This is a genomic window from Armatimonadota bacterium, from assembly GCA_037138755.1.
Taxonomy (GTDB): Bacteria; Armatimonadota; Fimbriimonadia; order Fimbriimonadales; family Fimbriimonadaceae; genus Fimbriimonas.
In genome coordinates, this window is record JBAXHT010000001.1 from 914,100 (window position 1) to 1,029,442 (window position 115,343).

Consider the following 115,343-nt stretch of genomic DNA (forward strand, 5'->3'; position numbering starts at 1 on the left):
CACCCTCGGCGTCCCAGGCCTGCTCAACGCCTACCGCGCCGGAACCGTTGCCCTCGCCAACGCCCCCGGCGCCGGCGTCGCCGACGACAAAGCCGTCTACGCCTTCATACCCGAGATCATCCGGCACTACCTCTCCGAAGAGCCCATCCTGAAGCAGGTCACCACTTTCACTGGCTACAAGCCCGACGACTTCAAGTACATGGTCGACCACGCCAGCGAGCTCGTCATCAAAACTACCGGCGACGCTGGCGGCTACGGAATGCTGATGGGCCCGATGGCGAGCAAGAAGGAAGTCAAAGAGTACGTTGCAAAGATGCACGAAAACCCCGGCAACTACGTCGGCCAACCGCTCATTGAGTTGAGCAGTCATTCGACATTCCTGAACGGCGAGTTCGTCCCCCGCCGAATCGACCTCAGACCCTACATCCTTTACGGCGACCGAGTAAGGATCCTCCCCGGCGGCCTCACACGGGTCGCCCTCAAAGAAGGCTCCTACGTCGTCAACTCCAGTCAAGGCGGCGGAAGCAAAGACACCTGGGTCCTGGAGGACAGAAGGGCATGATGCTCTCGCGAATCGCCGATTCGCTCTACTGGATGGGTCGCTACATTGAGCGCGCCGAAAACACATGCCGCCTGCTCAAGGCAACGCACGAGTTTACCGTCGAGCTGTCCGGACTAAACGACGAACTCGCTGCCCAAGAGTGGCACCTGCTCTTTGGCAAACCGCCGGCCAACGTAGGACTGACCCTCAACGCGCAGTATATCGACTCGTTCATGTACGACGCCTCCAACCCGCTCTCGGTAATCTCCTGCATCGAGCAAGCGAGGAGCAACGCGCGAAGCATTGGCGAAGTTCTGACCCGAGAGGTGATCCAGCAGCTCAACGAGATGTATCACGCAATGGTCTCAGCCCGCCAAGCCGTGGCTCTGAATCCGGCTCGGCTGACCGACTTCACAGAGGCAACGCACAAAGACATCCTCACCCTCCTTGGTGCCATTGAGCACACCCTGACGAGGGATCAAGGCTGGACTTACATGAAGCTTGGCGAGGCCATGGAGCGCACGCAGCGAACCCTCAAAGTTCTCGAACTCAAACTCCCTAACCTGCGAGCGGCGCACAAATCAAACGACCTTTCAATGTCCTTCGCCTTCGGACGAATCTTACTCCTCGACCTAGCATCCCTGGAGAACTATCGAAGAGTCTATGGGGCCCGCCTCGAACCCGATCAAGTCCTAAAATTTCTCCTTTTCAACGACCAAACTCCGCGCTCGGTCCACAGCGGCCTCAAGCGGATGAAGGCGTACGTCGACTTGCTTCCGTCAGCTCATGCCGGAATGCCGACCATGCGCCGAATCCTCGGGCGCAAGCTCGCCGAAGCCCAGTATGACGAGGCCCGAATCATGGCAATGTCCGACCTAGCCGAATACACTCAGCGCACCTCAATCGCCCTCATGAACGCCCACGAAGCTCTCGTCAAACCGCAACACGAGGTGGAAGCATGATCCTGGACGTTGAGCATCGGCTCAACTTCAACTACTCAGGCTTCATTAGCGAGTCGTCGATGGAGCTCCGCGTTGAGCCAACGAGCAACAACCACCAAACCGTCCGCTCGTTCTACATCGCGGTTGGGCCAGTGACCAAGGTGTTCCGCTATATCAACTGGCTTGGGGCACCCACACATCACTTCTCTATCACCGATTATCACAAAGAGATCCAAGTGATCTCCCGCTCGGTAGTCGAAACTCACCCCAAACATCCCGATCTTGAGGTCATTTTGGACTCCGTCGAGGACATCCCCACCGATGGCCCCATCCTCGACTCGCTGATGTTTACTGATTTGGTGGTGGATTCGCCACGCCTTCGGGAGTTTTGCAATGGTGTCGATCTCTCGACGCCGCTCGGCGGAGTGATTCAGCAAGTGGTTGACCTTGTGAGCCATCACATGACGTATGCGAGCGAGGTCACTACTGTCGCAACCACCAGCGATGAAGTTCTCGATCAACCAGGCGGTGTATGCCAAGACTTTGCCCACCTTTCATTAGCAGTGCTGCGTTCGCTCGGCGTGCCGGCCCGCTACGTTAGCGGATACTTCCATGTCGCAGAGCCCACAAAGCCAAGCGAGAGTCACGCCTGGATTGAGTTCTATTCTCCCACCTTTGGCTGGTGCGGCTACGATCCAACTCACTCGTGCCTTCCGGACGAACGCCATGTTGTGATCGCTCATGGCCGCGATTACAACGACGCCGCTCCAAACCGGGGGGTCTATGTTGGCAATGCTTCGGAGTCACTCAAGGTCGAAGTTAAAACCACCGAAACCGAGCCAACCAGCCCGCTCGACCTTCGAGACGATATCGGTCGAATCGAAGTCCCGGTCTACGCCGAATTTCCTCAGATCACGAAGACCACAAAACCAGCCGACCAAATGGTCGCTCAACAACAGCAGCAGTAGACCTATTTGGACGACTTGGTGATCAGTTCGAGAAATTCGCGATCACTCCAACCACGCATCGCTCCAGAAACCTTGCCCATCCTCAAAGCCACCATTTTGAGTTTCGGAATGATGTAGAGACGCTGTTTGCCCGCACCCGCCGCCATTCGGAAACCGTCGGCGCTGGGATCAGCTTTGGCGGTCATCATGCTCGCTTCGTCGGCGTCCGAAAGCCACCAGCTCATGCCATAGCCGGGATTCGCCTTGGACGGTAGGTAGAGCTCCTTCATCAACTTGGCGTCAATCAACTGTTTGCCTTTCCACTTCCCATCCGCCATGACGAACTGACCGAAAGTGATCCAGTCTCGGGGCTTGATCCATCCGCCTCCGGCTAGCTGAGGCTTCCCGTCCGCACACTTGCCCCGATAGAACATCGAGATTCCAAGCGGCTTCATGATCCGCCGATCGAGATACTGTTCCCAACTCTCGTTCTTGAGCTTGGCTTCGATGAGCGAACCGAAAATGTTGAAGCTATTCGGGCCGTAAGCGAATTGCTCGCCGGGTTCAAATACAGCGGTGGCTGCTTTAGCGGTCTCCCAGCCTTCGCGTTCGCCAGCGTCTCGACCCCGAACCCCGACGGGCAATCCGCTGGAAAGCGAGAGCAGGTGGCGAACCGTTATCTTGGACTTCTTCGGATCGTTCTTCCACTCCACAAATGTGTCCGCAACATTCTCATCGTAGGTCAGAAGTTTGTCGGTCGCTGCCGCCGCGGCAACGACGCCGCAAAAGCTTTTTGACCCGCTCGCCATGGCCTGGGAAGTGCCTTCTCCGCCGCCGTTGGCGTACTTTTCAAACACGAGTTTGCCGTTGATCGAAACCAACATCGCCTGAGAGTTAAACTTCTCCGCGTACTTCCAACCCTCATCAAAAGGAGCCTGGCGCGCGAGGGTGAGCGAAAGAACAAAAGCCGAAATCATTCCTTCGTGGTTAACGTTTTTGTCATAGCGCAGTTCGGCAAACAGGGCTTTCTTCCTAGATCGGTAAACTAGCCTCGATGTCCATCGATCTGAACTCCCGCGACGCCGTCACTGCGCTTGATCCCAAAGGAATGTGGCACTTCACCGAGGAATATCCAAATCAGTGCCGTACCGCCCTTGGCCTGGTGGATGGTGTTGATTTCCCGACTGGCGAGTTCAATTTGGCGATGCTGACCGGCTTGGGTGGGTCGGCGGTTGGTGGCGACTACGTGCGAGCAATGTTTGAGGCGTTCGGTTCGATTCCGTTCATCGTCAACCGCGACTATCATTTGCCTTCTTATGTCGGATCCAAAACACTGGTTTTTGCAACAAGCTACAGCGGCAACACCGAAGAAACACTGTCGGCGTATGCGGAAGCAAAAGCCGCCGGAGCGACGATCGTTTGCGTGACGAGCGGAGGAAAACTCGCCGAGATGGCTAAGGCTGACGGCTTCACCGTCGTTACCGTTCCCGGCGGCCAACCACCCCGAACCGCCCTCGGTTTCATGCTGATCCCCGTCCTCGCCGCTGCCATCAAAATGGGTCTTCTCCCCGAGCAAGACTTTGCCAACGCCTTTGACCTCCTCGAAAAGCTCTGCGCTGAGTGGACTATCGAAGGCGCAAACCCCATTGCCAAAGACATGGCAAAGGACCTCCACGGAAATCTGGGGATTATCTATGGCCTCGGCCCCTGGCAAGCCATTACCGCCAACCGCTGGAAGGGACAGATCAACGAGAACTCTAAGAACCATATCTTCGTCAACCAGTTCCCTGAGCTGAACCACAACGAGATTCTTGCTTGGGTGAAAGCTGGCGAGCAGGGAGTAGGGAAGTACGTCGGGATCATCCTTGAGGATGGCAACGAGAGCGCAAAAATGAAAAAGCGCGCCGAAGTTACCGAGGGGCTGGTGAAGGATCTTTGCTCGTTCCAACACGTCGCGGCGATTGGAGATAATCTTCTCGAAAAACTCCTAACACTAACCTATCTCGGAGACTTCGTTTCCTTGTATCTCGCGGCGCTCAACCAAGTCGACCCTGAAAACATTGATTCCATCAACGTTTTGAAGACCGAACTTGGCAAGGTGAACTAAAAAAGGTCTAGGGTGCCAGCTCAACCGAATAGGAAACCGCGCTTGCGAGCGCTTCCGCATCCTTTTTGGCCGCCGCGTTGCCATGCGGCCAAGAGATCATCATGGAATAGCTGAACTTCGGACTCCCGAGGTAATACATGCGATCTCGCCGAGGCGCATTCGGGTGATCCCTCTCTTCATATGCGCCCTTAAACCCTTCGCTGGTCCGAACGGGCTGCGTCTTGCTATTTGCAAATCGACTCACAACTCCTTGTCCCGCAGCCCCAGTCCCCTCGCAGATGACTGAAACAATGGCATCGTTCAGGCTGTATGCAAAGCCTTCGTCCTTCGAAGTCGTCCCCTTAGGCAGGAGGCACCTGACCCCTTTCCCGCCATCACGGCCCTCGAACTCAACTCGTTCGGTGCCAGGGGTTGATGGCGCCGGTATCTCTACCTCCGGACCGATATACTTTGTAAACTCCGGATCGGATTCTGATAGCTTCTCATTCTTGATTAGTCCGATAAAATTCATCATCGGAACCACCAGCAGGAGAGCGGCGACCGCCATCATCCCGAGCGCAACTTTAGCGGACTTCGTCATGAAGCAAGCGTACCAGCCGGTTTGCGTCGGTCAATCTCACCACAATCCGACATCTGCTACCGTAACGAGCACCCGCCTCGTAGGGTTAAATAGAGGGGAGAGGAAATGAAGAGCAGAGAGTCAGATTTCAATGTTTTCAGAAACTTCATGACATCTCCGGATTATGCCGGGGAGGTAATCCCGGCAAATTCCGGCTTTGCAACCTTCTCTTGGATCGTCCTCGTCTACAACCTTCTCGTTGTAGGCTTCGGAGTTTTCCTCCGCGCCGCCGGACTCGGTGACGGATGTGGCGAAAACTGGCCGCTCTGTACAGGCGAAAAGTACCCCGTGAAAGGTTCTTTCGCGACTTTGATTGAATCGACTCATCGAATTTCGACCACTCTGGTCGGGCTCTTAGCGATTATCATGGTGGTCTGGGCTTTCCGTTACTTTGCAAAGGGGCATCCTGCAAAGAAGATGGCGATCGGCTTCCTAGTGATGACTCTGTTTGAGGGGTTTGTCGGACGACACCTGGTCGTCAAAGGCCTGGTCACCGACAAAGACACCGTCGAGCGGGCGATGTGGATGATGGCCCACGTGCTCAGTATTTTCCTTCTACTCGGGTTCAACGTTTGCGCCGCACTTAGCACGTCGGGCATGCGGCCACTTCAGTTCAGGAATCAAGGAGTTGTGGGTTGGCTCCTCGGTTTAGGTTTCGTTGGAACGTTTCTCCTGGGAATAAGCGGCGCAATCTCCGCCTTCGGACACCAAGTTCGGCCGGATGTTGAAGGTCTCAGTGAGAGACTCCAAGCCGGAGCGTTCTGGGCGAGCAAGCTTGCAGTCGCTCATCCTATCGGCTCCGCAAGCATCGGGCTGTTCATGTTCCTCATGTGCGGCCTGATCCAGCACCTGAGGCCAGACCCGTTCGTCAAGAACGCGTGCAGAACCGTCATCGGACTCTTGGCCCTTCAAATGGGTGTCGGGCTTCTGAATATCTTCCTCAGTGCGCCGATCGTCATGCAGATGATCCATCTGGTGGTGGCTGATCTCAACTGGATTTCACTCGTGGTTCTCGCTGTTGCCGCGCTTGGCGTCGGGATCGAGCCTGTCGAAGCAAGGCCAGCGCCGGAAGAAGCGGAGCACAGCGCGGAGCCGCTGAAGGGTCGTGAGCTAATCAAAGCGTATGTCGCGCTCACCAAGCCGAGAGTAATCAGCCTTCTACTCTTCACCACAATGACGAGCATGATTGCTGCCCAGGGTTCTTGGCCTGGAATCACGCTCTTTACCGTCGTCAGCATTGCCGGCTACATGATCGCCGGTGCCGCCAACGCGATCAACATGGTGATCGACCGCGATATCGACATCTCGATGAAGCGAACAGCGAAGCGGCCGACGGTCACTCAAAACATTTCGAGCGTCAACGCTCTCATCTTCGCGTTCTCACTTGCGACTATCAGTTTCACCTCTCTTTGGGTCGTTGCGACGCCGCTCAGTGCGGTCATGGCGCTCAGCGGCCTGGTCTTCTATGTCGTGATCTACACGATGCTCCTCAAGCGCAGAACTTGGCAGAACATCGTTATCGGCGGTGCCGCCGGAGCTTTCCCGCCGCTTGTTGGCTGGGCGGCGATCACGGGTGAGTTACCGCCTCTCGCGCTGTACCTTTTCGCAATCATCTTTGTCTGGACTCCGGTCCACTTCTGGGCGCTGGCGATCCTTATCAAGGATGACTACGCCGCCGCCGGGGTTCCAATGCTTCCGGTAGTGAAAGGCAACCGTGTCACCGTGATCCAGATCGGTGTCTACACCGTAGCAACTATCATCATCACGATGATTCCCATGTGGCTCCCGCAGGTCGGTTGGATCTACGGCGTCTCCGCAGCAATCCTTAACATTCTCTTAGTGAGAGCGGTCTGGAGGCTCTGGCAGAACTGGGAAGAGCGGCCCCGCGCAAGCTGGCTCTTCCACTACAGCATGCTGTACCTTGCAATTTTGTTCCTCATGTTCGCCGTCGATCGGGTGGTTGTCCTATGAAATCACTGCAAACCGCAGGAACCCCTAGGCAATACATCCCAGGTTCCCGGTATCATCATTTCTCGTATATCGCCGTCAAAATCGATAGACAACGCCGACCTGCACGGATGCGCTGGTCAGCACCAACGGAGTCTCTGTAAAGTATGGGTTCACAGGTTTTCAAACCAAGTGCCAATTCTGTGGCACAAGTCGCAATCGCGTGTATTGCAGGAGGTCCGCTACTTGTCGGTCTCTCCCTTGCTGCGCTCTCGCGCTCTCCAGCGAACACTAAGGTAAACGTTCCAAAGAACCAACCAGTTCCATTTTCTCACCAGCACCATAACTGGGAGCTAGGCATTGACTGTCGATACTGCCATACCAGCGTCGAAAAGTCAGCATTCGCAGGCATTCCTTCCACTGAAACCTGTATGAGTTGCCACTCGCAAATCTGGACCAACTCGCCACTGCTTGAGCCAGTTCGGCAAAGCATGGAGACCGGTACGCCGATCGTTTGGAACAAGGTCAACAAGGTTCCCGATTTCGTGTACTTCAACCACTCGATTCACATCAACCGCGGACTTAACTGTAACACTTGCCACGGCCCGGTCAACGATATGCACATCACGGCCAAAGGAAACTCCTTCCAGATGGCTTGGTGTCTGTCCTGTCACCGCAACCCGGAGAAGTTCCTCGGGTGGAACAAAGAGCTTCAAAAGGAGCACCCGGGCGACACTCCTCGCCAGCTTGCATTCAAGCTTTACTGGAAGCTGCAGACGAAAGGAAAGAACAATCTTTCGCCAGCGGAAACCATTCTTGTGAATGGTGATTTCAATGGCCTCAACGATAAGGAAACCGTCGATGCCGGAAAGGACATCGTAGCGAAGTACGGCATCAAGACTCAGCAACTATCGGACTGCGGAGTGTGCCACCGGTAAGGGGATTTTCACTGATGGAGACAATCGAACAGATTCAACAAGACAAAAAGGAAATCGCCTTGGAAAAGATGCGCGCGGAGCTGGAAGGCAAGCGCGGTCAGCAATATTGGCGCACCCTCGAAGAGGTCATGCAGACCAAGGAATTCGAGGCGTGGTTTGAAGATGAATTTCCGAACCGTAAAGAGATTTTTGAGATCGACCGTCGGTCGCTTCTAAAGTACGCAGGTGCAGGATTGGCCCTCGCTGGCCTAACCGGTTGCCGCGGCGTCTTCCTTCCGGAAGAAAAACTGGTTCCTTATGTCAAGGCTCCTGAGGAGTACGTATCGGGCAAGCCTCTTTTCTATGCTTCGGCGGTCACCCTGGCTGGATACGCAACTGGCGTCCTGGTCGAGCAATACGAAGGTCGACCGATCAAGCTCGAAGGTAACCCTGATCACCCCGCATCTGGCGGCGCTCTTGACTCGATCTCGCAAGCCGAAATCCTAAACTTTTACGATCCTGACCGCTCGCAGAACGTGATGACCGGTGGAGATATCTCCACGTGGGAGTCGTTCAACAAGACCGCAAGTGCAAAGGTTGCCGAAGGCGGAGTCGGAATCTTGGTCGGTGCGTTGACCTCTCCAACCGCCGCAAGGCTGCTTGCTCGCTTGCAGTCGAAAGGTGCGAAGCTCTACTCTCACGAGCCTTCCGGCCGAGGAAACGTTATCAAGGCTGTGGCTGCCGTCACTGGCAAAGCCGGAGTTCCAGTTTACGATTTCAGCAAGGCGAAGGTAGTAGTCTCGCTCGATGGCGATTTCCTGAGCACCACGGATAACCCGGGTGCGCTGGTTTACTCTCGACAGTTCGCAAAAGCTCGACGGGTCCTTGGTAACAAGGGTGAAATGAGCCGGTTGTACGCTTTCGAAGCCGCCCCTGGAACCGTTGGGGCGATGGCTGATCACCGTTATGCGGTTAAGCCCAGTGAAGTCTACGGCGCAGGGTGCGCGTTGGCAAATGCCCTCGGCATTGCGGAACCAGCGGGAATCGCTCCCTCAAATGTGGCCGCTGATTTGGGCGCCATTGCTGCTGATCTTCAGAAGAATCGCAGCGCGAGCATCGTGGTCGCCGGTGAGCACCAGCCCGCCGAAGTTCACCAACTCGCCTTCCAGCTCAACCAATTCCTCGGAAACGTGGGGCAGACCGTCAAGTTCGTCGAAGCTCCCGAATTCACCAGTGGTTACGGAACGGTAGCCGAGTTGCTTGCGGACATCAAGGTTGCGAAGATCAAGACATTGATCATCAGCAACACGAACCCGGTCTACGCTTCGCCCGCAGATATGAAGGTCGGTGAAACTCTGGCCGCCGCAACCTCGGTCGCCAAAATCCATCACGGACTCTATTTCGACGAAACTGCCGAAGTCTGCGATTGGCACATCCCGATGACCCACTCACTCGAAGCATGGGGAGATGCGCGATCCTACGAAGGAACTGCGGGTGTCGTCCAGCCTCTCATCGCACCGCTCTATGATGGCCGAAGCGATATCGAGGTCTTCTCTGGACTCCTTGGTGAGCCAAAAGGTGGTTACGACCTCGTTCGCGAAACTCTTCAGGCTAAGGGCTTCGGTGGAGCCGCTTTTGAGAAATCCTGGCGAGAAGCGATTCATAACGGGACGATTCCAAATTCCGCCTCGGCCACGCTCGCGATGGCGGGTGGAGCCGCTCCATTGCCCGCGCCAGTGAAGAGCGCAGGAATGGAAGTTGGATTTGCACCTGACCCAACGATTTTCGACGGTCGGTTTGCCAACAATGGCTGGCTCCAAGAAACGCCAAAACCTCTGAGCAAGCTGGTTTGGGACAACGTTGTTTACATGTCGCCGACAGACGCGCAGGCAAGCAAGATTTCCGTTGACGATGTCGTGCTGGTAAAGACTTCGGCTGGGGAAATCGAAGGCACTGTCTTCATCCTTCCTGGGCACGCAGTTGGTTCGATTACGATCCATCTCGGCTACGGGCGAACTGCTGGCGGAACTCTGGCGACCCTAAGTGGCGTCGACGGTGGCGGATTCAGCGCGTACAAGCTGATGTCTTCCAAGAACACCAGTTACTCCAGCGTCACGATCACACCAACGGGTAAGACGCAGCACCTTTCTACGACTCAAGGCCACAGCCCGCTGGGTGGCGACAAGATTCCTGACCACCGCGACGTCATTCGGGAAGCGACTCTTGAGAAGTTCAATGCGGCCGAGGACAAGCGACACGCATTGATGGTTGGTCACTCTATGGAAATTGAGGAGATCAAGGAAAACAACCTCATGCCCGAGGAAGTTTTCGCTTGGAATGGCGAAAAGTGGGGCATGACCATCGACATGAACGCATGTACCGGTTGCGGTGCATGTATCACGGCATGTCAGGCGGAAAACAATATCTCTGTCGTCGGTAAAGAGCAAGTTTCGCGAGGCCGTGAAATGCACTGGATCCGAATCGACCGCTATTACAGCGGTTCTGACGAGAATCCAAGTGTCACCTGGCAACCCGTCGCTTGCGTCCACTGCGAAACCGCTCCTTGCGAGCCAGTCTGTCCAGTTGCAGCAACAGTTCACAGCCACGAAGGCATCAACCAGATGGTCTATAACCGCTGCGTTGGAACCCGTTACTGCTCCAACAACTGCCCATACAAGGTTCGACGGTTTAACTATCTCAACTGGACCGACAACCAGGCTCAGTTCAGCGAGAAGAACAAGACGATCTCAACGCGACGGATCCCCGGCGCGATCAATACACCGAAGGATAACGGACTACAGCTGCTCAAGATGTTGAACAACCCCGACGTTTCGGTCCGAGGTCGTGGTGTGATGGAGAAGTGCACTTACTGCACCCAGCGCATCAGCGAAGCAAGAATCGAAGCCAAGAAGGCTGGGCGTCAAATAGCAGAAGGTGACATCGTTACCGCGTGCCAGCAAGCTTGCCCCAGCGAAGCAATCGTCTTCGGAAACATCGCTGACAAGAACAGTCAAGTCGCAAAGCTCAGAAATGACCCACGCAGCTACCTGCTCTTGGAAGAACTTCAAACACGGCCAAGAACTTCTCATCTTGCGAAGCTTCGTAACCCTAACCCAGAAATCAAGTCTGCCAAGGCAGAGGAGGCGCACCACTAATGGCCAAAGTTCAAGAGAGAAAACTGAACGATCTGCTGATCACAGGCGATCAGACGTACTCATCCATCGACTCCTCTGTCGATAGGCTGATTCTCAACCAGAAGCTTCACGGCAAGGGCTGGAACATGCTCTTCGCGATCGGAATCATGTTGACAGGCCTTCTGGGCCTCTCGATCTTCTGGCTCCTTTATCAAGGAATCGGAATCTGGGGCAATAACGTTCCATCTGCATGGGGCTTCGACATCATCAACTTTGTTTGGTGGATCGGTATCGGCCACGCTGGAACGCTGATTTCAGCAATTCTGCTTCTCATGCGCCAACAATGGCGAAACTCGATCAACCGCTTCGCTGAAGCAATGACGATTTTCGCGGTTATGTGCGCTGGTTTGTATCCAATTCTGCACACCGGGCGACCCTGGAACGCCTACTGGCTCTTCCCGTATCCAAACATCCTCGCGATGTGGCCGCAGTTCCGCTCGCCGCTGATGTGGGACGTTGCTGCGGTTTCAACCTACTTCTCGGTCTCAGCCGTTTTCTGGTTCGTCGGACTCATCCCCGACTTCGCTACCTTGCGCGACAAGAGCACCAATAAGTACGGAAAAGTCATCTTCGCCACCCTTGCAATGGGATGGCGCGGAAGCAACCAGCACTGGCACCGATACGAGCAGATGTACCTACTTCTAGCCGGACTCTCGACTCCGCTAGTTCTTTCGGTACACAGTATCGTTAGCTTCGACTTTGCGATCTCGATCGTCCCGGGCTGGAACGTCACGGTCTTCCCGCCATACTTCGTTGCGGGTGCGGTCTTCGCTGGCTTCGCGATGGTTATGACCTGGGGAATTCCGCTGCGCAAGTGGTACAACCTCAAGCATCTCATCACGGATCGTCACATCGACTGGATGTGCAAGATCACGCTAGCCACCGGACTCATCGTCTTCTACGGCTACCTTCTCGAGATCTTCTACTCCTGGTACAGCGGCAACTTCTATGAGTTCAAACTTCTCATGAAGACCCGATTTACTGGCCCGTACGCTCCGATGTACTGGTTGCTGATCTTCTGCAACGGAATCGCGCCGCAGGTCTTCTGGAGTCAAAAGGCTCGCCGAAACGAGACGCTGATCATGGTGGTCTGCTTCCTTATCTCGGTTGGAATGTGGCTTGAGCGATTCGTCATCATCCCGATGTCGCTCACTAACAACTATCTCCCGTCGAGCGACAAGATGTATTATCCGTCGTTCTGGGATGTGGCAATGTTTGCCGGAACCATGGGTCTTTTCATCACCCTCATGATGCTCTTCATCCGCTTCCTGCCGGTGATCAACATCTTCGAGGTCAAGGACCTGTTCTACAAGATGGGTGGCAAAAAGGAAATCGTCGAAGAAGTGGGGGCAAGTAAGTAATGGCACACGATTGGTCAGATCCGTCCGGTCTTTGGGGACTCGTTGGAGAGTTCGAAAAGCCCGAAGACTTGATGAAAGCGGCAGAAGCGGCAAAGCACAAAGGCTTCCGCAAAATGGACGCCTACTCGCCTTTCCCGATCCACGGGCTCAGCGAAGCCATCGGCTTCCGCGACAACCGGGTGCCCTGGACGGTCTTCATCTTCGGAATCCTCGGTGTAACCTGTGGCTACTCGCTTGAGTACTACACGGCAGTCATCGACTACCCAATGAACATCGGTGGACGTCCGCTGAACTCGGTTCCGGCATTCATCCCGGTCGCCTACGAAGCAACCATTCTCTGCGCTGCCTTCAGCGCCGCAATCGGAATGTTTGTGTACAACAAGCTGCCAAAGCCGTACCACCCGATCTTCAACACCAAAAACTTCGAGCGATGCACCCAGGATCGCTTCTTCCTTGCCGTCGAAGCCGAAGACCCGGCCTACGACGCAAAGGTGATCGAAAAAGTCATGAAAGAAAACGGAGCCGTGGAGGTGTCTGAATGCGACTACTAAGACTTAGCCTTGGTTGCACAGCAGTTGGACTAGCGCTTGCCGGATGTAACACCGACATGTGGGTCCAGCAGAAGTCTCACCCGCTCGACAAAAGTGAGTTCTTCGCCGACGGCCAAGCATCGCGACCTCTCCTGCAGGGAACCGTCTCTCGCGGAAACCTCCGCCAAGACGCAGTGTTCTTCACCGGAATAGATAACGGAAAATGGGTCGATACGATCCCAACCGACATCAATATGGAACTCCTCAAGCGCGGTCAAGAGCGCTACCAGATCTTCTGCACCCCATGTCATGGCCAAGCCGGAGATGGTGAGGGCATGATCGCCAAGCGCGGATTCAAACTGAAGCGACCGGTTGGCAACATGCACACCGACCGCCTACGAAAAATGCCCGTCGGGCACTTCTACGATGTCATCACTAATGGCTACGGAGCGATGTATAGCTACGCAAGTCGTATCGAACCGAAGGATCGATGGGCTATCGTTGCTTATATCAGGGCATTGCAGCTCAGCCAGAACGTGAAGGCAACGGACCTCACCCCGGAGCAACAAGCAAAGTTGAATGAGAAACCAAAAGCTGAATCGCACGAAGGAGGAGCCCACTAATGAGTGAAGCCGTCCTGACAACCGCTCCGGTTGATACCGACAAGCCAAGGTTCCACAATTTCAAAGGGATCGCCACCATCGGCGGTGTTGTATTCTTGGCCTTCGTAGCGTTCCTCGCCGTCGGCAGCGGGGACACGCACAAGTTCATGCTGAACTCGTACATGTACGGCTACGTGTTTTGGCTGATGGTCACCTGTGGTTGCCTCGCGCTCACACTCCTCCACAACTCAATCAAGAGTAGCTGGACCCTTCCTGTTCTTCGAATCTTTGAGGCTGGTTCAAGTTGGCAGACCTGGGCGATGCTCGCCATCGGTCTCGTACCCATGCTCCTCAAGACCGACGTGATCTACGAGTGGGCAAGACCAGAAGCCGCAAGCGACTTCATTCTTGCAAAAAAAGCTGTCTTCCTCAACAAGCCTGTCTTTGGTGGTGTCATCCTCGGCGGCTACGCGCTGTTCGCCTTCATGGCAAATACGCTGCGCAAATCGACGAACCGACACGACAAGAGTCTCGACGAGAACGAGTACCAGTTCCGAACCAACTTCGCAACGCCGATGATGGTCATCTTCGTCTCGGTCCTCACCTTCGTTCTCACGTTGCTCGCGATGTCGCTGACGCCGAAGTGGTACAGCACGATCTACACCCTCTGGCTTCTCATCGGAGGCTGCCAAGCAGCTCTCTCGATGGCGATCTTCCTCGTCGCACGAAACGCAGGCAAACAGCCTTACGCAAACGTCATGGCACCAGGCCTCACCAAGGACCTCGGCAACATGATGTTCGTTCTGACCATGCTTTGGGGCTACACCTCGGTGTCCCAGCTCATCATTCTCTGGAACGGAAACCTGCCGGAAACCACCGTCTTCTACGCCCACCGTGGCGCAGACGCAATGCTCGGTTGGAACCTCATCGGGGCCTCGACGATCCTGGGTTGCTTCGTCATCCCGTTCGTCACATTGCTCTCGCCGAGAGTGAAGCGGTACGCAGACCGACTCGCGATGATCGCGTTGTTCATCTTCTGCTTCCGCATCCTCGACGTGTATTGGATCATCGGAGCTTCGATCCCGAATCGAATGAGTCCACAAGCCTTCGGTCCAAGCACGATCTTTGATGCCGCCGGATGGGTTGTCATGGCATTCGCCTGGTTCGCAGTTATGCTGAACAACGTGGAAAAGGCCCCGCTCCTTCCGCTCTACGACAAACGACTTGAGGAGGCAAAGAAGAATGCACACTAAGCCAGAACCAACAGATCCAGATGTCTTGGACAAAATGGGTTACGACCGTCGTGACCTAGATGTCCCGGCAGTTCGCAAAGCGACGATCTACACGACAGTGGGATGTATCGCCTGTTACTTCATAGCGGTGTTCATCTACAACCTGTTTATCGACGGCTCATTGATGCACGTTCCCAAAGACGTGGTTCCATCGCGAAACGCCGGACTCAAGGGTCAGCCAGAGCTTCAGGACAACATCACTACCAAGATCGACATCTCCAGAATGCGCGCCGACGAGGACCAGAAACTCAACCACTACAGTTGGGCAGATCAATCCGCCGGAACCGCACGAATGCCAATTGACGAAGCGATGCGGTCCGTTGCCAAAAACGGAGTCTCCACTGGAAACGTTGTGCCGGCAAAGACGACCGGAAACACGATTAAGCTCAACACTAACGCCCCGACACCGTAGAAGTAAATATGCATCGAACTCGAGGAGCAAGCGCAATATGGATTCCACTCTTGGCAATCGCCATCGTGGTGTCCTTCGTTGCCATAACTCGCCCTCGCGGCAAGGGAATCTTCGCGGACAAGTTTGATCTCAAACCTCGCATCGGTGCCCAGATGCCGCTGAAGCTCCCGCTAACAGATGACAACGGCGAAACCAAGACCCTTGGCCAGTACCTACAAGTCGGCCGCCCCGTCATGTTTCTTCCTATCTTCTATAAGTGCAATGGAGTCTGCTTCACAGAACTCGATTCTCTGACGAAGATGCTCATCAAAGAAGTCGCGGTCAGCACAAAGAAGACCGTCGAGTCGGTTGTCCCCGGCCGGGACTTCGATCTGGTCGTCGTCAGTATTCACCCAAAGGAAACCGTCGAACTCGCCAGGGCGAAGAAGGCCGAAATTCTTGGCATCATGAACGAAGGCTGGAATAAGCTGAGCCCCGAAGAGCGGGATGCAGCCTACAAGGTTGTTGAGAAGGGGATCCACTTCACCATCGGCTCGGAAGCCGATGTACGTGAGCTAACGGCAACGATGGGCTTCCAATACACCTACGATGAAAAGCGAGATTGGGTTAACCATCCTGCAGCAGCGGCTTATCTAGCCGGTAGCGGAAAGATCATTGGATACAACACTGGTGGTCAATTCGCAACGGTTACAGTGCGAAACGGAGTCCGCGATGCCGCCAAAGGTGTCGTTGAGCCCCTGGGAGATGTCTTCTTCCTCGGATGTTTCAAGATGGAAGCCTCTAGCCCAAGAACCAGGAACATCATCCAAATCCTCAACTTTTCTGCCGTTCTCACCGTCCTCGGCCTCGGAGTCGGTATGTACCGAATGTTCAAGAAATATCCAAGCAACACACTTTCTTCCGGAGGACCGACGGTTTAAATCGGCCCAAATCTAAAGAACCATGAACTGGAATCTGTTTAACTATCCGATGAATCCGCCATCCGCGTCTAACTTCGCGGCGGAACACGATGCGCTCTTCTACGCCATCGTAGGTCAGGCGCTGTTCTTTGGGTTGCTTACCTTTGCACTCATCCTCTGGTTCGCGGTCAAATTCAAAAAAGGATCCAAGGCCGACCGATCCAGCCCGCAGTACGAAAACGCGAGGATGGAGTTCTGGTGGGTTCTGATTCCGACCCTTCTGGGACTTGCAACATTCTTCTGGAGCACCAAACTGTTCGTCGACATGCGGACCCCGCCGAAGAATGCCAAGGAAATCTTCGTTGTAGGCAAGCAGTGGATGTGGCACGTCCAACATCCAGACGGTGTCCGAGAGAACAACACCCTCCACGTCCCCGTAGACACCGACATCAAGATCACGATGATCTCGCAAGACGTCATCCACGCCTTCTACATCCCCGCCTTCCGGGTTCAGTTTATGACCGTCCCTGGCCGATACACGCAGATGTGGTTCCGACCAACTCGAGTCGGCAAGTACCACCTGTTCTGCAACATGTATTGCGGAACCCAGCACTCCGAGATGGGTGGTTCCGTGATCGTCATGTCGAAGCGCGACTACGCCGACTGGCTTGCTCAGCATGGTCAGGTCCGAGAAAATCTGACGGCGGCTCAGACTGGCGAGAAGCTGTTTAACAAAATCGGATGCGGCAACTGCCACGGAGCCCAAGACCTTATCCCGCGAGGTCCAAGCCTTCGAGGTCTGTTCGGTACGACTCGCGAAACCGGCGATGGCCGCCGATGGGTCGCCGATGAGTCCTACATCCGAGAATCAATCATGCGACCTGCCGAAAAGGTAACGAAAGGCTATGGCGTCACCATGCCGTCTTACGACAAGACGTTTTCAGAAGAAGACATCATGAACCTCATCGCCTACATCAAGGCAGGTGCTGGGCAAAGCATCCCAACAAGCACAATCGCTGCCGCAATGCCTGGCATCGAAGTGCGAGATGCGACCGGAAAGGCCGGACTCAATAGTAACGAAATGCAATTCAAGTCAGAACGAGCAGACGCAACCCCAACCCGACGAGGCAAAGCTCCGGCGGTCGGGGCATTGGCCGTCGAAAAAGGAGATCAACAATGAGTACGACAGTTAAGACCGAAGTCGGGGGAATGGAGCATTTCCACACCAATCCCGAACTGAACTACCTCACAAACGGGCATTCGCTCCGTTCGTGGCTTCTGACCGAAGACCATAAGCGCATCGCGATGCTCTACTTAATGTCGGTCACCTTCTTCTTCTTCATCGGTGGTCTCGCCGCCGCCGGAGTTCGATATGAGCTCATGTCGCCTGCTGGCAACATGATGGAATCGGAAACGTACAACAAGCTCTTCACCGCCCATGGCACGGTCATGGTCTTTCTCTTCCTGCTCGTCGCGATTCCCGCCGTACTGGGTAACTTCCTATTGCCGTTGATGATTGGGGCCAGGGACCTTGCGTTCCCCAGGTTAAACCTCCTCAGTTGGTACCTGTACATGGCTGCCGGAACTTGTATCACGCTTGCGATGCTCGGCGGTGGCGCTGATACGGGTTGGACGTTCTACACCCCTTACTCCAGCATGTACTCTAACAGTAACGTCTCGCTGACGCTACTCGGAGTCTTCTTAGGTGGATTCAGTTCGATCACGACGGGTATGAACTTTGTCGTCACGACACACAAGATGCGCGCACCAGGAATGACCTGGTTCCGACTTCCGCTCTTCGTTTGGGGCCACTACGCCACTGGCGTCATCATGCTCCTCGGAACTCCGGTCGTTGCCATCACGCTCCTCTGCGTCATCTTCGAGCGAACCTTCCAACTTCCAATCTATAGCCCCGAACTTGGTGGAGACCCCGTTCTCTTCCAGCACATGTTCTGGTTCTACAGCCACCCAGCTGTCTACATCATGATCCTCCCGGCGTTCGGCGTCATCAGCGAGATCATGACGGCGTTCAGCCGCAAGCGAGTCTTTGGCTATCACATGATCGCCTTCAGCTCCCTTGCCATCGCCTTCCTTGGCTTCCTCGTCTGGGGCCACCACATGTTCGTCAGTAGTCAGTCGATGTACCAATCGGTCATTTTCTCGCTCATCACGTTCCTTCTCGCGGTTCCATCCGCGATCAAGGTCTGGAACTGGACGGCAACCATGTACAAAGGCAACGTCGTTCTCTCTGGCCCAATGATCTACGGAATCGGCTTCCAAGGCCTCTTCCTTGTCGGAGGTCTCACCGGACCGTTCCTCGCCAGCTACGGAAACGACGTTCACCTTTCGGCGACCTACTTCGTCGTTGCTCACTTCCACTACGTCATGGTCGGAGGCTCTATCATGGGCTTCCTCGCCGGTCTACACTTCTGGTGGCCAAAGATGACGGGTCGGCTGTACAACGATACAATCGCAAAGTGGAACGCAATGCTCGTCTTCGTCGGCTTCAACCTCACCTTCTTCCCGCAGTTCATCGTGGGTTGGATGGGAATGCCGCGACGCTACCATTACTACTACTTCGCACCGGAGTTCACGCCCTATCACATCCTTTCCACAATGGGTTCATCCATCCTCGGAATCGGATTCGCTGTCCCTGCGTTCTATCTCATCCACTCACTCTTCAAAGGTGAAAAGGCCGGAGACAACCCATGGAACGCCCACGGCCTCGAATGGAACACGAGTTCACCCCCTCCGACCGAGAACTTCCGGTACAAGGTCATCGTCACTGATGATGTCTACGACTACGACCCCGTTGCTGAGCACGAGAACGACATGCTAGCGGCAGGAGGTAAGGCTTAACCATGGCACACGCAGCCCACGGAGACGAATTCGAAGTCCTCAAGTTCCAGTACGAGGACATGGACCAGCAAAACGATTCCTACATCGTAGGAATGTGGTGCTTCCTTGTTACCGAGATCATGTTCTTCGGCATGCTCTTCCTCACCTACTCGTTCTATCGTATGAACTACCAGAACGACTGGTTCAAGGCTCACGAGCAGCTCGACTGGAAGCTCGGAGGAATCAACACAGCCAACCTCCTGTTCAGCTCATTCCTGATGGCGACGGCCGTTCGACAGGCACAGCTAAAGGATCGGATGGGAGTCTTACTTCGACTGGGTGGAGTTCTTGTCTGTGCCTTCGTCTTCCTCGGCATCAAGTACATCGAATACAGTGGCAAATACGAGCACCACTTGTTCCCTGGGCCAGGTTTCGCTCCTGAAGTCAGTCACTTCCACGGAGCTAACCTGAACCACGTTCAGTTGTTTTTTGGCCTTTACTTCGCGATGACAGGACTTCACGGTGTCCACGTTCTTGTCGGAATCCTAGTCATCGGTGCCCTAGCCATGATGTGGGTCAAAGGCAAAAAGATCGTCACCGAAGACTACATCCCAACCGAACTCGTCGGTCTCTACTGGCACTTCGTTGACATCGTCTGGATCTTCCTCTACCCCCTCTTCTACCTAATGCCGAACCCCAGCGGCCCTAACAGCGGAGGCTCACACTAATGGCAAAGTCACCACTCGCAGCAGTCCACGACGACCACGGCGGTCACCACATCCACGATAACTCGATGTATGTGAAAACTGCGGGTGCTCTCGCCCTTCTCATGATCTTGACCATCGGAGCAGCAAGAGTCGACATCGGACACATCATCGGTTCGAGAATCGGTCTCAGCTCGCACTTCAGCTACTACATCAACAACTTTATCGCGCTCGCAATCGCCGCAGTGAAAACCTACATCGTCGTCATGTACTTCATGCACGTTAAGTGGATCAGTAGTCTCGGAAAGCTTTTCGCTCTCATGGGCTTCTTCTTCATCCCCGTGCTCTTCTCGGTCTGGACGGACTTCTACTTCCGCCAGCACGAGCCGGTCGCGCACTGGTACAATAACGACTACTCCGAGTCAGCCACCCCAAGAATCATTGGATCAACCGACGGAGCCAAGATCAACTCAGGCGAAGAAAACACCCAAAACCGAATCCCCAAGTCGATCTGGTAATTCAAGGTAATCCCGCCTTCCAGGCGGTAAGGGAGTCCTGATGTAATTCAGGACTCCCTTCTCATTAACAGCCAAAAGCGAACAACGAAAAGCGAAGAGCCTTCAGAGCTCCTCCGGAATCAACCGCCGCAACTCCGACTCCATCCAAGCCGCAATCTCCTCATTCGTCGAGTCCTTCGAAAACGTACGAGCCTCACCCCAAGTCGCAGTCACCCGAGCAAAAGCCGGACGCGGAATCACCGACCCATACGGAATCATCCGATTCGTGTTCCGCAACCCGCAGACAATCACCGGAACCTCCGCCATCCGTACAATCAAGGCCGCCCCTTCCCGAATCTCCTGCAACTTGCCGTCCTCCGAGAGCTGCCCCTCGGGAAAAATTCCCACCGCTCGACCCGAGCGCGCCAACTCCGCCGCAATCCGCAACGACCGGCGATCCGGCGCTCCCCGCTTCACCGGAAAAGCCCCCCAAAACCACAGCCAAGCCCCGACGACCTTCATCGAAAAAAGCTCGCTCTTACTCATAAAAAAGATCGGTCGAGGACAGCACCCCTGCAACACCACCGGATCGCAATCCGAAAGGTGATTCGCGATCACAATCAGCCCGCCCGACCGGGGCACCCGAGCGGCACCAGAATACGAAGTGGGCCCAAGCAAAGTAATCAACGGCCACCCAACCAGCTTCACCAGCCAAAGCCACCGATGCCCCCGCCCAACCGGCAACTCAATTTCCTGCGCCATCAACCACCTTCTTCAAAGCTCGATAGTAAGTCTCATGCTCCAACCGCAAAACCCGCGCCGCAAGCTCTTCCGGCGAATCGTCAATCTCTACCCGGCACCGCGCCTGCAAAATGATCTCCCCCTCGTCGTACTCCTCGGTAACAAAGTGAACTGTACATCCACTCTCCGTCTCCCCCGCCGCCAAAACCGCCTCGTGAACCCGAATCCCGTACATCCCCTGACCCCCAAACTTGGGCAACAATGCTGGATGAATGTTCAATATCCGACCCGAATGTGCCGCCAAAACGGAAGAAGGCAGCAGCTTCATGTACCCTGCCAAACAAACCCAATCGCAATCCGCCAACTCTGCCGCCAGCCGCTGTTCATAAGGAACCGGATCCAGGTAGGGAACCGTCTCCACACGCAAACCCTCCGCAAGCGCGGCCAACGCCCCTGGCGCATCCGACCGAGGAGTGACCACCTTCTGCACCACCATCGAGTCGTCCAACTTGATCCGCGCCGCCAGAGCCAACATATTCGAACCCCGCCCTTTTGGCCCAATGAGTATTCCAATGCGATGCACGATGCGAAGCATACTCCGAGCTCCCCCTCTCCATTGATGTAGAGGGGGTTGGGGGGTGAGGACGCCAACCGACCGAAGTGTAGAATGACACCAAATGCTCGCAGCCCTCGCCCTGAACCTGATCGCGCCCAAACTCAATGTCATCTACATCATGGCCGACGACCTCGGATACGGCGAACTCGGCTGCTACGGACAAAAGCTCATCCCAACTCCCAACATCGACCGCCTTGCCAACGAAGGCACAAAGTTCACCCGCTTCTACGCCGCTAGCACCGTCTGCGCCCCCACCCGCTGCTCGCTGATGACCGGCCTCCACCAAGGCCACGCCCCAATCAGGGGCAACAAGGAGAAAGGGGGCTTCGGTCCCAACGACCCCGAGGGCCAAATGCCCCTTCCGCAAAGCACAACCACCATCGCCGAGAACCTAAAAACCGCCGGCTACCAGACCGCAATCTTCGGCAAATGGGGCCTCGGCGGACCCCAGTCCGGAGAAACCCCGATGGACCACGGCTTCGACACCTTCTACGGCTACCTCTGCCAGCGCCGAGCCCACAACCACTACCCCGCCTACCTCTGGAACAACCACCAACCCGACCTACTCGATAACCCCCCAAGAAACGCCCACCAAAAAGTCGAGTCCGTGCCAACTAACCTAAACGAGTGGAACGTCAAGTACAACGGCAACGACTACGCCCACGCCAAAATCCTCGACCACGCCCAATCCTTCATCAAACAAAACAAAGCCAAGCCCTTCTTCATCTATTACGCAACCACCATCCCCCACGCCGCGCTCCAAGCTCCACCGGAGTGGATCGAAAAATTCCCCAAGGAGTGGGACCCCAAACCCTACCTCGGCGCAAACGGCTACCTCCCGACCCCAAGGCCAAGAGCAACCTACGCAGCCATGATCGCCTACCTCGACTGGTCAGTCGGCGAACTCAGAAAGACCCTTGAACAAGAAGGCCTCGCCGATAGAACCCTCATAGTTTTCACGTCAGACAACGGAGCGACCTTTAACGGCGGAGTCGATACCGAATTCTTCAACTCCAACGGCGGCCTCAGAGGCAAAAAGATGTCCCTCTACGAGGGCGGAATCCGCGAACCCTTCATCGCCTGGCTACCCGGAGTTGTCCCGGCCGGAAAAACCGTCACTGAACCCTTCGTCGCCTACGACACCTTCACATCCCTCACCGAACTCTGCGGCGCAAAGCCCCAAAAAACCGACGGCGTCAGCTACGCCAGCGCCCTCCTCGGAAAACAACCCAACAAGCGAGACTACATCTACGTCGAATACCCCGAAGCCAGCGCGATGCAAGCCGTCTGGTTTGGCAACCTCAAAGTGATCCGACCAGACCTCAAAAAGAACCCCGAAAAGATCGAAGTCTACGACCTCGAAAAAGACCCCGCCGAAAAGAACAACCTCGCTACCACCCGACCCGACCTCATCGAACGAGCCAAAAAAGTCTGGACCAAAGAACACATCCCCAACAAAGACTTCCCGCTCGGCTTGGTCGACAAAAAGTAATCCGAAAGCCCCCTCTCCATTTATGGAGAGGGGGTTTGGGGGTGAGGACGCCTAGCCACCAGCCCGTAACAAAGCCGACCAGTCAGGAGCAAATCTAACAAGCCCCCAATCTACCAAAACCAAAACGGAAAGTGGCTCAACAACTCGAGCAAACAGCACCCCACCTCCCCGCCAACATCTCCGGCCGGATCAGAGATCGAACCCCGCTCAATCCGCCATCCACGAATCCAAACCACTCCCAACAACAACGCCACGAGCAACCCGCCGCCAATCATCCACCCAGAAGCCGGAGACCGCCCCAAAAGCCCGACTCCCGCCCCGCAAACCACAGAGGAAACCACCGGCAACACCCACATGAAGAATTGCGCGCATCCATCCCCCGAGTCCTCCGAAAGCCCCCACGTCCCCACCGGAGCCTTGCCCGGCTCAATCACCACAATGTGCGAGACGTGCTTCCCAATCGCCCAAAGATGCACCAAATCCCCCTTAGAACACAGGCCAAGCTCATCCAAATCAAGAATGAAGTTCTGCCGCCGCCCGTCCGAAAACTCCATCTCCACCCGCTGATGCCCCGGCAAATCCGACTCACCCCGATACTTCCCAACCACCCGCGCCTCCGGATAGAACCGTCGCAACCAAAACGGCTCCCATCCATGATAAATCCGCCACTCCACCACCCCGATCAACAGTAACAACGGAGCCGAAAACCCCACAAAGACGATTCCCATCCCCACCAACTGCCTCGCCCCAAACCACCAAATCCCAATCCCCACGCCGAAAACACAGGCGAGCAGGTAAGTCAAAGGAAACAAAGGCGAACGAACGCGAATCATGTAAGGATTTCAGCCATATACGCAATCAAACTCAATTGCGCTTCAAAAACTAATGCATTCTCGGCACCTCGCCTCCGGTACTGCGAAACCACGCAACTACGAAACTGTGAAACTTTTTCCAAAGGTTAACAAAAACCTCTTCACAATCCCGTAAAACTGCTGTATATCTATCAGTACGATGATCAAGTTCGATCAAATCGCCAGAGCCACCAAGAAGCTCTTGGCAATCGCCGGGGGGGGGGGGTAACACTCCTATCGTCAGCATTTGCTGGTCATTACGTTGCTCAGGAAACTAGCGGCGTAACGTGCACCATGTCTCCCGGAGGTGTTGTCGGGCCATCCTTCGGCTATGGCACGTGCCTTATCTCTTCCGCTGGAGGTGGTGGCGGTTCCGGGACCATCGAAGGAACGGCCACTACCGTTTTCAACTGGGTTGGAGACTACGAGGGGGAACCGGCTCCAGAAAGTGTGGTCGTCGACGAGGTCAGTCTCGTCTACGCCAACGCCTCGGCTTTTCCGGGTTCCGTTTCCGCATCAGCCGATAATGGGCTTAACCCTTCGTTCTGCTACAACGACCAAGGTTCAGGATCGACAACGAACCCTCCCGGTAACGGTGCCTGGGCGATCTCTTCTGGGGTCGCACCCCGAGTGGTAAGTGGGGGAGATCAAATCACCATCACTTGCCCAGTTTCGGCTACTTGCGCTAGCAACAATGGGCCGTACAGTGTTTACCTAGCCTATCAAGTCCAGGTTTACCCTGTATCCGTGACCGTAACCGGAACAAAGGTGGTAGACAACGAGCACAAAATACTCCCTGGACAATTGTGTAGTGCGGCGCTGAGTGTTGGGGGAGCAGACGTCTACGCAGAGGCTTGGAACTGGTCGGTGGCTGGCAAGAAATTCAAGGATTATGTTGCAACCGAAGATGTGGGGCAAGTCTGGAACGTGCCGCACGACGAATGGGAGCAACCGAACGCTTCATGGCGTTGGAAAGTTGACGACGGGATCATGCCCGTGGAGTGCTCATCCGAGCTGCTCTTCAACGGTTATTCCATCGGCACGGCGACCGCAAGGCAAAATGTTAATCTTCTTAAAGTTTATTCTTCGCTTGTCCTAACCGAAGGAGACGGCCAAGCCGAGCTTGATGCGTCAACCGGTGACCTGACCCTCTACCCTTCCTCGTACTCGACTGCAAACTCCCGCTACGAACCTGCCATGTACATTGTGTTTGGAGCGATAACGCCAGCAGAGTTCGTCGAGAATGGTCAGGGGGGCAAGGTGAGCTATATTCAGCTTGCCAATATGCTCTACTCTAAGACGATTGGCGGGACGACAACGCCAATCATGACGACCAATTCAACTTGGATGCTAGATCAGAGGTTTCCATACGAAGGTCCGTATAATGCTGGTTCACAGCCTTACCAGACAAACGATCGCCCACGAGTCACTCTGGCGGGCAATATCGCCACGACTGCCCCCGTTGGCTCCAGCTTCGGTGCTAACTATCTGGACATCAAAGGCTGTACTTTGTTCCTAGCCCCGGGGAACGCTCGATACACACCGCTCCTAACTGCACCTTGGCATTGGAATGCCAAAGCTACTCGTCAGTTATCAGACTGGTTTGTCGACAGCGGTGCCAGCATCACTAAGGGCGGCACAACTTCACTGATCAACCACCCAGTGTGGTCAGCCTGCATAAAAGGAATCAACTAAAATGAACGCTCCAAAAATATCATCAATTGCCACGACCCTGGCCCTTGGCGTCTGCCTCATCGCTGGAGCGATGGCAGTTCCTTATGCGACTCAACGGCACTTGACCGATCAAGAGCAACAGGAGAGAGCGAGGGAACTAGAAAAAGTCGGTGTCCTGATCCGCGACGGTGAATTGGATAAGGCTGAGCTTCTCCTCAACGGCTTTCCCGAACAATCCTTTTGGGGTGTAGCGGAACTTCGAGCCAACATCTGCATCCGCAGAGACGACCACTCGGGTGCGCTGGAGGCTCTTCGAACGATATTTGAACCTCATGAGAAGAAGAGTATCGGAGGTGCGGAAGAGCTTCGGACCTGGTACTACTTGCTCCTGTTGGAGCGGCGCGACACCAAAGATGCCCGCCGTGTTAGAGCTGATTTGTTGAGTTCGCCTCGTAGGAAACCTGGCGGCTCTGACGAATTCTTTGAGTTTGAGGGCCTCTCTCAAAACCCACTTGTAGCGGTGTACCTCTACATGGCATCCTTAGAGTTTGCAGCCGGTTACACCTATCGTGCCCGAGCCTACATCTCGACTGCGAAGAAATTAGACTCCGGTGTAAAGGTTGACGAAGTCTTAATCAGCCAGTTAAAGCGAGTCAGAACCACCCCGGAGGCCGAGCTACGTTATGAAAAGAAGAGTTTGGGTTTCCCCATGCTCCCAAACTATGACCAACTTGTGAAAATGGTCTCGTTAAAGTAACAGTCTATTGTTCCCTCGGGATTGTCATGTCACTTGACATCTATCCCAAGGGTTCTTACGCCTTGATGCCTTCACGATCGCATATTGGAAGCTAAGCCAACCAGCCCTCTGCCGCGCCAAAACAACCCCACTCCCCCACGAAAGACGAGAAACGAACAGCCAACAGTGAAAACCAGGTTGACAATCCCCGCCTGAACTGCCTATAAGATGAATGCGATTCATCAACGACAACAACGACCCCGACTTCTGGACCCGTGACCGCGACGTGGTCTACCCACCCCTACCCACATTTCCGGCTCTCAACGCCAAAATTTGAACCTGACTACCCCACAAAATGCGTCGCAGTTCTTCCGAAAACCGAGAACCGAAAACCCAGAACCCTTCATAATCTAATCCGATGTCCAACAAACTCCGAGTCCTGATCTGGGACGAAAACCCCCAGCACCGATCTTTCGAAATCTATCCCGACAGCCTCAACGGTGCCATCAAAGCCGGAGTCGACGCCCTCGATAACAGCAAAGAACTCGAGATCAAAGTCGCCAACCTCGACGAAGAGAACCAAGGCGTCACCCAAGAAGTCCTCGATAACACCGACGTTCTAGTCTGGTGGGGCCACGCCCGCCACGGCGAAGTCAAAGACGAAATCGCCGAAATGGTGAAAACTCAGGTCCATGAGAAGGGAATGGGCTTCGTCTGCCTCCACAGCGGCCACTACAGCAAGACCTTCAAAGCTGTGCTTGGCTGCACCGGACACCTCAAAGGCGGCTGGAGAGAAGCCGACGACAGCGAAACCATTCGCGTCTGCGCCCCGTGGCACCCAATTGCGAAGGGCATCGAAGACTTCGTCATCGAAGCTGAAGAGATGTACGGCTCGCCTTTCGATGTTCCTCCGGCCGAGCAGATGATCTTCCAATCGCTGTTCAGCGTCGGAAGCGAAACCTTCCCCTGCGGACTCGTCTGGACCGTCGGTAAAGGAATCGACCCCGAATTCACCTCCGGCCCCGGGAAAGGCGTCGGCCAAGGCGAAGGCATTGGCCGAGTCTTCTACTTCCGCCCCGGCCACGAGACGTATCCGACCTACAAACTGGACAACGTCCTCAAAGTCATCCACAACGGAATCCGCTGGGCAGGCAAGCTCAGCTAAACGCAAAAATCCCCTCTCGACTTCACGTCGAGAGGGGATTCAACCAGGTTCTTACTTACCCTGAAGGTTGTTCAAGAACTCAGCCATCAAATCAAGCCGATTCTTCGATCCGCTCAAGGTCACGGTCTTGTATCGTACGCCAGTGGTGAACAGTCCCCCGAACTTGTCATCAAAGCTGCCACTGATTGGAGTAAACGTAAAGTTGCCGCCTGCCGAAGTGACCGTGAAGCTAGGCAAGTACCCTCGCAGAGCCGTAGGACTCGTCAAGAAATTGCCGACGCTGACGCCCGTCGACGTCCCTCCAATCGTGACGTTCGTCGTCGTGGTCAGGTAGTTGCTCACTTCCGTTGAGACACTTGAGAAGTCGCTTGCACTGAGTTTCAACGACTCCGCGAACCATCGTGGCGATCCCGTCGAAGCTCCTCGCGCTGTGATGTTCGTCGCAGCGGCTCCCAGATCGGCGCTCGCTGCGGATAGATTCGCTTTTGCTGCAGTGATGCTCGCAACTCCGTTGCTAGCAAGACCAAGGAATGGCGCAGGAGGAAGAAGTCGTGATGCCGGAACCGTCGCCCCCGACGTCACATCTGCTGCGAATTCAGTGGCCAGCGTTCGGTTCGAATCGAAATTCGAAGAGCTAAAAGTGATGTCGTATCCAAGGGCAAAGTTGAGATAGGAGCAAACTAGCTCGGCGTTTGCCCGAAGGATCAAAAGGTCGGCCTTGCCAACCTTAACCCGCGCACCTCCCGTTCCGTTCGGATCAACAATCGTGAAGTTCGCCGCATCAATCGCATCGATGTTGGCATCCGTCAAAATAGTGACGATCCGAGCAAGGTCGTTTCGAGTGGCCTCAAGCGCAGTCTTGACCTGTACCGGAGTCGGATCATCTGGATAAGCTCTTGAAGTCTCCACGGGCTTAGAGATCGAGTCGGTGAGGATCGAAACCGGGCTAAACGACGCCAACAGTTCATCTTCACGCTTCCAAGGAGCCAGTAGACCAACAATTCTGCGAACCGTTGGGTTAGAAATCGTCTTTCCGCTTCGAGAAATTTCTGTCCCAAAAAGCGTAGCAAGGTCGTTCGCCAACTTTGCGGTTGAAGCAACGGCAAAGCCCGCCGCTCGAACCGGCGTTGGCTCTTGGCTGTAAGCCGTGTTCAACTTGTAAACGGCATCACTCAGTTGCTGAGTCGGATCACCAGACGCCGGCAAAGCCAACGCCGCATCCAACGCTGCCTGCCCCTGAAGGGCATTCGTAACCGGGTCGGTAAAGCCAGAAAGCGTAGCCGAGCCAGCACAACCCGCCATGAAAAGCGCGGCCAGGCCAAGAATGAAAGGCGATTTGTTCATAGAATTCCCATTCCCCAAAAAGAGGTTCTTGCAGTAGTTATCGGTGGCTGAATCGCAAAACTTCGCATAATCGCGAGTAAATCCGGCCGGTAGAAAATCCAAACGAAAATCAAACAACTTCGTCTAAACCGATCCGATTCCGAATCGTTTGACATCCTAATGAACTGGAAACCGAGGTTAGTCGTAGTGGGACTTACTGCACTGGTGGTCGCCGCATCCTTTGCGCTCATTCCTCGTCAAGGGCAAGGCGGAGGGGGCCAAAGGAAGGGACAAGGGCAGGGCCAAGGGGGCCGAAAGAAGGGTTCCGGTGGAGACAAGCAGGGTCAAGGACGCCTCTACCCTCCAGCCAAATCCGCTTGGTCCGTCGCCAGCATCATCCTCGGAAACGGCGAAGACAAGCAGATTTCGATGGCGATCCATCCCGGCGTCGACTTCGATGGCTACATCGAATACGGACCAGAAGGGAAGTCCCCAAGCGGCAAAACCCCAACTCAGTCATTCAAAAAGGGCGTTCCAACTCAGCTGACACTCACTGGACTCAAACCCAACACAGCCTATTCCTACTCGCTCAACTACACCGAAACAGGTGAGTCCAAGACCGGTCCAAAGTATCGATTCCAAACCGCTCGTCCGGCGGGATCGACTTACACAATGTTCGTTCAGGGGGATTCGCACCCAGAACGGATCGGAAAAATGAACGACCCTGAGCTGTATGAGAAAACTTACCAAACCGCAGCAAGCTACAATCCCGACTTCTTCATCATGCTTGGCGACGATTTCAGTGTCGATACTCTACAAAACCGGACGCTCCAGGCGGTCGAATACTGCTACACAAAGCAGGTCCCTTACATGGGCTTGATCGGAAAGCAGGCTCCCATCTATCTAGTCAATGGAAACCACGAGCAAGCCGCAAAAGCAAACCTCGACGGTACCCCCAACAGCCTCGGCGTCCTCGCCCAAAACGCGCGAAACCGCAACTTTGTCAACCCTGCTCCCGATAGCTTCTTCACCGGAAACCCCGAGCCAGTTGAGCATATCGGACTCCTCCGAAACTACTTCGCCTGGACATGGGGTGATGCCCTCTACGTCACCATCGACCCCTATTGGCACTCAGACGAAGCCGTCGACAACCGAGCCGACGGTGGTTCTAAGCGAAAAGACTTGTGGGGGATCACACTCGGAGACACCCAATACAAGTGGCTCAAAAAGACTCTCGAAACAAGTAAAGCAAAGTACAAGTTCGTATTCGCTCACCACGTCATGGGAACCGGCAGGGGCGCGGTTGAGCGAGCTACTTCTTTTGAATGGGGCGATGCGAAGAGCCTCTCCACCAAGCGGCCAGGTTGGGAATTGCCCATCCACCAGTTGTTTGTCAAAACAGGAGTGAGCATCTTCTTCCAAGGTCACGACCACATCTTCTGCAAACAAGAGCTCGATGGAGTGGTGTATCAATCTTGCCCTTGCCCGTCCGACACAACCGAAAAGCTCATCAACGGCGACGCCTACACCGTTGGGGATAAGATCGTCGGTTCTGGACTTGTCAAAGTCACAGTTGGCCCCGACAAGGCGCATATCGAGTTTCTCCGCTCATGGCTCCCCGCTGCCGAAACGGACGGCAAGAAGCATGGCGAGGTCGCCTACAGCTACGACGTTAAACCCAAGGTGAACAAATGAAAACCCTCCCTCTCATCGGCATTTCTGCATTGGCCGTCGCCGGTGCCGCCTGTATTTCGCAGAGTGAAGCGACGAAGAAGGCAGCAGAGATCACCAAGAGCTTCGCTCCGTTCGCGCCCGGTGTCAAAACTCACTCCGACGACACAAAGTTCTACATCGAGTCTGACGGAATGCCGGAGCACGATCTCATGGCGGGTATCGTCGCCTGGCAACAGCAGGTCGCCCTACCGCAAAAGTACACCGGATCGAACGCGTGGAGCTTCCCCCTCTTCCCCAAGCCAGCTGCAAATCCCCTCTCGGCAAAGACCGGGTTCTTCCGAGGAGCAATCGCGATTGCGGCAAACGGAGTTCCCATCTTTAACCCCATCAAGAACGACGGTCGCACCGACACTCTTGTCGCCGGGGAACTCGACAACTTCGGCGGACACAGCGGCCGCGGGGATGACTACCACTATCACATCGCTCCCCTTCACCTTCAATCGAAGATCGGAAAGGACTTGCCAGTCGCATATGCCTTAGACGGCTACGCAATCTTTGGATATACCTGTAGCAAGGGCGCGACACCAACGGACCTCGATCAGTTCAATGGTCACACAACAAAAGACCGTGGCTACCACTACCATGCCACCAAAAACTATCCATACCTCAACGGCGGTTTCCATGGTGAAGTTGTTGAAGCCGGTGGGCAGGTCGATCCTCAACCGTTTGCCCAGCCTGTCCGACCAGCATTGCCCCCACTGCGCGGAGCAAAGGTCACAAAGTACAAGAAGCTTGGAGAAAAGAGCTGGTCCATCGGCTACGAGTTGAACGGACAAACTCACTACGTTAACTACTCAATCCAATCTGATGGCAACTACCGATTTGAATTTGTCGCTCCAGATGGCAGCAAGGTTGTAGAAACCTACAAGCCGGGCCAGCGTCGGCCGGGCGGCGGTCCCGGAGGTCCTGGCGGTGGTCCAGGTGGCCCTGGGGGTCAAGGCAGAGGCGGTCAAGGTGGCGGACGTAGAGGCGGCGGCGGTGGTGGGGATGAGCGAAGCTTCTTCTCCGACTACTCCGCGTCGGTCGACCTCAATAATGATCACGACATCACCCTCCACGAAGTTGACGAAAAGATTCGTTCGATGTTTGCAACGAGTGGCAACCTCGCCGGTGGTTTCAAAACCTTCGCCGAAGCTCACCTGTCAGACTTCGATTTCAACGGAAACGGATCGGTAGACCTTGAAGAAGCGCTCGATGGTTTCACTGCGGCGTTGCATCGTGCAGATACTAACCACGATCATTGCCTCTCGGAGGTCGAATGGAAATCCTAAAGATGAGCGGCATTGTCGCTGCCGTGCTCCTGGTAGTCGGCTTTGCCGCCCAACAAGGGCAGGGCGGCGGTCAACGTCGTGGTCAGGGAGGACAAGGTGGTCAAGGTGGGCAAAATGGACAACAAAGGGGCGGTCCCCCGGGTGTCTTCATTTCAACGACCCCCGACTACGACGTCTCGGCAATCGAATGTGCGCCAACACCGACCACGGCGACCCTAAGCGTGATGTCCACCAAGGACAGAGAAGTCACCCTCTCAATTGGCGGAAAATCAGCGACTGAAAAAAAGTCACTTACCGCTTTCGAACCGCAGTCATTTGAACTCAAACAGCTCAAGCCAGGTTCGACGTATAGCTATACCCTAGCCTATGAGGGAGGAGAGAAGAAAGGGGAGCTCAAGACTCCAAAGACCAAGTCAGAAGATTTCAAGTTCGTCATCCAAGCCGATTCGCATCTCGACGAAAACTCCTCCGCCGATGTCTACGCCCGAACCCTGAACCAGATGGTCGCCGATAAGCCCGACTTCCTAGTCGATCTCGGCGACACCTTCATGACCGACAAACACAAGGATTTCCACGACGCCATCAAGCAGTACCGCGCACAGCGCTACTTCTTCGGAATCTTTGGCGCAAGCGCGCCGGTGTATCTTGCCCTCGGAAATCACGATGGTGAAGCGGCTGATGAGCGCAACAAACCCGGAATGGCCGCATGGTCCATGGCCCAGCGCAAACTCCACTACCCGCCTCCAACCACCGGCAACTTTTACACCGGAAACACCGAGACGGGCGATTTTTTCGACATCAAATGGGGCGATGCCCAATGCTTCATTCTGGATCCGTTCAACTTCACCAAAAGCAAGCCTGGTCGCGAGGCAAACAACTGGAACTGGACTCTTGGTAACGCTCAATATCAGTGGCTCAAGAAGTCGCTCGAGACCAGCAAAGCCAAGTACAAGTTCGTCTTCATTCACCACCTCGTTGGCGGCCAAGGCAAGGACGCGAGAGGCGGAGCCGAAGCCTCACACTTCTTCGAGTGGGGTGGCAAGAACTGGGACGGCACCGATGGATTCTCAACCAATCGTCCGGACTGGGAATCCCCTCTCCACGAGCTCTTCAAAAAGCACGGGGTCCAAGTCGTCTTCCGTGGTCACGATCACCTCTACGTCCGCCAGGAGAGAGATGGAATCTTCTACCAACTCGTTCCCCAACCCAGCCAGAGACGCGGTGACAACACACGCAGTGCCGAAGAATACGGCTACAAATCAGGCACCATTCTCGGAGCCTCGGGCTACGTGCGAGTCTCAGTATCTGCCGGTGAAGCGAAGGTCGAGTACGTCTACACCCAGGGCGGAGATCCCCAAGTGAAGGACGCGTACTACATACGATAAGGCTGGTTAACCCAATAGGTGCGAGGAATCGACGCCAGTCAGCCGCCGGTGGAGAGTTAGCACCTCGGACTCGGATCGTGAGCTAATGTAATCAACGACCGAGCGTGCAGCTGGACTCAGCTTTGAATTCTCATGAATCTTGCCGGCTCTTTGCAGTTTTGAGCAATGGGATTCCAGGGCAGTGTGGTTTTCTAAGACGTATTTGGGGAGGAGCTTGCCCTTGGCCTTTAAGTCTTGAAGCAGAATGCGGTACACATCCCAAAGAATTTTCTGCTGACCATACTGCATTTCACTAAGTGCGGAAGAGTCGATTACATAGTTGCGAGTGATCGCCTTGAGCCACGAGACGATGCTTAGTGTTAGCGGTGGGACTTCCAGGTGCTTGTTCGTCATGGTGACACTTACCTCCGCCAACAGGTCCCCTGTAAGATCTCTTGCGAATCGAGTTAAGGTACTGATTGCCTCAGAACTGTGGTCAAACCCTCCCTTAAGCAGATGCTGCAGGTGGTTACGAGTCGCGTGACCACCTTCGACATCTCTTGACCAGTGGTCGTCTTCGACCTCAGGATACTTCTCCTGTACAAGTTTTGCAAAATCTTCCCAGCCAGACTCGGATCTGAGTTGGTCGACAGGGATGAGTCCAATTCTAAAGAAGTCTTGCACGTCATGAATGCAGTATGCGATGTCGTCACAAAAGTCCATTATCTCCGCTTCGAGGCTTCGGCGTTCATCCTGTGCCGCGCTGAAACCCGATCTCGCAAAGTTAAATGCTTCGACATCAACCGAGTAGTAGCCATATTTTCGTCGCCCAGCCGTCTTGCCCCATGGGTATTTGAGACTGGCATTCAGAGTTGCCCTTGAAAGACCGAGTCCGTGATCTCTGGCCTTGTTCCGTTCTAGAGCGGTGACAATCCTAAAAGACTGGGCATTACCTTCAAACCCGTCGTCATCAATGTCATCTTCCTGCGCCCAGGGACCAAATCGTTCCTTAAGCGAAATCGAGTTAGGCGCTGGGCGCTGTGTCAATAGCTCATCAAGCGTGTACTCACCGATATGACCAAAAGGTGGATGTCCTAGGTCGTGGATGTAGCTCGCAGCACGGCACACAGCGGGGTCGAGAAAATCTGCCAGCTCCTCTTTGTGTTGCGCCAACAATCGCTGAGCTAGTCTTCCTGCAAGTTGAGCTACTTTGAGAGAGTGGGTCAAACGGTTATGTGTTTGTCGGCCAACTTTCGTTTTGGCGACTTGGGTCACCTCGTCTAGCCGCAAAAAAGCCTGGGAGTACAGCAATCTATCTTCGTCTCGCTCGAATGTAGAGCGGGTGTCACGGGAGTCTCCACGAGCCGTTGATGAAGATTGAACGTATCGATCGTGCCTGAAAAATTCTGAATTGCTCAAGGTTGAGAATTTGCGTGGACTAGTCCCTTGATGTCTACAGAAAGAGATCCGCTGTCGATCATTGTGCCAATTGCTGGAAAAACTCTTCTACGGAGCCTGCGAAACTTACGTTGTGGACGATTCTCACGGGGTTCCGTAAGTTTAACGAAGACAAGTTCAACTAGACCGTCGATCGTCAGCTCTTTGTTTGGGCACTCTCGAATTATTTCGAGAATTCTTTCCGAGACGTGGGCAAACGGATCGGAAACTTGTTTTGTCGTGCTATCAAGGTTGGTCATGACGTGAATTTATCTATCGGTCAGATTTGTACGTGCGAGAAGGGAGAGTAACACGGCTACGCTCCTGCTTACACAGAATATCACGCTCCGATTGGGTTGTGTGCGCTCTTGGCGGGAATTCCGCGCAAAAAGGTGCTAACTGTCCGGGGTCTCCGCGAGCCGGACAGACTCCTTTCAATGAGGTGGACAAAGGTGAGGTAACGTAGCGACATGAAGAATCTCCTCCTCGCATCTCTCGCCGTCTTTGCCCTCGCCGGCTGCAAACCCCCTGAGCCAGAAGTTAACGCCCCCCCCTCTCCCGACGCCAACACCCCCGCACCCACCGCCCAAGCTGGCGGTGGCGGAGTCGCCCCGATGGCCTCCGGAGCGGCCGGAGGAATGACGCCGATATCTGGTACCGATTCGGTTCAAGGCGCAGGTGGCGGTAGCACGAGCATGGCAGCCAAAGGCTGGGCAAAGGACAAGATCAACAACACTCCGAGCAGTAGCGCAGGTCAGATGCCCGCCGACGAAGGCAATTAACCAAATCTTAGCAATCGTCGACTAACCTTCGGCGATGACCAAAGAGGCTCGCTGGCAGGCCCTTACTGCGACCTTACTCGTCGTTGGCTACTCCGGCTACTACGCTTGCAGGAGCAATCTGAGTGTCTGCCGTCCCCAGATCCTTGAAGAATTTGCCTCTCAAGGAATCGACAAAGCCGCAATCGGCACCATCACCTTCTGGGGAACCCTGGCGTACGCCTGCGGAAAGCTGATCTGGGGGCCAATCACCGATGCAGTTGGAGGCCGATCGATGTTCCTGAGCGGAATGATTGGCGCGATCCTGTTCACCCTGATGTTCGCGTTCGGTCCCGCCCCAGGCATCTTCCTCGTTGCGTGGGTCGGCAATCGGTTGGTGCAAAGCATGGGTTGGGGTGGAATGGTTAATCTCGCCAGTAAGTGGTACCTGCCCAAGCAGTACGGCACGATCATGGGCATCATCAGCCTCAGTTACCTGTTTGGCGACTGGGCGTCTCGGCTCATCCTTGGAAAGCTGATTGAAGCTGGCTGGGGCTGGCGCCACGTCTATGTCGCCGGTGCTGGCTTCCTTGCCGTAATCTTTGTTTGCTGCCTTGCACTCCTCAAACAGCGACCTAGTAAAGTCGGTCTGGCCGAGATCGTCGCCGACGAAACTGAACAGGAACCGCTCAAAAGTGCGCTCCGAAGCCTCACCTGCTCACCCGCGTTTTGGGTGACCTGCGCCCTGAGCTTCGTGTTCACATTCGTTCGTGAGACGTTCAATGATTGGACTCCGACGTTCCTTGTCGAGGTCGCAAAACTCGCGAAGGATCGCGCAGCCATTGTTAGCTCCAGTTTTCCTCTTTTTGGAGGGTTCTCAGTGCTGCTCGTCGGCTACTTGGCCGACCGAGTTCCGAAGGGTGGCAAGAGTCTTCTCATCGGCTTCGGTCTCGCGGTTGCGATCCCGATGTTCTTCCTATTGGGGTCGGTTTCTTCATCCTCCGGGGAGACCTACCTGATCGGACTCCTAGGCGCAACTGCGGTTCTGATCCTGGGTCCCTACTCCTTGTTTGCTGGAGCGATGGCCCTTCACTACGGGAACAAAAGAACCGCCGCCGCCGCTGCTGGCTTGATTGATGGAATTGGATACTTCGGCGGAATGATTAGCGCAAAACTGGTCGGCGATGTTGCGACAAAAAGTGGCTGGACCTCGGCGTGGCACATCCTCGGCTGGCTCGCCGCGTTGGGAGTCTGCGTTGCTATCCCGGCTTGGATCCTTGAGCGGCGAGCACGTTAAAGTCTAGATCCAGCATCTCGATGACCGAGTTCAGGATCAAGTCTGGATTTTCGCCTTCTAGAGCCAGCTCATTATCCGTTCCGCTCAGGACGCCGATCACCAACCCACACCCGGCGCTGCGGCCCTCACCTATATCGCTGACAGTATCGCCAATTTTCATGACTCGGCGCGTGCTTGGAATCCGCAACTCCGCCATCAAAGCGTGGATCATGTCCGGATGAGGCCGCCCTTGCTTCACCTCGTCCGAGGTGATTGAAGCGTCGATGACTGTAGAATCCCAACCAAGGCGCCCCAAAATCAAGTCAGTAATCTCTCGGTCAAATCCGGTGTCCAACGCAACCTTCACACTATTTTCTTGCAAGAACCGAAACACATTTTCAGCTCCTGGAATCGGTTCGACCCTATCATCTTCTCTGTAAAAGCGAACCATTTCCTCTCGAAACGTCTCGAAGACGGCCAAAACTTCGTCTGACTCCGGATCAAGATCAAGAACGATTCCAATAGCAACCGGCTTCGCTAAACCCATGACCGCGTCCAGTCGATCCATTTCTACGTCATGGTCATGCTTAGCTAGGGCGGTCTGAAAGGCCAAGGCGACAAATCGCTCATCGCGAACAGTTGTGCCAGCGATGTCAAAAACCGCAAGATCAAATGGAAGCATTGCAACAATTTAACAGCCAAGGGTTAAGATTTCGCTATGAAACGGTTCGACGTTGCAATTATTGGGGCAGGAGTACTCGGGCTGGCCCATGCTTATACGGCGGCAAAGCGCGGACTAAAAGTTGCAGTGTTCGAGAGGTCTCCGATGGCCGAAGGTGCTTCAGTCCGAAACTTTGGAATGATCTGGACTGTCGGTCAATGGGGTACTCCGCTCGCTGAGGTTGCTCAAAACAGCAACCGCCTGTGGCGCGAGTTACTCGCCGATTCCGAAATCTGGCACGATCCCTGCGGCAGTTTAACTCTCACCTACCATGACGATGAGCTTCAAGTTGCGAAGGAGTTTGTCGCGATGGCGGACGATCCTACGGTTCGCCTCGTCCAGCCCGCAGAAGTCGCTAGCCTGGCCCCTTCGGTTCTGCAACAGCGGCTCCTTGGTGGAATCTTCAGTGAGCGTGAAGTTCATGTTGATCCGCGCGATGCGATTGCAAAACTGCCTACTTATCTGGCACAGAAGTTTGGAGTTGAGTTTTTCTGGAGCTCCTGTGTCACCCAAGTTGAATCGGGTTCAATCGTGGCGGGGGGCCAGAACTGGCAAGCTGACCAGATTGTTGTCTGTTCGGGTCACGACTACGAAACGCTGTTTCCAGAGCATTTCTCGAACAGCAATCTCGGGCGGTGCAAGCTACAAATGCTTCGCGCGATCCCTAAGGGAAATTGGCGAATCGGACCGATGCTCTGCGCCGGACTCACGTTGCTTCATTACAAGAACTTTGCGTCTTGCCCATCCCTTGATCTGGTTAGACAACGCTACGAAGAAACGCATCCTCAGCATATGGCTTGGGGCGTCCACCTGCTGGTATCTCAGCATGAAACAGGCGAGCTAGTGATCGGCGATAGCCATGAATACGGCCCTGCGATCTCGCCATTCAACCTGGACTCGGTTGATCAACTCATCCTGAACTACCTGAACACCTTCTTGCCTGTAACCGATATTGATGTCACTTTGCGCTGGCATGGCGTTTACTCCACCTTCGACGAGCAAGTTTATGAAGCCGAAGTTCTTCCTTCGGTCCATATCGTCACCGGAGTTGGAGGGGCAGGAATGACCATGAGCATGGGATTAGGCGAACGAACCCTAGCCAAAATCGCTCGCTAGACTAAGAATCTTAGTTCGCTTGATTCAAATAATCAGGCCAAAGTTGGAAAAGTCGTACAATGCTTGGATGCATTTCGCAACCAAAGCTCTGCGCGTCGGTCAGGACCCCGATCCTAAATACAAAGCGGTTGTTCCACCAATCTATCAGTCATCTACGTTCGCTTGGGACAATCTTGACAATATTCCAAAGATTGACTACTCCCGCTGTCAAAATCCGAACCGCGAGATGCTCGAGCAGGTTATCGCCGCGCTAGAAAACGGCGAGTTCTGTACGTTATTCAGCTCCGGAATGGCGGCCGTTGCCGCATGTTTCGCGCTGCTCAAGCAGGGCGATCATCTTCTGGTTGCCAACGATATCTACGGCGGCACATTCCGCCTGGCCGAGAAGTACCTTCCCAAGCAAGGGATCAGTTACACCAGCTTCGATGCCCAGGACCCGGCATCGATCGAGACAGTGGTTCAGCCGAACACGAAGATGCTGATTTTCGAAGGTCCGACGAATCCGACGATGCGAGTTCCAGATATCCAGAAGGTTGCCAAAGCGGCGAAAGAGTTGGGATTAATCGTCGTCTTTGACAATACATTCGCTTCACCCGCTCTCCAAAATCCTCTCGATATCGGCGTGGATATCGTTCTCCACTCCACCACCAAATACATCTCGGGCCACAGTGATGTCGTTGGTGGTGCAACGATCACCAACAGCCAAGAGCTTGCCTTCGAAATCTATGAGTGGAACAAAGCCTTCGGCTGCAATCCTTCACCCTTCGATAACTGGCTTTCCCTCCGCGGAGCGAGGACTCTAAGTGTCCGAATGGAAAGGCACTGCAAGAACGCTCAAATTATCGCCAAAGCACTGGAAGCGAATCCCAAAGTCACCAAGGTCCATTATCCAGGACTCCCGAGTCACCCGGATCACGAGACTGCCAAGAAGCAGATGTCCGATTTCGGCGGCATGGTTTCCATCGAGTTCGCCACTGTTGACGAAGCCCGCTGGGTTGCCGAGCACGCGCGGGTCTTTTTGCTCGCTGAGTCACTGGGTGGGGTCGAGAGCCTCATTGCCTACCCACCGCTGATGTCCCACGCAACGATGACCGAAGAGCAGCGCTTGGAACGTGGTATTCCGCCAACAATGTTGCGTCTGAGTATCGGAATTGAGGATGCCAGAGATCTCCTTGAAGACATCGAACAAGCAATCGCATCTTTCCCTGCAAAAGTCGAAGCATTGAAATAACGATCTCATAACCTACGGATTTCGCGGTTTTGATCCGAAGTCTATTAGATATGCCGTGCTTTGACCGATCAGTTCCGATGGGCGAGCGACTTCATGATGCTCCTGAAATGAAGCAGATCATGGACACGTTGCCTCATGGTGTGTTTGTGGCACGAACGGACGGATCGATTCACTACGCCAATGATCTTTGGAATCGAAAAACTGGAAAGGACCATTCACAATTCGACGACGTTCCATGGTACGAATGTGTTGAAGAGCAACATCTGCCTGCAGTCCTGAAAGCATGGAACCAACTGGTCAAGACTGGCGAAACCATTCAGCTCGAGGCAATGGTACGTCGAGACGACGATTCTCGTCGAATCATTCACTTCAAAATGATTCGATTCAATCCGGAAGAAGGGGTAGATGTCTTCCTGGCTCATGCCGACGATATCACAGTCACGAAGCAATTGGCTCAAGTCGCCGAAAAAAATGAGCGACGACTTGCGATCATGCTTGAAGTCATGAGTGAAGGTGTTGTCCTCCAAGACTCTGACGGACAGATTATGCTATCGAACCCTGCTGCGGAGGAGATCCTCGGATTATCTAACGATCAACTGAGCGGACGCACCTCACTTGACCCTTGTTGGCGCTCAATCTACGAAGACGGCTCCGATTACCCAGGTTCCGAGCATCCCGCAATGCAAGCTCTTGCCTCTGGTGCGAGCTTCCACGATCAGCTGATGGGAATCCATAAGCCTGACGGAACCTTGACATGGATTTCAATCAACGCTGTTCCCATCATCAACCCAGCCACTGGTAAGCCGGATTCGGCCGTCGCTAGCTTTTCCGACGTTACCGAACTCAAGAAATCCCGGGATGAAACCCGGAAACAGCTGGACGCCCTGCATATGGTTCAGATTGAACTCGAAATGCGTCAGCGCGAACTCGAGGTCATCAATTCTCAGCTCAAAGGTATGGCCGATACAGACGTTCTCACTGGACTCAAAAACCGCCGCTGCCTCTTTGAGCGCCTCCGCGCTGAGATTTCGCTCGTCGAGCGAAATGGAAATCCGTTTGGTTTTGCCCTGTTCGACGTCGACTTCTTTAAGTCGATCAATGACACTTTCGGCCACATGGCCGGAGATGAGGTTTTGAAGCGCGTTGCAGATGCGCTGACTTCCTGTGCCCGAATCTCCGACTTCGTCGCCCGATACGGAGGTGAAGAATTTGCGGTCGTGATGCCTCACACATCCCGCGCCCAAGCCGAAGTCGCGGTCGAACGGATGCTCGCTGAAATTCGTCGCATCCATTGGGAAGGGAGGCAAGTCACCGCTTCCGCAGGAGTGTCGTTGTTCTCCGGGCTGGGTGCTTCTATTGACATCCTCATCGACGAAGCCGATAAGGCCCTCTACGCCGCCAAGGGCGCAGGAAGAAACCAAGTTGTCATGGCTGGCTAGGCGGCCCAGAGCTGGCGGCTGATCTGCTGCAATCCAAACTGATAGGCTACAAAATTCTCACTGAGTTCGCGAAACATTGGCGCTTCTGACTCATGTGGAGGAAGGTCGAACAGAGAGACGATTTCGTAGCTGGCTTTCCCTTGTTCAACAGGAGCTATGAGCCGATCTGAACCGACCTGGATCAGCCTGTGACCACCGGGGAACATCCCGGTCCAGAACAATAGGTGATCCCCTATGTGTTGGTGAACTTCTCTCTCCCGGGCAAAGGAGTCTGCCCGCACCGAGACGTCACCCTCTTCAAGCATTTCTGAGAGGTGCAACACGGGTTGGCCGAAGCGGTTCTTAGGTGCAATCACCTCTTCGCTCGCCATGAACTTGACGAGCAGCTCGGTCACATAGTTCTTTACCTGCTCCTGCCCGTTCAGCCCAAAGTCGTGGTTGAACACCCGCTCAACCGCGCTGCCGAAGAACTCCTTGATGGGGTCGTGAGTTTCCATTTGCCGCCTCCGTGTCCTAGTTTTCTCCTTCCATGTTCAGACGCTTCAGTTACGATTTCCATTTGAAGATCGAACGAAAATCTAACTTGCGACCTAGAAAACTGTGACTCCTGGCACTCAACTCTCAACTCAAAAGCAAAATCCCGGCTAACATGTAAAGAGGTCGAAATGAACTGTCCGCGTTGCCGAGGAGTTGTGCCCCAAGGGGCGTTTTTCTGCCCGAACTGTGGCAACGATCTTCGAGCATATCTCGGTGTCCCGCAGCCTCATCCACAGCCTCAGCAACCAAACACTCCATACCAAGCTCCTGCCCCGCAACCGGTGAACGTGAAGGAGCAAATGAAGCAAGCCCGGAAGGTGGCTCCGGTCGGCTACTACCAAGGCGCAAATGGACCAATTGAGCAACGTAAGTCTCCCTTAGGTTGGATTTTTGGAATTGTCTGCCTTGCCGCGCTCGCGATCCTGGGCTTTTTCCTGATGAATTTGCTCCAGAAAACCGGTCAGGAGTCGCCAGGGAATTTCCTTGCGAAACAGGGTCAAGCGCCGCCCGCCGTGCTCCAGAAAACGGGCGAGCCACCGCCACCCGTGTTGGCGGATCACGCCCAGGCCGCTAAGACCATGCCGCCGGATATCCTGCGTTGGCTGGAACATTTGGAGCGGATTGAGCGCAAGCGTGGCACTCTCGCCCAGCAAGGTCTGGCAAGTTTTATGGTCATGGCACAGTCCGCACAATTTGGAACGAGCATCGAAGGGCTACAAGGCCTTGCTTCCGGCGACCCGGAGGCGAACATGCCGGAGACGTCCGCCGACAAACTCGGCAAGTCCAGCGCCGACACTAAACAAGAATGGGCAAAGTTGAGGGTTGAGTTCGACAGCCTCAAACCACCCCAAGAGTGTCAAACTATCGCAGATTCTTACACCCACGCTTTGGAGGAAACTGGCTCAATGATTACCGATGTCATGGACGCCCTAAATGCTTCGAAGGACGACCCGCAAAAGGCGCTTCAAAGCTTGTACGGAATGAAGAATCAATCCGGCGCGATTGACCAATACGGCAACGAAACCGATAAGAAGGTCGGCACGATCTGCGACAAATACGACACCCGAAAGTGGTTTTCAATTAGCAGCGACTTCGGCAACAGCAGTATCCTAGGCTCTCTCGGCGCGCGATGAAGTCGCCTGCTCCCGAAATCAGAGCCGTTGCTGAAAGCCTGCTCGCGGAAACTTGCAGGACTCATCCGATGGGATATGTGCCGCATCTTGAATGGCGCAGAATGCCCGTCACCGCAGGACTAGCCGTCTATAACAAGCGAACGATCGCCCTAAGCTACATCTTAATGACCGAGCCCGAACGGGTCAGAGTGACGCTGCTTCACGAATACGCCCATCTGTTGGCGTTCCACCGAGCGGGCCGCAAAGGAGCGGGTCACGGACCCGCTTGGCGAAAAGCCATGCAAGACCTCGGGCTGGACCCCAAAGTGCATCACAACTACGAAGTCAAGCGCAACAAACTGCGGCAAGAAGTTGTCTACAAATGCAGGAAATGTGGGACAGAAATCGTTCGTCGAAGGCGACTCTCCGTACGCCGTCGGTACTACCACGTTAATTGTGGTGGTCAGATTTCATTCCTGGTGATTCGATCCGTGACATAACGACCACAGAGCGCGTAGAGATGTTCAGACTTCATGTGGATCGCTAACGCCGAAAGGACAAGATTGCTGGAACATCGCACAGCGAGCGAGTACGGCATTCCTGCGTCTGTCCTTATCGAACGCGCTGGAATGGCGATCTTTGATGCACTTCGGCAACTGATGCCGGACACGGGGCGCGTCGCAGTATTCTGCGGCAAGGGCCTAAATGGTTGCGACGGCCTCGTCGCCGCACGAATCGCTCACGAGCGAGGCTACAAGGTCGAGGTCATCATGGGGTGCGCCGAGTCCGAGATGGCAGATCTGACCAGGTTGCAGTTCGAGAGGAGCCGTGCGGCCGGTCTAGGAATCACGTTTCCCGAAGAAGGATGTTGGTGCCGCCGCCTGGAGCTGGCGAGCCAGAAAGACGTCATCATCGACGCTCTCCTTGGAATTGGAGCTCAGCGAGAAGTCCATGGGGCTGTCAAGATCGCCATCCAGACCATCAACCGCAGCGGCGTTCCGGTGATCTCTGTTGATGTTCCCAGCGGCATCTGCTGCGACACAGGCGAGGAACTTGGAGAATCCATCTGGGCCCTCCGTACGATCACGTTTGGGATGGCGAAGCCGTATCTGTTTCAAGGCATCGGCCTGGAACACGCCGGCTTCTGGTCGGTCAGCGAAATCGGTTTCCCTCAGCCGCTTCTTACGGAGCCAACAGAGGCGAGAATGCTCGACAGCGAGTGGGTTGCGTCGCTTCTACCTGAACGTTTGAAGGCAAGTCACAAGGGCGATAATGGTCATGTTCTCATCGTTGCCGGAAGCAAGTGGATGCGCGGCGCGGCGACTCTAGCCGCTAAAGCCGCGTTTGCTGCCGGAGCAGGAATGGTCACGGTGGCGAGTGTCGGAGCAGTTTGTGATGCAGTCTCTGCGAATCTTCCGGAAGCACTCCTCCTGCCTCTGCCGGAAGAAAACGGAGTGGTGACCGAGGATGCCGCTGAAGAGATACTCAAGTACCAGCACAAGTTCACCAGTGCCCTGATCGGCCCCGGACTGAGTATTGAGCCACCCGTTCACAAGTTCCTTGGACGGCTTTTCAAGGCTTTGACGATTCCGGCAGTCATCGATGCCGATGCTCTCACATGCGTAGCAGGTGGAGTTGAGCTTCCAGCTACGGACTGTGTCCTCACCCCGCATCCTGGCGAAATGAGTCGGCTCCTTCACGCTTCCATTGCAGAGGTTCAGGCTGACCGCTTCCGAACCGTTGATCATGCCGTTGGCGAATACAAGCAGTGCGTCTTGTTGAAGGGTCCTTACAGCATTGTCGGAGAGTCGGGCCAGCCGAAACTGGTCAATAGCACCGGAAATCCGGGCCAAGCAAGCGCGGGCATGGGTGATGTTCTCAGCGGAATCATCGCTACGCTCATGGCCCAAGACATCCCCGGTTACTATGCAGCAGGCTGCGGAATGTTCTGGCACGGAGCAGCAGCCGATATCTGCGCCGAACTAATTGGCCCAATTGGCTATAAAGCAAGCGATGTTGCGGGTGCTTTGCCCCAAGCACGGGCTAGAATTGTCTCATCTTGCAACGAGTTCTAGCTTTTGTCGGTCTCCTTGCCTGCGCTGCCGTCGGCTTTGCGCAAGGCACAGTCAATATCTCCCTCGGTAGCCTGCACCAGTTCCACTCGTTTGAAGCGCTAGATTGGCCAACGAAGCCGGTCACAGATGTTCAAAAGATCAGCGGCGATAAGGTCACCATCAAACTGACTTCCAAAGACGCTAAGCCGAAACTCTTTGTTGTCGATACCGAGACCGGCAACGTTGCCATGCGCGGAGAGGAGTTCATCCGCGATGGATCGTGGGCGATCACCAAGAGCGCCTTCTTGGCTGTTCAACAAGTTGACATCCAAGTATCTGCGCCCGGCGGTCCGGTCGATTCCGCCACCGTTGAGCTCCAAGATTCGCTTCGCAAGCGCGAAGAGTTGATCGACTCCAAATCTGCAGGGAAGGCCACGTTCTACTTTGTGCAACTTGGCGAGGTTAAGGTGACGGTAAAGTACCGAGGCAAAACCGGTATGGCCGACCCCGTGAAGCAGACCTTTACAATCCAACTTGAACGAGATCAGGTGACTCCAACTCTCAAAATAGCGCTTCCTGACGGGAATTCAGTTGCAGGCACGGCGGCTCCGAAGACCGACGAAAAGTCCGCTGAGAAGCCTGAAGTCAAGGATGAAAAAATCCCTACAGCTCCCGAGGGTTCCAAAACTGGACCAGTTGGAAACGTCCTGACGACCCTGATCGGGATGGGCGTCGTCGCTGGCGTTGCTTGGTACATCCTCAAGTACATGCGTGAGAATGGGGACAAGGTTCAGGACACACTCAAGAAGCTTGGCGCAGAGCTTCCCCAGCCCCCAAGCGCTGACCCCGATCCAGGCCCACTCGCTCCGATCAAGCCCGAGCCAATGCAGCAGATCATCCTTGATTCGGCCCCGGTCGCCCCAGTGGCTCCAATGCCTTCAATACCATCGCCATCCTTGACCGGCACCCCTCGAATCATTGCCTCCGATGGATCGTCTTTCGAATTACCTGATGGGGAAACCACCGTTGGTCGTGAGTTCGGAAACGGCCTTGTCGTCCCAAGTGACACGGTCTCACGACGCCATGCGAGCATTCAGAAATCTGGTGGATCGGTAATGGTAATGGACCACGGCAGCACCAACGGAACCTGGGTCAACGGGATGAAGGTTGGCGGAACGGTCACCCTAAACTACGGCGATCAGCTTCGCTTTGGCTCGATCGAATACAGATACGAGGGCTAAATGGGCAGCATCATCTTCAAGACCATCGTCGGAATCATTGCCGGAGTCGCGGTGTGGGCGGTCGTCGAACCTTTCAAGCCCGGCTTTGCAACGCCGCAGTGGGGCATGTTCGAGCTTGTTCTCATGTGGGGATGGGCGATTGCCCTGGGAGCGTCAGTGGGATTCATGAATGGCCTTCAGCGCGGTAGCCGCGCCCACGCATTGCGCGAGATGGGGTTCGGAGTCCTGTTCGCTGTGATCGGCGTAAGCGTTGGTCGTGGTCTCTCTACCCCATTCGCCGCACTGATCAATTCGCCGCTGACCGTCATTGGTCGGACTGGAGCACTTGCCCTGATCGGAATGGGGATGGGAGCGGGTATCGGCTACTGTACTCTCGTTGTGAGACGAGGCATCCAAGGTGCAATCGGTGGGTTGATCGGTGGAGGAATCGCAGGTTTTGTCTTCGATATTGTTGGTTCGATGCTTCAAGGCATCACTCTTCCGATGCAGGGTGCGGTCAACGGAGCTGTTGGCGAAGTCGGCGCACCAAGCCGGGCCATTACTGCCGCACTCATGTGCGGTGCGATCGCCCTGATGATCGGAATTGTCGAAGCTCTCTCCAAGTCTGCGTGGCTCCGCCTCGAACTCGGGCGGAACGAAGGGAAGGAGTGGGTGATCGACAAGCCGATGATGACCCTCGGCCGTCACGAACGGGCTGACATTCCACTTTTTGGCGACGCAAATGTTGCACCGAACCACGCCGTGATTCAGAAACAAGGCGGCCAGTACATCGTAGTCGACCAAGGCTCGCCGGTTGGTATTGGCGTCAACGGTCAGCGTGTAAGCCAGCACACACTTCAGCCGAATGATGTCATCCAGCTAGGCAGTGTCAACCTTCGGTTCATCACAAAAAACGTCAAGGCCCCCGCTCGCGGCCCCGAGCCTGGTCGCGCCCAAGCCTTTCCCATCGGCGGCCAAATGCCCGCACAACCCCAGATGGGCCAGCCCCTTACCCAGTTCCCCAACTCCCCACTTCTAACTCCAAACTCCCAACCAGTTTTCGACCCAACCGTCGCCATCCAACCCCAAACTCCCCACTCTCAAACCCCTACTCTTGTTGCCCTCGACGGCCCCCTAACTGGTCAGCGATTCCCTCTCAGCCAGACCCTCGAACTTGGCCGGGAAAGTCAACAGGTACCGCTCGCTTTCGACAGTAGCGCGAGCCGCCGTCACACCCGAATCGACCCTCAAGGCACCCAAGTCAGCGTCTCTGACCTAGGAAGTACCAACGGAACTTTCATTAACGGACAAAGAGTGACTAACGGAATTGCCAAAACGGGCGATATTATCAAGGTAGGAGCGACCAGTTTTCGCATAGAATCCTAGTAAGAATCATGGACCTCACGCAGCGCATCGACCCGAACCGAACGATCATGACTCCGCAAGGCGGTGGCAACGCCACGGTCGCGATGCCAGCCCAGTCGTTCTCCCCTGGAGGAGGCAATCGGACCACGGTGATGGCACCCATGACCGCACTCACTGTTGAAGTCATTCCTGGTCGAACTGTGACGATGGCAAACGGCCCCGCCCGCGAGCAGTTCCTGCTAGAACTCCGCGCTGGCGGAGGCGAGACGTTTGGAGGCGTGGTCGGCGGCGGTCGAACTCCCATGAACCTCTGTCTAGTGATTGATCGATCCGGTTCAATGGAAGGTCAACCACTCGAATACGTTAAGCAAGCCTGCACCCACGTCGTCGACCTCCTCATGCCCACCGACGTCCTGAGTATCGTCACCTTTGAGGAAGTCGTCGAAGTCCTCATGCCACCCCAACAGGTGACCAACAAAGACATGGTTAAGGCCGGAATCGCGCGTCTCGCGGCTGGGAATACGACAAATCTTTATGACGGCATCTCGCTTGCGATGCAGCAAGTGTCGCAATTCATTGAGACGAACCGCGCTACCCGAATGATCGTCCTCACGGACGGTGATCCGACCGCCGGAATCAAGGACTACACCGCACTAACCACCCATGCCGGTGAACTCCAAAAGAAGGGAATCAGCGTCACTTTCCTCGGCTTCGGCCCCGACTACAACGAGGAACTCCTCGCTGGTATGGCGAAGAAGGCGGGCGGAACCTACCACTACATCCCGCAGCCTCAAATGATTCCGGACATCTTCCGGGACGAGCTCAACAAGCTGATGACCACCGTCACCCGTAACATGAGCCTCGAACTTAAACTCGCCCGCTGGGTGCAAATGAACGCCCCGCAGCAGGTGATGGAGGGAACTCTGAACATCTCACTCGCCGACATGGAGCGCGGAAGTTCAATTCAGCAGGTGATCGACCTCGAATTCCCGAACCACCCTCTCGGGCACTACCGAGTCCTCGGTGGCAAGCTCACTTATGATGATCTTCTTTCGGGAGACACCAAAACCGTTAACCTCGACTTCGAAATGGAGTTCTCTGCGGATGCCGCCCGTTACTCTCAATCAGTCAACCCCCGCGTGGGCCAGGCCGCCTCGATTGTTGCAAGTAGCAAAGCTATCGAGAAGACCGTTATGGGCCTCAAGACCGGAATGATTACCCAAATGGGTGCGATCACCGACCTCCAAAAAACCCAAGCGTTGCTTCTCGGACAGGGTCGCACTGCTGAGGCGCAGGAAGTCACCATGGCCCTTCGGGCACTGCAAAGCGGTGACAAAGGCGGAGCCGAAAAGACCCTCATGGGCACCTTCGTCAACTTGGATCAGGGTAAATCTTCCTAATGCTCGTCGCCGCTGCCTTCCTTGCTCAAACTGCTCTACAACCTCTGTCAACGAAAGGACAAGATCTAGTCGACCCGAGCGGAAAGAAGGTCATTCTTCGCGGCGTTAACTTCGGGAGCTGGTTGGTCGAAGAGATCTGGATGACGCCGTGGGTCAACAAGGAAACTCCGACCGGCGCGGAAACCGTGAAGGATCACGACTCGCTTTGGAGCACGATCGAGAAACGCCTGGGTCGAGACTCAATGCTCAAGGTTCGCAATACGTGGCGAGACAACTGGATTACCGAGGACGACTTCAAGCGAGTGAAGGACATGGGCTGGAACCACGTGCGCATCCCTTTCCTACACACTCTTCTCGATGAAAAAGGCGGAATGGAGCGGCTTGTCTGGGCAGTTTCTGCCGCCAAGCGAAACGGCCTCTACGTCGTCCTCGACATGCACGGAGCCCCCGGCGGGCAGAGCAACGAGCACCACACTGGCAAGGAGAATCGCAACCGCCTTTGGTTCGACGTCCAAAACATCGACGAAATGGAGCGGAAGTGGACGACCCTCGCCACTCAGTTCCGCTCCGAGCCAACCGTCGCGGTCTACGACATCATGAATGAGCCAATGGGAGCACCGAACCCCGCGATGCTTCACCTCGTTTACGACCGAGTGATCCGAGCTATCCGTAAAGTTGACCCCAGAAAGGTTGTGCTGGTTGACGACGGCTACAAAGGCTTCGAAACCACGCCGCACCCAAATCTTGCCAACTGGACCAACGTAGCGTTCTCGCTACACTTTTACAACTTCGACGCCAAAGCTCCCGAGGATCACGTCAAGGGACTCGATGCCAAAGTACCCAAGGTCAAAGAGCTACAGGGCTACCGAAATGCGCCGGTCTACATCGGAGAATTCCAGCTCGAGCCCCAATTCTCTCCGGCAGGACTCAAGGCATTTACCGAAACCCTGACGAAGCAAGGCTGGAGTTGGGCTCTATGGGCTTGGAAGGCATGCGGAGCCAGCGGGCCGGTAGGTCATTGGGGCCTTTATCGACCTGCCAAGTTCGAAGCCTGCGATCCGTTCCACGACTCTGCCGAGCAACTTATCACCAAGATCAAGTCGTACCAGACAACAAACTGGTTCGCACCTAAAGAGAGTGTTGATGCCCTCAAAGGGTTATGATATACAAGTAAATGGGAGTCACGATCCGCGACGTCGCCAAAGCGGCTGGTTGCTCGCCAATGGCGGTCAGCAAAGTTCTGCATGGTTGCGGTGTGACGGTACGGGTCGGAGAGGAACGCGCAAGGGAAATACGGCGGGTTGCTGAAGAACTCAACTACATTCCCAACCAAAACGCCCGCAACTTGAGGGGCGAACGTCGATACAACATCGGGCTAGTCATGGACTCACTCGGCCCGATGGCCATCGGCTCGCGCTACCTAGCTCACCTCTACGATGGCCTCCAATCCGCATGCTTCGAAAAGGGATACTCGCTCACCATATGCCCCAAACTTCACGCGGATCATAAGCGATTTATCGCCGATGGCCGATTCGACGGTATCGTCTGGGCAAAGTACCACCTCGACCCAGAAACGAGCCGTATCGCCGAGCGTGTTGGGCTCAAAATCGTCCACCTCCACGTCCCACCAAGCCTGGCACCGGATGACACCCAGGATTACTTCTGCGCAGATAACAAGCAGGCGATGATGCTCGGCGTCAAACACCTTTTTGACTTAGGGCATACCAAGATCGACTTTGGAATGGATGCTGACAATATCGGATCGGCTGAGGATGCTGACCGCTGGGAGGCTTTTCAAGCCGCCTGCGCTCAATTGGGCATAACGCCAGGGAAGCGAGTCGAGATGTACTACACAACTGAGGATGCCGAAAAATGGCTCTGCGAGCCCGATCGCGGAACTGGAATCGTCCTCAGGACCGAAAATCTCGCGAGCCACATCTATTCTGCGGCTCAAAGACTCCAACTCAATGTTCCGAGAGATCTTAGTGTCGTTGGTTTTGACTCCACCGAGTTTTGCGAAACGCTAACCCCAAGGCTTACCGCAATCCACCAACCAATTCGCGACTTGGTCTACGAAGCAGTCAGCCTGCTGATCCGGCGTATCGAAGGTGATGACACCGGAACCAGAACCCACCTCTTCCCGTGCGGCTTCGACATCCGAGAGTCCACGGCCCCCCCCGCTCGCCTGACGACGCTTGGTTCAAGCTCGGGCTAGCCATACAGGTAAACTTTGTGGGTCTGTGTGACGGGGAGATTTTTTGTGCCGATAAGCGAGAATGTTGTTTTGGGGGATGGAGTTCTCATTTTTCACCCCAGCCTAGTGAATCTCTACGGCTGCTCCGTCGGCGAAGGAACCAAGATTGGAACCTTTGTGGAGATCCAGAAGAACGCCTCCATCGGCAAGAACTGCAAAGTCTCCTCCCATACGTTTATCTGTGAAGGTGTCAACATCGGCGACGGTGTGTTCATTGGACACGGTGTCGTCTTCATTAACGACAAATTTCCACGTGCGGTAACGGAGTCCGGAGAGCTTCAGTCCGAGGCAGACTGGGTCGTCGTTCCCACAACTGTCGAAGATGGAGCTTCCATCGGAAGCGGGGCCATCATCATGTGTGGAGTCACGATTGGTAAAAATGCCCTGATCGCGGCGGGCGCAGTCGTTACTAAGGATGTTCCTCCCGGTGCGGTCGTGGTGGGAACTCCCGCTCGGCTTCAGGCGATGGGAGCAAGAAGTTGATCAATATCGCCCTCGTTGGGTACGGGTATTGGGGTCCGAATCTTGCCCGCAACATTGACGCTTGTTCAAGCACTCACCTCCATACGGTATGCGACCTCAATCCCGCCGCCGAGGCAAGGGTCAAAACCTACCATCCAAACGCGAAGTTCGTTTCCGATTTTGACGCCGTACTAGCTGACTCGACCATCGATGCGATCGTCATAGCAACTCCCGTAACCAGTCACGCCCCTCTGGCGATCGCGGCATTCCAAGCCGGCAAACACGTCCTTGTCGAGAAGCCACTGTCGGAGTCTTCCGAAGCGGCTGCAAAAGTTGTTGCGGCTTCGAAAGCAGCAGGCAAGGTTCTGCTTGTCGACCATACGTTCTGCTACCAGGGCGCAACCCGGAAGGTCAAGGAGTTAGTCGACTCGGGACGACTTGGCAAGCTGTTTTACTTCGACTCCGAGCGCGTTAATCTCGGTCTCTTTCAGACAGATGTCAGCGTTCTTTGGGACCTCGCTGTACACGACCTCTCGATTCTTAGCTTCTGGCACGCAGAATTACCCACAACGATTTCGTGTACCGGCGCAGCGCATCTCGAAGGGCATCCGGTTAACATGTGCCATATGAACATGAAGTACCCCTCGGGCTTCACGGCTGACATCTCTGTTAACTGGCTTTCTCCAGTGAAGCTTCGACGCATCCTGCTTGGGGGCTCAGATAACATGGTTCTTTTCGACGATCTTGATCCCGTTGAGAAAATCAAGATCTATGATCGAGGAGTGACCATGCCGGAGGCCCAAGGCTCTGGCAACGCAGGGCCACTTGCCTATCGCAGAACCGGCGATGTTTGGATGCCCCAGTTCAGCCTGGCAGAGGCATTACAAGAAGAAATTAAGCACTTCGCCGCCTGTATCCAGGGCACAGAAATTCCAGCAACCGGCGGGGAAATGGCCCTCACTCTCGTCCGACAGCTCGAAGCCGCAGACGAATCCATGCGCCAAGGCGGTGCCCCAGTTCAATTCGCTCAATAAACAGTCCCATGGTTCCATTCCTCGACCTCAAACAGCAGTATCTCGGCATTCGAGAAGAAATCCTTGAAGCAGTTACCCGGACGCTCGACAGCGGTGCCTTCATTCTTGGCCCTGAAGTAGCTGCGTTCGAAGAAGAATTCAAAGCCTTTACTGGCACCGAGCATGTAGTCGGAACCAGTTCTGGCACGACGGCCCTCCAACTAGCTCTGCTGTCGATGGGGATTCAGCCTGGAGACGAAGTGATCACCGTCCCTCACACATTCGTCGCCACCGTAGCCGCAATCCTCTATGTCGGAGCTGTTCCTGTCCTAGTTGACATCGATCCCGAAACATATACGCTGGACCCGGCCACAGTCCGGTCCGCGATTACGCCTAAAACCAAATGTATCATGCCGGTTCACCTATATGGTCAAGTGGCCGAAATGGACCCGATCCTGGCGATTGCTGAAGAGTTCGGACTGGTTGTTCTCGAAGACGCGGCACAAGCGCACGCGGCAACCTACAAAGGGCGTAAAGCTGGTTCTCTCGGCACCTCGGCGGGTTTCAGCTTCTACCCCGGCAAGAATTTGGGTGCGTGCGGCGAAGGCGGAGCCATTGCAACCAACGACCCAGAAGTAGCACGAAAAGCAAGAATGCTTCGAGACTGGGGTCAAGAGAAGAAGTACCACCACGAAGTCGTTGGCTTCAACGCCAGACTCGAGGCAGTGCAAGCCGCTGTTCTTCGCGTGAAGCTAGGCTATCTCGCCGGTTGGACAGCGAACCGAAGGGCAGTTGCCGCAAGATATGCTGCCGAACTAACGGACCTGAAGCATGTCGTCCTTCCTAAAGTCGCGGAGCATGGAGAGCACTCGTTCCACATTTATCCCGTCCTGGTTAAGGATCGCCCCGGCTTCATGAGTTTCCTCCAAGAGCACGGGGTTGGTAGTGGTATCCACTATCCATTCGCTGTCCACCAGCTCAACGGCTATAAGCACTTGGGCTACACCGATGGAGACTTTCCAGTATCGGAGAGAGTCGCGGCGCAGTGCGTCTCTTTACCAATGTTCCCTGAAATGACATCGGAGATGATCGACAAAGTTATCACCGCTGTTCGTGCTTACGACGAGAGCCAAGGGTGAGCAGCGTGAACGCGGTAGTTGTCGGCGGCGGAAAAATGGGCCTCCCGCTTGCGTGTGTCTTGGCAAAGAATGGGGCATCGGTCACCGTTTGTGACGCCAGTTCCAACACCGTAGAAAAGATCAACGCAGGAATTTGCCCATTTGAAGAAGAGGGTGTGGGTGAGCTCTTAGCTGAAAACGTCTCTGCCGGCCGTCTCAAGGCCACGATGGAGACGACCCAAGCTGTGTCGGCAGCCAGCTTTGTCATTGTCATCGTTCCGGTTCTTCTCACCGATGAAAACAAGGCCGATTTATCCATTATCGTGTCTGTCGCCGAGGCAATCGCCAACGGCTTGAAACCCGGCACCACGGTCTCGTTCGAGACAACGCTACCAGTAGGAACAACCCGCTCTTTCATTCCTATTCTCGAAACCGGCGGGCTCAAAGCGGGAACCGATTTTCACCTCGTCTTCTCGCCGGAGCGTGTCAAGAGCAGATCGGTTCTTGCCCACCTTACAAAGATTCCGAAGATCGTCGGTGGACTTACGCCTGCTTGCCGAAAAGCTGGTGAAGAGTTCTACGGCAAGTATCTTGGTGCGCCCGTAGCTGGAGTGGGCTCTCTGGAGGCCTCCGAATTCGCAAAAGTTGGCGGCATGGTCTACAGGGACGTCAGCATCGCGCTCGCTAACGAACTCGGGTGGTACGCCAAACAGCTTGGAATTGACTTTCGCGAGATGATTCGCGTTACTAACACAGATGGAGAGGCAAACCTGCTCACCCCAGGAATCGGCGTCGGGGGTCACTGCACCCCGGTCTACCCTTACTTCTATATCAATGATGCAATCGACAAGGCGATCCCATCCCGGCTCGCTCAACTCAGTCGCCAAATCAACGACGCACAACCCGGCGAGTGTGTGGCGATGCTCGAGCAAGTCATTGGAAACCTATCAGGCCAGGAAGTGCTTATCATGGGACTCGGCTTCCGCCCTGGCGTCAAGGAGCACACGATGTCTCCCGCCTTTCTTGTTCAAGGGGAACTAGCAAGGCGAGGTGCCAAGGCCACTCTTTGCGACCCGATGTACACCGGCGAAGAGCTAAGACGACTCGGTTTCGAACCGGATTCGGGCAAAGCAGTTGCTGCGATCTTGGTCACAAACCACGAGGAGTTTCGAGCATTGTCCCCAGACTGGTACAAACAACACGGGATCACATCTATCGTTGACGGACGAGGCGCCCTAGACGCTGGCGAGCTGGAACGAGCAAACATTCGAGTCCTCAGCATCTTTGGAGGCTAATCCTGCGAGTCGTTCTCATCACCGAAACTTACGACCGTAACATGGGTTACTTGCAGAATTCTCTTCCCAAGTTTTTCGGACGCCTCGGGATTGATATGCACGTCATCACCTTGGACCTCGCTCCGTACTACCAGTTTGAAACTCACCGAAAGGCTTACGAGAACTTCGTGGACGAACCCCTGGTGCCTGGAACGGTTGAGCAGATGGACGGATTCAAACTTCATATCCTTGGTCACGAATCAAAGCTCGGCTTCATGCGTCCGGTCGGGCTCGAAGAAAAACTGCGAGAGCTAAGACCAGACATTCTCCAAACGATGGCCGCTATCGGCTGGATTCCCCTTGACTGCGCTCGACTCAAGAACAAAATAGGTTACAAGCTCTTCACGGCGAGCCACTACATGGTCGTCGTCTTCCCACTCGCCACCGCAGGGCTCCCTTGGTTTCACCCCAAAATGGTTAAATCGTTTCTGACCCGATTCGTCCCGGGTCGATGGATATCCTGGAAAACGACGCACTTTTATGGCGCAACGAAAGACTGTAGCGAGGTCGCGATGCGGTTCTTTGGAGTTCAGCCTCGCAAAGTCAGCGAATCGGAAATTGGCGTGGATACGGAAATGCTTCGTCCCGTCTCCAGCCGAGAGGATGCAGTGGAGCGAGCGCAGTTCCGAGAGCAGTTCGGCGTTGCTGAAAATGAAATTCTCGTACTCTACACTGGCCGACTCTCGCCCGAAAAGAAGACTCCACTCCTCGCCCAGGCCATTGCCGAGCTAAGAGCGCAAGGGGAGCCCTACCGGGTCCTCTTTGTTGGAGATGGCGACGACAAGTCCGAAGTTGAAAAGCACGACGGAGCCATTTCGACGCCCTTTGTCAACTTCAAGGAACTTGGAAAGTTCTACCGAGGTGCAGACATCGGCTGTTGGCCCACCCAGGAGTCGATGTCGATGATTGATGCGGCGGCCTGCGGCCTTCCGCTGCTCGTCAACCACGACGTTCGAGCTTCCGAGAGGTACGAAGGAAACGCGCTCAAGTTTCAGCTGAACGACCTAGAGGACCTGAAGGCAAAGCTCCTCGAGATGAAGTCATCAGAGCTTCGCGAAAAGCTCGGTAAGGTTGGATCAGAGAAGATTCGAACGCAGTTCAGTTGGGAAAGTAAAGCCAAACAGCGCATCGCTGATTACACCAAAGCACTTGCAACAAACAAATGAAAGTTCTCCATCTTGCATCGTGGATTGGCCGGGAGTCGACAGGGCTCGGACGGGTCAGCGCCGGGCTCATGAAGTCCCAGCGAAACATCGGAATTGATGCCCAGATATGGACAATGGATGCCAGCGACGAGCTAGACTTTGTCTCTGAAGCCGAGGCTCTGGATCGAGGCCAGATTCGCGGCTTCGCAATCAACGGTCCCTCTCGGCTTCGGTACTCCTCAGAACTCATCTCTGCGATCCAAAGCCCTGTCGGAATGGAATTCGACATTCTCCACCAACAGGGAATCTGGCAGGCGACCTCAATCGCGGCCAACAAGTGGCGAAGTTCTAAGCGGGGCCCAACAATCGTTGCTCCACAGGGGTCACTTTCACCCTGGGCACTGTCTGTGAGCAAGTGGCGAAAAAAACTAGCTTCTGGTTGGTACGAAGATCGAAATCTGCACCAAGCTGCTTGTCTGCACGCCGGCGCCGAGGACGAGCGGCAGTACATGCGGGACTACGGTCTCCAAAACCCGATTGCGACGATCCCCAACGGTGTTCCAGACGAGTGGCTATCGACCGAGGGGGATGCCGAGGCGTTTCGCCAAAAACACAATATCCCGGCTGATAAGAGAATCTTCTTCTTCTTGTCGCGAATCACGCCTAAAAAGGGAATCCCAATGTTTCTCGAAGCAATGGCTTCGGTCCCTGAAGCCTCCAAGAATTGGCACTTTGTAATTGCTGGCTTCGAAGAGTTTGGCCACCTTGCCGAAGTCAGAGCCACTGCGGACCGGTTGGGTCTTACGGCTTCCCTAACGTTCCCTGGTTCGTTGTACGGAGAAGACAAGGCAAACGCCTTTGCGCTCTCCGACATTTGCGTTTTACCGAGTTATTCGGAAGGGGCACCCATGATCGTCCTAGACTCACTTGGAGCCGGAGTCCCGGTCCTGACAACCCAAGGCACGCCTTGGGAGGTCTTGAATGAAAAGGACGCAGGCTGGTGGACCGAAATCACCGCAGAAGCGCTCGCCAAGGCCATCGTAAAGGCGGATAGTCTTAGCTCCGATGAGCTGAAGGAGATGGGACTTCGAGGTCGAGAGTTGGTGAAAGAGCAATACTCTTGGGGCAGCATTGCCCTCAGAATGGAAGCCCTTTACACATGGTTGTTGCAAGGTGGCACTGCTCCAGATTTTGTGAGTTTCAAGTAGCGACGGTCGCAGGTATAATTTGCAGGCGGCGAGCACCAATTTGAAGCTAAAATTCTTCCCCGTTTTGGTCGGTGCAGTTCTTGCTTTCGGAGCTGGAACTATCTGGGGCATCAAGAAAAAGCCCCTTGCCGAGGTGGGCTGCTCGATCCTTCTTCAACCTAAGATGAGCGACGCTAAGAGCGCGCTTGCGGAGCTCGCTTCAGATGCGGGTTCACCGATGATGGTGCTGAAGGGCACGATGGAAAGCCACACATTGCTCTCCAAGGTCGCAAGCTCGACCGGCGTCAGCGAGATTTCTCTCGAAAAAAACTTGCAAGTCAAGCCTATTGCGAAAGAAATGAGGGTCGAGCTGAGCTACAAGAACCCCGACAAAGACTTGGGACTACGGGTTCTGAATTCCGTGCTCATAGTCTTGAATTTACAAACTCAGCGACTCTCCGAATCGTTTGGAACTCAGCAAGCGGCCGGGCTGAAGGCGCTCATCGATCAGCGAGTGAAAGAGCTAAATGATGCGACCACGAGACTAGCTGAATTTCAGAAGAGCTTCAAATCCGGGCTTGATCCCGTCAAAGCTCGTCAGTCCGTCTTTGCTCTTCGTCGAAAGTATGAATTGGCAAAGTCGCAATTGGATGTCTATACCAAACAACAGGCTCAGCGCCTCGCAAATCCTGAGTTGGGTGATTGGAATCCTGGTCTTCAGAAGCTTAGATTAGAAAAGGAAAAGGCCGAAAACGAACTCAAGTTAGCACTTGTCAAGTACGGGGATGAGAATCCCGAAGTGCTCGCGCTTCGACAGCGGCTGAGAATTGCTCAACAGGCATTTTCCGATGAAGTGAGTCGAATCAAGCAATCAGAGCAGAAGAACCTCGTGACCCAATCTGCACTGCTTCGCGGATCCATTGTCTCACTGGAACAAGACCTCAAACTTGCGGAACAAAACGAACAACTCTCTGCAGACGAAGCCCTCAACCTCGCCAAACTCAAAGCCGAAGTTGAGACGGTTACCCTGGTTCTTAAAGGACTCAGGGCGTCCTACGAGCAGGCTCGTATCACTGGAGCCGGAACAGCTGGAACCTGGGCCGTTTTGGATGCTCCCTACGTCTTGCCGGAACCTACCATGTCAGAAAAGATCCTGAAATACGGCGGACTGGCTTTGTTCGGCTACCTCGGACTCATTGTCCTCTTCCAAGTTTTTCGATTCGGGGTTAGCCAGAGGGGTGCCCCACGTGAGGATTGACCTAGACGCTCTGAAGTCACCTTCGCGGCAAACGGCTCTTCTTTTTTGCCTTCAGATCTTGGGCTATCCAATCGCCCCAATGATCGCAGAGCTGATCGGAATCCCCAACGCGATCATCAGCTATCCGATACGCTTTTTTGTCTTCTTTTTGGCCCTGTTCCAACTCCCGAGAGCGTACAGTTTTTGGCGGATCGCGCCCCCGATCATGAGGCAGGGTATCGCCGCTTTTGGCTTATTCTGGATCGTCTTTTACTCCAGAGCCCTGTACGAGCTTTACGTTAAGGAGGTAGCCAACTCTGCGAACATATCGGTCTACCTTACTTTTCCGTTTCTCGTGAGTGGGATCCCCACATTGGCTCTCATGCAGCCAATGAAGGAGTCACAAACCAAGTTCTTGCGCGACTTCTTCACGATCGTTGGATTTGGTTGCACGTCGCTCTTCGTGTTAAACATCGTCAAGATGTCTCCGGAGCAAAAGGCGCTCAGACTACTTGAAGGGCGATTCGGACTCGAAAATCTCAACCCAATTTCAGCAGGATATGTCGGTGCCGTCGCCGGGCTGGCCGCGATCAGCTTCATTGTCGAAGAGGGATCGCTTCCACATAAGAACTGGTCGAGAATATTGTTCGGAGCGGTTTCTGCGGTAATGGGCGTGGCGATGGTTCTTCTGGCGGCGTCCCGGGCGCCATTGGTTGCCTTCTTCGTGGGTGTTATGGTGCTCCTGGTAGCCGAGTACCGGATTCAAGAGAGAGCAAAGCCGAGAAGGCGAATCGCCCTCTCGCTCGGCGTTAGCCTCGCATTGGTATCGGTGATTACTCTCGTCGGTGCCCAGCTGATCTTTGGGCTAAATCCGTTTGGGAGGTTTGAAACCGCGTTCGGAGATGATCCTACTCACCACAACTCTGGCACGCACCGGCTGCTCATCGGGGAGATGGCAATGGAACACTTCTTAACCAATCCTCTAATCGGAAATGCCGCCTTTATCAACTCTGTTGAAGTCTATCCGCACAACATCCTCATCGAGGCCTTAATGGCTGGAGGCATCCTTGCGGGGATTCCGCTCATCTTTCTGGCGGCACTTGCAACGCTCGGCTGGATCAAAATGATTACTGCTCGCCAAAACCCGCTTTTGATCGCGTTAGCGTTCGTTTGGGCCATCGCTGCGGGCAATTCTGGCGTCATCGTCGAGAACACCGAATCCTGGGGTGTCATGGCGGTGATGATCGGTTTCGCCGTGACACTCCCTTTCCCCAAGAAAAGTGCTGAAGGCTCAGCCCTGCAGAATCCGGCGTAGTGCCCAGATCACGTCTTCGACATCGTCATCCGTTAACTTAGCGCTCAAGGGCAATGTCAGCGTCCGATCGCCCACCCACTCGGTGTTAGGAAAGTCCCCAGGTTTGTACCCAAACCGCTCCCGGTAGAACGGGTGCAGATGGAGCGCGGTGTAATGCACGCCACTCCCGATCTTTTCTTCATTGAGACGCGTCAGCATCTCATCTCTTGAGACCCCGCAGGACTCCTTATCCACCATGATGGTGTAAAGATGCCTGGCGTGTCGATTATCAGCTTCATCCGGTGCCGGCAGTCCTAGGCCGAGTCCCTGAAGCTCTTGCTGGTAGCGCTCCCAGATCTCGTTCCGTCGAACAAGCATTCTCTCTAACTTATTCAATTGATGGATTCCAAGAGAAGCCTGCATATCGGTCATGTTGCACTTGTAACCTGGCAAGACGACTTCGTAGTGTGAGTAGCCTGAACTGCTGAATCTCTTCCATGCGTCCTTCGACATTCCGTGAAGAGCGAAAACTGACAGCCTCGAAGCAAGCTCCTCATCATCGGTCAGAATCATTCCACCTTCGGTGGTCGTGAGGTTTTTTGTCACGTAGAACGAGAAGGCAGTGAGCGGGCTAATCGTCCCCACTTTACGCCCTTTGTAGGTGCCCTCAATACAGTGAGCTGCATCCTCGATCACGGCAATTCCATGCTTTTCCGCAATCTCGTGAATCGCATCCATATCGCACATCCGTCCAGCCAAGTGGATCGGAATGATCGCTCTCGTCTTGGGCGTAATCGCCGCCTCAAGGAGCGAATGATCCATGAGCATCGTGTCGCGATGCACATCTACAAACTTTGGAGTCGCGCCGGTATGGATCACCGAGTTCGCAGTGGCGCAGAAAGTCATCGGGGTCGTGATGACTTCATCTCCAAAGCCAATCCCCAGACTCATCATCGATAGGTGCAGGGCCGCCGTACAAGAACTAACCGCGACTGCATACTTAGCACCTGTGTACTCGCACATCATCCGTTCAAACTTCTTGGTTTTGGGTCCCGTTCCCAGCCACCCGGAGCGCATGGTGTCCATGACCTCGTCCATCTCCTCCTGCTCAAGCAGAGGCGCCCCATAAACTAAGAAATTCTCACGTCGTTGTTTCATTTCGTTCTTCAAAGGTTGATGTCTTCCGGGTCGCGCTTACCTATGCAGCGCGCCGGAGCTCCCACCCAAATCTCATATTCGCCCGTTGATTGCAAGAGCACGGCGTTTGCTCCTACACTGGTGCCTTTTCCCACCCGCAAGATGCCTTCCTTGCACAACACCTTGCAGCCCGTCCCCAGCATCACATCGTCCTCAATCACGATGCCTTCAAACTGGGTGCCCTTCTTGCGGTAGGCATCCGCCCGTCCCACAGTCACGCCGTTAAAGATATTTACTCGGTCTCCGATCGTAGCTAAGTTGTGTATCACTACCCCGATTCCCCAGTGCTGTAGGCGAAAGTGTTTTCCAATAGGGACGCTTCGGGGGATATCCGCACCAAACAAGACCAGCATGTAATAGGCCAGCTTGCCGACCACCGGCTTCCGGCGCAAGTACACGAGCTTCTCGACGAAGCTGGGACTGTAATCAGAACTCGACATTGAACTCCTTCGCCCACAAAGCAACGTTGATCGGTCGCCAATACTGGTTCAACTCGTGTTGCCCTGAGCTATTGATGTGATTCTCCAAAGCCTTGATCAGCAATTCGGTTTGCAGGAAGGGAAGGTCCATTTCCTTCAGCAGTTTGATCTGATCGGCAATCCAGCCTCGCATCGAATTTGCAAGCTTTGTCTCGGGAACAGCAAATCCAACTTTTTCTCGGTCAATAATCTCGTCTGGAACCACCCCTCGCATCGCCTCTCGAAGCACATACTTCGTCTCTCCTTTGTCAGAAACTAAGTATTCAGGTGGCAACGAAAGCGCAAACTCCGCGATATTTGGATTGCAAAACGGCACCCTGGACTCAATCGAGAAATGCATTGAATTTCGATCCTCATAACGCAGCAACCGAGGAAGACTTATCTCCTCTACTGCTATCTTGAGTTCTTGCCGTAATGCATCTGGACCTTTCCCTGCGGGCCGTTGCTCCGCAACCGTCCCTCGCTGGACAAAGTAACTCGCCTTGCACCAGTCTGGGTAGAGCGACGCTCCGACAACTTTGAGCATCATCGGTTGAAGAGCTTTCGGAACCAACCGGCCAAACGCCATCAAGACCATTTGCCGCTTGTAGGAGCTCATGTTCTGGGGCGAATACTTCAACAGTTCGAGAGCCTTAAACAGCTTGCCCTGAGCGAGCAACCCGCTCGCTCTTGCCCCAAGCATGATGGTGTACCCCCCAAAGAGTTCGTCGCTCCCTTGACCATCGAGAATCACCTTGATCCTGTGTTCATGAGCCAACTCAAAGACTTTGTGTTGGGCAAACATGCTCCACCCGCCAAAGGGCTGGTCGAGCACTGAGATTAGCCCTGGTAATCCGGCAGCAATCGTCTCCACGCTAGGCTTTGTCTGGAAGTTGAGGACGTTGTATCTCTTCAATGCGATGTCGACATACGTTGACTCGCTCAGAACCGCATCATCGGCGATGTAAGTAAAGGTTGGCAACTCAGCACAACCCATGTGCTCCACCATGTCTGCAACAATAGCCGTCGAGTCGAGTCCGCCCGAGAGACAAGACCCAACTGGAACATCGCTTCGCATGTGAAGTGCAACTGACTCGCGAAGCAATTCTCGAAGACGATCGGTAGCCTCCGGAAAACTGATGTCGACCGGCTTCGAAATGGAAATCGACCAATAGCGCTGCGGTTTGATCTCCAGGGTCCCGGCAAGATCAATTTCAGCATAGTGCGCGGCAGGCAGTTGCTGAATGCTGTCGAACAGAGTGGCCTCCCCATGATCCGTCAATCCGAAGCGCAAATAATCGTAAAGTGACTGCGCGTTGCACTTGCGCGAAATCCCGGGGAATTCGAATAGTGCTTTGATCTCCGAGCTGAAGACCAGAACCTCACCACATTTCGCGTAATACAACGGCTTAATCCCGAAATGATCTCTCGCGAAAACCGCTCGTCGCGATTGCAAATCAAGGATTACCAGCGCAAACATCCCCAAGAATCGGCTAAAGCACTGGCTGCCCCATTCCGAATAGGCGGCAATCACTACCTCGGTATCCGAACCCGATCGAAACGTGTGACCGATTGCCTGCAACTCTGTCCGCAACTCCTTAAAGTTGTAAACCTCTCCGTTGAAAACCATCCAATACCGCTCCGAAGAGTAGCTCATGGGCTGATGGCCCTCATTCGATAGATCTAGGATGGATAAGCGGCGGTGTCCCAGAGCGATTTGGCTGCCGGCTCCCTGATAATCCGAGATACTCGGAAGATTTACGCCAGGCGGCGTCTCGTCGGTAGCTAGGCTAACACCGACTCCTTCCGAAGTCAGAACGAACACGCCTTCTCCATCTGGTCCACGATGACGAATGCGCTTCAGACCTCGTTGCACAGCATTGAGATCAACCTCCGAAAACTGAGGTGCGAGCGCACCGAGAATCCCGCACATCGTGTTAAAAGTAAGTTTACCTGTGGGAGGCTATTTCCCTCTGATTCCGAGGGAGCGAGGAAAGCCAAATGACCCAGATGTACACGAGTCGGCAAACAAAGATGGCCACACAATGGATTCCAAACATTGTCTGAAACGTCATTTTTAGCCATGCGCATCCCAGAATCGAACCGGCGGTGACAACTAAAGCAAATACGTCCGTGTATAGCTTCAAATCCACACGGTTCACGACGACGAGAATCCTGCTCAAGGGGCCGCACAAAGCCGAGACGATGACCATTGGAACCAGTGCGGGGAGCATCCACGAGAGCGGCTCCCACCTGGAACCTAAAACCGGAGCCGCCAGAAAATAGCTGAGTCCGGCTACCGGTAAGTAAATCAAAACCGCAATCTTCAACATCTTGGTACCCATAGAGGCCAGGTAGCCCGTGATTTGCGTCCGATCCGACTTGAGGAGTTCTGCAAGGTGATTGTGAAAGACGTCTCCAACACTTGCCGCTATGAGTCCAGAAGGGATCGCGATCACCATGAAGGACATCGAGTACAAGCCTGCATTCACGCTTCCAAAACAACTGTAAATCAAAGGAACAGAAATTGAGAAGCCGAGGCTATCGATCAGCGACGAAGGCATCATCTGCAACGGCATGGCGCGATGCCTCAAGGCCGTATCGACAAGGCTCTTACGATCTCCGAGCGCAGATTTAATCCCGCTCCAGGCCGATTTAGAAAGCGAGACGGCGCCGGACATCCGCCCCACAACTTCCCCGATCGCCAACCCCACCCAGTCAAACTTGAGCAAGCCCAAAAGCACCGGAACGACAGCGCGAATGAACCCTTGCTGCACCATCGCCTTGCTGATTCCTCCAAAGTCCGCACGCCGAACATACCAAAATCGCAAACTAGAAAAGGCATTCGTCAAAATCAGCGTCACGATGAGCAAAAGGCTCGTCCAACTGGCGAGGCTGCCGTATCCGCCAATGCCATAAAAATGCAGGAGGTAGAAAATCCCGCCAGAAGCGATCGAGAGGAAGACTCCGGAAACGAGCGACAGAGTCAATAACTGGTCAGCCTCCCGATCTGATTTCGCGGTCGGAGTTGCCATTTCAAACCTGAGCCCAACGACTACGGTCGCAATTGCGATAAATGCACTGAACAGACCGAAATGGCCTCGCTGGATCGGGTCATACTGCCGCGAAATCAACGGCAAAACAAGCACGGAGAACAACTGTCCCAAGGCGGTTCCTCCGCCCAGTTTCAACATGTTCCCTGCGGCGGTGTTTCCGGATAGCAGTTCTTGGAATCTCTTCATCAAAAGCAAGCGTGAGCGGAAGAAATCAAGTCAATCCCTCCCTCCGGCCGTGACAAGAACCAGTTTATTCGGAAAACGTTCTGCGAACATCCTCTTCTGTTTCCCCGTTTCCGCCCATTTCGAGATGAATATCGGTGGCATCTTTGATCCGACCCATCGCTAACAGAGTATGCCCGATGCACCACTGTGCCTCTCGAACACGTTCGCTCTGCCCGAACTCGTAACGAGCCAACAGGACACTCTCAAAGTACTCCAGTGCCTCGTCGAGTTCGCCAGCCTCGAAGCAAGACCAGCCCATGTTGTTATACAAAGATCCAATCCAGCGCCGGGCCCACTCATCCTTCGAAGTCTTGGCTAAAGTGATCGCCTTCTGGTTGAAAAACGCCACTTGATCTCCCTCCGAAATGAGCGCAAGCATGTGGAGAGCATCGATTCTCAAATCTTCGGGGCCGTTCACCGAAACATCCTCAAAGCCTTTGCGAGCCTGCTCGATCATGCCGAGTCCCCGATAGGCGCGACCAGCTTCGATCATAAGGCTTGCCGCCGCTCGTCCGCCCAACTCGAGCCCTTCTTTCCAATAGGTCCCCAAGTAGTCCAGGCACTTCTGATTCTCACCGGGAAGCGAGTAAGTTCGCGCAATCTGGGCATGAACATCGAGCTGCTCCGCTCGGTCTGTCAGAGTCGGCAGCAACTCCTCAAAAGCTGCCCGTGTCGCCACCGGGTCTCCAAAATTCCAATAGTCGCGAACATCAAGCATGCGAGAGGACTTTAACCCAGATCGCGTAGAATTAGCAACCGGTGGATGAGACTTATCGAAGGTGGCTCAACCGTGTCGAATACCCGTTTGCACTGCGGGAATTTGATTCTGGGGATGGCTGGATAAACTTCGTCGACGAAGGCGATGGACACCCCGTCGTGTTCGTTCACGGGTGTATGACGTGGTCGTTCCTCTTTCGCCGTACAATCGAATCACTTTCGAACACCTATCGCTGCATCGCTCCAGACCATCTCGGATTTGGACTCTCTGAAAAGTCTCAAACTGCTTCCTACCTACCCGCCGATCACTCCAGGAGATTTTCCAGTTTCATGGACCACTTGGGCCTCGCCGAGGTCACTCTTGTCGTTCACGATCTTGGGGCGGCAATAGCCCTCGATTGGGCGGCACAGAATCCAGACCGCGTCCGAAACATCGTGTTCCTGAACTCGTACCTCTGGGATATGAGCAAGAATCCCCTCGCGGCTAAGCTCGCGCTTAACTACGGACATCCACTCAACCGCTTCTACTACAAGCACATCCGCGCCACTCCCTCGTTCGTGCTTCCACCCCTTTTTGCCGACCGCTACCGAGTCGCCCGGCCGATCTTAAGGCAATATCTCTATCCTTTCGATACCCATCGAGATCGAATTGGGTTGTTTTCAGCGGTCGAAGGCTATCGCCGCGACGGAGAATGGTTTGATGACCTTGCACTCAAGATGAGGAATCTCCAAGACAAGCGAACCCTTATCGTCTGGGGGCTCAAAGATCCGCTTCACACTGAAGAGTCACTCGAAAGGCTTCAAAGCCTCTTTCCCGAAGCCCAAACCATCACCTTCGCCGACACCGGGCGCCTCCTCCCCGAAGAAAAACCCGAAGCCCTTACCGGCGAACTCACCTGGTTCCTCATGAACTCAACTTTGCCAGGGATGAGCCTTGTAGATCAATTGGGCGGCTGAGCCTAGTTCCAAAACACCTTCTGATAGTCGGCTAGGAATCGATAGTCAAACGAATCCCGCACCCAAAAGTAGCGATTCTTCGAGTCAACATGAATCCGCACGCCGTGAGGAAGTTCTGCACAGAGTTTGCGATTAACCTCGAGCGTCGAATGGGCCGCCGCCAACTCAGTTGCAGGACGCTTTGCCAGCGCACGCTTCATATGTGCCACAGCACCCACCCGCTTGCTGGAGTCAATAAAATGAGCCCGCCAATCGTCAAGCTGTTTTCCCATGTAAGGGTCCTTCAACCAAATGATCAAAGCGAGGGCCAGCGTCTCTTGATCTTGATGGTTGTCAACTGGAGCGACGACGACGGAGCGCCCCGGAAACTCGCTCTCCGGACCAACTCGACTGACGGGGACGCCTACGTCTCCCAGCATCGGAATATCGATCACGTTCGAATCTAGCGGCCGAGTCGAACTTGGATTCCAAATCGTGATTTGTCGAGACTTCGATTCTACGCCCGTACCATCCCCTGGTTTAGGATTACTGTCGGGCGCGCCCGCCGCAACTACTGGCATCGACGGAGAGTTCATGATTCTCGACTCGATCAAGGCTCCAGATTGAATCTGGTTTTTCACACTCTCGGGGCAGGCATAAACAGTCTCTAGCCGCTGCTTGGCCAGGTTGAATTCCTTCTGCTTCCGACTCGGAACAAGCAGCAGCCCGACCGACACTACCACCAACCCACCAAAGAGCCACCCCGCGACCGGAACCCGTTTGGTACTTTGCGCCCCACTCATCTATTCAACTGACGAGACGAGTTTACGAAATAGTTCAAACTTTCCGCAATCGGCAAGCTTCTAACCTCTAGCCGACAGAATCTGCTCCCAAAACCACTTCGCACACTGCGCCTTTGAAACCAGCCCACTCGAAACCGTCCGGCCATCCGCAAAAACTAAGTCCAGCCGATTCGTCTCCGTATCAAAACCCTGACCAGTCTGGCTCACGTCGTTCGCGGCAATCGCAAATAGCCCCTTGCGCTTCAGCTTCGCCGAAGCAATCGACAAATCCGAAGTGGGCTCGGCCGCAAAACCAATGACTGTCGCCGAGGGATTCGCCGCAGCCAGAGCCGCGATAATGTCGGGATTCGGAGCCAACTCCAACGAGACCGACTCAGAAGACCGACGCATCTTGCCCGAGACCCGGTTCGTCACATGATAATCTGCGACCGCCGCCGCACCGACGATGTAGTCAAAACCCGACAAGCCAAGTGCCGCATCATGCATCTCATGAGCTGTCTCGACTCGCACAACGGTGGCTCCGGCTGGCAAGCGCGCGGTCTGAGGTCCCGCAACTACCGTGACTTCCGCCCCGAGTCGCAACGCCGACCGAGCCAACGCCGAGCCCATCTTGCCCGAAGACCGATTCGTGATGTAACGCACGTCATCAATCGGTTCCCGAGTCGGGCCAGAAGTGATCAAAACGCGCCGACCCTTCAGAACCGATGACTCAGAAACAACCGAGATGACCGCCGCAACAATCGCAGGAATCGAAGCCAGCTTTCCCTGTCCGTTCTCGCCACAAGCAACGTCGCCCTCTAACGGCTCAACGATCTCGGCTCCACGCTCCGCCAACACCGAAAGCGAAGCCTGTGTAGCATCGTGTAGATACATCTGAGGATTCATCGCCGGAGCCAACACCAAAGGCTTCGTAGAAGCCAGGCAAAGCGTGGTTAACATATCGTCACCCACCCCCCCGGCAAGCTTGTTCAGGGTATTCGCCGTCGCCGGAGCGACGACGACGACATCCGCCGTTCGTGCCCAATCGATATGCGCCATTCGACCCCGCTCGGGCTCCTCGAAAGTATCAACAAGACATGGCTGCCCGGTGAGCGCTTCAAACAGTGAAACAGATACAAACTCCTGGGCCGCATCAGTCAGGCAAACTCGGACGGTGAAGCCCGAACGCATCAGCTCACGAGCTAAATCTGCAGCTCGGTACGCCGCGACGGACCCCGACACGCCGAGAACGGCGTTCATCCCACCAGGCCTTCGAGGACGTCAACGGTGTCTTCCACATCTTGATTGACGACAATGTGCTGGTACCTGTCGCGTACCGCCATCTCGTCATGGGCATTCTTCAGCCGCTTTGCGATCGTTGCATCGTCCTCGGTTCCCCGGCCCCGAATTCGCCCATCAAGTTCCTCAATCGAAGGGGGCATCAGAAACACTGTAAGCGCATCTGATCGCAACTCCATCGCCGTTAGGGCCCCCTGAACATCTATCTTGAGAATTGCAATCTTGCCATCCTCCAACAGCGCATCCATGTCGCTCAAGGGTGTGGCATAAAAGTTTCCGTGAACCTCTTTGAACTCCAAGAAGTCTCCATCAGCGGCCTTCGATTGAAAGATCTCGCGGGAAACAAAGTTGTAATCCAGCCCATCCAACTCACCCGATCTAGGATCGCGAGTTGTGTAAGCGACGACCCGAGCAACGTTAGAATTCCGAGCTTGCCAGGCGTTGATCACGGTGTCTTTTCCAACTCCACTTGGTCCGCTCAGTATCACCAATCGTCCCTTGCTCATATCGAATCTAGTTTACTAATTGAAATTGCCCCTAGAGATCTCTCTAGGGGCAATCATTCAATCGAAAGTTAGGCCGCTTTGTTCTCGTAGATCTCGAACTTAGTCGTCGTCACACTCGGATCGATCTTGAACTTGCTGACGGCTTCCTGAAGGTCGCCGCTCATTAAGCTCAGATTCGCCGCGGATTCACTTACATCAGTGATTCCCTTGGTCATCTCCGACGCTCCAGCGGCAGCCTCTTCAGCAATCGCTGCAACGTTGGTGATCGCATGGGTAACTCTTTCGGTACCCTGGGTCATCTCTTGGCTGGCTTGCAGGTTGTCGCGTGCGGCAAGTGCGACGTTCTCCATGGATGTCGTCGCTTCGTAGGTCACCTTAGCAACTTGGTCTGCGTGGGTCTTCACTTTGTCAGCGGAATCAAGGATTTCCTTGAGCGCCTCTCCCGCCAGAGTAGATCGCTTTACGCCGTCCTCAGCTTCATTCGAAGTGGTCTGGATGGCTTCAACCGTCTCCTTAACGGTTGATCGAACGCTTCCAATGAGTCCGCCGATTTCCTTGGTTGCAAGGCTGGATTGCTCGGCAAGCTTTCGAACTTCGTCCGCAACAACCGCAAATCCACGGCCATGCTCACCCGCTCGGGCGGCTTCAATCGCTGCGTTGAGGGCAAGAAGGTTGGTCTGTGCAGCGATGCTGTCGATGGTCTTGACGATGTCGCCAATCTTCTGTCCAGCTGCGTCAAGCTCTTGAACCTTGGTTGCAGAGAATTCGATCTGCTCTTTGAGGCGTCCCATCGCAGCGACGGTTTCGGCAACTGCCTTGTTGCCAGTGGCGGCTGAGGTAGCCATTTCTTTTGCGGCTTCATCAACTTGGGCGATTCCTCGTGACGCTTCTGAAAGAGAAGTCGAAGCTTCTTCGACCAGGTTAGCCTGCCGCTCACTGCTCTGACCAACTTCAAGGACCTGAGCGTGAAGCTCTTCGACGATAACGGCAACTTCCGAAGCATTGGACGCAAGCTGATCGCTGCCGGCCGAGATTTCAGAAGACGTAGCGGAGATCTCTTCGGAAGCCGCAGCTACGGTCGAAGAAGTAGACGAGACAACTTCGGAACTCTGCGCGACGCCGTTGATGATTTTGGATAAGTTTAGTCTGGCATCATTGTATGCATGCACTGCTCTCTGGATTTTGGCAAGCATGTCGTTGAACGTGCTTGCCATCTGGCCAAGCTCATCCTTACCAGGATTGGGGATTGGTGTTGTTGCCGGAGTAACCTGATATGTGAGGTCGCCATCTTTGAGTGCCAAAACACCGGCTTCCAGTCCAATTGCACACACATTGGAAATCGAGGACAGGCGATCAGCAACGTGCTTAACCGGCGTGACAATCGATTTGGTCAGTAGGAGACCAGCCACGACGGCAACTGCGACGGCGAAGAATAGCACTGACCACATGACCTTAACCGCAGTTTGACCTGAGGCGGCTGCGCGAGTCTGGGTCTCAAATCCATGCTGTGTATTCCAAGCGACGATTGCATCTGTCATCTCGTTGGACGCAGAATACAGTTTGTAACTTTTGTCCAGAAGGGCAACAAGGCTCTCTTGCTTGGCTCCACTCGAAGCCGCATTGACGAGCTGATCTAGCGAAGTCAAGTACCTTTCTGCTCTCGCCTTGAGCTCAGTAAAGTTTTTCCGATCCTCACTTACTGTAATCGTGGGGTCGTAATCTTTCATGCCTTTCTTGAAACTTGCTACGTTCTCAAACAACTCATCCTTGATAGCTGATCGCTCTTGAGGGCTTGCGGAGACGAACCGTTCCAGTTGAATATGAGCACCCATTACCGTGTCGTTCATTTCAGAAGCCGCTTGGGTACCCGGAACAACATCTGTTTTGAAGAGATCAAGTTGTTTCTGGATCTCGCTGAACCCACGAAATCCCGCCAAGCCAAGAAGCCCCTGGAGCGCGAGAACGATGCCGAACGAGAGCGCGAATTTTTGCGCGAGTTTAAGATTTGCGAAATACTTTGCCATCTGAGAACCTACTGATTAACCGACTACTGACAATAGTTGGCATTTATACCAGCAGTTCTCAAGGGGGAAAGTAGTTTATTGTTTCTAGAATTTGCTCTTCTGGCACACTCCGTGCAGGTAAACCCGCAACCATGACTTCCATCTTTCTTGCAACCGTGATGATTCAACCACGAAACCTCGTTATCGACGAGGTCAACGTCACGAAGGTTTACGCAGGTCGCCGAGGCATGCGCGTCGTCGAAGAGTTCACCGCCCACGACGCGAACGGCACCGTTAGAATCACGGTCTATCCGTTCAACACGAACGTGGATCGAACCCCCGCAATCGTGAAAAAGGGCGACCGAGTCACGATCACCCTTCCAAAGTCGGCTCAGTCGGCAAAAGTTGCCGTCAGCGACGTCAAATTCTAAACGTGTAGCTCAGGACGAACGTGTAGTTTGCGTCAATGCCGATATCGTGCGGCTTCGTGTAGATCCCCTGTAACACGAGGCCGCTCTTCATGGTGTAGAACAAACTATATGCCGACGAACCTGTTGAATTGCCAGCGTATTCGGCGGAGCAACCCCATTGGTTGCTAAAGGCGTGATCAAAGCCGAAGACGCCCCTGTCTTCATCGTCGTGTTGATATCCGAAGTGCAAGTTGTAACTCCCGACCGTGTACCGTGCATATTGGAACGTTGACACGGCATCCGACGAGAGTCCCTGCCAGCCAAAGCCAAAAGCAAATTTCTCATCTTTTGATCGATACGGCGTGAACTTCAGTCCGAAATTGTGTGAACCCAAAAAGTCGGTGATCCCGGACACTTCTGCGACATCAAACAATCCGAGAACGTAGTTTTGTGACTGCAGATACTGTCCTGACAATTTAGAATCTGCTGAAGTGAAATTTTGGTTGAGCTGAAACTCACGATGCCCTAAAACATCAGCAACCGGATAGTTGATTAACGCCGAAACTTGTGCTTTTCCGCTTGCGGCAATGGCCGCAAAGCCGAAGACAAAAAAGAACCCTTTGTACATATCCAAACCCCAAGGGCCGATTCCGGCCCAACGCGTTGGACATTCCATCTGTAATTCGGCTAAATCACTGAACCAAATACTGGGTTACAGACCTAAAAGAGTCATCAAGCGGCTGACGACTTTTACAGGATCGTGGCGAACCACGTCGCTTTCGCTCATGAAGTTGCCACTGATCACCCTGAGCCCCATGGCTCGTATGCGGTCGATGTCGGGGTCCACGAGGTTTTGTCCCACTGTTCGGTACTTCTCAAGCGCGTCTTGGGAGGGAACGCCAGTGTTGACCACGACGTAATCGAACACCTTTTCCTTCACTTGAGCCAGGATTGCGCCGACGTGCTCGCTCGCGCTGAATGAGTCGCTTTCGCCGGGCTGGGTCATCACGTTGCAGATGTAAACCTTGATTGCCCGGCTCTCTCGCATCGCCGATGCGACGCCGGGGATTAATAGATTTGGAATGACAGAAGTGTAAACGCTTCCGGGCCCCACGCAGATAAGATCGGCATCGGCGATGGCTTCTAGCGATGGAAGAAATGGCTGGACATTATCTGGCGAGAGTCGGAGCTCTTTGATACGTCGTCCAGCGGCAACGATCTCCGTTTCTCCTCTGATCTCCAGATCGCCTTCGAGCATCGCCTTAAGGCCGACATGATCGAGGGTCGAAGGCATCACCTGTCCGCGAATCGCCAGAACTTCGGAAGCAATGTTGATAGCTCGCTCGAAATCACCTTGTGCTTGATCGACTAGGGCCGCGATGAGGAGGTTTCCCATCGCGTGCCCGCTCAGCGAGCCGCTGTCCTTAAAGCGGTGCTGGAAGAGGTCGGTCATCGCCTTTTCCGCATCCGCAAGGGCAACCAGACAGTTCCGGATGTCGCCCGGTGGAATCATTCCTTTGTCTTGGATGAGCCGGCCGGATGACCCACCATCGTCTGTGACCGTTACAACTGCGGTGATGTTTGAGGAGTGCTGCTTCCAACCTCGAAGTAGGGTTGAAAGACCGGTTCCACCTCCCAATGCGACGATCCGGGGACCCGAGGCAAGTTGTTGACGGCGTACGTAAACGTCTACTCGTCCACCCTTCATCGAAGGGTTGAGAGTTTCGATCACATGGATGAATGCGAGGCGGATCGCCAGTAGCATCAGGGCCGCACCAAGAAGAAGAAGAGCTGCGCCAACCCAGTGAATAGCTAAATCTGCTTGGTCGGCATCGGCAAAGCTTCCTATTGCTGTCCCTGCCGCGGAGTGGAGCTCTCGAGTAAGACCCTGAATTTGGACATTGAACGCCATCAGTGAGCCGACAAGCGTCCCGATGAACCCGACCAGAAGAAGGAAAAAAGCTCGCCAAACTCCGACCGTGGGAGCGAGCGCATGCCGGAGTTTGTGTCGCCGGATCACTCTTTCTCGTCAGGCAAAAACACGCCTAACGCTCCGTTGATTGCAGAAATGAGGAGCGAAGCCACAAACGCTGCCGCAAACCCCTTGATTCCGTCATCAACGATCTTAAACCCAAGCTCGAACCTCGCAGCGAAGTACAAAACAGCCGCGTTGACAACTAGCGAGAATAGACCCAATGTGAGGCAGCTCAGCGGCAGAGTGATCAGCTTCAACAGCTTGCCGAGTGTGACGTTCAGAAATGCCAGCAGAGCCACGCCAATCATCAAGGTGAAAAACTGCTGAACCCCGCTAGCGTTCGCCTGAAAGCCAAGCCCCAAAGCCTGACAAAGAAGGGAGGCGGCAAACACAGAAACAGCTAGAAGCACCCACCGGATGAAGACTCGTTTCATGTTCGCTCATTCCTATTATGGCGCGGGTCATACTCTTAAGGTTCATGACCGCCAAAACGCCCATGCTTCAGCAGTATTTCTCGGTGAAGTCCGAGAATCCTGGGGTGTTGCTCGCGATGCGAGTAGGCGATTTCTATGAGTTTTACGGAGAAGATGCCGAAATCGCTGCGGCTTCATTGGAAATCACTCTCACCGGGCGGGAAGACGGAACCAACGGACGTATCTCTATGGCCGGGGTTCCGTTTCACGCGGTCGAACGTTACCTGGCGAAGCTCCTCCAGAAAGGCCACAAGGTTGCGATTTGTGATCAGCTGGAAGATCCCAAGTCAGCCAAAGGATTGATCAAGCGAGGGGTCACTCGTGTGATGACGCCCGGAACCGTTCTCGAAGACTCCCTTCTGGAAGCGGGTCGTAACAACTTCCTTGCGGCGCTCTGCGTGAACGACGGCACGCTCGGCCTCGCGATGCTGGACCCTTCAACGGGCGAGTTCATGGTCACCGAAATGGTCGGCGGAGAAGCTCAGGAGCGATTGCTTCAGGAACTGGCTCGAGTTCGACCCTCGGAATTGCTCCTAGGAAAGGATGCCGATGCATACGGCGAAGTGGCCCGAAATGCGTTAGGCTCAACCACTACCGACTTTGCTCAGCCGCGTTTGGACCAGGCGACCAGAAAGTTGCAAGAGACGTTTGGAGTTTCTTCACTCAGCGGATTTGGCTGTGCCGATAAGCCCTCTGCGGTGACGGCCGCGTCGATGATTATCGCCTACGCTGAGCGCAACAAACTCGATCTCGGTCATCTTCAGGGATTGGCAACTTACTCGGTGGAGGGTTTCATGCGACTCGACCCAGCCACACGACGCTCGCTGGAACTCACTCAGAATCTTGCCGATGGCTCACGTCGATTTACGCTGCTTGGGGTGTTGGATCAGACTTGTACACCCATGGGGGCACGCCTTCTGCGGCGATGGATCGAGCAACCACTACTTGACGTAACAGAGATCAAACGTCGGCACGATGCCGTTGCCCGTTTTCTGGGTTCTTCGATCCACCGAGGCGATTTGCGAGAAGCGCTCAGGGGGCTTTCGGATATCGAGCGGCTGGTCTCTCGGTGTAGCGCAAACCTCGCCGGTCCCCGAGACCTCGCCGCTCTGAGGACTACTCTTTTGGGTCTGCCAAAGGTTCTGGCGCCTGCCGAAAAGCTTGGCTTCGGGCGAATCCAAGAACTCATTGAGCAAGTTCAATCCCACGGCGAACTCGCCTCAATTCTCAACAAATCCATCGTCCCCGAGCCGCCCCACACCGTCCGCGACGGCGGTGTCATTCGCCCCGACTATGACCACGAACTCGACAAACTCCGCGAACTCGGCCGCGATGGCAAGAACTTCATCGCCGGACTGGAAGCAGACGAGCGAGAAAAGACCGGGATCAACACTCTCAAAATTGGGTTCAACTCCGTCTTTGGCTACTATATCGAAGTCACTAAACAGCACACTGCCAAAGTCCCCGCTGAATACATCCGCAAGCAGACGACGGCGAACGCCGAGCGCTACATCACCGCCGAGCTCAAGGACCACGAAGCCCAAGTCCTCGGTGCGGAAGAAAAGGCCACTGCCCTCGAATCTGATCTCTTCAACAGAATCCGATTACGGGTCGCCGAACATGCGGGCGCGTTGCTCCAAACCGCTCGCGCCGTCGCCGAAATTGACGTCCTTGCCTCCTACGCCGAAATCGCCTCCCTCCGAGGCTACACAAGACCCGAAATCGTCGAGGAAGACGTTCTCGAGATTGAGTCAGGTCGCCATCCTGTCGTAGAAGCCAACACCTCCAACTTTGTCCCCAATGACCTCCAGATCGGATCCGAAGAGCCGCGAACCCTTATCATCACAGGGCCCAATATGGCGGGAAAGTCGACCTACCTGCGTCAAGCTGCCCTTGTGTGCCTCATGGCACAAATCGGAAGCTATGTACCGGCAAAAAGTGTACGAATTGGCATTATCGACCGCATCTTCGCCCGCATCGGAGCCAAGGATGAACTTGCAACCGGACAAAGCACCTTCATGGTCGAAATGGTCGAGTCAGCCAACATCCTCAACCACGCGACTGACCGCTCGCTCGTTATCCTGGACGAAGTCGGACGCGGAACCTCAACCTACGACGGCCTCGCCATCGCCTGGGCGATGATCGAGCACCTCGTCGAAACCCGAAGCAAAACCCTCTTTGCGACCCACTACCACCAGCTCAACACCATCGCCGAAACCGTCCCGACCGTCAAGAACTTCCGCGTCAGCGTCGAAGAATTCGGGGACGACATCGTGTGGACTCACCGCGTCCTTCCCGGCGGAGCCGATCGCTCCTACGGAATCCACGTGGCAAGAATGGCCGGCGTCCCTGGGTCTGTGCTCAGAAGAGCCCAAGATATTCTCAGCGAGCTCGAGCAAGACAAACCTCCTACCCCGGTCGAAACCCAAACCAAGCGCCTCCAAATGACCCTCTTCGAATTCGAGGCCCCGCCTGTGTTAGAGGCATTAGAGAACCTGGATGTCAACCAACTCACTCCGATTGACGCGTTGCGACTGTTGGATGAATGGAAGAAGAAGTTTCTCTAGCCGGGGGCGTATAATCTCCGCGTGACGTCAACGCCGACGACCGAAGAATTTGGCAAGCAAAAGAAGCTTGGCTTCCTTGCTGCTTGGTTGGGTTGGGCCTTTGATGGGCTCGATGGGTTCCTGTACACCCTGGTTGCTCTACCGCTCGTGGCTGGCTTGATGAAACTGCCGGGCACGGACCAAGCCGTCAAGGATAAGGCGGCACTTATTCAAGCTGTTTTCTTGGTTGGCTGGGCCCTTGGCGGAGCCGTTTTCGGACGCATCGGTGACGCCCTGGGCCGGACCAAGACGCTCAATCTCACAATCATTTTCTATGCCTGCTTCACTGGGCTTTGCTACTTCGCAACCGAATGGTGGCACCTTCTCATTTTCCGTTTCCTAGCCGCTCTAGGAATCGGCGGGGAATGGGCGGCTGGCGCGGCTCTAGTTGGGGAAACCGTTCCCCAACGACTTCGGCACTGGGCGAGCGCTCTGCTCCAAAGCGGATACATGTTCGGAATGATTCTCGCCGCTCTCACAGTCCGGAGTCTTGCTGGCGTCGAATACAAGAACATCTTCTTGATTGGTGTCCTGCCCGCGCTCGTCACCCTTTGGATTCGAAAAGCTGTCCCAGAACCGGAGGAGTGGCTGGAGAACAAGTCGAAGCAAGTGATGCCCAAGGTCTCTGAGCTCTTCGGAAAAGCAGTCCTGCCGACTACTCTCAAAGTGCTGGCGATGTCCACAATTACGCTCCTAGGTGCCTGGACCATTCTCTACTTCGGACCAGGAATGATCCGAACCCACGTCGAGAATAAGGGACTTCCGAAGGCAGAATTGGACTACATCGTCGTCAACGGAACGATCCTCTTCACGCTCGTGAACATTGCCGGAAACTTCTTCATGGCTTTCGTGACTCAAAAGGTCGGCTACCGAAAGGGGTTCATTTTCGCTCTCTCTGCCGCCTTGTTTGTGTTCATCTACGGCTTCTCTCAAGAGCGGAGCCTAGCGGCTTCTCAGATGTGGATCTCGGCTGCGGCGTTCTTCGGACTCGGAGTTTTTGGAGCTTTCCCGCTCTACTTCCCGATGCTCTTCCCGACGCTACTCCGAACGACCGGAGCTGGGTTTTGCTACAACGCCGGACGATTGATCACCGCAGCCGGAACCTTTTCCGCCGCATCGCTCATCCCGCGAGAAACGTTTTACTACGCAGGGTTCTTGTACATCCCGGCGATCATTCTCGCGTTCTTCATGCCCGAACGAAGAGTGGCTCAGGATAATGTGGTTTCTGCTTAAACCGTTTTGAGCGTGAGCACGGCTACTTGTGGAGGACAAAGGAACCGCGACGGCGGGCCCGTAGTGCCGACCCCGCGTGTCACAAACACTGGAGTCGAAGCCTCAGGGTAAAAGCCGTCCCGATACCGATCCCCGTTTCGCGATGTCATTGGGGTGAGATTGAACGGGAACCTAAACTGTCCGCCATGCGAGTGCCCGCTGAGTTGTAGTAACGCGGCTCCGACTGGGATCTGATCCACTAAATCTGGCTCATGCCAAAGAGCAATTGTTGGCTCGTCCGAGGCATTTAGAAACGCCTTTGCCACGTTGGCATGACCCGCGTTGAATGAGTCAATTCCCACCCAGCAGATGCCATCGTGGGTCCAATTCTCGTTCCTCAGGAGCTTTATGTTGAGTTCATCAAAGATGATCCGCAGAATCTCCGGAGACCCCTTTCGGTAGTCATGATTCCCAGGAACGGCAACGACATTGCCGTTCATCATGAGCAGCGGCTCCAAAACCTCTCCGAGCTTTGCCGGAGAGGAGGTGTCCCAATAGGAAACATAATCTCCAACTAGAGCCACCATGTCCGGCGATTCATCCAAAGCCAGATCAATCGCCTGCTGAGCCAGGTCGATGGACCACAGATGCCCGATATGAAAATCGGCCAGAACGGCAATCCGGTACCCATCCAGCCGTTCGGGTAGGCCAGGCAGCGGACAATCAAACCTTTCGACTCCGATTCGCTTTGATTCAACAAGTGCGCCGTAGATCAGAGCCGCACTGCCAAGTGCCGAAAATCCAGTGGCCGCAACTGCAAGTAGCTTCTTATTGTTCATCGGACCACTTCCATGACTCTAGCCGCAATATCGGCGTTTCCGAATGGTGGCATCAGGTAGATACCTTGTGCCCCCTTCACCTCTCGGCAAAGCTGTCTGGCGTCTTCGATGCCGATTTCGAGGGCAACCTCGTCGGATTCCGCGGCCGCGATCCTCGCGCGCAACGTTTCGGGAATCGAAATTCCGGGCACCTCGTTGTGCATAAACTCGGCATGACGGGCCGAGCGGAGCGGCAAAACGCCAACCAAAACCGCAACTCCTAGCCGTTGACAAATCTCCATCGACCTCAGAGCATCGCTGGCGTCAAATACCGGCTGTGTGTAGATGAGGGTTGCCCCAGCGGCAACCTTTCGCGCCAAGCGATCATCCTCCAAAGCTTGGTCAATCGCGCAAGGGTTGTAGGCCGCACAGATCGTAAATGCCGTCTTCATCCCAACTGAATAACCCGCTAAATCCACACCTTCGTTGAACCGTGACATGATTCGGCAGAGCCCAATCGCGTCGATGTCAAAAACGCTCGTCGCCGAAGGGTAATCGCCAATATTGGCTGGATCACCCGTCACCGCCAGGATGTTCCGAATCCCCAAAGCGTGTGCGCCCAATAAATCGCTTTGCACTGCCAACAGGTTACGGTCACGGCAGCTAAAATGCATCGTTGCTTCAATCTCTGCCTCGGTTTGGATCAATGTACAAACCGCCGTAGGGTTCATCCTAAGCCGCGCGCGGGCCCCGTCCGAGATGTTGATCACGTCACATCCCGCTTCTTTCAGCTTCTTGGCTCCAGCGATTAGCTTCTGAATTCGGAGTCCGCGGGGCACATCCATCTCGATTGCGACAACAAATTTTCCGTCGGCAATCTTGGATGAGAGCGAGCTTGGAGATGCCTGGATCAGCTCCTCTTTCTCCTTCTCGGAGCGGGTCACCACGGTTCGCGGCTTGACCTTGATTCCCTTGTCGAGCACGTCGCGCATGGCGCGAATATGCGCCGGAGTCGTACCACAACACCCGCCAATGACCCTAGCGCCTTCTTCCACTAACCGAGCCGTTGCCTTGGCAAAATATTCGGGTGACGTATCGTAGGTGATTTCTCCTTTGACCAGCTGTGGTAGGCCCGGAGTTGGGAACGCAATGATCGGAAGTTCAGTCTCCTCGGCCATCATTCGCACCAGATCGAGCATTCGCTGGGGCCCAACGATGCAGTTCGCGCCAACTGCGACAGCCCCGCTAGCGCTCATCTCGCGAGCACAGCGCGAAGGCAGGCCCTCGGCTAACATTTCTCCATCCTCGATGAATGCCTTGCTGACGAACACGGGCAGGTCAGAAACTGCTCGAATGGCTGCGACAGCAATCTCGATTTCTCCGAGGTCTACGAATGATTCCAGGAAGAATCCATCGACTCCGCCCGCAACGAGGCCGTTAGCAATTTCGGTGAACGCCTCAGTGGCAACCTCCTGCTCGATATGTCCGAAAGGTGCCAATGGCTTTCCGCAAGGCCCCACTGCTCCCAGAACAAATCGATCTCCTGCTGCTTTCCTGGCGATCTCGGCTCCCTTTTGATTGAGCTCGAAGATGCTTACACCACGTCCCTCAAGCTTGAACGGGTTCGAACAGAACGTGTTCGTTTCGATGAAGTCAGCACCAGCTAAGATGTATTCCTGATGAACCGCTAGAACCAATTCAGGCGATTCAATATTTGCCAAATCGTAGGGTTGCTTCTTAAAGCCTCTTTCGGCGAGCAAGGTGCCGTTTGCTCCGTCGCCAAGTAGCACGCGAGAGGACAGAGCTTCGAGAAGGGTCACCTCATTAGGTTACCAGGGCAGGTTTTGGCACGGTTCTTGAGGTTGGTTCACATCAGACTATGAATCAACCTACCGTCTCTGTGGTGATCCCGGTGTTCAACCGTTTTGAACTGCTCAAGGAAACAGTTGATTCAATATTGAGTCAGACGTATCGTGACTTTGAACTGCTGCTTGTCGACGACTTCTCGACAGACGGAACCCGAGAGCGGCTAGCAGAACTCCTCGATGATCGAATTGTCTTCAGTCCCAACCCAAAGAATATGGGTGCAGGGGCTACTCGAAACCGGGGTATCGACCTCGCAAAAGGCCAGTTCATCGCACTCACGGATCAAGATGACTTGTGGCACCCGACGAAGCTCGAAGAGCAAGTTGAAGCTATGCAGGCAGACAAGGACGTTGTGCTGGTTGGCACCCATGCTCAGGCGTTTTCCATCGTTGATGGCGGTAGAACGGATGGAGACACTTTTGCTCACCCTGCCGACGATCAGAGTATCCGGGAGTTCTTCTTCTACAGCTCGCCGTTTGTTTCGTCAACCGTTCTTGTTCGAGGTGACGTGCTTCGAAGCCACAGTCTAAGATTCCGAACTGACATGGGCAAGTCGAGCTGCGAGGATTATGACCTCTGGCGGCGAATCTCTGGGTATGGCAAGGTGGCGAACATTCCTAAAGTCTTGCTCGACTATCGCGAGCATGCGACCCAACAGTCTCGGCTTGGAGTCGATGATATGTGCCACTACGCCAACGTGGTCCGGAAGGACGTGCTTGAGTCGGCGGGCATTCAGCTCACAGAGCGACAGTTTGGTGCCCTGGAGAGGATGGGTCGGTTTGACGCTTTCCGTCCAGACGAACTCAGGATCGGAGCGAGTACGACTCGCATCTTGCTCAAGTCTCGGAAGTACGGTGCGGGAGTCCATCGGGAGATGTTTGTTGGAACGCTTTGTCGAACCAAGACCCGAGCCACGCGAAAGCTTCGAGCATTCTGTGCGAGTCGAGCACATATCTCGATTAGTCTTGGAATGCTCGCGCTCTATATCAAGCGGCTTTCAGATTTCACTCCGATTGAGCTTTGAACGCGCTGAGGACGTCGACATAGTCGTCTGTCCAGGGCTTGACTGATTCAGGAATGTCGATCTCGTTCCAGTCGATTCCGGGCCTCACTTTTCCAAGGTTCAGTTCCGGGTGACCGACGGTGTTTCCGTTCGAAAGTTTCTGGAGGACGCTGCGATCTTTGGTAAGCAGGAGCCAGTGAGATTGGGTCTTGCCGTCCGCTTTCTCTTCTGAATTCTCTGCGTCCATGTTGCTAAATGTTTCGAGACCAGCTGAGCGAGCCGTCAAGGCAACAACTGGGGCGAGTTCGAGGTAGCGATTGGAGATGTGCATTGCGAGCACGCCGCCAGGAGCCAGCTTTTTCGCATACATCTCAATCGCCTCCGCTGTCAGCAGGTGGGTCGGGATGGCATCGGAGCTGAAGGCATCAAGCACCAGGAGCCCGTAGTTTCCGTCTGGCTCCTTGGCCAAGGTTAGACGGGCGTCGCCAAGGACGTAGTTCATTCTTGCCTGGGACTGTTTGAGAAACGTGAACAGCCCGCTGTCACGGGCGATGTAAAGGACGGTCGGGTCAATCTCGAAGTAGGTGAACTCTTGATCGGGGCGGCCGTAGACGGCGAGCGACCCGACGCCGAGGCCGACGAGGCCAACTCGGTGGACGTCTAGGATAAAATTCGGCGAGTTGAAGATTGAGCCGATGGGGCCGGTTGGATAGTAGTAGGTGAGTGGCAAAGCCTGCTTGGTGGGATCAAGCGACTGGCGACCGTGGATCGTGTTTCCGTGCATTAGCTGGCGGTAGCCCTGACCGTCTACAACTCGGTGAACGCCGAAGAATGAGCGATGGGTAGCGAGCACTTTGCCGGTCGAGGCGATGCCGAGAGCGATCGAGCCGAAGAAGAGTGCGAGCATGCCGAAGGCGTAAACCTTGGTGCGCTCGACAAGAGCGAACACGGCAACGAGTGGGACTCCGAGTGCGATTCCGGATCGGAGGTTTGGCTGAAGATCGGTTCCGATGTAGCGGACCGCCGCCATCCAGGCGAAGCTGACGACAACAAGGATTCCGGTGAGCTGGAGCTGCTTGTTAAACACCTTCGTTGGTGGTCTGAAAAGCAAGATCAGACACATCACCAGTGGGTACTCGAAGAAGGTCGGAAAGATCATCGGGGCGATGATCGAGTTGAAGAAACCACCGAGGGCGCCGCCGATTGAGAGGCAGAGGTAGAACTGAGTGAGATTCCCTGCGTCCGGACGGTCCTCACTTAGAAGAGCGTGGCAGAACCAGGCGGCGACAAAGAACACGGTGATGTGGAGGAACGCGAGTGGCATCAGCGGCTCGGTGGCCTCAATGCAAATGGTGAACGCCAGTGGAGTGACCAGGAGCGGCAGGATTCGAGCGAGCTGGGTCGCTGTGACGAACCGCTTTGAGGCGAAGGCAAAGATAAAGCTGAGTAGGTAGGCGGCGAGCGGTACGACCCAGATGAGCGGAATCGGCGCGATATTGCTGGAGATCGTGTTCGTGACTCCGAGGAGGAGCGACGAGGGCGCAGCGGCGATGAGGATCCAGCGGAGAAGACGATTTCGGTCGAGTTTCTCGACTGGCTTTACTTCCTCTTGGGGCTGGATTCGGACAAAAAGTCCGGCCACGATCATGGCAACCATCATGACGATGAATCCGAGGCGGAAGAGGTTTGCTTGTTCGCCGAGTTTGAAGTGGCGCTCGATATAGAACGGGTAGGCGAAGAGGCCGACCATTGAGCCGACATTGCTGATTGCGTAGAGGAAATAGGGGTCTTTGGCGGCGGGGTCGGCGGTAGTGGCAAACCAGCGTTGCAGGGTTGGCGACCCTGCGGAGATGGTGAAGTAGCTGAGGCCAACCGTCGTCGCGAGCATTAGGAAGACGAGCAGCGGCGGGTAGCCGGTGGTCGCGTTCTCGGGGACCTTGACGGCAAAAGGCAGGGTGAGCACGGCTCCGATCAGGAGGAGAAAATGAAAGAATCTTTGGCGGGTCGGGTCGAGCAGGCGGTTACTGTAGTGCGCGTAAGCGTAGCCGCCGAGAAGAGCTACCTGGAAGAAGAGCATCGCGCTGGTCCAGACCGCTGGCGATCCCCCGAAGGTGGGGAGTAACAACTTTGCCGCCATCGGCTGGATGAGAAACAGCAATGCGGAGCCAATAAAGATGGCAATGCTGTAAACCGTCCGCGCGAAAGTCACGGGATATTGTAGCTTTTCGGTGCTGTCTTGCTGTTTTTGGCTCTGGGTTGGGAAAGAACTGCGACGCATTTGGTTGAGTAGTCAGGTTCAAAGTTGTTTCGGGTCTGGGTTCAAGTTGGGTAGGGTGGGGTAGTCGGTTCGACCAGGAAGTTTTCATGGTTCGGCATCTGATTGGGGGGGGGGGTGGCGGTGTACGTGAGCTTGGGACGTTTGGTTCCCGCTGCAGACCTGCAGGAGATTCCACGCCCGACGAATCGAGCTGTTGAAAGCGGCATTAAGGACACCGCAGACTAGAGAGAAATTCAACATCTACCTATAGGCAACGAAGTCGTGCAAAAGTCAACCAAGTGGTCTGCAGTTTGGGTTTGGGTGGGAGAGATTTTGTGAACGAAACGACGGGCTCGGTTCGTCATTGGTACGTGTCGGGACGATTTCAGAAAGCGGCTATTGTGGTCATCGTTGGTGGTTGCCTTTTTGGGATCGGCTTTCAACACTACGTCCGGGGGCCAAGAATGCGGTTGGCGAAGATTGAATCTGCGCTTTCTTGCAAGGACTGGGATGCATTTGCCGAAGCGTTCCCAGATTCTAACTGGTCGTATCGGCCTTGGTCGAAATCTCAGATGGTTGCATTTATGCGGCACTATGTTGAGCCCAAGTTGACGCCTCGCGCCAGCATTTCTCGCCGTAGCCTGATGACTTTTGGGTTTCCAGCCAACGTGATCGAGCTTTGTAACTCGGATAGTAAGCCCCTTGTTGAAACTGCGCAATACATGACGAGTAGAACTGTGTGGTCGACAACGCGGTGGAATATCTATTTCCCCTTGTCTTGGGTTGAGGATCCACCTTGGTTCCTCACAACCGTTCGAGCGGTTGCACACGAGTATTACCCGCATCCTGAAATGCGGGATGCGAAGCTTGCAAAGTCGGTGTCAGAGTATGAATTCCTGGTTGCCGAGCGCATAAAGTTGGAGCAAATGGGCATCGTTTGCGTTCAGCCAAAGCTGGGCCCGCGACCAGCCACCACTTTTGACGACTATCTCGCCTTAATCATCCGACTCCACCCCAAGAACAAAGATCAGTACCAGCAAGTGTCAGCCAAGTACGGCTACCACCCAAGGTAGCCTTGCGCCATGATTGCTCTGGCTGCCGCGGTCACGGTCTTCTCTTCGGGTGAAGACGGGTTCAATACCTACCGAATTCCGGCTCTGATTCGAACCTCGATAGGTTCTCTTGTAGCGTTTGCAGAGGCGCGGGCTAGTCAGGCGGATGCGGCGAACAATGCGATTGTCACCAAGATCTCGGAAGATGGCGGGGTGACTTGGGGGAAGATGGGGGTTTGTCAGTCGCCGAGTTTCCTCACCCACCAACCCCCTCTCCATGGAATGGAGAGGGGGAGTTTCGGAGGGTCGTTTAACAATCCCTGCGTGGTCGAAAACCGTAGAGGACAGTTGGTTGTTCACTTTCAGCACTATCCGAAGGACACGCATGAATACGACGTTGAGGCTGGATTAAGCGGACCCAAGGTCGTTCGCGGGTTCCAAACGGAGAGCCGAGACGGGGGGAAGAGTTGGTCTACTCCGAGGGACATCACGCCTGAGATTAAGCCATTGGAAGCAGTCACCATTGCTAGTGGCCCCGGAGTTGGAATTCGGCTGGAACGCGGGAAGCACAGAAATCGCCTCGTTATGCCGTATAACTACCGCGTCGGGAAGCGCTGGTGGGTGTACTGCGCCTATTCCGACGATGACGGGCGGCACTGGAAGCGCGGAGCGCGGGTTGAGCAACCTGAGGAGATGAACGCGAACGAGGTTCAAGTGGTGGAGTTGAGAAGTGGGGACGTTCTTTTGAATGCTCGGAATCAGGCGAAGCGTAAGGAGCGATGCGTCGCTCTGAGCTACGATGGGGGAGCGACATTTTCTCCGGCGGCTTTTGATACTCGTTTAGTTGACCCAGTGTGCCAGGGGTCTTTGATCCGGCTGGGGAACGGGGTTTTGGCGTTTAGCAATCCGGCTCATGCGACGAAGCGGGAGAATGGTACGGTTCGGTTTAGCTGGGACGAGGGGCGAACCTGGCCCTTGTCGGTCGTGGTTGAGCCGGGGTCGTTTCAGTATTCTTCGATGGTTTGTCTGCCGGGGAATCGGGTGGGAATGATCTACGAGACGGTGGTTGGGGGACAGTATCAGATTCGGTATCAGACAGTCGTAGTTCCTTAGTTCGGGGATAACTCGCTCCGCTCCACGGGGCTTAGCTCTCCAGCACTTGCGCCGAAGTCTTAAAGTGCAACTTGGCGACCTTCCCTAGATTCTCCGCACCGTGCATCTGGACAAATCGTTTGCCGGTTCCAATGACGTTGGTCGCCCCCTTGGGAAGGTCGATTCCGAACTCTTGGCTGAGCCCTTTGAGGCGCTTGAGGAACTCAGCTCGGGCAAGGATTGAGGCGGCGGCGACGGCGAGATCCGACTCGGCGCGGACCCGCGAGACGAACTGGGCTTTGCGGCCAAGCTCCTTGAGTTTTGACTTGACGACGGTTCCTCCGGCGGCGAATTGGTCACTGATGATCAGATCAGCGGGCTGCTTTTCAAGAACGTTTTCGATGGCCTGAGCATGGCCCCAGGCGAGCAGGTGATTGAGGTTCTTGATCTTGAGATAGAGTTCGTTGTACTTGACGGGGTTCATCAAGATAACGGAGTGCGGACAGACCCGCTTGATCTTCTCCGCTAGGGCCAGAGCCTGGGCATCGGTCAGTTTCTTGCTGTCCTTCACACCTTCGAGCTCGGCATAGTGCTCGGGCCCGACATAGCACGCGGCGACCACTAGCGGGCCAAAGAAGTCTCCTTTCCCGCTCTCGTCAACTCCAACTCGTCCTTGGTTCAAAGATTTGCCTCTTCCAGTTCGCTCTTCTCGAGCACTTCCTCGAGCTGTGCTCCGGTCATGTCCGGCAGGGTCGCATCGCGAAACGCCTTATTGAGGAGCGGCACAAGGCCGGTGAGAGTAAACCCTAGCCCCATGAGGACGTGCATGCCGACTGGGCCGAGAAACTTGAGCAGAGTTCCTCCCGCGGCCATTCCGAACGGCTGAATTCCCATCCAAATCAGGTTGCCAAGACTCATGACTCGCCCCCGATACTCGTCGGGAACCTTAAGCTGTTGGTAGGTTCTCATCGGGACGTCAACTGCGCCGATCGCGAATCCGCAGAGTAGGTTCCAGAAGGAGTACACCGCGAAAATTGGTGAGAAGCCCATTAGGATCACCATAACGCCGGCAACCGCAATCCCGAAGCTGTAAGCCAGTCCCGGACGATGGAACTTCATACGCGGAACGATAAAGCTCATCGCGAGCATTCCGATGATGAAGCAGCTTTCGATGATCGCAAGCGGGGCGGCTTTGTTTCCGAACCACTCCTTGTTGATGGAGAGGTAGACGACAAAAAATGGCGACATGAACAGCGCGAGGCCGACGCTGGCAAGGAGCGATAGGCCGATGACCTCGTCCCTTTTCGCGTATTGGATACCCTTGATCACATCATCGAACATCTTTGACTCCTCGACATCCGTCCGTTCCGGAATCACTTCGGGCAGCTTGAGAAGGAAATAAACCGAGGCGATGAATGAGAGTCCGTTGGCGATGACCATCACCTTGAGGAAGGCACCAGGACTGTATTTGTCTGCGACTACGCCGAGGGCTGCAGTTAACATGTTTCCGATCAGCCAGGCGAACTGGTCGGTCGCCGCGCTGAAGGCGTTGGCTCCCATCAGTTTTTCAGGAGGAACCAGGCGAGGAATGACCGCGTTCTTCGCAGGGAAGAAGAAGACCCGAAGGGTGGCAAGCAGGGGGCCGAAGACGTAGAATGCCCATCGAGGCGGATCGCTCGGGATCACCAAGAGGTAGATCAGGAACGCAATTAGAACCAGGGCACTGAGGATATCAGACCAGATGAGAATCTTCTTGCGATCCATTCGGTCAGCGATTGCCCCGGCAACTGGTCCCAGGAACAAGTATGGGAGTGCTTCGAGGGCACCAACATAGCCGACCATCGCATCGTCGTTGAAGAGGCGCTTGATGACAAAAAGAGGACCGATGAAATAGAACGCATCGCCAATGCGTGAGATAGCTTGACCAAGCCACAGATTCCTAAAATCTGGGATTGAGAGGACATCCTTTGGAGAGCCTAGAGCAGAGGAGCTTTGCATGCGAAAGTTGATTTGGGGCAGTCGGGGCGCGGACAGGGCGCCAATTGACGAGGGCCTTTATCGCGTGCGGGTTAGCTTCATGAACGGTCAAGATTACCCGACGGTAGACTAAAGGCAACTATGATCGCCGCGATTTTTCCCGGTCAGGGCTCGCAGACTCCCGGGATGGGCAAGGATGTTTTTGAGGCCTCTGCTTCATCTCGAGAAGTCTTCGAAAATGTCTCCAAAACACTCGGAATCGACATCGCGAAGCTCTGCTTCGAGTCGGACGAAGAGACCCTTCGAGCCACAAACAACGCTCAAATCGCTTTGTATACTGTTGGCGTCGCGTCGTACGCAGCCAGCGACCAATCTGCCGACGTGTTTGCGGGGCACAGTATCGGAGAGTACGCCGCGCTTGTTTGTTCGGGGACTCTCTCTCTGGAAGACGGGGCTCGCCTGGTGCGGAAACGGGGCGAGCTGATGGCCTCGGCCGGAGACCTGACCCCGGGAACGATGGCCGCGGTTCTTGGCCTTGAGATTCCGGTGATTTCCGAAACCCTTGCTGGCGTTGAAGGAGTGGTTGTCGTGGCGAACGATAACTGCCCTGGTCAGACGGTGATTTCGGGTGAAGTCGACGCAGTCGCAAAGGCGATTCCGATGCTTCAAGAGGCGGGCGCAAAGCGGGTTCTTCCTCTGAATGTGAGCGGGGCATTCCATAGCCCTCTGATGACCGAGCCGAGTCGGCAGATGGCGCAAGCCTTGGCTGATGCAGTTTTCCAGAAGGGCAAGCCGGTTTATGCGAATGTCACCACGAAGCCGGTGGCGGATCCTTCTGACTGGCGTCCCATCCTCGAACAGCAGCTTCGGGATCAGGTTCGGTGGACCGACAGCGTCCGAAACATGATCGCCGACGGAGTCACTGAGTTCATCGAATTCGGCCCGGGCGAGGTTCTTTGCGGCATGCTGAAACGGATCGACAAGACTGTCCCGGCGAGGCGGTTTAGCGTAAACTAGGCTATGCCCCGAGTTCGCGTTTATGTCACTCTCAAGCCCGCTTTGCTTGACTCAGCCGGACGCACGGTGACCAGCTCTCTCCAGCATCTTGGCTACGAGGAAGTGAGCGATGTGCGAATCGGAAAACTCATCCATCTTGACGTAGATAAAGTTGAAGAGGCACGAATCAAGGAGATGTGCCAGAAGCTGCTGGCCAACCCAGTGATCGAGGACTTCAGCTTTGAGGTGGTCGGGTGAAGGTAGCGGTTCTGCAGTTTCCTGGTTCAAATTGTGATCAAGATGCGCTCAAGGCATTGCGAGAAGACGTTGGGGTTCAGGCAGAATACGTCTGGCACAACGACGGGTCTTTGAGCGGGTTCGACGCGGTTTTTGTTCCTGGCGGGTTTTCTTACGGCGACTATCTGCGATGCGGGGCCATGGCTTCGCGCTCGGCAATTATGCAGGAGACGATTCGTTTTGCTAATGAAGGCCGACCGGTGATCGGAGCCTGTAACGGATTCCAAATCCTCACTGAAAGTGGTCTTCTTCCGGGTGCTCTTCTCAAGAACGAGAAACAGAAGTTCATTTGCAAAAACGTCGAACTCGAAGCCGTCAACCAAACCAGTATCTGGACTAGTGGGGTCAACAAAACGATCTCCCTGCCAATCGCTCATGGTGAGGGTCGATACGTGATTGATAACGATGGGTTAAAACGAATTCAGGATCAGAACCAGATCGCATTTCGATACGTAGAGAATCCAAACGGATCTGTTGATGACATCGCCGGGGTTGTGAATGAGGCAGGCAATGTGTTGGGTCTCATGCCCCATCCGGAGCGCGCGACGAAGGAACTTCTCGGTGGAAATGACGGTTTATTGATCATGCGGGCACTTTCGCTCGTTAATGCCTAAGGCAATCGCTCCACTTGGAGCATTTTGTGCCTATTATTGAATAGCTAGAAAAGATGTTGAAGTACGGCTTGATTGGTCTGATTTTTAGTGGTGCCTCGTTCGCGAAGGCAGAAGAGCTTGTACTCGGAAACTACGGCCAGACGCTGGAGTCAACTTCGATTTACAAAAGCGCCAGCACGAAAGCGGGCAAGTTTTACAAAGCAAAGCAGTATCAGTATCTGGTGGTGAAAGCGTACAACGAGCGTTGGACCAAGGTGCTGATGGCGAACAATGTTTGGGGCTACATGCTGACCAGCAAAGTTGCGATTTTGCCGGAGGAGTATAAAGTTCAGGCAACGAGAGTTTCTGATCTCTCCAGTCGCGCCAAGGCAGCTTGGAAGGGAACCACCTTCAAGGGCACGCCTTACGTTTGGGGTGGAAACGACATCAACCGCGGTATCGACTGCTCTGCGTTTGTCAAATCGTTGTACGGTGAGATCGGAATCTCCCTTCCTCGAACTGCTGCCGAGCAAGCGAAAGTTGGTCTGCCAATCCGACGCTTAGAGGATCTTCGGGCGGGCGACCGGCTCTACTTCTGGGAGAAGAAGCGCAATACGATTGGTCATACGGGCATGTATCTGGGCAACGGCTACTTTGTGCACTCTTCGCGGGGTCATAACGGAGTGAATACCGATAAGCTAACCGAGAAGTGGCAGAGAATCCTCGTCGCAGCTCGTCGCTAGAAGCTGTGGAACTCTTCCACTGGAAGTAGGAACATCACGGCTCCGCCGACTGAGACTTTCATTGCGCTCGGCACAAATGCGGCCGCAGGATTTGCGTCATAGGCCGCCATGCTCAGCACTTGCTCACGGGTTGGGCAGGCCGTTTGGATCACGAGTTTGAGTGTGGCTACTTGGTCATCGCTTGTGCCAATAAGCAGGGTTGTATTTCCTTCGCGGAGAAACCCGCCCGTCGAGCCAATGATCGTGAACTTGAACCCCGCCGAGATCAACTCGTCAATGATCCGGTTCTTGTCTCGGTTATGAATAATGCATACGGCGAGCTTCATGGCTTGTGGGGGACAGTATAAACGAAAAGACCTCGATTGCATAGCAACCGAGGTCTTTTGTGGTTGTAAGAGTCAGCCTTACTGACCGAGTGCCCACATTGGGTAGTTGGCGTTCAGGTTTGGAATTGCGCTCAGAACGATCGTTCCACCAGTGTAACCTCGGAGGGTGCCCGAAGTATTGCTGATCCCTGATCCCGGAGTGTTGGAAACACCGTACTCAGCTGCCGTAGGGCAGTTCGCGAGGAACCTTTGAGCTTGCATGAAGCGAGCTCCGCCGTCAGCTGAACCAACAATGATTCCGCCGAAAGCTGCTCGGTTCTCATCGGTAACTCCTTGCCAGTTCGCAACGTATCCTGCAGGTCGCTGAAGGAGTTCCAGCGCCCAGAATTCTCGAACTGCGGCTGGGTAAACCGTGGCGGTTCGAGTGGTTGGGAAAGCTCCGCCGTAAGCGATCGGAACAACTCCGATCTGAAGGTTGCCTGATTCCATGAGGATTCCTGCCGCGCCAGTGTTTGGCAGGGAGGTCATGCTTCCACCCAACCAGCTATCTCGGATAGCGCCGGTTCGGGTTCCGGTTGTGTCTCCCCAAGTGTTCAACTGCCCGGTCAATGACGAGTTCAGAAGGTAGCTACCAGTGATCTGACCGCACTGAGCCCAAGAACCGCCTGGGCAGGAAGTGGTGGGAGCGTTGACATTTCCGCGTGACGTGTTGAAGTACAACTGAATGTTCTTCACGTAGGGCATCGTCCACTTCTGCCAAGAGAAGTGATTGACTCGGTAGGCGAAGCCAGCCGAAACAGCACAGTTAGGGGCGAGTGCAGCTGGAATGTTGTTCAAAGCTGGGTTGAGCGAGCTGTTGGCAACGCAGTCGTCGTTTCGGGGATACATGTCATCCGCGTCCGCGCCGTACATGATGATACCGAGAGAAATCTGCTTCTGGTTGCTGATGCCAGCAGCCTTCTTTGCAGCTGCCTTAGCTTGTGCAAAAACGGGGAAGAGGATAGCGGCGAGGATAGCGATGATCGCGATGACGACCAGCAGTTCAATGAGCGTAAATGCCTTTTTCATTTGAATGATTCCAATTGGATCTTGCGGCGCAGACCGAGAAATCCTTTTCCCATCCGCAACCGAGTTGTTAGACAACTCCTTCTAAGCAATAAGTTTACCAAACGACGTTAAGTGATTGTTAAGACTCAGTGATATTTAATGATTTAACTAAACGTCCACTGATCTATTAGGTTCAAATTGGCTCCGCTCTCTACTAGATTCCGAAAAGTTTCGCTACCCGATAAAATGTCGATGGGCATCCGGTCATACACATACTCGTACGGGGGCTGTTTCCAAGCGAAGCCTGGAAGCTGAGTCTCGTCCGACGTCGCCTGGAACCGACCCAGCTTGACGTGGCTCGAGTCATGGATGCCGGTTTGCTTCACAACTTCGTTGATCAGACAGCCGTAGGCAAGCACCGGACGGAACGCAGATCGATCCAGAATATGAACCTGGACCCCCTCGCAAATCTTACCGTGATGCTTGTTAAAGGTGGGTTCGAATTGAAGCGCCCGAAAGTAGGCACCCTCAATTCCGAGTCCATTCAAAGCCGAAGCGAGGCGACCCCCGTCGATAAACGGAGCCCCGACGATCTCAAACGGACGCGTGGTTCCCCGACCTTCGCTGAGATTCGTTGCTTCCAAAAGGCACCCTCCTGGATAGACCATGGCGGTGTCAATCGTCGGCATGTTTGGCGAGGGCATCACCCACCGATAGGGAGTGTGGTCGGCGTGAAGAGTTCGGTCCCACCCTTCGACATTGATCACCTCTAATTCTGTCGTAGGATGGTAGTTATCCGCGACGTAGCGGGCAATCTCTCCGATCGTCTTTCCATGCCGAATCGGCACATTATAGAGTCCGACAAAGCTCTCAAACCCCGGCTCTATCCCGGGTCCTTCGACAGCCGATCCAATTGGATTCGGTCTGTCGAGCACCAGAACCGGAAGCCCGACCCTTGCCGCCGCTTTGATGCAGAGACTCGTGGTCCAGATGAAGGTGTAATATCGCGAACCAACATCGGGAAGGTCAATGAGCAACAAATCTAGCCCGGCCAGCATCGCGTCCGTCGGCTCTCGATGTTCGCCATATAGAGAATAGGTTGGATATGGCCGACGCGGAACGCCTTCGCCATTCCACTCGATCATGTTGTCCTGTGTGGTTCCGAACAACCCGTGCTGGGGTCCGAAGACGGCGCCAATCTCCACGGCATCGAGCAACTCAAGAATGTGCCGATAGGAGGAGTCGACCGATGCTTGGTTGCAAACAACTCCCACTCGCTTACCTCTCAAAAAAGAGAACGCCTGGGCGGCAAGAATGTCGAGACCAACGGCAAACGCCATGGCTCCAGATTACCGCTCGGTAAAATCTGCTCATGGATGACTACACTTTCTCAACCGACCCCGCGCGGTTGCAAATGGATGTTATCCATCCGTTGCTGGCAAGCTCGTACTGGTCAACCGGAATCCGCAGAGACATCGTAGAGAAGTCGTTCAAGAATAGCCTCTGTGTGAGTGCGTTCGGCTCCGACGGTAACCAAGTCGGAGTTGCCAGGCTCATTACCGACTACGCAACATTTGCTTATCTCTGCGATGTCATCGTTGACGAACCTCACCGGGGCAGGGGCGTTGGTAAGAAAATGGTCGCCGCTTTACTCGACACTTTTGCCGAACCGCATATCCGTAACATTGCCTTGTTCACAAAGGACATGCAACCGCTTTACCGACAGTTTGGGTTTGTTGAGACCGAAGAGGGTCGTTGTATGCAGCTCAAACGTCCGCCGGAGAACTGGACATGAACCGCGCTGGATAAGGAATTATGGCGCGCCCGACTGGACTCGAACCAGCGACCAACGGCTTAGAAGGCAGTTGCTCTATCCACTGAGCTACGGGCGCGGACGTTTGTATTTTACCTTTGGAGAAATCAGTCACTGATGTGAACGTGAAACATGCGCCAGGGTCCTGCAATGGTCCGGACATATCGGGTGTCATAACCCTTGATGTCGTCGAAGCTAGAGTTGGTTGGGGCCTCTTGATCCTCCTCCGAGAGCTTTTCACAGTAGAGCAGACCCCGTTTCGTGAACTCGAAGAACCCCGGGCTGGTGGAACTCAACACAAACTCTATCTCTACGTTTTCATCCTTTAGCCAAACTTGGTCCACATCAGGAAGTTTTGCGAGAGCTACTTTGAGGGCCGACACAGTTGCTGGACGACCCTCGATCTTCGGTGGCTCGTCACGGTAAATGAAAACAGCCGCGGTCTTATCTGCCTTGCAAAGTCTAACGATTTCGCTCAAAACATCTTTGTGTTTAAAGTAGTAGTCGGAAAGCTCTTTCTCGCTCATCCCCTGATAACTCTGGAAGTGGCTACATCCAACGGGAAGTAGCACGCTCAGCGAAATGCATATCCATATCCGTTTGCGTAATGATCTCACGGGCAACTTCAGTAGACCGTCAACATCCACCAAGAACCCGCTGAGGAATCCCAGAATGAGTGCAACAATTCCACCGCTAAAGAGCATCACCAACACCGTGAACGAGTCTCGGCTGAACAAGGCAGTGAGGAATCCAAGGCCGCTGAGTCCGATCCACCCGAATACAAAGGGCGTCAGAAACTTGAGCGAAAACCTTGATGCTCCATCATAGTCAGGAGATTGGTCAATTCCCATGTGGTCACTTTGGCCCGTCTGACCACATAAACTCCAACGCTCCGACCGAGAATTTGATTCCTGGCCAGGGCATTGAGCGTTCGTTGTCAAACGAATCTAACCCAAGCCGGCTCAGCCCGTTGTTGCCAAAGTCACGCAGTTCCCAGATTCCTTCTGCGTTCACCGAGATTCGGAGTTGGTTCATGTCGACATCTGGAACGATACTGGAAATATCCAAGGATCGTGCATACGGATTGACCTTGCCAATCATCAACCCCATGGCGTCAACGCGGATGCAGTCAGTCAACTCTCCCTCAAACTCCAACTTGACGTCTGCCAGAACGTGGATGTAAATGTGCCCGAGATGGTCATAGTTGCCGACCGGGCCGGCAGTTTTGTCATAAGCAAATCGACCAATGTACTCGAGTTCGATTCCGTCGGCCTTGACCGACCGAGGAGTGAAAAAGTCGTCTGAATAGCAGGTGACGACCATGTTGTAGTCAAACTCACCCATCTTCGCCCGTACTTCCTCAATGAAGGAAGACCCATAGGAGACGCCCTTGAATGCTTCGTCCAGACTTAAACACGCATCGGCGAGTACGCGATCGATGAAGTCGTGATCGTAGAACGTGACACCTTGGCTGACCGCAAAAGCCGATATCGGCGCGTCGTCTTCGGAGTACGTTTCTTCGAAAAATGCTTCGAAGGATTGTTCGTCCGCCGCTCGTCCGAGCCAAACATCGACTTGACCTGCCATCGAGGAAATTCTACAACGTGCGAACGATTGCGATGTCTGCCAGCGTCATTGCTTCAGATGAAGCGGATTCCGATAATCGTATGGTGCGCGTTAAGCTTTGCCGCAGCGATTGCCATTGCTCTTGCCCTGCCCGGAAAGTATCGCTACTTGGCGCATCCCAAGGCAGCCGAGGATTTGGCTGAACAACTTCGCTTCGGCAAGTGGGAGAGGATCGTCGCCTACATCCCTGAGGAGGAGTTGACAGAAGCGGCTATGACGCGACCGCAGACAGAACGGCTCTTCCGGGAGTACATCAAGCCTGCGTTCGAGAAGGAAAACCCAGACCAGACAATCAAAGTCACCACGTCCGAATACAACTCTAGCGTGACGATAGGGAAGGGATTAACAAAATTTGAGGTCATGTTGTCCAACTACCCCGCGCTACTCCGGCCGTCCCTCGTTTGGGGAATCCGCACTTCGCTGACCCAGGTGGCGGTGATGCGGTCCGTCCGAGCGAACCCTGAGCTTCAGGGCAAGGCGAGGCGGGCCGAGACGGCGCGCCAGCTTTTGATCGTCACCGGGGAATGCAAGGCGTTTGGATTGAAGGCACTTCCTCCTCGGCCAGCGTCGATGAGTGGGAGGAGCTTGAAGTTGTTTCCGTAAATCGGACGAGATTCATCCACCCGCAAAAGATTCAAGACGGGTGGTTTGAACCTATGGATTCGCTTTTTTCGACTTTTTTGCGTTAAGGCTTGCATATCGAACCTTAACCAGGGAATAATATCTCTTGTGCCCAGCAATGAGCACAGAACTTTGAAAGCGGAATATTGAGGAAGAACAGTCAGATTTGACGGTTGAAATTCGTAAACACGAATCCAATCCGTTTTTCACTCTTCCCCTTCTGCAGAGCGATCTGGTGAAGAGGATACCAGCAACAACTGGGACAAGAGTGGTTCAAATGAGTAGATTAAGTTCCGAACTTTAAATCGGAAACTGATCAACACTTTCTACGGAGAGTTTGATCATGGCTCAGGACGAACGCTGGCGGCGTGCCTAAAACATGCAAGTCGAACGAGGTAGCAATACCTAGTGGCGAACGGCGTAGTAATACATGAGAAACGTGCCCTTAAGTCTGGGATATACAGGGGAAACCCTGGGCAATACCAGATGTGGCGGAGAGATCGCATGATCTTTCCATTAAATGGTTTTTCGCTTAAGGAGCGTCTCATGGCCTATCAGGTAGTTGGTGAGGTAATGGCTCACCAAGCCGACGACGGGTAGCGGGTCTGAGAGGATGATCCGCACGAGTGGGACTGAGACACGGCCCACACACCTACGGGTGGCAGCAGTTGGGAATCTTGCACAATGGGGGAAACCCTGATGCAGCGACGCCGCGTGGACGATGAAGGCCTTAGGGTTGTAAAGTCCTTTTTTGGGGAAAGACTTAGGACGGTACCCCAAGAATAAGCTCCGGCTAACTACGTGCCAGCAGCCGCGGTAAGACGTAGGGAGCAAGCGTTGTCCGGATTTACTGGGCGTAAAGAGCGCGTAGGCGGCTCGTTAAGTGTGAAGTGAAATCTCCAGTGCTCAACACGGAAACTGCTTTACATACTGGCGAGCTTGAGGAAAGCAGAGGCAACTAGAATTCCTGGTGTAGCGGTGAAATGCGTTGATATCAGGAGGAATACCAATGGCGAAGGCAGGTTGCTGGGCTTTATCTGACGCTGAGGCGCGAAAGCGTGGGTAGCAAACAGGATTAGATACCCTGGTAGTCCACGCCCTAAACGATGGATACTAGACGTAAGAGGTATCGACCCCTCTTGTGTCGCAGCTAACGCATTAAGTATCCCGCCTGGGGACTACGGCCGCAAGGTTGAAACTCAAATGAATTGACGGGGACCCGCACAAGCGGTGGAGCATGTGGTTTAATTCGATACTAACCGAAGAACCTTACCCAGGTTTGACATCGATCGCAAGATCCCGAAAAGGATCCCTCCCCCACAAGGGGACGTGAAGACAGATGTTGCATGGCTGTCGTCAGCTCGTGCCGTGAGGTGTACGGTTAAGTCCGCCAACGAGCGCAACCCACGTCCTGTGTTACCAGCGAGTAAAGTCGGGCACTCACAGGAGACCGCCGGTGTAAGCCGGAGGAAGGTGTGGATGATGTCAAGTCAGCATGGCTCTTACGCCTGGGGCTACACACATGCTACAATGGGAGCAACAAAGGGCAGCAATACCGCGAGGTGGAGCGAATCCCAAAAATACTCCCCCAGTTCAGATTGCACTCTGCAACTCGAGTGCATAAAGTCGGAATCGCTAGTAAACGCAGGTCAGATATACTGCGTTGAATACGTTCCCGGGTCTTGTACACACCGCCCGTCAAGTCACCTGAATCGTCTTCACCCGAAGTACGTGGCCTAACCGCAAGGAGGGAGCGTCCGAAGGTGAGGGGGGTAAGGGGGACTAAGTCGTAACAAGGTACCCGTACCGGAAGGTGTGGGTGGATCACCTCCTTAAAGGATAAGAACTGTTCCTTGCAAGTCAAGTGAACACATATCCAGGTCGAGACTTTCTTTCTCAATCCGCTTTTCAAGGGGACTCCAACTTGGAGTCCTTTTTTGTTTTGTCAGGGTCCATTTTTTGCTATCCTGAACCACATGGCATATCGCTCGTGGCTCAAAGCCGTCAAACACGTCGGGGATTTAGCGCAACAGTTTGTTCCGTACGACGACTGCAAGCCAGAAGCCAGCAAGCGAAACAAGCTTTCAGACGAACGGTGGCTTGATGCTATGAAGCGACAGATTCCGGTCGCTCCGGAATTCCTCCGCTACTTTGGAACCAGGATGCACGATTCCTGGGTGATCAGCCAGGAAAGAACGGGCGACCACATTCGAATTGAACTCGACTCTATCGAAGGGAACGTCTTTTGTAGCCAGTACGGCCTCTGGCTCGATGTTGAATTTCCCGAGCCCCTAATGCCCGTTGAACTCTACTGCCACGACGTCCGCTACGCCCGATGGGCAAGGCATGACAAAACGGGTTGGCTCAAGTTTGCAGAACCCGAGTTTCGAGAGATTGACCCAACTCGAACAATGTCGGATTCATTCACGTACGACTTCTTCTTTGAACAAGACGGCAGAATCCAATGGATCGCCTTGATTCGAGCTTGGCCCCGATACTCCGACTGGCATATCTCCGACTTGTTTCTTATGGCAGACTGCTCCGGAGTTTCGGCAGTGGATCACCGTGCCAATGTGATCCTCAATCACTTCGGTGCGAAAGCCGGTTTAATGTGGCATCAATTCTTCAATCAAACAGAATTCGATGCTTGGGACCAACCCCAACTCTTCGCCCTCTTCAAATCCGTCTCCGAGCGCGAGGGCTGGACCAAAAACGATCTCCGCCAAGAACTCCTCCAAGTCCCCGGCGCAAGAACTCTGAACTCCTCCAAGTCCCCGGCGCAAGAACTCTGAACTGAGCTAATTCTCAGAGAGTGGAACAGGGTGGACAAGGGTCCACAACTCCTTGATCCCTACCCGCAACGCTGCCGCCACCCGGTGATTTCCATCCGCAAGATTCAATCGGCCATCCTCTTTCACCCACCCGATCAAAGGCGGAAGAGACTCAACCGAAATCCCTCGAGCGACGATCGCCGCCACCTCGCACTCCCAAACTGCGGAATCCTTTGGGAATCGAAAATCCGGACCAGGACCCGCGATCAAATCAAAACGATCCAGAACAACGAGTTCAGGGGCTGGCCATTCCACCGAAAACTTTCGAACCCGCCGCAACAGACCCGGATTTGCCCACTCAGGAACCTTGAGATACTCCTCGATCCAAGCCTGAAGCCGGCCCTCTTCAGAAGCTAGTCTCGCCGCGCCAATGCTCCACTTCATCACAGTTTCATCTCCAACAATTGCCAGACTGTCTTAGTTTCGTACAATTCCGCAACGAGCATCAAGCAAACCCGTAGCAAAGAACACGGACTCGGGCCGAGACCCACCCACCGAACTCCCCGTGATTCCAATGTTGAACAACCTACCCAAAAGCACCCTCCAATCTCTCAGCAGTTTCTGCTTCATCGCCGCAATGTTCTCTATCCTAGGTTCGATCGCAATATGGTTCTTTGCCAGGAGCCCCGATCCTGCCCACGGCGAGCGATTCGGAATCTTCGTCGGCCTATGGGCGCCGACTTTCCTCATCCTTTCGAACAAGCTAGACACCGCGATCACCGAAAAGGCAGTCGTGTAATCAACGAGAAGCCCCCAGTTAAGCGTAGAATCAAGTGAAATGAATCTCACCGACGAGCAATTTACTAAGGCGATGCGCGCTCTTTCCGAGCCGAATCGGGTCGAGATTCTACGCCGAGTGGGAGCCAACGCCTGTCAGCAAGGCGTCACCTGCAGTTCAGTCCTCGATCAGATGGGAATCTCGCAGTCCACCTTCTCGCACCACGTCTCTGAGCTCAAAGAAGCCGGGCTGCTCATTGGTCAATCCGAGGGGCGCCTAGTCCGGCTCACCGTCAACCATGAGCTCCTCAACGAAGTCCAGCAAGCGCTCAGCAACCTAACCTCCATTAAGGTTTGAAAAAATATCGACGTTTGTCGATATAAATGGAACGCCACATCATATCGACACATATGAATATATGTGCTTAACCTCAACAACAAAGTAGCTATCGTCACTGGATCCACCGCCGGAATCGGCAAGGCCACCGCCCACCTCCTCGCCCAGCAAGGCGCGACCGTCGTGGTTACCGGTCGACGCGAAGCCGAGGGCCAAGCGGTCGTCGACGAAATCACCACCAAGGGTGGAAAAGCCACCTTCATCAAGACCGACGTCACCTCCGCCGCCGATAACGCAAGCCTCTTCGAGCAAACGAAGAGTCAGTTTGGAAAGATCGACATCGTCTTCCTCAACTCCGGCGTGTACAACTTCGCCCCGCTCGCCGAGCAGACTGAAGAGGATCTCGCGAAGCAGATCGATGTCAACATCAAAGGCGTCTACTTCGGCCTCCAACAGGTTGCCAAACATGTTGCAGAAGGCGGCTCCGTCGTCATCAACAGCAGCACCGTCGCCGATTTCGGAATGCCCGGCGCGTCCGCCTACTCACTCACCAAAGGCGCCGTCAACACCTTAGTGCGAACCGCCGCCGTCGAGCTCGCACCCCAGAAGATCCGCGTCAACGCCGTGGCACCCGGCCCAATCTGGACCGAAGGTATGGGCAACATGACTGGAACCCGCGAAAATGCCGAAGCTGCGATGGCGGGAATCACAGTCATGGGTCGAGTTGGCGAACCGAACGAAATTGCCGCCGGAGTCGTCTTCCTCGCCAGCGATGAAGCAAGCTACGTCACTGGCCAAATTTGGAACATCGACGGCGGAATCGTCATCAAGTAACCCACTCAGATACAAAAGTGCCCCAGCGCAACGACTCCCACCTCCCAACAATGGTCTGCCTCACGCGCGGCAGACCTTTTTCGTGGCGAAAGAAGTGGGAGCGCAACTGGTCTGAGGTCAAGTCTTTTTCTGACCGCTGCCGAAGCGCTAAACCCAAATGCAGCTAGCGGAAACCTCAACCACTAATCCGCTGTACTCTGAAGTATGCCCAAGCTGACTCCTACCCGACTCGGACTCATCTTCTTGATCCCAGGTCTGCTCCTCAGCATCCCGGCGTTGTTGACCGGACACTTCCAGGGAGCCGTGATGGGCTGCGGTATGTTCTCGACCGTGTTTGGAGGTCTGATGTGCCTCACCGGAATGTGGAATAAGGTCAGTAAGCTCGAGCCATGACCCCTGACGAACTGGGGACTTCGGGACACAAGATAAAACCGCATGCGGCTGAACCACCTGCCGAACGCAACAAAAAAGCTCTCCCGCACCTAGAAGTGCAAGAGAGCTGTGTGGCTGCTTGACGAGATTACTTCTGGCGTCGCCGACGCAGAAGAGCCAAGAGACCTCCGCTCAGCGCGAGCATGCTTGCGGGCTCGGGTACGGTCGAGAGTTGAACGCCATCAATGAAGCCGAGCGACTGACCAGCAACCTTTGTGTTGGTTCGGAAACTAATCGAATCCAACGCCCAAGCGGTCGTGTTGCCCCAGCGTCCGTCTTTCATTCCAACTTCCCATGTGGACTTGGTGTAGCTCCCAAGGAGAGTGTTTGAAGTGTTGAAGACGCTAACCGAAAACACATCGTTGGGCGAGTTTCCAGCGAGGCCATTCACGAGGGTCAAATCGTACTGAATGTTGTACCAAGTGCCATAGTCGAGACCCTTGACAACCGCGCCAAAGTCCCAGTTCGCATTGCCGTCGCCATACTGGAGCGGAGTGTCGAGTTCCAAAACGATCTTGTCGGCTGCAGTGTAGTACTGACCGTTGCTTTGATCCTGAGCCCCGTCATAGACGAAAACTCCCGCATAGCGAGACGCTCCTGCGCCGAACGACCGGCTTGGGTCAATCTCCACGAGCGCTCCGAAGAAGTCATCAGTGTCTACGGATGCCAGCGGCGTGCGGTACCAGTAAGAAAACTTCATCTGGTTCGCCATGACCGGGTTTCCGACCGAACCGAATTCTCCAGCCGCATTGATGACCGGTGTCCGCAGTGAGTCAATGACTCCGAACAGATTGTCCATATCTGTCTGGCTGCTGAGCGTGGTCAGCTCCATTGACTGAGAACCCGTGAACGACTGAGCGTTTGTAACGGTTCCTAACGTAGCTGAGTTTGAGTTTCGGTTCCAGTCCTCTTGTCCAACGACACTTCCGAGCGACATAGATTCGAATCCGGTTGAGTAGGCGGATTGAGCCTGAACCGAACTAGTGACGAAAACCGAAGCGAGCGCTGCGATTGCGATTGCGTGTGATCGTGCCATGATTGCCTCCAATTCAAAGAGAACAGAGATAAATTCTCCGTACTCTTAACAGGATAAGCGATTTTCAGCTACCGGACCACAAAGTAAGACAAAACCTGTACATTTACGGGCAAGCCTTAACAATAGCTTGATCTTACGGAAATCAGGGCTTCATCAAAATCCCCTGCCCGGATGGCAGGTTCAGAATCTTCACGCCTCGTTCTTCGGCAAACTTATCGAACGCAATTTTCTGATGGATATGGTGAACCCAGTTGTAGTCGTCCAAACACATAATTGCTCCCGAAACCATCTTGGGCCAGAAGTATTCTGCCGCCGCAATCTCTGGAACGACTGCGTTCATATCGATCATGATGTACGCGACCTTTTCGATATCAACCGTCTCGAGCGATTCGGGAACTCGCCCCTTCACTAACTTGGCGCGCGACCAAGGCGAGAAGTTTCGTTTTGCAAGTTCATAGCAATCGAAGTAGCTATTCTCATGAACCTTGTCGATGCCGATCTCAACCTCGTCCTGCGTAAATTGCTCAGCCGGACACCCTTCATAAGTGTCAAAGAGCCAGAAATCCTTGTCGATCGTGTTCCAATCCAGATACTTCATGATCGCGAGTGAGAAGATTCCGGTGTTCACGCCGCACTCAACAAAATCGCCCTCAAGCTGCTTGCAATGCCACGCCGCCCAGATGTACTGGTGAACCCGCCACTCCACATGAAGCTGCTGCCCCGGCGGTAGAAGCGTGTGCCCCGAGTTCGCCCCCAACTGGTAAGCCTCCTGAAATTTGGGCTCCAATAGGCAAGCCGCGTTGTGGTGCGTAGCAAATCCGTCGGCGGAGTAAGTGTATGGCGGACGGGTCAACTGCTGCCCGTCATGCGTAATCAGTAACGTGCTGCCATCATCCATCGGAAACTCGATGGTATAGGGTCGTCCAGCAAGGTCTAGCATAATTACTAGGCATTGTTGGTAGGAAGATGCTAAACCATAGGCGGAACGGTGGACAACCTGCGATAAGATGTACCCAGGTGATCACTTGATGTTGAGTACCTTTCTGTTCGTAAACATGTTCGGCTCACAGTTGACACCATCCGCTGTGGTCAGCACCAACACTTGGGCGACTCTAGGCTCGGCGAACCGTATAGCTCGAGTTGGCAATCACCTTTTGGTACAGAATTCAGCTCTGTATTGCGTTGATCTTCAAGCTCAAAAGCAGGTTTGGAGCTACTCTCATCCCAATCATTCCAATGCCCAAAACCTGGCAGTAGTCGGATCGAGGGCGTACGCAACATTTGAAAGCAGTGACAGCAAAAGTCGCGTCTCGACGATTGTCGAGCTCGACGTCAAGACGGGAAAAAGACTTCGGGCGGTGCCCTGTGAAGGTTCATATCCATCGCTCACAAGCGATGGTACTGCTCTCTACTACCTCGACCCGAGGGCCAGACTTGTTGCACTCAATTCAAACTCCCTGAGTCCCAAATGGCGTAGCGCGCCGCTAACCAAGAAGCGGGAGAGCTATGTCGACATCGAAGGTCTGGCAAGGTTTGGCAATCGAGTTGTGTTCAATTACGCTAACACGACCTTCTGCCTTGACGCCGCGAAGGGGACCACAAAGTGGTCCGAACCTGAATCCTACTTCTTCGGTGGTGGACGTCATGTTGCCTGTGGCGATCGCGTTCTGGTGGAGAAGAACGGTCTCACCTGTAAGTCCCTGGCGACCGGAAAAACCCTCTGGCAAAAACCGGGATCACCCTATTCGGAAACTACGGTTGCACACCAAAACCAGTTCATCCTGAGTGATCACAGCATCATCCGCTGCATCAGTGCAGAGAACGGCACGCAAGTTTGGAAATCAAGGGGGGTGCCGGACCCGTATGATCGGAGTGGAAGCAGTGGGTTCTCTGCCAGGTCGGGAATTTTCGGCGACCTTATGATCTGTGAGTCGGACACTCACCAGGTTGTAATGACTCTTAGCGGCAAGGAAGTAAGTCACACCCCAGTTGACAAGGCACTGAACATCCCGATTTGGAGGAACGGCTCCACTCTGGCGACGTTTGACGGTTCACGCGTGCGTTGGTACCGCCCAGGAACTCCAATCACCGCTCCAACGAACGAAATTGAGCGAATCGCTTTAGCAAAGTCCCTCTCTGCAAAATATCCAGATTTGGATCGGCACGATTACAGCGTCCTACGGAGCCTGACGCCCCAGAACTTTGCACCCATGCTAGATCGTTACCTCGCGCTAAGTCGAGAGGAAGTGGCCCACGGCGAATACTATGCGAACGCCCGTGATTTGGGACGTAGCCTCTACGAGCTTGCAACCAAGGAAGACGCCGAGCTAATCGCAACAAAGCTTAGAGGCACAAAAAAGGATGAGGACTGTCGAGTCGTTTTGCTTTCCCTCCTAGCCAAAGTAGGTGACCCTGATAAAGTCGTACCCTTCTTCCTCGATGCACTAAACCAGAAAACTCCCGGCTTTGAACTCTACGAATCCGAAACGTTTGTTGCTCGCGAGTATGTCTCGCAGTCCACCCATCCGTTAGCCGTCAAGTATCTCGTTGATCTCCTAAGAAACCCCAAAGCAGACGAAACACAAAGAGGGGCCGCGTACGTGACTCTGGCTGGTAAGTCAGAAGAGGCAACGGAAGAAGTTCGCAAGCAAAAGCGCGTTCGAAAGCTCCTCAAACCAATGGTCGGTCGCTTTGAACTCGCTGATCTCGGGAAGACGAGACGGGACCGAAAAACGACTTTGCTTCTCAAAACCCATACGACAAAAGGGACCGAGTGGGGCCTAATGAGTTCCTCAATCCTCGGCAACTACTCCGACTTGTTCATCGCCAGAAAAGTTGGTGGAAAGTGGCAGCGCCCGGTGTTCCTAGGAGTTTCCGGCGAGCCGATTTCCAGGTGGGTCAAACCTGCACCTCCCGAGCCAACCGTTCTGGGTCACACTGGCAAGAGTCTGATTGCTGGCAAGTGGGTAACGCTGATTTCCTCGATCGAAAAACTTGCCACGGACACCGATGGTGATGGCTACCGCGATCTGGAAGAAGCAAGGCTCGGAACCGACCCTAAATCGGCAGATATGGATGGCGACGGAGACCGGGACGAACTGGATCCATTCCCTAATGTCGCCAAGCGACCCCACAGCGAAGACGAGCTGGCGCTCGCCGCTGCCTACGAAGGTCGCTATCATTTCTTCGATAATGAAGGTCCCGCACTCTTAACCGTTCCCTCCCTTGAAGATGCCTTCGAAATGACTGGATGGGGTGGACCAGTCATCGTCCGAGTAGCAAAAGGAGACCGCGACTGGAGCCACCCGCTGGATCGATGCTACGAGTATGGGGTAGGCATGATCGGGCTGGGAGGCTCCGGGAAAGATAAGCGAACCTTCATCGAACAAGCAGTCGATTGGGATGCTAAGCACGAGGTCGCAACAGTCAACATCTCCACATACTATGGTGGGCTTAACGGAACAGGTTACGTCGTTCAGGTGAAGAAGTTTGGATCCGACTGGCTCGTGATCTCCTCGCGAATGGCTTATATTTCCTAGAGCAGAGCCAGCAACTTCTGATGCTCTTCTGCCGTGTGCATCGGGAAGTTTGCTACTCGGATGTTATGCTCCTTCAGATCACCGTAGCAAGCGCCGGTGTAGATCCCGTGCTCCTTCTCAAGCTTCGCGCGAAGCTCGGTCGCGTCTTCCTGGACATTGACCGCGAACAAAGTCGGTGACTTGTATCGATCGCTGGTCACCATCGGCTTCGCGTTCGTCTTCTCAAGTGCCGAATAAAACGCTGCCGCTCGCTCCTCGATTCCAGCGCGTAGCGCTTCAAGCCCAATCGACTGATACTTCGCCGCACACTTGTTAAGTAAGTAAATCGCCAAAACGTTTGGCGTCTCCGCCGTCATCGACTTCTCTGCGAATGTTTGAACCCGAGAGAACGCGTGGAACGAGCCAATGCTCTGCGTCTTCTCCAACTGCCGCGATCGCTCCATCGCCCGCTCACTCACCACAACCACGCTTAAACCAGCCGTCGAGTGGAAGCCCTTCTGAACCGAGAACATACAAACATCAACCAAGCTCCAATCAAGCTGGCAATGCGGCATGGCCGATACGCAGTCCACCATCAGCATCTTCTCCGGATACTTGCGGCCGAGAGCGTGAATCTGCTCTTCGGGAATCCAAAGCCCAATGCTCGTCTCGTTGTTAACAACGCAAATCGCCTCCGCCGTCTCCGGAACTTCAACGGCGGAAAAGTCCCCATCAAACTTGTGATCGTAGTCCCAGCGAACGGCGTTTCGATCCAGCCACCCCGTGTACTGATGCCACCGCATCGCAAACTCGCCGCCGACCATGTGGAACGACTCCTTCGCCGTCAAACACTCCATCCCCCGCTCCCATGCCTCGTTGCTGGAGTTCATGAAGATGATATGGTGCGTGCTTGGTAACTTGAGGAGATCGCGAATCCGATCCCGAGTTTCATCGAACAAGTTGAAGAACCACTTCGACCGGTGACTCTGCCAAACCGCGCCTTCGGCGACAGCTTCCTGGAGCCACTGACCCATCTCAGGGTGAACTTTTGTCGGACCGGGAGCTAGAACGGTGGGATTCATAGTTGCTAGTTTACAGTTCTCCGTTCTCAGATTTCAGTTTAAGGATTCAAAACCCTCAACTTGATCGTCTCCGGAACCTCGCGAATCTCTGCCAGAAGCTCGTCCGAAACCTTATCTGCGATATCTGTGACCAAGTAACCGACCTGATCTCGAGTCTTCAGGTTCTGCCCAACAATGTTCACGCTGTGCCGAGCAAAGATCGCAGAAACCGAAGCCACGATCCCCGGCACGTTTCGGTGAACGTGCAGAATACGCATCCCCTTCTGAATCGGCGGCAGATACAGATCCGGCAATGAAACAGAACCCAATGTCTCGCCTTGAGCAACATATTTCCGCAGCCGTTCTGAGACATAAGCCGCAATATTCCTCTGCGCCTCTTCCGTGCTTCCTGCAATGTGCGGAGTCAAAATCACGTTCGGTAAGCCCCGCAAAACTGACTCAAACGGCTCATCATTCGACTTCGGCTCAGAAGGGAAGACATCAATCCCTGCTCCCCCAACTTTTCCAGAAAGCACTGCATCGCGCAAAGCCGAATAATCCACAACCGAACCTCGCGACAAGTTCAAGAAAATAACCCCATCCTTCATCATTTCGAACTCCTTCTTCGAGATGAGATTCTTGTTCGAAGCCCGACCATCGAAGTGAACGCTGATGATGTCCGACTGCTTCAGAAGGTCGTGCAACGACTGAATCCGCTGAGCCTTCCCGTGCGATAGCTTCTCCGCGATGTCGTAGTAGATGACCTCCAGCCCCACGCTCTCCGCCAAGACGCTGAGCTGAGAACCAATATTCCCATACCCAATAATCCCTAGCTTCTTCCCCCGAATCTCATGGGCTCCAGCCGCCGACTTCGTCCAACGTCCCTCGTGCAACGCCGTCGAGTGGGCGAACACTCGCCTCATCAAAACCATCGCCTCACCCAACGCCAGTTCAACAACGCTCCGCGTATTGCTAAACGGGGCATTAAACACCGCAACCCCTCGGCTAGCTGCGGCAGCAGAATCGACATGATCCGTCCCGACGCTAAAGACGCCAATCGCCATCAGCCGCTTCCCGGCCTGAATCACCCTCGCCGGAATCTTCGTCCGAGTCCGAACCCCGATAATCGACACATCCTTAATCCGGCGAACCAATTCATCCTCTGAAAGCTTCTCTTTAACCTGCTCAACCCGATACCCCTCAGCGGCCAGGCTATCCGCCGCATCCGAGTCGATCGAATCCAAAAGCAGAATATTGATCTTAGAACGCGGGAAGCTATACCGAGTCGGCAAGTCCGACTCAGCTAAAACTTCGTCAATTCCGTAAACCACCGAGTCTGCCTTTGCGGCCACGGCTTCGCGATAAACCGTCTCCGCGTAACAGAAAAACCGTGAAGCCGCCCCCGCCTCACGAATCTGATAATCCGTAAAGCCGTCGCCGACTACCCACTTGGGACCGTCGTAAGCAATCGACTCCACCACCGGAATCTTGCCCCCCGCCTGGGACAAAGGATTCTGATCATCAAACCCAATGATCTTCCCATCCTCGTCAAACAAGAACGAGTTCGCATAAACCCTCGTGTTCGGAATATCCAAAAGCGCCGCAATCGGCGCCACAAACTCCGCGAATCCACCCGTCACTACATAAAGCCGTTCCGCAACCGCCTTCAACTGCTTCTTATGCGCCGCAAAACTCGGAGACAAAGACTTCTTCAGCTTCTTCGCCAAGAGCTCCAGATGCCCTTGGTTCGCATCCAGAAGCCGAACCCTCTCCGCCAAAGACTCCCGAAACCCAAGCTTGCCTTCCATCCCCAGCTTAGTCAGCTCCTCGATCCTAGACAGCCGCTCATCCCGCTCCGGGTGTTTAGCAAGCGAAATCTCGGCCAGAGCATCGAGCGACTCCATGGTGACAATTGTGCTGTCAAAATCCAAAATCAGGATGGGCTTCATGGGTGCAATTCGACGCCCAGCCCCATTGCTTTTCGTCTCCCGATAAGGTTACCGGAACCAGGCGACCTGAACATGGGTTAGGATAGAGCAATGAAGCGGAAGGTGCCGATATGGAAGCGAATCACCCGATCCTTCCTCATGTTGTTAGGCATCGTCGGCGGGCTCTACGCCTGGAACCCTCAGCGCCTGCACTACTTCGCAAAACCCGTCGCCCTGCCCAAACTCGACCCCGAATCCACAGACCTTTTCAAGAAGGGAACCCGGGTCACCGTCGTCGTTGGTCACCCCGATGATGCCGAATTCTACCTCTCCGGTACCCTGCTCAAACTGCACCAGGCCGGAGCCCAGATCACCCTCATCGTTGTTACCGATGGCGACAAAAGTTACTACCCCTGGTTCCTCACCAACGCCGAAGAGAACCGCAAAATCCGTCGCGCCGAGCAAGAAGAAGCCTCCAAAGCCTACGACGCAAAAGTCATCTTCCTAGGTGGCCCCGACGGACGCTACGACCCCGACGAACAAACCCTCCGCGCAAAGCTGCTGGCCGCGATCCAAGCCTCCAAACCCGACTACCTGATGGCGTTCGACGACGAGCATGTCCTCAAAGTCCAGCACCGCGACCACGAAAACTCCGGCCGCGCCACCCGAGAACTCGCCCCCCAAACCACCGCCAAATGGCTCCTCCTCTTCGCCACCATGGCCCCCACCCACTGGGTCGACACCACCGGAACCTGGGACAAACGAGCCGAACTCCTAGCCGTCCACAAGAGCCAGTTCTATGGCGAAAAGCTAGGCTTCATCCAAGGCACCGTCCTCGACAAAGCCCTCACCGAAGGCGAGAAAATCGGCAAAGAAACCGCCGAGAGTTTCCGCGCGGTAAAACTCTAAAGTGCCCCGAATTCGGCGCCTAAGCCTCCTCGCCAAGCTCGCGCTCCTCCTGACGGTCACCTTTATCTTTGTGCTCGGCATTTTTGCAAACGGGCTGTCTCCAAAGGAGCGTTGGCGCCGCACTGCAGCGGCTGCAGAGGCAGAAAGATGGCAAGAGTTCGTCGACTACTTCCCAGACTCCTCGTTCAAATGCGAAATTGATCGCAAGTGCGCGGTAGTCCTACTATCGACCTACTTTGGGAAACGTCAAGGCTGGTGTGTATCGACCGCTGAGCAGCCATTCTTGTCGAAGTACATGGGATACAAATACCTTAACGACTTGAGTCTCGACCGAATCAACTTTAGGCAGCAACGGATCGCAATTCTCGATGGGACAATTTGGGATATCCCCCTCATCGGAAAGCAAATCTCCTTCGCGGCCGAGCAAAAACTTGAACTCGTCGACGCCCTCAATGAGCTCGCCATCAAGCGTTTTCCCCATTTGGAGGCGGGAGCAAAAAATGAACCTGCCCTGGCTATCTACGAGTTTCTTTTGGCCGAGCAAAGTATTCTACGCGCCAAAGGCGCTGACTCGCTCTACCACCAGGAGTTTCCTGGCGGTGCCCAAATCGACATGCTCGCATCTCGAGAGACCTACTTCAAAGGCGCCAACATCCCGTTCCAACACATCGCCAAGAAGTACGGGCGCGTCCCCTCGCCCTCGAAACTTTGAAGCCCCCACCGGGACTGCAGGCGTCTCGCCTGCTCCTCGCGAGCGCAGCGAGGCTACCGCTTCACCCCCCGCCAAGTATCCAACCGCTCCCCGCCCATATAGCTCTCAATGTCAAAAGCGTGGTCATCTGCCCCCTCAACAAACAGCTCCACCTTCTGAAACGCAATCCGCTCCTCCGCCGAATGCCGCCCCTGACCCATCCCGCCGACAAACACCGAATGCTTCCCAAACCGGTGGTTCATCTTGTCCACCGCGTGGCTAAACTCCGCCCGCTCAGGAGTCTGGTCGAACAGCGACGGCGTCACATACTCCGGCCGCAAAAGCCCCGTAAACACAATCCCCACCTGCAACGGCCGCTCAAAATCGCTTGACGACCAAGAAGAAGCAATCAAAGAAGTCACCGTCACCGAATCCTGACAAGGCGGAAGCGCCACCGTTGCCTTCCAAGAACGCCGCATCCCCTTCACATAAATCCCCATATGCGTCGCCCAAAGCTTGTTCGCCCGCAGCCGCGCCGTCGCCTTATGCGCCAGCCGCATCATCACCTCCCGGGCCCCCTCCTCGGTCCGCAAATCCGGCGGTAAAACGTGCGAATGCGACAACGACTGATCCTGCCGAGTCTCGTAATCCACCTCGTACCCGTGCAAATTGAACCAATAACGCTCGCCCATCACCGACCCAAACGCCCGCCGCATCTCTTCCGGCGATAACGCCAACAACTGCCGCGTATTAAAAACTCCCGCCGCATTCAGCCGCGCCTTCATCCGCTTGTTGATCCCGCAGAAATCCGTGAGCTTCAGCTCATACAGCCGTGAAGGAATATCGTCGGCGGTCAGAATCACCAACCCGTCCGGCTTCATCATGTCCGTCGCCGTCTTCGCCAAAAAGTGGTTCGTCGCAATCCCAAACGAAGCCGTCATGCACTCGCCGACGTTCTCCCGAATCGCCTTCTTCATCTTAAGCGCAAGCTCGCGCGCCACCGCCGGCGGAGCCTCGGTCTCCAGCAACCGAAACCGCATCTCATCGATCGAACACACTTTATCGACCGGAAGTACCGACTCGCAAACCTCAACAATCCGCTTATGAAACGCCGTATAAGCCGCGTGATTCCCCTTCACAATTACCACGTCCGGACAAAGCTGCTTCGCCAGCCCAATGTTGGTGCCGGTCTTAATCCCAAACCGCTTCGCCTCATACGAAGCCGCAATCGCCGAAGTGTTATCCCCCGCCGTCGGAGCCACAATCAAAGGCCGCCCACGCAAAGAAGGATCCAGCTGCTGCTCGCACGAGGCAAAGTAAGCATTCAGATCCATAAACATCGACTTCAGCCGACTAGGAGGCGATATAGGTAGATGTATTTCTACCATATCTTGATTATACGCCACTCTGGAGTGCGCGAAGCAATTCGCGCTTTTTCTTCTGATGCGTAGGATTTACTAGACATCAAAGTTCTCAACGACTCGTGGTCACTTGGATTCAGTCGAGTTCTCATCGACGTTTGACTGTTGCTTTGGCTTGGAGCTTGGTCCAATACGCAAGTGATCGATTTCGATTGCGCCACCAGTTTTGAAGAACCATAAAAGTGCTCCAGTCACCAAACCGGGAAAACCATACTGGATAAGTGCCGATTCGATCATGCCGCCACCCTTCCAGTTCGAATCACCCGCAACAGCGTCGCTAAATCCACCTGCGGCTCAGCTCCGAATGCTTCGTCAAAGTCTCGAATGTCATCAATGAAAGTGGCAACGAAGTCATCTTGAATGCACTCCCAGATACTGTCTCCAGAACTCACCGCGCGCGCAAAAATTGCCAATTTGCGGCGTCTATCCAGTCGCCCAAGTCTACGCTCAACCTCAGCAATATCGACGCCTATCCTTATCGGCCGATCAACGAGCTGGCAAATGAACTTCCTGAGCTTAAGGTCGTGGTTCTCAAAGCAGATAGGATCAATTTTCAGCTTTAGCCTCTCGAGTTTCTCGAGTTCTATCGCGGAGGCTATTAGCCCCGGATCATCCAAACCTTCGCGGAGCTTTTCAGACAATCGTTCCTTCGAGAGGGCGATTATTGCGTGGCGGTCAAAGGAGCCTAGCTCTCGGATTGCGGAGGAAATCGAAGAAACTCCATCTCGGGCAGGAAAATAGTGAATGATCGGCTTGCCCGAGGTTACGCTGTGGGTGCGGTACCATCCTCTCCCCTCCAATGCCCTAATGTAGGATTTATAGGTGTAGTCGCGAATCCCAAGATGGTCTTGAATCTCCGATGGGGACTCGCCCCGGTTGTAAGCTCTAATCACTCGCTTGTAGTGCTCCGGCAATTGAGTCCAGGCCCGCAGCTGCAAGAATTCTGGCAGTGCGTCCTTTATATAGTTAGCGATTCTAATCCTGCGTTGTGACAGGACCAAACACTGTTCTTCGGAAAGATCCTCCTTTCCGAGGAGTCGCTTTTTACCGCGGGTCTTCCCCCATATGCCTTCCGCGAATATCTCGCGACCAGTGCGACGATCTTTGTGGGGAACAAGCTCAAATTCGGGAACATAGCCAGGATTGACGATGTAAGAGGCCAAGTCAGTTTTACCAATAAACTCCACTTTGTACCGTGCAGATTGTGCGCGCAAATCTCCGACTTCAAGTCCCAAGAAGACAGTTGCTTGCTGGGACACCTCTAGTGGCAAGCCTACTCGGCCCAGTTCTTGACTAAAACGTTCCAGGTCACGATCCATGTTTGGTGTTTTTGGGTCGGAGATTTCCCTTTTCAGACGAAGTTCAGTCCGCCTGATCCGAGTTGCGTAGGTCAGAATGCGCCAGAAGAATGTCTCTCTTGTGGCTGCTTTTCCGTGCTTGCTTAGTTTGCCTTCGCGGTACTGGTAGTCCAAGAGCAAAACTCTTGCAGTTTGCAAGACTTCTTCCTTTTCGGTGGGGATGATTTTTTGACCTTCGTAGGTCCCCCAATAGCTAGAAGCAACTGCTTCGAGAGTGTTGATGTCACGTTCAATAGGTAGCATTTTTCTCGGGGAAGGATCTGCTCCTTCAATGATACATAAAGTTCAGTTGGTTGCCTGGGTCCATCTTTCCTACCCCTCATAGGAAATTTTTGATTTTTAGCCGTAAGAAGCATCCCCTGGTTGCGGATGCCAATCGAATAGCCTCTTGAGTCCAGAGGTTGAGATTCCCCGAGCAAACGATTTGATGCCTCCGCTATCGCACAGTGGTGGCGAAGACGACCAGCCTTCTCCAAGCCGCACGCCAACAAAACTTCTCAGCCGTGAACCTACCGAGACACCACCACCCGCCCACCAAACAAAAAGAACAAAACCCGCCCCGCCAAAATTCCACCGAGCGAAGCGAGTCCAAGCTCCCAGACAAGCCACCAAACCCGGACTACCACTCAAACGGGGCTGCGGTGGGTGGGAACCGGCGCGATCGGAACGATCGCGCCAAAAGCAAATTGCAGGTTGACAAACCCCGGGTTTCGTTGCCTATATGTAGATGGATAATTTCTGCAGGCCACGCGCGGGACATCCCGAGCAAGTCAGGACATCTCACCAGCCCCTCAGATGTTTGAGCAAAGCGACGAAAAGGCCCAACTTCCAACTTCCGGGCCTACCCACCCCTACCCACCTTTCTTCATAAAGCCGAACACCGTTGAACCTGACTACCCACCAAAATGCGTCGCAGTTCTCTTCCCAAAAGGAACCGAAACCAGAATTCCGGAAGTCAAACTCCTGTCCCCACTTGTCCCCACCAAAATCGAAAAGTGAGCATCCATTTGAACCCAATGTCCCCAGCAAAACGCGTCGCAGTTCTCTCTCCCACCGAAAAGCGAAGAACCAATAACGAAATGCCGAAACAAGCGTTAAACTAAATGAGATGCGACGGTTTTACTGGCTCCCGCTCATTGCCCTCGCCGGCTGCGGTGGAACAAACACCAATGACGGTGCCCAGGCATACAACCGCTCGGGATCGTACGCCGAGACTCCAATTGCGCCCGGAGTCTCTGGCTACGCCAACGAGATCCTCGCCGTCAGCGCCTTCATCAACGCCGCCGAAATCAAAGACGCCACCGGAGTCAACCGAGTCATCAACGGGCTCAAAAAACTCCCGATCATCCCCAAGCGGGTCTTCCTTCTCGGAGCAACCGCTACCAACGCCGAATGGTGGAAAAAGCCCCTAGAAGATGCCAAAATCTCCGTCGTCCCCGTAGTGGGAGACAAAGAAGAAGGCTGGGATAAAGTCGTCAAAACCCTGGGAGTTGGCAAGCTGCTGAGCAACGGGCCAAAAGACGGCGGCGTTAACGCTGACGGCCTCAAGGCTGATCAGACGAAACTCTCGTCACAATTCGTCGCCGAAGGAATCCGGTTCGTGGTCGTCAACACCGACACCCCGCTCAAAGCCGAAAAACCCGGCTCCGTCCCCGGCCTCTGGCTCAAAGGCGCCGTCGAAGCCGCGAAAGAAAACACCGTCGTCATCGGCTGGCGATCGCTCAGCCCGCTCGGCGAAAAAGACGAGACGCCCGTGATCGCCGCCCCCGGCGCGCTCGGAAAAGCGACCAAAGTCGTCGCCTGGGTCTCATCCTCAGCCGTCGCCCCGCTGGCAAAGAAGCTGACCGACAAAGGCCCCGTCTCCCTTGCCGTCGGCGGAGGAACCGGAGAAGACAAACTCCCCCACGTCGGCCTGATCGAAGTCAAAAAGGACGGAACCCTAACCGCCCGGGTCGCAAAACTAAACGAAACTTCTCTGGCAACAACAGTCCTAGAAGCCTCCCTCTGGGCACCAGCACCGAAGGTGGCACAACCCGCAGCCAAACCCGCCCAGCCAATCAAAAAGTGAAAATCCTCGTCGCACCCAATGCGTTCAAAGGAACCCACTCCTCAGTCGAAGTCGCCCAAACCTGGGCCGGAGTCCTCGGCGAGAAACACGAGGTCCAAACCCTCGCTCTGAGCGACGGCGGCGACGGCTTCCTCGACGCCATCCACTTCCTCATCCCCGAACTCTCCCGCCGAACCAGCCTCGTCACCGGCCCTT

Annotated in this window: 108 protein-coding genes, 1 tRNA gene and 1 rRNA gene (2 of these 110 cut by a window edge); 70 read left to right on the forward strand and 40 right to left on the reverse strand. The window is 54.6% G+C overall.

All coding sequences use genetic code 11. From position 1 onward, the window contains the following. The 3 genes in view from WCK51_04400 to WCK51_04410 are tightly spaced (each overlapping or abutting the next) and all read left to right on the forward strand, a layout consistent with a single transcriptional unit that may run on beyond the window. Positions 1 to 562, forward strand: partial view of a circularly permuted type 2 ATP-grasp protein gene (locus WCK51_04400; protein ID MEI7576111.1) — the 3' portion only. The gene continues 887 nt to the left of window position 1, outside the view; the window shows 562 of its 1,449 coding nt (coding positions 888-1,449); its start codon lies off the left edge, out of view; it ends in the stop codon at positions 560 to 562. Further along, positions 559 to 1,503, forward strand: coding sequence for an alpha-E domain-containing protein (locus tag WCK51_04405; protein MEI7576112.1), 945 nt, complete (start codon positions 559 to 561; stop codon positions 1,501 to 1,503). The genes WCK51_04400 and WCK51_04405 overlap by 4 nt, the downstream gene beginning before the upstream one ends. Further along, a complete protein-coding gene (locus WCK51_04410) occupies positions 1,500 to 2,450 on the forward strand; it encodes a transglutaminase family protein (protein MEI7576113.1) in 951 nt (316 codons plus the stop codon). The genes WCK51_04405 and WCK51_04410 overlap by 4 nt, the downstream gene beginning before the upstream one ends. 2 nt (positions 2,451 to 2,452) lie before the next feature. On the opposite strand, the gene WCK51_04415 is transcribed toward WCK51_04410, so the two are convergent. Next, positions 2,453 to 3,406 (reverse strand): serine hydrolase, encoded by a 954-nt coding sequence (locus WCK51_04415; protein MEI7576114.1) that lies wholly within the window; start codon positions 3,404 to 3,406, stop codon positions 2,453 to 2,455. A 77-nt stretch (positions 3,407 to 3,483) separates the two neighbouring features. On the opposite strand from WCK51_04415, the gene WCK51_04420 reads away from it, so the two are divergent. Continuing rightward, positions 3,484 to 4,536 (forward strand): bifunctional phosphoglucose/phosphomannose isomerase, encoded by a 1,053-nt coding sequence (locus WCK51_04420; protein ID MEI7576115.1) that lies wholly within the window; start codon positions 3,484 to 3,486, stop codon positions 4,534 to 4,536. A 7-nt stretch (positions 4,537 to 4,543) separates the two neighbouring features. Here WCK51_04420 and WCK51_04425 read toward each other — a convergent pair whose 3' ends face one another. Then, positions 4,544 to 5,116, reverse strand: coding sequence for a hypothetical protein (locus WCK51_04425; protein ID MEI7576116.1), 573 nt, complete (start codon positions 5,114 to 5,116; stop codon positions 4,544 to 4,546). Positions 5,117 to 5,221: 105 nt separating this feature from the next. Between WCK51_04425 and WCK51_04430 the strand changes: the two genes are divergently transcribed. The 13 genes from WCK51_04430 to WCK51_04490 all read left to right on the forward strand — a co-directional run bounded on the left by WCK51_04430 (position 5,222) and on the right by WCK51_04490 (position 20,369). Next, positions 5,222 to 7,126 (forward strand): heme o synthase, encoded by a 1,905-nt coding sequence (locus WCK51_04430; protein ID MEI7576117.1) that lies wholly within the window; start codon positions 5,222 to 5,224, stop codon positions 7,124 to 7,126. Between the two features lie 179 nt (positions 7,127 to 7,305). After that, complete coding sequence (locus WCK51_04435; protein MEI7576118.1) at positions 7,306 to 8,040, forward strand: cytochrome c3 family protein; 735 nt, start codon at positions 7,306 to 7,308, stop codon at positions 8,038 to 8,040. 14 nt (positions 8,041 to 8,054) lie between these two features. Next, entirely contained in the window at positions 8,055 to 11,174 is a 3,120-nt protein-coding gene (locus WCK51_04440; protein ID MEI7576119.1) for a TAT-variant-translocated molybdopterin oxidoreductase, read from the forward strand. Beyond that, on the forward strand, positions 11,174 to 12,574 hold the full coding sequence (nrfD, locus tag WCK51_04445) for an NrfD/PsrC family molybdoenzyme membrane anchor subunit (protein MEI7576120.1): 1,401 nt from the start codon (positions 11,174 to 11,176) through the stop codon (positions 12,572 to 12,574). The genes WCK51_04440 and nrfD overlap by 1 nt, the downstream gene beginning before the upstream one ends. Then, positions 12,574 to 13,125 carry a DUF3341 domain-containing protein gene (locus WCK51_04450; protein ID MEI7576121.1) on the forward strand — a complete coding sequence of 184 codons (552 nt, stop codon included), beginning with the start codon at positions 12,574 to 12,576 and terminating at the stop codon, positions 13,123 to 13,125. Before nrfD ends, WCK51_04450 begins: the two co-directional genes overlap by 1 nt. Beyond that, positions 13,113 to 13,727, forward strand: coding sequence for a cytochrome c (locus WCK51_04455; protein MEI7576122.1), 615 nt, complete (start codon positions 13,113 to 13,115; stop codon positions 13,725 to 13,727). Before WCK51_04450 ends, WCK51_04455 begins: the two co-directional genes overlap by 13 nt. After that, positions 13,727 to 14,959, forward strand: coding sequence for a hypothetical protein (locus tag WCK51_04460; GenBank protein MEI7576123.1), 1,233 nt, complete (start codon positions 13,727 to 13,729; stop codon positions 14,957 to 14,959). The genes WCK51_04455 and WCK51_04460 overlap by 1 nt, the downstream gene beginning before the upstream one ends. Beyond that, complete coding sequence (locus WCK51_04465; protein MEI7576124.1) at positions 14,949 to 15,410, forward strand: hypothetical protein; 462 nt, start codon at positions 14,949 to 14,951, stop codon at positions 15,408 to 15,410. The genes WCK51_04460 and WCK51_04465 overlap by 11 nt, the downstream gene beginning before the upstream one ends. Positions 15,411 to 15,418: 8 nt before the next feature. Next, positions 15,419 to 16,330, forward strand: coding sequence for a hypothetical protein (locus tag WCK51_04470; GenBank protein ID MEI7576125.1), 912 nt, complete (start codon positions 15,419 to 15,421; stop codon positions 16,328 to 16,330). A gap of 22 nt (positions 16,331 to 16,352) precedes the next feature. Continuing rightward, positions 16,353 to 17,489: a cytochrome c oxidase subunit II gene (gene coxB, locus WCK51_04475; GenBank protein MEI7576126.1), complete on the forward strand. Its 1,137-nt coding sequence runs from the start codon at positions 16,353 to 16,355 to the stop codon at positions 17,487 to 17,489. A 29-nt stretch (positions 17,490 to 17,518) separates the two neighbouring features. Then, complete coding sequence (locus WCK51_04480) at positions 17,519 to 19,168, forward strand: cbb3-type cytochrome c oxidase subunit I (protein MEI7576127.1); 1,650 nt, start codon at positions 17,519 to 17,521, stop codon at positions 19,166 to 19,168. Positions 19,169 to 19,170: 2 nt separating this feature from the next. Further along, on the forward strand, positions 19,171 to 19,875 hold the full coding sequence (locus tag WCK51_04485) for a cytochrome c oxidase subunit 3 (GenBank protein ID MEI7576128.1): 705 nt from the start codon (positions 19,171 to 19,173) through the stop codon (positions 19,873 to 19,875). Then, positions 19,875 to 20,369: a cytochrome C oxidase subunit IV family protein gene (locus WCK51_04490; GenBank protein MEI7576129.1), complete on the forward strand. Its 495-nt coding sequence runs from the start codon at positions 19,875 to 19,877 to the stop codon at positions 20,367 to 20,369. The genes WCK51_04485 and WCK51_04490 overlap by 1 nt, the downstream gene beginning before the upstream one ends. 102 nt (positions 20,370 to 20,471) lie before the next feature. Here WCK51_04490 and WCK51_04495 read toward each other — a convergent pair whose 3' ends face one another. Next, complete coding sequence (locus tag WCK51_04495) at positions 20,472 to 21,110, reverse strand: lysophospholipid acyltransferase family protein (protein MEI7576130.1); 639 nt, start codon at positions 21,108 to 21,110, stop codon at positions 20,472 to 20,474. Further along, the gene (locus WCK51_04500) at positions 21,094 to 21,684 is read right to left on the reverse strand and encodes a phosphoribosylglycinamide formyltransferase (GenBank protein MEI7576131.1); all 591 of its coding nucleotides are present in this window, start codon (positions 21,682 to 21,684) and stop codon (positions 21,094 to 21,096) included. Before WCK51_04500 ends, WCK51_04495 begins: the two co-directional genes overlap by 17 nt. An 82-nt stretch (positions 21,685 to 21,766) precedes the next feature. On the opposite strand from WCK51_04500, the gene WCK51_04505 reads away from it, so the two are divergent. After that, a complete protein-coding gene (locus WCK51_04505) occupies positions 21,767 to 23,197 on the forward strand; it encodes an arylsulfatase (GenBank protein ID MEI7576132.1) in 1,431 nt (476 codons plus the stop codon). A 110-nt stretch (positions 23,198 to 23,307) separates the two neighbouring features. Here the strand turns inward: WCK51_04505 and WCK51_04510 are convergent, their stop codons facing one another. Continuing rightward, entirely contained in the window at positions 23,308 to 24,030 is a 723-nt protein-coding gene (locus tag WCK51_04510; protein ID MEI7576133.1) for a hypothetical protein, read from the reverse strand. A gap of 312 nt (positions 24,031 to 24,342) precedes the next feature. On the opposite strand from WCK51_04510, the gene WCK51_04515 reads away from it, so the two are divergent. The 3 genes from WCK51_04515 (at position 24,343) to WCK51_04525 (ending at position 27,623) form a co-directional block, all read left to right on the forward strand. Further along, on the forward strand, positions 24,343 to 25,743 hold the full coding sequence (locus tag WCK51_04515) for a hypothetical protein (protein MEI7576134.1): 1,401 nt from the start codon (positions 24,343 to 24,345) through the stop codon (positions 25,741 to 25,743). A gap of 1 nt (position 25,744) precedes the next feature. Beyond that, on the forward strand, positions 25,745 to 26,479 hold the full coding sequence (locus tag WCK51_04520) for a hypothetical protein (protein MEI7576135.1): 735 nt from the start codon (positions 25,745 to 25,747) through the stop codon (positions 26,477 to 26,479). Positions 26,480 to 26,876: 397 nt separating this feature from the next. Continuing rightward, positions 26,877 to 27,623, forward strand: a complete 747-nt coding sequence (locus WCK51_04525) for a ThuA domain-containing protein (protein ID MEI7576136.1) — start codon at positions 26,877 to 26,879, stop codon at positions 27,621 to 27,623. A gap of 51 nt (positions 27,624 to 27,674) precedes the next feature. Here WCK51_04525 and WCK51_04530 read toward each other — a convergent pair whose 3' ends face one another. Then, a complete protein-coding gene (locus tag WCK51_04530; GenBank protein ID MEI7576137.1) occupies positions 27,675 to 28,967 on the reverse strand; it encodes a hypothetical protein in 1,293 nt (430 codons plus the stop codon). 159 nt (positions 28,968 to 29,126) lie between these two features. Between WCK51_04530 and WCK51_04535 the strand changes: the two genes are divergently transcribed. The 3 genes from WCK51_04535 to WCK51_04545 are packed head-to-tail and all read left to right on the forward strand — an operon-like array spanning position 29,127 to position 33,336. Further along, complete coding sequence (locus WCK51_04535; protein ID MEI7576138.1) at positions 29,127 to 30,641, forward strand: metallophosphoesterase; 1,515 nt, start codon at positions 29,127 to 29,129, stop codon at positions 30,639 to 30,641. After that, a complete protein-coding gene (locus WCK51_04540; protein MEI7576139.1) occupies positions 30,638 to 31,951 on the forward strand; it encodes a YHYH protein in 1,314 nt (437 codons plus the stop codon). The genes WCK51_04535 and WCK51_04540 overlap by 4 nt, the downstream gene beginning before the upstream one ends. A 2-nt stretch (positions 31,952 to 31,953) precedes the next feature. After that, complete coding sequence (locus tag WCK51_04545) at positions 31,954 to 33,336, forward strand: metallophosphoesterase (protein MEI7576140.1); 1,383 nt, start codon at positions 31,954 to 31,956, stop codon at positions 33,334 to 33,336. Positions 33,337 to 33,342: 6 nt separating this feature from the next. Here the strand turns inward: WCK51_04545 and dgt are convergent, their stop codons facing one another. After that, the gene (gene dgt / locus WCK51_04550) at positions 33,343 to 34,734 is read right to left on the reverse strand and encodes a dNTP triphosphohydrolase (GenBank protein ID MEI7576141.1); all 1,392 of its coding nucleotides are present in this window, start codon (positions 34,732 to 34,734) and stop codon (positions 33,343 to 33,345) included. A gap of 488 nt (positions 34,735 to 35,222) precedes the next feature. Here dgt and WCK51_04555 point away from each other — a divergent pair, with 488 nt between their 5' ends. Both WCK51_04555 and WCK51_04560 read left to right on the forward strand, forming a co-directional pair. Further along, the gene (locus tag WCK51_04555; GenBank protein MEI7576142.1) at positions 35,223 to 35,534 is read left to right on the forward strand and encodes a hypothetical protein; all 312 of its coding nucleotides are present in this window, start codon (positions 35,223 to 35,225) and stop codon (positions 35,532 to 35,534) included. 34 nt (positions 35,535 to 35,568) lie between these two features. Further along, a complete protein-coding gene (locus WCK51_04560; GenBank protein MEI7576143.1) occupies positions 35,569 to 36,807 on the forward strand; it encodes an MFS transporter in 1,239 nt (412 codons plus the stop codon). Here WCK51_04560 and WCK51_04565 read toward each other — a convergent pair. Then, the gene (locus WCK51_04565; protein ID MEI7576144.1) at positions 36,770 to 37,468 is read right to left on the reverse strand and encodes an HAD family hydrolase; all 699 of its coding nucleotides are present in this window, start codon (positions 37,466 to 37,468) and stop codon (positions 36,770 to 36,772) included. The two genes, WCK51_04560 and WCK51_04565, sit on opposite strands and share 38 nt — an antisense overlap. A 36-nt stretch (positions 37,469 to 37,504) precedes the next feature. On the opposite strand from WCK51_04565, the gene WCK51_04570 reads away from it, so the two are divergent. The 3 genes from WCK51_04570 (at position 37,505) to WCK51_04580 (ending at position 41,293) form a co-directional block, all read left to right on the forward strand. Beyond that, positions 37,505 to 38,623 (forward strand): TIGR03364 family FAD-dependent oxidoreductase, encoded by a 1,119-nt coding sequence (locus tag WCK51_04570; GenBank protein ID MEI7576145.1) that lies wholly within the window; start codon positions 37,505 to 37,507, stop codon positions 38,621 to 38,623. Between the two features lie 67 nt (positions 38,624 to 38,690). Continuing rightward, positions 38,691 to 39,854, forward strand: a complete 1,164-nt coding sequence (locus WCK51_04575; protein ID MEI7576146.1) for a PLP-dependent aspartate aminotransferase family protein — start codon at positions 38,691 to 38,693, stop codon at positions 39,852 to 39,854. 50 nt (positions 39,855 to 39,904) lie between these two features. Beyond that, positions 39,905 to 41,293, forward strand: coding sequence for a diguanylate cyclase (locus WCK51_04580; protein MEI7576147.1), 1,389 nt, complete (start codon positions 39,905 to 39,907; stop codon positions 41,291 to 41,293). Here WCK51_04580 and WCK51_04585 read toward each other — a convergent pair. Beyond that, positions 41,290 to 41,790 carry a hypothetical protein gene (locus WCK51_04585; GenBank protein MEI7576148.1) on the reverse strand — a complete coding sequence of 167 codons (501 nt, stop codon included), beginning with the start codon at positions 41,788 to 41,790 and terminating at the stop codon, positions 41,290 to 41,292. The two genes, WCK51_04580 and WCK51_04585, sit on opposite strands and share 4 nt — an antisense overlap. Before the next feature lie 339 nt (positions 41,791 to 42,129). On the opposite strand from WCK51_04585, the gene WCK51_04590 reads away from it, so the two are divergent. From WCK51_04590 to WCK51_04665, 16 genes are all read left to right on the forward strand, one after another. Further along, positions 42,130 to 42,963 carry a hypothetical protein gene (locus WCK51_04590; protein MEI7576149.1) on the forward strand — a complete coding sequence of 278 codons (834 nt, stop codon included), beginning with the start codon at positions 42,130 to 42,132 and terminating at the stop codon, positions 42,961 to 42,963. A 68-nt stretch (positions 42,964 to 43,031) separates the two neighbouring features. Continuing rightward, positions 43,032 to 43,442: a SprT-like domain-containing protein gene (locus WCK51_04595; GenBank protein ID MEI7576150.1), complete on the forward strand. Its 411-nt coding sequence runs from the start codon at positions 43,032 to 43,034 to the stop codon at positions 43,440 to 43,442. A 33-nt stretch (positions 43,443 to 43,475) separates the two neighbouring features. Next, positions 43,476 to 45,017: an NAD(P)H-hydrate dehydratase gene (locus WCK51_04600; GenBank protein ID MEI7576151.1), complete on the forward strand. Its 1,542-nt coding sequence runs from the start codon at positions 43,476 to 43,478 to the stop codon at positions 45,015 to 45,017. After that, positions 45,002 to 46,237 (forward strand): FHA domain-containing protein, encoded by a 1,236-nt coding sequence (locus tag WCK51_04605; protein MEI7576152.1) that lies wholly within the window; start codon positions 45,002 to 45,004, stop codon positions 46,235 to 46,237. The genes WCK51_04600 and WCK51_04605 overlap by 16 nt, the downstream gene beginning before the upstream one ends. Continuing rightward, positions 46,238 to 47,602: an FHA domain-containing protein gene (locus tag WCK51_04610; protein ID MEI7576153.1), complete on the forward strand. Its 1,365-nt coding sequence runs from the start codon at positions 46,238 to 46,240 to the stop codon at positions 47,600 to 47,602. A gap of 8 nt (positions 47,603 to 47,610) precedes the next feature. Continuing rightward, positions 47,611 to 48,981, forward strand: a complete 1,371-nt coding sequence (locus tag WCK51_04615) for a VWA domain-containing protein (protein MEI7576154.1) — start codon at positions 47,611 to 47,613, stop codon at positions 48,979 to 48,981. Next, on the forward strand, positions 48,981 to 50,144 hold the full coding sequence (locus WCK51_04620) for a cellulase family glycosylhydrolase (protein ID MEI7576155.1): 1,164 nt from the start codon (positions 48,981 to 48,983) through the stop codon (positions 50,142 to 50,144). The genes WCK51_04615 and WCK51_04620 overlap by 1 nt, the downstream gene beginning before the upstream one ends. A gap of 11 nt (positions 50,145 to 50,155) precedes the next feature. Continuing rightward, the gene (locus WCK51_04625) at positions 50,156 to 51,196 is read left to right on the forward strand and encodes a LacI family DNA-binding transcriptional regulator (GenBank protein MEI7576156.1); all 1,041 of its coding nucleotides are present in this window, start codon (positions 50,156 to 50,158) and stop codon (positions 51,194 to 51,196) included. 27 nt (positions 51,197 to 51,223) lie between these two features. Next, positions 51,224 to 51,718 carry an acyltransferase gene (locus tag WCK51_04630; GenBank protein ID MEI7576157.1) on the forward strand — a complete coding sequence of 165 codons (495 nt, stop codon included), beginning with the start codon at positions 51,224 to 51,226 and terminating at the stop codon, positions 51,716 to 51,718. Continuing rightward, a complete protein-coding gene (locus WCK51_04635; GenBank protein ID MEI7576158.1) occupies positions 51,715 to 52,731 on the forward strand; it encodes a Gfo/Idh/MocA family oxidoreductase in 1,017 nt (338 codons plus the stop codon). The genes WCK51_04630 and WCK51_04635 overlap by 4 nt, the downstream gene beginning before the upstream one ends. 8 nt (positions 52,732 to 52,739) lie before the next feature. Then, positions 52,740 to 53,849 (forward strand): DegT/DnrJ/EryC1/StrS family aminotransferase, encoded by a 1,110-nt coding sequence (locus WCK51_04640; GenBank protein ID MEI7576159.1) that lies wholly within the window; start codon positions 52,740 to 52,742, stop codon positions 53,847 to 53,849. Between the two features lie 5 nt (positions 53,850 to 53,854). Beyond that, the gene (locus WCK51_04645) at positions 53,855 to 55,123 is read left to right on the forward strand and encodes a nucleotide sugar dehydrogenase (protein MEI7576160.1); all 1,269 of its coding nucleotides are present in this window, start codon (positions 53,855 to 53,857) and stop codon (positions 55,121 to 55,123) included. A 50-nt stretch (positions 55,124 to 55,173) separates the two neighbouring features. Next, on the forward strand, positions 55,174 to 56,328 hold the full coding sequence (locus tag WCK51_04650; protein MEI7576161.1) for a glycosyltransferase family 4 protein: 1,155 nt from the start codon (positions 55,174 to 55,176) through the stop codon (positions 56,326 to 56,328). Beyond that, positions 56,325 to 57,515: a glycosyltransferase gene (locus tag WCK51_04655; GenBank protein ID MEI7576162.1), complete on the forward strand. Its 1,191-nt coding sequence runs from the start codon at positions 56,325 to 56,327 to the stop codon at positions 57,513 to 57,515. The genes WCK51_04650 and WCK51_04655 overlap by 4 nt, the downstream gene beginning before the upstream one ends. Before the next feature lie 40 nt (positions 57,516 to 57,555). After that, on the forward strand, positions 57,556 to 58,752 hold the full coding sequence (locus tag WCK51_04660) for a hypothetical protein (GenBank protein MEI7576163.1): 1,197 nt from the start codon (positions 57,556 to 57,558) through the stop codon (positions 58,750 to 58,752). Between the two features lie 79 nt (positions 58,753 to 58,831). Further along, the gene (locus tag WCK51_04665) at positions 58,832 to 60,046 is read left to right on the forward strand and encodes an O-antigen ligase family protein (GenBank protein MEI7576164.1); all 1,215 of its coding nucleotides are present in this window, start codon (positions 58,832 to 58,834) and stop codon (positions 60,044 to 60,046) included. Here WCK51_04665 and WCK51_04670 read toward each other — a convergent pair. From WCK51_04670 to WCK51_04690, 5 genes are all read right to left on the reverse strand, one after another. Next, positions 60,023 to 61,183 (reverse strand): DegT/DnrJ/EryC1/StrS family aminotransferase, encoded by a 1,161-nt coding sequence (locus WCK51_04670; protein ID MEI7576165.1) that lies wholly within the window; start codon positions 61,181 to 61,183, stop codon positions 60,023 to 60,025. The two genes, WCK51_04665 and WCK51_04670, sit on opposite strands and share 24 nt — an antisense overlap. A gap of 8 nt (positions 61,184 to 61,191) precedes the next feature. Beyond that, entirely contained in the window at positions 61,192 to 61,662 is a 471-nt protein-coding gene (locus tag WCK51_04675) for a serine acetyltransferase (protein ID MEI7576166.1), read from the reverse strand. After that, positions 61,649 to 63,613: an asparagine synthase (glutamine-hydrolyzing) gene (gene asnB, locus WCK51_04680; GenBank protein MEI7576167.1), complete on the reverse strand. Its 1,965-nt coding sequence runs from the start codon at positions 63,611 to 63,613 to the stop codon at positions 61,649 to 61,651. The genes WCK51_04675 and asnB overlap by 14 nt, the downstream gene beginning before the upstream one ends. Before the next feature lie 16 nt (positions 63,614 to 63,629). Next, complete coding sequence (locus tag WCK51_04685) at positions 63,630 to 64,922, reverse strand: hypothetical protein (protein ID MEI7576168.1); 1,293 nt, start codon at positions 64,920 to 64,922, stop codon at positions 63,630 to 63,632. Positions 64,923 to 64,986: 64 nt separating this feature from the next. After that, positions 64,987 to 65,679, reverse strand: coding sequence for a tetratricopeptide repeat protein (locus tag WCK51_04690; GenBank protein ID MEI7576169.1), 693 nt, complete (start codon positions 65,677 to 65,679; stop codon positions 64,987 to 64,989). Between the two features lie 41 nt (positions 65,680 to 65,720). On the opposite strand from WCK51_04690, the gene WCK51_04695 reads away from it, so the two are divergent. Then, the gene (locus tag WCK51_04695; protein ID MEI7576170.1) at positions 65,721 to 66,635 is read left to right on the forward strand and encodes an alpha/beta fold hydrolase; all 915 of its coding nucleotides are present in this window, start codon (positions 65,721 to 65,723) and stop codon (positions 66,633 to 66,635) included. Positions 66,636 to 66,637: 2 nt separating this feature from the next. On the opposite strand, the gene WCK51_04700 is transcribed toward WCK51_04695, so the two are convergent. The 4 genes from WCK51_04700 to WCK51_04715 form a co-directional block, all read right to left on the reverse strand. Next, positions 66,638 to 67,417 carry a hypothetical protein gene (locus tag WCK51_04700; protein ID MEI7576171.1) on the reverse strand — a complete coding sequence of 260 codons (780 nt, stop codon included), beginning with the start codon at positions 67,415 to 67,417 and terminating at the stop codon, positions 66,638 to 66,640. Positions 67,418 to 67,477: 60 nt separating this feature from the next. Then, positions 67,478 to 68,656 (reverse strand): bifunctional phosphopantothenoylcysteine decarboxylase/phosphopantothenate--cysteine ligase CoaBC, encoded by a 1,179-nt coding sequence (coaBC, locus tag WCK51_04705; GenBank protein MEI7576172.1) that lies wholly within the window; start codon positions 68,654 to 68,656, stop codon positions 67,478 to 67,480. Next, positions 68,653 to 69,201: a guanylate kinase gene (gene gmk / locus WCK51_04710; protein MEI7576173.1), complete on the reverse strand. Its 549-nt coding sequence runs from the start codon at positions 69,199 to 69,201 to the stop codon at positions 68,653 to 68,655. Before gmk ends, coaBC begins: the two co-directional genes overlap by 4 nt. Before the next feature lie 68 nt (positions 69,202 to 69,269). Then, entirely contained in the window at positions 69,270 to 71,225 is a 1,956-nt protein-coding gene (locus WCK51_04715; GenBank protein ID MEI7576174.1) for a methyl-accepting chemotaxis protein, read from the reverse strand. Between the two features lie 131 nt (positions 71,226 to 71,356). On the opposite strand from WCK51_04715, the gene WCK51_04720 reads away from it, so the two are divergent. Next, positions 71,357 to 71,635, forward strand: a complete 279-nt coding sequence (locus WCK51_04720) for a hypothetical protein (protein MEI7576175.1) — start codon at positions 71,357 to 71,359, stop codon at positions 71,633 to 71,635. On the opposite strand, the gene WCK51_04725 is transcribed toward WCK51_04720, so the two are convergent. From WCK51_04725 to WCK51_04735, 3 genes are read right to left on the reverse strand one after another with little or no spacing between them, the layout of a single operon-like run. Continuing rightward, on the reverse strand, positions 71,625 to 72,290 hold the full coding sequence (locus WCK51_04725) for a hypothetical protein (protein ID MEI7576176.1): 666 nt from the start codon (positions 72,288 to 72,290) through the stop codon (positions 71,625 to 71,627). The genes WCK51_04720 and WCK51_04725 overlap by 11 nt on opposite strands. 36 nt (positions 72,291 to 72,326) lie before the next feature. After that, positions 72,327 to 73,634: a uridine diphosphate-N-acetylglucosamine-binding protein YvcK gene (gene yvcK / locus WCK51_04730; GenBank protein MEI7576177.1), complete on the reverse strand. Its 1,308-nt coding sequence runs from the start codon at positions 73,632 to 73,634 to the stop codon at positions 72,327 to 72,329. Further along, the gene (locus WCK51_04735) at positions 73,631 to 74,023 is read right to left on the reverse strand and encodes a phage holin family protein (GenBank protein MEI7576178.1); all 393 of its coding nucleotides are present in this window, start codon (positions 74,021 to 74,023) and stop codon (positions 73,631 to 73,633) included. Before WCK51_04735 ends, yvcK begins: the two co-directional genes overlap by 4 nt. Positions 74,024 to 74,067: 44 nt before the next feature. Between WCK51_04735 and mutS the strand changes: the two genes are divergently transcribed. Continuing rightward, positions 74,068 to 76,629: a DNA mismatch repair protein MutS gene (gene mutS, locus WCK51_04740; GenBank protein MEI7576179.1), complete on the forward strand. Its 2,562-nt coding sequence runs from the start codon at positions 74,068 to 74,070 to the stop codon at positions 76,627 to 76,629. A 21-nt stretch (positions 76,630 to 76,650) separates the two neighbouring features. Beyond that, positions 76,651 to 77,901: an MFS transporter gene (locus tag WCK51_04745; protein MEI7576180.1), complete on the forward strand. Its 1,251-nt coding sequence runs from the start codon at positions 76,651 to 76,653 to the stop codon at positions 77,899 to 77,901. Here WCK51_04745 and WCK51_04750 read toward each other — a convergent pair. Together WCK51_04750 and WCK51_04755 are read right to left on the reverse strand one after the other, a co-directional pair. After that, a complete protein-coding gene (locus WCK51_04750) occupies positions 77,898 to 78,719 on the reverse strand; it encodes a metallophosphoesterase (protein MEI7576181.1) in 822 nt (273 codons plus the stop codon). The two genes, WCK51_04745 and WCK51_04750, sit on opposite strands and share 4 nt — an antisense overlap. Then, the gene (locus tag WCK51_04755; GenBank protein MEI7576182.1) at positions 78,716 to 80,518 is read right to left on the reverse strand and encodes a bifunctional homocysteine S-methyltransferase/methylenetetrahydrofolate reductase; all 1,803 of its coding nucleotides are present in this window, start codon (positions 80,516 to 80,518) and stop codon (positions 78,716 to 78,718) included. The genes WCK51_04750 and WCK51_04755 overlap by 4 nt, the downstream gene beginning before the upstream one ends. 59 nt (positions 80,519 to 80,577) lie before the next feature. Here WCK51_04755 and WCK51_04760 point away from each other — a divergent pair, with 59 nt between their 5' ends. After that, on the forward strand, positions 80,578 to 81,588 hold the full coding sequence (locus WCK51_04760) for a glycosyltransferase family A protein (GenBank protein ID MEI7576183.1): 1,011 nt from the start codon (positions 80,578 to 80,580) through the stop codon (positions 81,586 to 81,588). On the opposite strand, the gene WCK51_04765 is transcribed toward WCK51_04760, so the two are convergent. Continuing rightward, entirely contained in the window at positions 81,569 to 83,776 is a 2,208-nt protein-coding gene (locus tag WCK51_04765) for a fused MFS/spermidine synthase (GenBank protein MEI7576184.1), read from the reverse strand. The two genes, WCK51_04760 and WCK51_04765, sit on opposite strands and share 20 nt — an antisense overlap. A 383-nt stretch (positions 83,777 to 84,159) precedes the next feature. On the opposite strand from WCK51_04765, the gene WCK51_04770 reads away from it, so the two are divergent. Both WCK51_04770 and WCK51_04775 read left to right on the forward strand, forming a co-directional pair. Further along, on the forward strand, positions 84,160 to 84,897 hold the full coding sequence (locus WCK51_04770) for a hypothetical protein (protein MEI7576185.1): 738 nt from the start codon (positions 84,160 to 84,162) through the stop codon (positions 84,895 to 84,897). 9 nt (positions 84,898 to 84,906) lie between these two features. Then, on the forward strand, positions 84,907 to 85,989 hold the full coding sequence (locus WCK51_04775) for a sialidase family protein (GenBank protein ID MEI7576186.1): 1,083 nt from the start codon (positions 84,907 to 84,909) through the stop codon (positions 85,987 to 85,989). 31 nt (positions 85,990 to 86,020) lie between these two features. On the opposite strand, the gene rnhC is transcribed toward WCK51_04775, so the two are convergent. After that, positions 86,021 to 86,650: a ribonuclease HIII gene (gene rnhC, locus WCK51_04780; protein ID MEI7576187.1), complete on the reverse strand. Its 630-nt coding sequence runs from the start codon at positions 86,648 to 86,650 to the stop codon at positions 86,021 to 86,023. Next, entirely contained in the window at positions 86,647 to 87,966 is a 1,320-nt protein-coding gene (locus WCK51_04785; protein ID MEI7576188.1) for an MFS transporter, read from the reverse strand. The genes rnhC and WCK51_04785 overlap by 4 nt, the downstream gene beginning before the upstream one ends. A gap of 120 nt (positions 87,967 to 88,086) precedes the next feature. On the opposite strand from WCK51_04785, the gene fabD reads away from it, so the two are divergent. Genes fabD through WCK51_04805 form a run of 4 tightly spaced genes read left to right on the forward strand, consistent with a single transcriptional unit; the run spans position 88,087 to position 90,574 of the window. Further along, a complete protein-coding gene (fabD, locus tag WCK51_04790) occupies positions 88,087 to 88,962 on the forward strand; it encodes an ACP S-malonyltransferase (GenBank protein MEI7576189.1) in 876 nt (291 codons plus the stop codon). Between the two features lie 3 nt (positions 88,963 to 88,965). Continuing rightward, positions 88,966 to 89,199 (forward strand): phosphoribosylformylglycinamidine synthase subunit PurS, encoded by a 234-nt coding sequence (purS, locus tag WCK51_04795; protein MEI7576190.1) that lies wholly within the window; start codon positions 88,966 to 88,968, stop codon positions 89,197 to 89,199. Continuing rightward, positions 89,196 to 89,852 carry a phosphoribosylformylglycinamidine synthase subunit PurQ gene (purQ, locus tag WCK51_04800; GenBank protein ID MEI7576191.1) on the forward strand — a complete coding sequence of 219 codons (657 nt, stop codon included), beginning with the start codon at positions 89,196 to 89,198 and terminating at the stop codon, positions 89,850 to 89,852. The genes purS and purQ overlap by 4 nt, the downstream gene beginning before the upstream one ends. 53 nt (positions 89,853 to 89,905) lie before the next feature. Further along, positions 89,906 to 90,574 carry a C40 family peptidase gene (locus tag WCK51_04805; GenBank protein ID MEI7576192.1) on the forward strand — a complete coding sequence of 223 codons (669 nt, stop codon included), beginning with the start codon at positions 89,906 to 89,908 and terminating at the stop codon, positions 90,572 to 90,574. Here WCK51_04805 and WCK51_04810 read toward each other — a convergent pair. The 3 genes from WCK51_04810 to WCK51_04820 all read right to left on the reverse strand — a co-directional run bounded on the left by WCK51_04810 (position 90,571) and on the right by WCK51_04820 (position 93,287). Next, entirely contained in the window at positions 90,571 to 90,900 is a 330-nt protein-coding gene (locus WCK51_04810; protein ID MEI7576193.1) for a cyclic-di-AMP receptor, read from the reverse strand. The two genes, WCK51_04805 and WCK51_04810, sit on opposite strands and share 4 nt — an antisense overlap. Positions 90,901 to 90,978: 78 nt before the next feature. Next, complete coding sequence (locus WCK51_04815) at positions 90,979 to 91,968, reverse strand: prepilin-type N-terminal cleavage/methylation domain-containing protein (GenBank protein MEI7576194.1); 990 nt, start codon at positions 91,966 to 91,968, stop codon at positions 90,979 to 90,981. 143 nt (positions 91,969 to 92,111) lie between these two features. Beyond that, positions 92,112 to 93,287 carry a DUF1343 domain-containing protein gene (locus WCK51_04820; protein MEI7576195.1) on the reverse strand — a complete coding sequence of 392 codons (1,176 nt, stop codon included), beginning with the start codon at positions 93,285 to 93,287 and terminating at the stop codon, positions 92,112 to 92,114. A gap of 32 nt (positions 93,288 to 93,319) precedes the next feature. On the opposite strand from WCK51_04820, the gene WCK51_04825 reads away from it, so the two are divergent. Further along, entirely contained in the window at positions 93,320 to 93,742 is a 423-nt protein-coding gene (locus WCK51_04825) for a GNAT family N-acetyltransferase (GenBank protein ID MEI7576196.1), read from the forward strand. Positions 93,743 to 93,763: 21 nt separating this feature from the next. Here the strand turns inward: WCK51_04825 and WCK51_04830 are convergent. The 3 genes from WCK51_04830 to WCK51_04840 form a co-directional block, all read right to left on the reverse strand. Next, positions 93,764 to 93,839, reverse strand: a tRNA-Arg gene (locus tag WCK51_04830). 28 nt (positions 93,840 to 93,867) lie between these two features. Next, entirely contained in the window at positions 93,868 to 94,611 is a 744-nt protein-coding gene (locus WCK51_04835; GenBank protein ID MEI7576197.1) for a hypothetical protein, read from the reverse strand. Between the two features lie 4 nt (positions 94,612 to 94,615). After that, positions 94,616 to 95,347, reverse strand: coding sequence for an immunity 22 family protein (locus WCK51_04840; protein MEI7576198.1), 732 nt, complete (start codon positions 95,345 to 95,347; stop codon positions 94,616 to 94,618). A 27-nt stretch (positions 95,348 to 95,374) separates the two neighbouring features. Here WCK51_04840 and WCK51_04845 point away from each other — a divergent pair, with 27 nt between their 5' ends. The 3 genes from WCK51_04845 to WCK51_04855 all read left to right on the forward strand — a co-directional run bounded on the left by WCK51_04845 (position 95,375) and on the right by WCK51_04855 (position 98,799). After that, entirely contained in the window at positions 95,375 to 95,989 is a 615-nt protein-coding gene (locus WCK51_04845; protein ID MEI7576199.1) for a hypothetical protein, read from the forward strand. Between the two features lie 343 nt (positions 95,990 to 96,332). Next, positions 96,333 to 97,842, forward strand: a 16S ribosomal RNA gene (locus WCK51_04850). A gap of 141 nt (positions 97,843 to 97,983) precedes the next feature. After that, positions 97,984 to 98,799, forward strand: a complete 816-nt coding sequence (locus WCK51_04855) for a hypothetical protein (GenBank protein ID MEI7576200.1) — start codon at positions 97,984 to 97,986, stop codon at positions 98,797 to 98,799. 6 nt (positions 98,800 to 98,805) lie between these two features. On the opposite strand, the gene WCK51_04860 is transcribed toward WCK51_04855, so the two are convergent. After that, entirely contained in the window at positions 98,806 to 99,222 is a 417-nt protein-coding gene (locus tag WCK51_04860) for a hypothetical protein (protein ID MEI7576201.1), read from the reverse strand. A 130-nt stretch (positions 99,223 to 99,352) separates the two neighbouring features. Here WCK51_04860 and WCK51_04865 point away from each other — a divergent pair, with 130 nt between their 5' ends. The 5 genes from WCK51_04865 (at position 99,353) to WCK51_04885 (ending at position 101,119) form a co-directional block, all read left to right on the forward strand. Next, on the forward strand, positions 99,353 to 99,577 hold the full coding sequence (locus WCK51_04865) for a hypothetical protein (protein MEI7576202.1): 225 nt from the start codon (positions 99,353 to 99,355) through the stop codon (positions 99,575 to 99,577). 39 nt (positions 99,578 to 99,616) lie between these two features. Next, positions 99,617 to 99,913, forward strand: coding sequence for a helix-turn-helix domain-containing protein (locus WCK51_04870; GenBank protein ID MEI7576203.1), 297 nt, complete (start codon positions 99,617 to 99,619; stop codon positions 99,911 to 99,913). 63 nt (positions 99,914 to 99,976) lie between these two features. Continuing rightward, positions 99,977 to 100,726, forward strand: coding sequence for a glucose 1-dehydrogenase (locus tag WCK51_04875; protein MEI7576204.1), 750 nt, complete (start codon positions 99,977 to 99,979; stop codon positions 100,724 to 100,726). 17 nt (positions 100,727 to 100,743) lie between these two features. Next, complete coding sequence (locus WCK51_04880; GenBank protein ID MEI7576205.1) at positions 100,744 to 100,893, forward strand: DUF2256 domain-containing protein; 150 nt, start codon at positions 100,744 to 100,746, stop codon at positions 100,891 to 100,893. 37 nt (positions 100,894 to 100,930) lie between these two features. After that, entirely contained in the window at positions 100,931 to 101,119 is a 189-nt protein-coding gene (locus WCK51_04885; protein ID MEI7576206.1) for a hypothetical protein, read from the forward strand. 127 nt (positions 101,120 to 101,246) lie between these two features. Here WCK51_04885 and WCK51_04890 read toward each other — a convergent pair whose 3' ends face one another. Both WCK51_04890 and WCK51_04895 read right to left on the reverse strand, forming a co-directional pair. Then, positions 101,247 to 102,194 carry a PEP-CTERM sorting domain-containing protein gene (locus WCK51_04890; GenBank protein MEI7576207.1) on the reverse strand — a complete coding sequence of 316 codons (948 nt, stop codon included), beginning with the start codon at positions 102,192 to 102,194 and terminating at the stop codon, positions 101,247 to 101,249. A gap of 142 nt (positions 102,195 to 102,336) precedes the next feature. Continuing rightward, positions 102,337 to 103,134: a TylF/MycF/NovP-related O-methyltransferase gene (locus WCK51_04895; protein ID MEI7576208.1), complete on the reverse strand. Its 798-nt coding sequence runs from the start codon at positions 103,132 to 103,134 to the stop codon at positions 102,337 to 102,339. Between the two features lie 88 nt (positions 103,135 to 103,222). Between WCK51_04895 and WCK51_04900 the strand changes: the two genes are divergently transcribed. Further along, positions 103,223 to 105,733, forward strand: a complete 2,511-nt coding sequence (locus WCK51_04900; GenBank protein ID MEI7576209.1) for a PQQ-binding-like beta-propeller repeat protein — start codon at positions 103,223 to 103,225, stop codon at positions 105,731 to 105,733. Here WCK51_04900 and WCK51_04905 read toward each other — a convergent pair. Together WCK51_04905 and serA are read right to left on the reverse strand one after the other, a co-directional pair. Further along, complete coding sequence (locus tag WCK51_04905; GenBank protein MEI7576210.1) at positions 105,730 to 106,794, reverse strand: aminotransferase class V-fold PLP-dependent enzyme; 1,065 nt, start codon at positions 106,792 to 106,794, stop codon at positions 105,730 to 105,732. The genes WCK51_04900 and WCK51_04905 overlap by 4 nt on opposite strands. Positions 106,795 to 106,832: 38 nt before the next feature. Then, positions 106,833 to 108,722, reverse strand: a complete 1,890-nt coding sequence (serA, locus tag WCK51_04910; protein ID MEI7576211.1) for a phosphoglycerate dehydrogenase — start codon at positions 108,720 to 108,722, stop codon at positions 106,833 to 106,835. Between the two features lie 90 nt (positions 108,723 to 108,812). Here serA and WCK51_04915 point away from each other — a divergent pair, with 90 nt between their 5' ends. Continuing rightward, positions 108,813 to 109,610 (forward strand): PIG-L family deacetylase, encoded by a 798-nt coding sequence (locus WCK51_04915; GenBank protein MEI7576212.1) that lies wholly within the window; start codon positions 108,813 to 108,815, stop codon positions 109,608 to 109,610. 1 nt (position 109,611) lies between these two features. Next, complete coding sequence (locus WCK51_04920) at positions 109,612 to 110,322, forward strand: hypothetical protein (protein ID MEI7576213.1); 711 nt, start codon at positions 109,612 to 109,614, stop codon at positions 110,320 to 110,322. 53 nt (positions 110,323 to 110,375) lie between these two features. On the opposite strand, the gene WCK51_04925 is transcribed toward WCK51_04920, so the two are convergent. The 3 genes from WCK51_04925 to WCK51_04935 all read right to left on the reverse strand — a co-directional run bounded on the left by WCK51_04925 (position 110,376) and on the right by WCK51_04935 (position 113,323). Then, positions 110,376 to 111,689, reverse strand: a complete 1,314-nt coding sequence (locus WCK51_04925) for a hypothetical protein (protein MEI7576214.1) — start codon at positions 111,687 to 111,689, stop codon at positions 110,376 to 110,378. Between the two features lie 99 nt (positions 111,690 to 111,788). Next, entirely contained in the window at positions 111,789 to 111,959 is a 171-nt protein-coding gene (locus WCK51_04930) for a hypothetical protein (protein ID MEI7576215.1), read from the reverse strand. Further along, positions 111,956 to 113,323, reverse strand: a complete 1,368-nt coding sequence (locus tag WCK51_04935; GenBank protein MEI7576216.1) for a hypothetical protein — start codon at positions 113,321 to 113,323, stop codon at positions 111,956 to 111,958. The genes WCK51_04930 and WCK51_04935 overlap by 4 nt, the downstream gene beginning before the upstream one ends. 865 nt (positions 113,324 to 114,188) lie before the next feature. Here WCK51_04935 and WCK51_04940 point away from each other — a divergent pair. Together WCK51_04940 and WCK51_04945 are read left to right on the forward strand one after the other, a co-directional pair. Continuing rightward, positions 114,189 to 115,148 carry a hypothetical protein gene (locus WCK51_04940; protein MEI7576217.1) on the forward strand — a complete coding sequence of 320 codons (960 nt, stop codon included), beginning with the start codon at positions 114,189 to 114,191 and terminating at the stop codon, positions 115,146 to 115,148. After that, a protein-coding gene (locus WCK51_04945) for a glycerate kinase (protein MEI7576218.1) crosses the window boundary here: on the forward strand, positions 115,145 to 115,343 show its 5' portion. Its footprint extends 848 nt past the window's final position; 199 of the gene's 1,047 nt are visible here — the first part of the coding sequence; its start codon is at positions 115,145 to 115,147; its stop codon lies off the right edge, out of view. The genes WCK51_04940 and WCK51_04945 overlap by 4 nt, the downstream gene beginning before the upstream one ends.

Bases quoted from the DNA above. Each gene is read 5' to 3' on its own strand.
- WCK51_04405 (MEI7576112.1), top strand. From the start codon at position 559: ATGATGCTCTCGCGAATCGCCGATTCGCTCTACTGGATGGGTCGCTAC.
- WCK51_04410 (MEI7576113.1), top strand. From the start codon at position 1,500: ATGATCCTGGACGTTGAGCATCGGCTCAACTTCAACTACTCAGGCTTC.
- WCK51_04415 (MEI7576114.1), bottom strand. From the start codon at position 3,406: ATGATTTCGGCTTTTGTTCTTTCGCTCACCCTCGCGCGCCAGGCTCCT.
- WCK51_04420 (MEI7576115.1), top strand. From the start codon at position 3,484: ATGTCCATCGATCTGAACTCCCGCGACGCCGTCACTGCGCTTGATCCC.
- WCK51_04425 (MEI7576116.1), bottom strand. From the start codon at position 5,116: ATGACGAAGTCCGCTAAAGTTGCGCTCGGGATGATGGCGGTCGCCGCT.
- WCK51_04430 (MEI7576117.1), top strand. From the start codon at position 5,222: ATGAAGAGCAGAGAGTCAGATTTCAATGTTTTCAGAAACTTCATGACA.
- WCK51_04440 (MEI7576119.1), top strand. From the start codon at position 8,055: ATGGAGACAATCGAACAGATTCAACAAGACAAAAAGGAAATCGCCTTG.
- nrfD (MEI7576120.1), top strand. From the start codon at position 11,174: ATGGCCAAAGTTCAAGAGAGAAAACTGAACGATCTGCTGATCACAGGC.
- WCK51_04450 (MEI7576121.1), top strand. From the start codon at position 12,574: ATGGCACACGATTGGTCAGATCCGTCCGGTCTTTGGGGACTCGTTGGA.
- WCK51_04455 (MEI7576122.1), top strand. From the start codon at position 13,113: ATGCGACTACTAAGACTTAGCCTTGGTTGCACAGCAGTTGGACTAGCG.
- WCK51_04460 (MEI7576123.1), top strand. From the start codon at position 13,727: ATGAGTGAAGCCGTCCTGACAACCGCTCCGGTTGATACCGACAAGCCA.
- WCK51_04465 (MEI7576124.1), top strand. From the start codon at position 14,949: ATGCACACTAAGCCAGAACCAACAGATCCAGATGTCTTGGACAAAATG.
- WCK51_04470 (MEI7576125.1), top strand. From the start codon at position 15,419: ATGCATCGAACTCGAGGAGCAAGCGCAATATGGATTCCACTCTTGGCA.
- coxB (MEI7576126.1), top strand. From the start codon at position 16,353: ATGAACTGGAATCTGTTTAACTATCCGATGAATCCGCCATCCGCGTCT.
- WCK51_04480 (MEI7576127.1), top strand. From the start codon at position 17,519: ATGGAGCATTTCCACACCAATCCCGAACTGAACTACCTCACAAACGGG.
- WCK51_04485 (MEI7576128.1), top strand. From the start codon at position 19,171: ATGGCACACGCAGCCCACGGAGACGAATTCGAAGTCCTCAAGTTCCAG.
- WCK51_04490 (MEI7576129.1), top strand. From the start codon at position 19,875: ATGGCAAAGTCACCACTCGCAGCAGTCCACGACGACCACGGCGGTCAC.
- WCK51_04495 (MEI7576130.1), bottom strand. From the start codon at position 21,110: ATGGCGCAGGAAATTGAGTTGCCGGTTGGGCGGGGGCATCGGTGGCTT.
- WCK51_04500 (MEI7576131.1), bottom strand. From the start codon at position 21,684: ATGCTTCGCATCGTGCATCGCATTGGAATACTCATTGGGCCAAAAGGG.
- WCK51_04505 (MEI7576132.1), top strand. From the start codon at position 21,767: ATGCTCGCAGCCCTCGCCCTGAACCTGATCGCGCCCAAACTCAATGTC.
- WCK51_04510 (MEI7576133.1), bottom strand. From the start codon at position 24,030: ATGATTCGCGTTCGTTCGCCTTTGTTTCCTTTGACTTACCTGCTCGCC.
- WCK51_04515 (MEI7576134.1), top strand. From the start codon at position 24,343: ATGTCTCCCGGAGGTGTTGTCGGGCCATCCTTCGGCTATGGCACGTGC.
- WCK51_04520 (MEI7576135.1), top strand. From the start codon at position 25,745: ATGAACGCTCCAAAAATATCATCAATTGCCACGACCCTGGCCCTTGGC.
- WCK51_04525 (MEI7576136.1), top strand. From the start codon at position 26,877: ATGTCCAACAAACTCCGAGTCCTGATCTGGGACGAAAACCCCCAGCAC.
- WCK51_04530 (MEI7576137.1), bottom strand. From the start codon at position 28,967: ATGAACAAATCGCCTTTCATTCTTGGCCTGGCCGCGCTTTTCATGGCG.
- WCK51_04535 (MEI7576138.1), top strand. From the start codon at position 29,127: ATGAACTGGAAACCGAGGTTAGTCGTAGTGGGACTTACTGCACTGGTG.
- WCK51_04540 (MEI7576139.1), top strand. From the start codon at position 30,638: ATGAAAACCCTCCCTCTCATCGGCATTTCTGCATTGGCCGTCGCCGGT.
- WCK51_04545 (MEI7576140.1), top strand. From the start codon at position 31,954: ATGAGCGGCATTGTCGCTGCCGTGCTCCTGGTAGTCGGCTTTGCCGCC.
- WCK51_04555 (MEI7576142.1), top strand. From the start codon at position 35,223: ATGAAGAATCTCCTCCTCGCATCTCTCGCCGTCTTTGCCCTCGCCGGC.
- WCK51_04560 (MEI7576143.1), top strand. From the start codon at position 35,569: ATGACCAAAGAGGCTCGCTGGCAGGCCCTTACTGCGACCTTACTCGTC.
- WCK51_04565 (MEI7576144.1), bottom strand. From the start codon at position 37,468: ATGCTTCCATTTGATCTTGCGGTTTTTGACATCGCTGGCACAACTGTT.
- WCK51_04570 (MEI7576145.1), top strand. From the start codon at position 37,505: ATGAAACGGTTCGACGTTGCAATTATTGGGGCAGGAGTACTCGGGCTG.
- WCK51_04575 (MEI7576146.1), top strand. From the start codon at position 38,691: ATGCATTTCGCAACCAAAGCTCTGCGCGTCGGTCAGGACCCCGATCCT.
- WCK51_04580 (MEI7576147.1), top strand. From the start codon at position 39,905: ATGCCGTGCTTTGACCGATCAGTTCCGATGGGCGAGCGACTTCATGAT.
- WCK51_04585 (MEI7576148.1), bottom strand. From the start codon at position 41,790: ATGGAAACTCACGACCCCATCAAGGAGTTCTTCGGCAGCGCGGTTGAG.
- WCK51_04590 (MEI7576149.1), top strand. From the start codon at position 42,130: ATGAAGCAAGCCCGGAAGGTGGCTCCGGTCGGCTACTACCAAGGCGCA.
- WCK51_04595 (MEI7576150.1), top strand. From the start codon at position 43,032: ATGGGATATGTGCCGCATCTTGAATGGCGCAGAATGCCCGTCACCGCA.
- WCK51_04600 (MEI7576151.1), top strand. From the start codon at position 43,476: ATGTGGATCGCTAACGCCGAAAGGACAAGATTGCTGGAACATCGCACA.
- WCK51_04610 (MEI7576153.1), top strand. From the start codon at position 46,238: ATGGGCAGCATCATCTTCAAGACCATCGTCGGAATCATTGCCGGAGTC.
- WCK51_04615 (MEI7576154.1), top strand. From the start codon at position 47,611: ATGGACCTCACGCAGCGCATCGACCCGAACCGAACGATCATGACTCCG.
- WCK51_04620 (MEI7576155.1), top strand. From the start codon at position 48,981: ATGCTCGTCGCCGCTGCCTTCCTTGCTCAAACTGCTCTACAACCTCTG.
- WCK51_04625 (MEI7576156.1), top strand. From the start codon at position 50,156: ATGGGAGTCACGATCCGCGACGTCGCCAAAGCGGCTGGTTGCTCGCCA.
- WCK51_04640 (MEI7576159.1), top strand. From the start codon at position 52,740: ATGGTTCCATTCCTCGACCTCAAACAGCAGTATCTCGGCATTCGAGAA.
- WCK51_04655 (MEI7576162.1), top strand. From the start codon at position 56,325: ATGAAAGTTCTCCATCTTGCATCGTGGATTGGCCGGGAGTCGACAGGG.
- WCK51_04665 (MEI7576164.1), top strand. From the start codon at position 58,832: ATGATCGCAGAGCTGATCGGAATCCCCAACGCGATCATCAGCTATCCG.
- WCK51_04670 (MEI7576165.1), bottom strand. From the start codon at position 61,183: ATGAAACAACGACGTGAGAATTTCTTAGTTTATGGGGCGCCTCTGCTT.
- WCK51_04675 (MEI7576166.1), bottom strand. From the start codon at position 61,662: ATGTCGAGTTCTGATTACAGTCCCAGCTTCGTCGAGAAGCTCGTGTAC.
- asnB (MEI7576167.1), bottom strand. From the start codon at position 63,613: ATGTGCGGGATTCTCGGTGCGCTCGCACCTCAGTTTTCGGAGGTTGAT.
- WCK51_04685 (MEI7576168.1), bottom strand. From the start codon at position 64,922: ATGAAGAGATTCCAAGAACTGCTATCCGGAAACACCGCCGCAGGGAAC.
- WCK51_04690 (MEI7576169.1), bottom strand. From the start codon at position 65,679: ATGCTTGATGTTCGCGACTATTGGAATTTTGGAGACCCGGTGGCGACA.
- WCK51_04700 (MEI7576171.1), bottom strand. From the start codon at position 67,417: ATGAGTGGGGCGCAAAGTACCAAACGGGTTCCGGTCGCGGGGTGGCTC.
- coaBC (MEI7576172.1), bottom strand. From the start codon at position 68,656: ATGAACGCCGTTCTCGGCGTGTCGGGGTCCGTCGCGGCGTACCGAGCT.
- gmk (MEI7576173.1), bottom strand. From the start codon at position 69,201: ATGAGCAAGGGACGATTGGTGATACTGAGCGGACCAAGTGGAGTTGGA.
- WCK51_04715 (MEI7576174.1), bottom strand. From the start codon at position 71,225: ATGGCAAAGTATTTCGCAAATCTTAAACTCGCGCAAAAATTCGCGCTC.
- WCK51_04720 (MEI7576175.1), top strand. From the start codon at position 71,357: ATGACTTCCATCTTTCTTGCAACCGTGATGATTCAACCACGAAACCTC.
- WCK51_04725 (MEI7576176.1), bottom strand. From the start codon at position 72,290: ATGGAATGTCCAACGCGTTGGGCCGGAATCGGCCCTTGGGGTTTGGAT.
- WCK51_04735 (MEI7576178.1), bottom strand. From the start codon at position 74,023: ATGAAACGAGTCTTCATCCGGTGGGTGCTTCTAGCTGTTTCTGTGTTT.
- mutS (MEI7576179.1), top strand. From the start codon at position 74,068: ATGACCGCCAAAACGCCCATGCTTCAGCAGTATTTCTCGGTGAAGTCC.
- WCK51_04750 (MEI7576181.1), bottom strand. From the start codon at position 78,719: ATGAACAATAAGAAGCTACTTGCAGTTGCGGCCACTGGATTTTCGGCA.
- WCK51_04760 (MEI7576183.1), top strand. From the start codon at position 80,578: ATGAATCAACCTACCGTCTCTGTGGTGATCCCGGTGTTCAACCGTTTT.
- WCK51_04775 (MEI7576186.1), top strand. From the start codon at position 84,907: ATGATTGCTCTGGCTGCCGCGGTCACGGTCTTCTCTTCGGGTGAAGAC.
- WCK51_04785 (MEI7576188.1), bottom strand. From the start codon at position 87,966: ATGCAAAGCTCCTCTGCTCTAGGCTCTCCAAAGGATGTCCTCTCAATC.
- fabD (MEI7576189.1), top strand. From the start codon at position 88,087: ATGATCGCCGCGATTTTTCCCGGTCAGGGCTCGCAGACTCCCGGGATG.
- purS (MEI7576190.1), top strand. From the start codon at position 88,966: ATGCCCCGAGTTCGCGTTTATGTCACTCTCAAGCCCGCTTTGCTTGAC.
- WCK51_04805 (MEI7576192.1), top strand. From the start codon at position 89,906: ATGTTGAAGTACGGCTTGATTGGTCTGATTTTTAGTGGTGCCTCGTTC.
- WCK51_04810 (MEI7576193.1), bottom strand. From the start codon at position 90,900: ATGAAGCTCGCCGTATGCATTATTCATAACCGAGACAAGAACCGGATC.
- WCK51_04815 (MEI7576194.1), bottom strand. From the start codon at position 91,968: ATGAAAAAGGCATTTACGCTCATTGAACTGCTGGTCGTCATCGCGATC.
- WCK51_04820 (MEI7576195.1), bottom strand. From the start codon at position 93,287: ATGGCGTTTGCCGTTGGTCTCGACATTCTTGCCGCCCAGGCGTTCTCT.
- WCK51_04825 (MEI7576196.1), top strand. From the start codon at position 93,320: ATGGATGACTACACTTTCTCAACCGACCCCGCGCGGTTGCAAATGGAT.
- WCK51_04835 (MEI7576197.1), bottom strand. From the start codon at position 94,611: ATGGGAATTGACCAATCTCCTGACTATGATGGAGCATCAAGGTTTTCG.
- WCK51_04840 (MEI7576198.1), bottom strand. From the start codon at position 95,347: ATGGCAGGTCAAGTCGATGTTTGGCTCGGACGAGCGGCGGACGAACAA.
- WCK51_04855 (MEI7576200.1), top strand. From the start codon at position 97,984: ATGGCATATCGCTCGTGGCTCAAAGCCGTCAAACACGTCGGGGATTTA.
- WCK51_04860 (MEI7576201.1), bottom strand. From the start codon at position 99,222: ATGAAGTGGAGCATTGGCGCGGCGAGACTAGCTTCTGAAGAGGGCCGG.
- WCK51_04865 (MEI7576202.1), top strand. From the start codon at position 99,353: ATGTTGAACAACCTACCCAAAAGCACCCTCCAATCTCTCAGCAGTTTC.
- WCK51_04870 (MEI7576203.1), top strand. From the start codon at position 99,617: ATGAATCTCACCGACGAGCAATTTACTAAGGCGATGCGCGCTCTTTCC.
- WCK51_04885 (MEI7576206.1), top strand. From the start codon at position 100,931: ATGCCCAAGCTGACTCCTACCCGACTCGGACTCATCTTCTTGATCCCA.
- WCK51_04890 (MEI7576207.1), bottom strand. From the start codon at position 102,194: ATGGCACGATCACACGCAATCGCAATCGCAGCGCTCGCTTCGGTTTTC.
- WCK51_04895 (MEI7576208.1), bottom strand. From the start codon at position 103,134: ATGCTAGACCTTGCTGGACGACCCTATACCATCGAGTTTCCGATGGAT.
- WCK51_04900 (MEI7576209.1), top strand. From the start codon at position 103,223: ATGTTGAGTACCTTTCTGTTCGTAAACATGTTCGGCTCACAGTTGACA.
- WCK51_04905 (MEI7576210.1), bottom strand. From the start codon at position 106,794: ATGAATCCCACCGTTCTAGCTCCCGGTCCGACAAAAGTTCACCCTGAG.
- serA (MEI7576211.1), bottom strand. From the start codon at position 108,722: ATGAAGCCCATCCTGATTTTGGATTTTGACAGCACAATTGTCACCATG.
- WCK51_04915 (MEI7576212.1), top strand. From the start codon at position 108,813: ATGAAGCGGAAGGTGCCGATATGGAAGCGAATCACCCGATCCTTCCTC.
- WCK51_04925 (MEI7576214.1), bottom strand. From the start codon at position 111,689: ATGGTAGAAATACATCTACCTATATCGCCTCCTAGTCGGCTGAAGTCG.
- WCK51_04930 (MEI7576215.1), bottom strand. From the start codon at position 111,959: ATGATCGAATCGGCACTTATCCAGTATGGTTTTCCCGGTTTGGTGACT.
- WCK51_04935 (MEI7576216.1), bottom strand. From the start codon at position 113,323: ATGCTACCTATTGAACGTGACATCAACACTCTCGAAGCAGTTGCTTCT.
- WCK51_04940 (MEI7576217.1), top strand. From the start codon at position 114,189: ATGCGACGGTTTTACTGGCTCCCGCTCATTGCCCTCGCCGGCTGCGGT.